The following is a 115343-nucleotide window of genomic DNA, read 5'->3' as shown; positions in this document are numbered from 1 at the left end:
GGCCCGGGCCTGCGCCAACCGGCCGGCCAGCGCGCCCAGCCGCGACTCGGCCGCCGCGTCGAACGCGATCACCAGGTCGGGGTCGGTCCAGGCCTCGGACTCGGGCACCAGCAGGTCGAGGCCGGGCAGCGCGGCGAACGGCTCGGGCACCTCGAAGGTGCCGGGGAACGTCGCCTGCAGCGTGGTCACGCCCAGCCGCCGCAGCCCGAGCCCGAAGCCGAGCATGCTGCCCAGCGCGTCGCCGTCGGGATTGACGTGGCAGATGAGCAGCACCCGGCCGGCCGGCGTCAGCTCGCGGATCACCGCGACCGCCGCCGACCAGTCGGACTCACGCGGCAACCCGGGCTGCGCCGGGACCGCGGAGCGGGTGACGACCTCGGTCACCCTTGGTCCTCGCGGGCGCCCACCCGATCCGGCTCTTCGTCCTCGTCGTCCTCGCTCTTGTACGGGTCCGGATCCCCCGCATATTGCTTGCCCGCCGCCAGCCGCTGCACCTCGGCGTCGCGGTTGCGCGCGGCGGCCAGCAGGTCGTCGATCTCCTTGGCGTGGTCGAGCACGTTGTCCAGCACGAACGCGAGGCTCGGCGAGTGGCGCAGGCCCAGCGCGTGGCCCACCCGGGTGCGCAGCATGCCCTTGGCGCTCTCCAGCGCCGCGGCCGTGGCGGCCTGCTCGGTCGGGTCGCCGAGCACGGTGTAATAGACGGTCGCCTCGCGCAGGTCGCCGGTGATCCGCGCGTCCGTGACCGTCACCATGCCGAGCCGGGGATCCTTGATCTCGCGCACCAGCGACGCCACCAACTCGCGCACGCGCTCGGCGTGCCGACGGGTCTTGGCCGGGTCCGACATTTCGCCCACCTCCGACAGAGCTGTTGACTGCGGGCATTGCGCCCATCCACCAGAGCGCCCGCCCAACGGATTGAGCCTACCCAGCAGGAGTTGCAGCCGAACGCGCCGGAGGTGCGTCTGTGGATAACCGGACTCAGTCGTCGTCGCCGTGTAGTCGCCGCTTCACCGACAGCAACTCGATCTCGGGCCGGCCGGCCACCTGATGCTCGCAGGTGTCGATCACGGTGGCCGCGTGCGCCCGGTCGGCGGCCACCACGGCCACCCCGATCGCGGCGCGGCCGTGCAGCTCCAGATGGCCGACCTCGGCCACACTGACCTCGAACTTGCGCAACATCGCGAGGATCGGCCGCACGTAGGACCGCTTCTGCTTCAGCGACCTCGAATCCCCCGGCAACAGAATGTCGAACAACGCAGTCTCAGTGAACACGGCAGCACCCTAGCGCCGGTGCGACTCGGGCCGGGTGGGATATTTTCCGGATGTCTTCTCGGTACGCGCTCCTGCTCGCCCCGTCCGCCAACCGGGTGTACGCCGACCAGGCCGGCCGCCTGGCCACCGCGGAACTCAGCGCCTTCAACCGCGTCCTGTCCGCACCCATCGGCGCCGCCGAGCCGGTCCGCATCGGCGGTGTCGAATATCTCGGGTTCGACGGCGACCTCACCGAGCGCGACGTCGCCCACCTGGCCAACATGTCCTCCGCCTTCGCCCTGTTCGAGCGGGTGAACGACGACGAGCGGGTCGACGACGATCTGCTGCGCCCGGTGCCGATCAGCCCGCTGGCCCGCTACGACAGCGACCTGATCACCATTCCGAAATACGCCGGCAAGACCAACGAGCAGTTCACCAAGCTGGTCCTCAACCTCACCCTGCTGGCCTCGGCGTCCGCCCCGCGCATGCTGGACGGCGGCCTGACCGTCCTGGACCCGCTCTGCGGTCGCGGCACAACCCTCAACCAGGCCCTGATGTACGGCCACGACGGCCTGGGCGTGGAGATCGACGGCAAGGATGTCGAGGCGTACAAGTTGTTCCTGCAGACCTGGCTGAAGCGCAAGCGCCTGAAGCACTCGGCGGAGCTCGTGCCGGTCCGCCGGCAGGGCCGCAAGGCCGCCCGCCGCCTGGAGATCACCCTCGCCGCGACGAAGGACGATCACAAGTCCGGCGCCATTCAGAAGATCACTGTGCTGAACACCGACACCACCCAGCTGGACGGCCTGATCCGCCCCCGCGTCGCCGACGTCCTGGTCGCCGACCTGCCCTACGGCGTGTCCCACGGCAGCTACGACGACGAGGGCGGCCTCAACCGGCGCCCGCTCGACCTGCTGGAGCGGGCCGTCCCCCAGTGGCTGCCGCTGCTGCGCCCGGGCGGCGCGATCGGCCTGTCCTGGAACCTCAAGGTCGCCAAGCGGGCGTACGCCGAGGACATCCTGACGGCGCACGACCTGGAGATCGTCCCGCACGAGGACCTGGCACACCGCGTGGACCAGTCGATCGAGCGCGACATCGTGGTGGCCCGAAAAGCGGCCTGACAAAAGCGGCCCCCGAGCGAAAGCTCGGGGGCCGCTCTGCATTACCGAACCGACTAGGCGCGCGGCTTCTCGCGCATCTCGAAGGTCTCGATCACATCACCGGTCTGCGGCGTGCCGAAGCCGGTGAAGGTCAAACCGCACTCGAAGCCCTCGCGGACCTCGGTCGCGTCGTCCTTGAACCGCTTGAGCGAGCTGATCGTGACATCCTGCGCCACGACCACGCCGTCCCGCAGGACGCGGGCCTTGGTGTTGCGCCGGATGACACCGCTGCGGACCAGACAGCCGGCGATGAGTCCGATCTTGGACGAGCGGAAGACCTCGCGGATCTCCGCCGTGCCCAGCTCGACCTCTTCGAACTCCGGCTTGAGCATGCCCTTGAGGGCCGCCTCGATCTCCTCGATGGCCTGGTAGATGACGCTGTAGTAGCGGATCTCCACGCCGGCCCGGTCGGCCAGCTCCTTGACCTTGTTCGAGGCCCGGACGTTGAAGCCGATGATCGTGGCGGTGGCGTCCGAGGACGCCGAGGCCAGGTTCACGTCGCTCTCGGTGATCGCACCGACACCGCGGTGGATGACCTTGAGCTGCACCTCGTCCGGAATATCGATCTTGAAGAGCGCGTCCTCGAGAGCCTCGACGGAACCGGAGCCATCGCCCTTGAGCACCAGGGTGAGCGACGCCTTCTCGCCCTCCTTGAGCTCGTTGACCAGGTCCTCGAGCGTGCGGCCGCGACGCGAGTTGGCGAAGGTCGCCGCACGACGGCGAGCCTGCCGCTGCTCGGCGATCTGCCGCACGGTGCGGTCGTCCTCGGCGGCCAGGAACGTGTCGCCGGCGCTGGGCACCGACGTCAGACCCAGGACCAGCACCGGCCGAGCCGGGCCCGCCTCGGCCACGTTCTGACCGTTTTCGTCGAGCATGGCGCGGACGCGACCGTGCGCGCCGCCCGCCACGATCGAGTCGCCGGCCCGCAGCGTGCCCTTCTGCACCAGGACGGTGGCGACTGCGCCACGACCCTTGTCCAGGTGGGCCTCGACCGCGACACCCTGTGCCGGGCCGTCCACCGGAGCGGTCAGCTCCAGTGCCGCGTCCGCGGTCAGCAGGACCGCCTCGAGCAGCTCGTCGATGCCGATGCCGGGCTTGGCCGCGACGTTGACGAACATCGTCTCACCGCCGTATTCCTCGGCGAGCAGGCCGTAGTCCGTCAACTGCTGACGGACCTTGTCCGGGTTGGCGTCCGGCTTGTCGACCTTGTTGACCGCCACCACGATCGGCACCTCGGCGGCCTTGGCGTGGTTCAACGCCTCGACCGTCTGCGGCATCACGCCGTCGTCGGCCGCGACCACGAGGATGACGATGTCCGTCACCTGGGCGCCGCGGGCACGCATGGCGGTGAACGCCTCGTGACCCGGGGTGTCCAGGAACGTGATCGCCCGCTCCTCGCCCTGATGCGGCACGGTGACCTGGTAGGCGCCGATGTGCTGGGTGATGCCACCCGCCTCGCCGCCCATCACGTTGGTCTTGCGGATCGCGTCCAGCAGCTTGGTCTTACCGTGGTCGACGTGACCCATGACGGTCACCACCGGCGGCCGGGTGACCAGCCGGTCCACGTCCACCTCGGCGTCGAGGTCGATGTTGAACTGCGCGAGCAGCTCGCGATCCTCGTCCTCCGGGCTGACGATCACCACGGTGAAGCCCAGGTGCTCGCCGAGCAGCAGCAGGGTGTCGTCGGACACCGACTGCGTGGCGGTCACCATCTCGCCCAGGTTGAACATCTCCTGGACCAGCGAGCCGGGGTTGGCGTTGATCTTGTCGGCGAAGTCGGAGAGCGAAGCGCCACGCGACAGCCGGATCTCCTGACCCTGACCGCGCGGTGCGCCCGAGCTCATCGCCGGGGCCGACAGGTTGTCGAACTCCTGACGCCGCTGCTTCTTCGACTTCCGGCCACGGGTCGGACGTCCACCGGGACGACCGAACGCACCCGCGGCGCCACCGCCACGACCGCGACCGCCGCCACCCGGACGTCCGGGAGCGCCGCCACCGGCCGGTGCGCCACCGCCACCGGGACCGCCGCGGTAGCCACCGCCACCGCCGCCGCCACCAGGGCCGCCACGGTAACCGCCGCCACCACCGGCGCCGCCGCCACCACCGGGACGGAAGCCGCCACCGGCAGCACCGCCGCCGCCACCGGGACGGAAGCCACCGCCGCCGCCACCACCGGGACCGCCACGACCGGCGCCGGGACCGCCGGGACGGCCTGCGCCGCCGCCGGGACCGCCACGACCGCCGCCGGGACCGGCGGGGCGCTGCGAGGGCATGGACGCGGGACTGGGCCGCGGCGGCATCGAGGCAGGGCTCGGCCGCGGCGGCATGCCGGCCTGGTTGGGGCGCGGCATGGCGTTGGGAGACGGACGACCGCCACCCTGGGAAACGCCGAACGGGTTGTTGCCGGGACCACGCGCCGGCGGGCGCGGGGCGTTGCCACCGGGGCCGGGACGACCCGTGGGGGCGCCACCCGGACCGGGACGACCGGCCGCGGGCGAACCCGGGCGCGGCGGAACCGTGCCGGGACCCGGCGGACGGGGACGGGTGCCGTCGGTCGCCGGCGGCTGGGCCGCCCGGCGCTCGGCGTCGCGCGTCCGCGCGGCCTGGGCCGCCTTGACGGCGGCTTCCTGCTCGGCCTTCAGCGCTGAGGCGCGCGCCTCAGCGGCCGCCACCTCGATGTCGTGCGCACTGGCCGGCTTGGCGATCGGACCCGGAGTCGGACCGGGACGGGCCGCGGGGCCCGGCCGGGGCCGGGACATCGGGCCCGGGTTGGGTGCCGCCGGGGAGGACGGAGCGCTCGCGGGCGCTTCCGAGGCCGGGGCGGTGGGACGACGTGGCGGCGTGGGCCGCGCGGTCGTCGATGGGATCCTGGGCGCGCTCGGGGTCGCAGCCGGCGCCGGAGCGCTGCTGCCGTTGGAAGTTTCGAGAGCACCACGGAGCCGCCGGGCCACGGGAGCCTCGACGGTGCTGGATGCGGACTTGACGAACTCGCCCATCTCTTTGAGCTTGGCGAGAACGGTTTTGCTGTCGACCCCGAGCTCCTTCGCGAGCTCGTGTACGCGGGCCTTACCTGGCACTGCACTCCTCACTTCGAGGTCGTGCGAGCAGCACCCGCAGCGACCTCACTCGTGCACTAGAAGCCTTGTCATTTCAGGGACTTCATCGTGTGCTCATGTCGGTCGTCCTACCTTGCTGGTCCGGGTGGGGCTCCAAAGCCCCACCATGGATGGCTCCGGGCGGCTGAGAGACCGCTCGGATGTGCTCGGCCAGCAGTCCGGTGTCAGCAACACCAGAAAGGCGCAGCGCGCGCCCGAAGGCACGACGCCGCTCCGCCAGCGCGAAGCAGGCCGGATCGGGATGCAAGTGCGCTCCCCGGCCCGGCAGTCGGCGGCTCGGATCGGGCTGAAGCCGGAGGGAACCCTCCACCTCAACGGCGACGAACCGCACCAACACAGTGGCTGGGACGCGTGAGCGACAACCGACACAGGTGCGTGTCGGCCCAGCCACCGACGAGTCTACTCCTCCGCCTTCGGCTGCGCGTATTCGGTCAGCTTCCGGCTTCGGCCGCATCGTGCTCCGTGACATCGGCCGGCTCGTTGTCCGGCTTGATGTCGATGCGCCAGCCGGTGAGCCGGGCGGCGAGCCTGGCATTTTGCCCCTCACGCCCGATGGCCAGGGACAACTGGAAGTCGGGCACGGTCACCCGGGCGGTGCGGGTGGCCGCGTCGACCACCTCGACCCGCAGTGCCTTGGCCGGGGAGAGCGCGTAGCCGACGAACTGGGCCGGGTCGTCCGACCAGTCGATGATGTCGATCTTCTCACCGTGCAGCTCGCTCATCACCGCGCGCACCCGCTGGCCCATCGGCCCGATGCAGGCGCCCTTGGCGTTCACCCCGGGCACCGTCGAGCGGACAGCGATCTTGGTGCGGTGACCTGCCTCACGTGCGATCGCCGCGATCTCCACGGTGCCGTCCGCGATCTCCGGCACCTCGAGCGCGAACAGCTTCTTGACCAGCGCGGGGTGCGAGCGGGACAACGTGATCTGCGGGCCGCGGAAGCCCTTCACCACGTGCACCACGATGCACCGGATCCGGGCGCCGTGCTCATAGGTCTCGCCGGGCACCTGCTCGGACTGCGGCAGCACCGCCTCGAGCTTGCCCAGGTCGACGATAATGATGCCCTTCTCGGCCCGGGCGGCGTCGGCCTGCACCACCCCGGTGACCAGGTCACCGTCGCGGCCCGCATATTCCCCGAAGTGGGCCTCGTCGGTCGCCTCCCGCAGCCGCTGCAGGATCACCTGCTTGGCGGTCATCGCGGCGATCCGGCCGAAGTCGTGCGGCGTGTCGTCCCACTCCCGGACCACCGTGCCGTCGTCGTCCATCTCCTGGGCGAAGACCAGCGCGGCGCCGTTCTTCCGGTCGATCTCCACCCGGGCGTGGCTCTCCGCGCCGTCGGTGTGGCGGTATGCGGTCAGCAGCGCGGTCTCGATCGCCGCGAGGATCGTGTCGAACGGGATCTCCCGCTCGCGCTCCAGGGCGCGCAGCGCCGCGAGGTCGATGTTCACTTGTCCTCGCCCTCCCCTTCAATGTCGTCCTCGTCGTCGGGCTCGTCGTCGCCCTCGAAAACCGCCTCGTCCAGCCGCTTGAACTCGATCTGCACCTTGCCGGGGCCGAGCTCCGGATAGGCGATCTCGCGGTCGTCGAGCACGATGCCCTGCTCGTCGGCCGCGGTCACGCGGCCGGTCAAACCGTTCACGGCGACCAGGCGGCCGACGTTGCGCCGCCAGTGCCGGGGCTCGGTCAGCGGCCGGTCCACGCCGGGCGAGCCGACCTCGAGCTGGTATTCGCCGGCCAGCACCTCGGCGCCGGACTCCTCGGCGGCGTCCAGCGCGTCGGAGATCTCCCGCGAGACGACCGCGACGTCGTCCAGATTGATTCCCCCGTCGGTGTCCACCATGACCCGCAGCACGTGCCGGCGGCCGGCTCGCGAGATGGTGAGGTCCTCCAGGTCGTAACCGGCCTTGGCGATCACCGGCTCGATCACGGCGATCACCCGGGCCTTGGCGGCGGCCAGATCGATCCGCGGGGCGCCCGGGGGACGCTGCTCGGCGGCGGCGTCACGATCGCGGCCACCAGGGCGGCGATGACCGGGACGAGCGCCGGCGCGACCACGCTGCGTCATCGTTACCCACCCCTTCCTTCCGTCGCCGGGAACACCGGCATGCCGCCGGGCCGATAACCCCCGGCGGCTGCGCAGAGCGTAACGCGCCCTTCGCGGGGCCCCGCCGCCGCCGGGCCGAATCTCCACCATGCGCTGGTCAATGGCGGGGTCCGGAAAGGTGGTGTCGATGGTGTTGACTGTTCGCCGTGGGGACGTGGGACAGGCGGCGTGTGCTGGGCACGGCCGCGGGCATGACCTTGAGTGGCGCGGCGCTGACCGGTTGTGGACTTTTCCGCAGTGACCCCGCCCCGATCCCCGAGCCCGACCCGATGCAGCCCGTGCTCGACGAGGCCCGCGCGCTCGCCGCGATGTGCGACCGCCTGGCCGTCGCCCAACCCGACCTGGCCGCCCGGCTCACCCCCCTGGGTGAAGATCATCGCGCGCACGCCACCGAGCTGGCCCGGCTGATCGGCGCCGCCGAGCCGTCGGCGGCGCCGAGCGCGAGCGCCGCCGCGGTGGCCGGCACCGTCGCCGAGCTGCGGACCGCCACGCAGAGCGCCCAGCGCACGGCCGTCACGTCGGCCCGCACCGCGCCCACCGACCGAGTGCTGCTGCTGGGCTCGGTCGCCGCCTGCCGCGCGACGCACGTCGAGGCGCTGCGATGAGCATCGGCGAGGCGCTGTCGGCGGAAGAAGCGGCGATCTATGCGTACGGATTGCTCGGGGTCCATCTCAGCGGGAGCGACCGCGACCTGGCCCGGACCGCCGAGGCCGACCACCGCGGGCGCCGCGACCTGTTGGTCGGCCGCCTCGATCAGCTCCAGGCCAGCGCGGCCCCGGCGCCGGCCGGTTACGACCTGCCGTTCCCGGTGACCGACCGGGCGAGCGCGCTCAAGCTGGCCATCCAGATCGAGGACGGGGTGGCCCAGGCCTGGCGGGCGACGCTGCCGGAGACCACCGGCGCCGATCGGTCCACCTCGCTGAGCGCGCTGGCCGCCACCGCGGTGATGGCCACCCGCTGGCGCAAGAAGGCCGGCGTCACCCCGGTGACCCTGGCCTTTCCGGGAAGACCGTGAGCGGGAGAGCCGGAAAGCCGTAAGCGGGAAAACCGTAAGCAAGCCGAGGCCGCGCGGGAAACATGAATGCCCGACAATGTTCGGGTGACGCAGGACGAGATCGACGTCGCGAATCCGCGGGGCTACCTGGCCGTCCGCCTGCGCGACGTGATCCAGACCCGATGGTCGGCCGAGGTGCGCGCGATCGGCGTGCACGGCTCCCTCGCGCACGGCGACGACACCGACGGCAGCGACCTCAACATGACCGTGGTGACCTACCGGCAGAACGGCCCGCGCCCGGCGCTGCGCAAGGTGGACGGCATCCTGGTCGATCTGACCGTGGTGAACGCCGAGGAGGGAATGCGCCGGGCCCGCGAGCTGACCCCGCGCTGGCCGCTGGTCGCGGACCGCTATGTCAGCGCCAAGTCGCTGTTCGACCCGCACGGCTGGTTCGCCGCCCAGCGCGACGCCCACCTGGGCAAGCTGGCCGAGACCCGGCCGGGCGAGTTCACCGGCCTGGCCCGGCGCAACTGGTGCGTCGCGTCCGCCGCGCTCTCCCGGGCGGTCCGGCTCGCCGAGTGGTACGAGACCGACACCGCCCTGGTGCTGATCGCCGAAGCCCGCCTGCACGCCGCGATGGTGACCGGCCTGCTCAGCCGCACCTATTTCCGCAACCGCGCCGACGCGGTCAAACGAACCGGCCTGGCCGGCGCCGACATGACCGAGCTGGCGGCGGTGCTCAAGGCCCAGGCCGAGGACCTGACCGCCCGCGGCCGCCCGGTCGACGGCACGCTCAAAGACCTGTTCGACCAATGAGCCCGCGCAAACCCGCTCACAGGCCGATGAGCAGGCCGACCCCATAGGTCACGGCCGCCGCCAGCGCGCCCAGCAGGAGCTGCCGCAGCCCGCTGAGCAGCCACGACCGCCGGGTGAAGCGGGCCACCACGGCGCCCGCCGCGAACAGCCCGGCGCCGCCGACGCCCAGCGCGATCCACAGGCTGTCCAGCCCGAACAGGTAGGGCAGCAGCGGCACCAGGGCGCCCAGCGCGAAGCACACGAACGAGGACCATCCCGCCGTCCACGGGCTCGGCAGCTCGTCCGGCACCACGCCGAGCTCCTCCTGCGCGTGCACCCGCAGCGCCTGCTCCGGCCGATCCTTCAGGACGTCGGCGACCTGGCGCGCGAGGCCGACCGGCAGGCCGCGGGCGGTCCACATCTCGACCAGCTCGTCCGCCTCGCCCTCCGGGTTGCGACGCAGCTCGCGCAGCTCCTTGGCCAGCTCGGCGGCGACCTGCTCGTTGGAGGTGCGCACGCTGGTCCACTCGCCGATGCCCATCGAGATCGCGCCCGCCACCAGGCCGGCCACCCCGGCCAGGATCAGCGTGCGGGTGCCCGCCCCGCCGCCGCCCACCCCGGCGATCAGGGCGATGTTGGTGACCAGCCCGTCCATCGCGCCGAACGTGGCAGCCCGCAACCCACCGCCGGAGACATCCGCGTGATGATGCGAGGCGACGGCGGTCACGGCAGGGTGAGAATCTCGGAACCGTCCTCGGTCACCACGAGCGTGTGCTCGAACTGGGCCGTCCACCTGCGGTCCTTGGTGACGACGGTCCAGTTATCGGACCACATTTCCCACTCGTGGGTGCCCAGCGTGATCATCGGCTCGATGGTGAACGTCATCCCGGGCTCCATGATCGTGTCCAGCCGCGGGTTGTCGTAGTGCGGGATGTAGAGCCCCGAGTGGAAGATCTCGTGGATGCCGTGGCCGGTGAAGTCGCGCACCACGCCGTAACCGAACCGGCGCGCGTAGGACTCGATGACGCGGCCGATGGCGTTGATCGGGCGGCCCGGCGCGACCGCGCGGATGCCGCGCATCATCGCCTCGTGGGTGCGCTCGACCAGCAGCCGCGCCTCCTCGGACACGTCGCCCACGCAGAACGTCGCGTCGGTGTCCCCGTGCACCCCGCCGATGTATGCCGTGACGTCGACGTTGACGATGTCGCCGTCCTCGATCACCGTGCTGTCCGGGATGCCGTGGCAGATCACCTCGTTCAGCGACGTGCAGCACGATTTCGGGAAGCCCTTGTAGCCCAGCGTCGACGGGTAGGCGCCGTGGTCGGTCAGGAACTCGTGCACCACCCGGTCGACCTCGTCGGTGGTCACCCCCGGCTTGCAGTGCTCACCGGCGAGCTGGGTGGCCTGCGCGGCGAGCCGGCCGGCCAGGCGCATCTTGTCGATCGTCTCCGCGGTCTGCACGTGCGAGCCACGCCACTCTTTCGGGCGCTCTTTACCCACATATTCCGGTTTGACGATCTGCCCGGGCACCGTGCGCCACGGTGTCTGCTTCCCCGGGACGAGGGGGGCACGAACACTCATCACCCCAGCCTATCGCCGGATCCGCGGGGCACCGGCACACCTCGGCGCCCGTCACATAACAGGTCGGTTGCCCACATTGAACCGGTTGTTGCCGCCCTCCGGACGCTGTGTCATCGTGCATCCGTGGATCAAGACGGTCTCGGCATCTTCACCGCCACGGGCGAGGTCTCCGGCGATCGCGTCATGGTCGTGGTGACCGGCGAGGTGGACATGTCGACGGCGGACTCGATGTTCCGCGAAGCCACCCCGGACGGGGTGCGCGCCGCCACCCTCGACCTGACCGCGGTGACGTTCTTCGACTCGGCGGCCATCCAGGCGCTGATCCGGCTGAGCGAGCACTACCGGGACGGCCTCGAGGTGGTGACCTCGCCGCAGGTGCTGCGCGTGCTGGACATCTCCGGGCTGTCCGGCCAGCCCTGGGTCAAGACGGCCGGGTAACGACCCGGCGCAGCGTCACTGACGTGCCGGTGTCCGATCGGGTGACGGACATGTCCGACAACGCGCCGATCAGGGCCAGTCCTCGGCCCCGGAATCCCGGGCCCGTCGACGGTCGCCACCGCCCGGTGTCCCGCACCGTGACGGTGACCGCGTCGTCGTCCAGCGACGCCTCCACGGTGATCGCCGCCTCGGCCGGGTCGACCGGGTGCTCGATCGCGTTCGCCGCCGCCTCGGAGACCGCCACGGTCAGGTCGAAGACGTCCGCATCCGGCACCTCGTGCGCGATCAGGAAGTCGTCCAGCCGGCGGCGCAGCACGCTCAGCCGGGTCGGGTCGGCGGGCAGCCGCAGCACGAACTCGCGCGGCTCGGTGACCTGCAACGCGAGCAGCGCGATGTCGTCCCGCCGGGTCTGCTGGGAGGCCTTGCTCAGCAGCGTGTCGAGCAGATCCTCGATGTGCTCGGACGGCTTCGCCACGTCGACGATCAGGTCGGCCAGCCCGCTGTCGATGCCGCGGTCGCGATCCTCGACCAGCCCGTCGGTGTAGAGCAGCAATCGGCTGTCGGCGGCCAGCTCGACCTCGCGGGTCGGGTAGTCGACATCGGCCAGCGCGCCGATCGGCGGGCCCATCGCGGCCGGGTAGAGGAACGTGCCCTCCTCGCCCCGATCGGCCACCACCGGGGACGGGTGCCCCGCCGACGAGTAGCTGAGCAGCCGGCTGCGCGGGTCGAAGCTGACGCACACCACGGTGGCGAACTGCCGCCGGCCCAGGTTGTGCACCAGGCGGTTGAGGCGGGTCAGGCTCTCCCCGCAGCCGAAACCCTCCAGGATGTACGCCCGCAGCGCGTTGCGCAGCTGGCCCATTCCGGCCGCCGCCTGCACGCCCTTGCCGACCACGTCGCCGATCACCAGGAACAGGCGGTCGCCGGCCGGGATCACGTCGTACCAGTCGCCGCCGACGTCGGCCTCGCTGCTGCCGGGCAGGTAGCGCGCGGCCACCATCGCGCCGGGTATCCGCGGCAGCGAGGCGGGCAGCAGGCTGTGCTGCAGGGTGCTGGCGATCCGGTGCTCGGCCTCGTAGAGCCGGGCGTTCTCCAGCCGCAGCCCGATCAGCCGGGCCAGCTGGGTGAGCAGCGCCGGCTCGGGGACGCCGTCCGAGCCCTCCCAGACGCTGAGCTCGCCGCGCTCGTTGCCGGCCGTGTCCAGCAGCGGCAGCACCGAGACCGGCCGGGCGTCCGGCGCGGCGCCGCCGTCGACCTCGGCGCGGACGCCGCCCGGTGCGGTCAGCACGACCCGGCCCGCGGAGGTCATCGCGCGGACGTGCCGGGCGGCCACGTCGAGCACCTCGGCGGTGGTGCTCACCGTGTTCACCGCGGCGGCCGCGTCGACCAGGCCGCGCAGTCGGGAGATGATCTGCCGGCGGACCTGGCCCAGTTCGAGGTTGGTGCGCACCCGCGCGGTGAGGTCCTTGGCGGAGAAGGGCTTGACCAGGTAGTCGTCGGCGCCCGCGGTGAGGCCCTCGACGGACGCCTCCTCGCCGGCCCGGGCGGAGAGCACCACGATCGGCACGTCCCGGGTGCGCTCGTCCGCGCGCAGCGCCTCGATCAGCCCGAAGCCGTCCAGGCGCGGCATCATCACGTCGGTCAGCACCAGGTCGAACCGCTCGCTCAGCGCGGCTTCGAGCGCCTCCAGCCCGTCGGCCACCGCGGTCACGTCGAAGAAGGGCTGCAGCAGCCGGGAAACGTGGTCCCGCAGGTCGGTGTTGTCGTCGGCGAGCAGGATCCGGCCCGGCCGCGCGCCCTGGACGGCGCCCACGTGGTGCGGCTCCGAAGCCGGCTCGCCGGACCGCCAGTGGGCCTCCTCGACATAGAGCCGGGGCTCCAGTTCCTCGCCGATCATCCGGTCGTCGGGCACCAGGCGATCGGGCGGCAGGTGGTCCGTACCCAGGGGAAGCCGGACGGTGAAGACGCTGCCGCGACCCACCTCGCTCTGTGCGGAGGCGGAGCCGCCGTGCAGCTCGGCCAGCTCACGCACCAGGGCCAGGCCGATGCCGGTGCCCTCGTGGCTGCGCGACCAGGTGCTGGTGACCCGGTGGAAACGGTCGAAGAGCTTGCCGAGCTCGTCGGCCGGGATGCCGACCCCGGTGTCCGCGACGGTCAGCACCGCCTCGCCGCCGGTCGCCGTCATGGTCACCGTGATGCCGCCCGACCGGGTGAACTTGATCGCGTTGGAGAGCAGGTTGAAGACGATCTTCTCCCACATCTCACGGTCCACGTGCACCGGCGCGGGCAGCGGCGGGGTCTCGACGGTGAGCCGCAGCCCGGCCTGCTCGGTCGCCGCGCGGAAGGTGCCGGCCAGCCGCGTGGTGTAGCCGGCCAGGTCGGTCGGGCGGTATTCGGCGCGCATCCGCCCGGACTCCAGCCGCGAGAAGTCCAGCACCGTGTTGACCAGCTTGAGCAGGCGCAACCCGTTGCGGTGCATCAGCTGCAGCCGGTCGGTCAGCTCCGGGCCGAGGGAACCGGAGAGCAGCTCCTCGAGTGGGCCCAGGATCAGGGTCAGCGGGGTGCGGAACTCGTGGCTGACGTTCGAGAAGAAGTTCGTCTTCGCCGCGTCCAGTGCGGCCAGTTCCGCGGCCCGGCGGCGCTCCTGCTCAAAGGCCCGATGGTTGGCCACCGCCCGGGAGATCTGCGCGGTCGCCAGGTCGAGGAAGTCGCCGTAGTCGCGGTCCATCGCCAGATGCCGGCTCACCCCGACGATCAGCACCCCGGCGTTGCCGGTGCCCAGCCCGATCGGCAGCACCAGCGCCTCGTCGGCGGCGGTCGCGGGCGGGTCGCACACCGCGGCGATCGGGATCCGCCCGGGCCGGCCCGACCGCAGCACGCCGGCCACGATCTCGCGGTCCGCCGCCCGCATCCCGCTCAGCGGCTCGGCCACCGCGCCGGTCGAGCCGGCCGCCGTCAGCTCGCCGCCGTCCGCCGGGTCGTCCAGCCAGAGCGCGGCGAACGGCACGTCCGCGGCGTCCTCGGCGAGCACCTGGGTGACCTGCGCGCCCAGCCCGGCCTGGTCCTCGTGGTCGGCGAGCCGGCGGCCGAGCGCGCTCAGGGTGCGCAGCCGGCGCTCGTTGAGCACCCGGCGGGTGGTGTCGGTGACGATGCAGATGATCCCCTCGACCGACCCGTCGGTGCCGCGGATCGGGTCGTACGAGATATCGAAGTACGTCTCCTCGAGGAAGCCGTGCCGCTCGAGCTGGAAGGGGTGGTCGGCGGCCCAGAACGACTCGTCGTCGCGGACCACGCCCTCGAACAGCTCCTGCAGCACACCCCAGGTCTCGGCCCACAGCTCCGCGCCCGGCCGGCCCAGAAATGCGGGGTGCTTCCCACCCATCGCGGCGATGTACGCGTCGTTGTAGAGAGCGCAGTACTGCGGCCCGTAGAAGATGACGATCTGCGCCCGGGAGGCCAGCATGGTCGCGGTGGCACTCTGCAGCTCCGGCGACCACCGCTCGGGCGGGCCCAGCGGCGAGGTCGACCAGTCGAACTCGCGCATCCGGCGACCCATCTCGCCGCCACGCTCGAACGCTGTGCGCAGCCGTGGCGGCAGCGCCTCGCTCGAGCCCACGCGCACTCCTCCCGGTCGCCTCGGTTCTGCACGGTAACACCGCCGCGCGCGGCGTACCGCTCGAGATCTGCTACTCGAAGACCGGCAGCCCGTCGATGCTGGTCGCGTTCTTCACCCGGCGGTATTCGGCCAGCTGCGTGTCGTCGCGCCGGGCGTGCGACCGGATCAGCAGGTCACGCTCGCCGATGACCTCCATCAGCGGCACGGCGTAGCCGCACGAGTCGCTGACCCGGTCGACCCGCACGTCGATGATCGAGCGGGCGCCGTGGGTGTCCGGCGGGGCGATGAAGTTCGGCAGCATCTCGGCGTACTCCGGGTCGGTGATCGGGATGGCCCGGCCGGTGCCGTGCAGCCGGACGATGTTCGGCGGCCCGGCGAAGGCGCAGAACATCAGCGTGATCCGGCCGTCGGCGCGCAGGTGCGCGATCGTCTCCGCGCCGCTGCCGTGATAGTCGAGATAGGCCACCCGCAGCGGGCCGAGCACCGCGAAGGTGCCGGTCATGCCCTTGGGTGACACGTTGACGCGGCCCTCGGCGGCCGCGGTGGCGACGAAGAACATGGGTTGTCCGAGGATGAACTCACGAAGCCGGCCGTCGATGTTCTCGTGCACCTTCATCGGCTCATGGTCGCAATCGAAGTGGTCAGGCCGCCAGCGCCGGACGGGCGAGACCGGACCGCACGGCGGCCGCCTCGGCCAGCGCGGCGAAGACCCGGAGGTCGCCGGTGCGCTCGGGATGCCACTGCACGCCCAGCGCGAAGGTCAGCTCGGGGTGCTCGATGACCTCGATCACCCGGTCGTCCGGGCACCAGCCGGTGGCCACGAACGAGCCCGGGTCGTCGACGCCCTGGTGGTGGAACGAGTTGACGGTCAGCCGCTGGCCGAGCAGCGCGTGCGCCTGCGAGCCGGTCTTGATCACCACGTCGTGCCGGCCGTACGCCGAGGCTTCGGCGGCCAGCGGGTCGGTGCCCGGAGCGGCGCGGTGCCGGTCGTGGCCGATCAGGTCGGGCAGGTGCTGGTGCAGCGAACCGCCGGCGACCACGGCCATCACCTGCATGCCCCGGCACACGCCCAGGGTCGGCAGGTCCATCTCCAGCGCCGCCCGCATGAGCATCAGCTCGGCGTGGTCGCGCGCCTCGTCGACGTCGATCGCCGGGTGCGGCTCGGCGCCCCAGTGCTTCGGGTCGACGTCGCCGCCGCCGGAGAACATGATGCCGTCCAGCGACTCGAGCACGTCGGGGTCGGGGTCGTCCGGGGTGATCAGCACCGCGCGTCCGCCGGTGGCGTGCACGGCCCGGACGTAGGTCATCGGGAGCATGCCGGCCATCAGGTCGTTGCCGCCGTAGGTCACGTGCTGGGCGTATGCGGTGAGTCCGATAAGGGGCCTGCGCATGTGGTGCGGTCCTCCGTTCCTCGCTCTTCGCTCTCTATCGGCCTCTATCGGCGCGACGACCCGGCCGCGGACGAAACCAGCGCGCCGAACAATCTCGCGTCCCGGTGCAATTCGGGATGCCACTGGACGCCGAGGACGAAACGCCGTGCCGGATCTTCGACCGCTTCGGGGAGCCCGTCCTCGGCCCACCCGGTGACGGTCAGCGTGCCCGGGTCGGCGACGCCCTGGTGGTGGAAGCAGTGGATCTCGCGGTCGTCGCCCATCAGCGCGGCGATCCGGCTGCCCGGCTCGAACTTGGCGTCGTGCGAGCCGTAGACGGCCGGGGCCGGCCGGTGCTTCTCGTGGCCGAGCACGTCCGGCAGGTGCTGGTGCAACGTGCCGCCGGCCGCCACCACCAGCAGTTGCATGCCGCGGCAGACGCCCAGGATCGGCAGGTCAGCGGCGAGGGCCGCGCGAGTCAGCGGCATCTCCGCGGCGTCGCGGTCGGGGCGGGTCACGGTGTGTGGATCGGCGTCGGCGCCATAGTCGGCCGGGCGGAGATCGGCTCCGCCGGAGAGCACCAAACCGTCGAGGGTACGCAGGACGTCGGTGTCCGCGTCGTCCGGCGGCAGCAGCACCGCCCGCCCACCGGCCCGGGTCACCGCCTCGGTGTACGCGTGCGGGATCAGCGTCGTCGGCAGGTCCTGCCAGACCCCCCACGACGCGGACTCCACGTATGTGGTGATGCCGATGATCGGCCGCATAGTTCACCGTAACCAAGTGCTGTTTCGGATCAAGTACCACACGTAGTACGCGGCGCCGCCTTCAACAAAAGGACGGCGCCGCGTGCCAGGTCCTCACCCGCTAGCACGGCGGTCCGGCGCTCGTGCCAACGGGGATACGACCCCTGCACCCATAGGAACTGGGCGTGTCAAGGTCCTTCCCACCACAACCAGACCTAAACACTCTTACAGAGGCGTCACATACGCCCCGGTGATACCTCCATCGACGACGAACTGTGACGCGGTCATGAACGAGGCGTCGTCGCTCGCCAGGAAGGCCACCGCGGCGGCGATCTCCTCGGGCTCGGCGAACCGGCCCATCGGCACGTGCACCAGGCGGCGCGCGGCCCGCTCCGGATCCTTCGCGAACAGCTCCATCAGCAGCGGCGTGGCCACCGGCCCCGGGCACAGCGCGTTGATCCGGATGCCCTCGCGGGCGAACTGCACGCCCAGCTCCCGGGTCATCGCCAGCACCCCGCCCTTGCTCGCCGTATACGCGATCTGCGAAGTCGCCGCCCCCAGCAGCGCCACGAACGACGCGGTGTTGATGATCGAGCCCTTGCCCTGCCGCTGCATGTGCGGGATGGCGTACTTGCAGCAGAAGAACACCGACGTGGTGTTCACCCGGAGCACCCGCTCCCACGCGTCCAGCCCGGTGACCAGGATCGAGTCGTCGTCCGGCGGGGAGATGCCGGCGTTGTTGAAGGCGATGTCCACCCGGCCGTGCCGCCCGGCCACGCCGTCGAACAGCTCGCGTACCGAATCCTCGTCGCCCACGTCGACCACGACGGCCTCGCCGCCGATCTCCCCGGCCGCCTTCTCGGCCGACTCCGCGGAGATGTCCGCGCAGATCACCGTGGCGCCCTCGGCGGCGAAGCGCCGGGCGGTGGCCAGGCCGATCCCGCTGCCGGCCCCGGTGATCACCGCGACCCGATCCTGCAACCGCTCCAACTCAGTCCTCCGTTGCGATGAAGACGTTCTTGACGTCGGTGAACGAGAGCAGCGCGTCCGGGCCGAGCTCGCGGCCGAGGCCGGACTGCTTCATCCCGCCGAACGGCGTCCAGTAGCGCACGGACGAATGGGAGTTGACGCTCAACGCGCCGGTCTCCACCGCCCGCGACACCCGCAGCGCACGGCCCACGTCCCGGGTCCAGAGACTGCCGGAGAGGCCGTACTCGGTGTCGTTGGCGAGCCGGACCGCCTCTTCCTCGTCGCGGAACGGCAGCACCGAGAGCACCGGGCCGAAGACCTCCTCGCGCCAGTGCCGATCCTCGGTCGAGTGCGCGAGCAGCACGGTTGGCGGGAACCACCAGCCGTCGCCGCCGGGCGCCTCGCCTGTGAAGGCGACGTCCGCGCCGTCCACGTAACCCGCCACGCTGTCCCGCTGTGCTGAGGAGATCAACGGGCCCATCTCGGCGGTCTCCTCAGCGGGATCCGCGACCCGGAAGGCTCGGACCGCCGGTTCCAGCAGTGCGAGGAACTTGTCGTACACGGAATCCTGGACCAGCAGCCGCGACCGCGCGCAGCAGTCCTGGCCGGCGTTGTCGAAGACGCCGGCGGGGGCTTTCTCCGCCGCGAGTGACAGGTCCGCGTCCGCGAAGACGATGTTCGCCGACTTGCCGCCGAGCTCGAGCGTGACCCGCTTCACCTGGTCGGCGCAGCCCGCCATGATCCCCTTGCCCACCTCGGTGGAGCCGGTGAAGCAGACCTTGCGCACCGCCGGATGCGTGACGAACCGCTGCCCGACCACGCTCCCCTTGCCCGGGATCACGGTGAACACGCCCTCCGGCAGCCCCGCCTCCAGCGCGAGCTCGCCGAGCCGGATCGCGGTCAGCGGGGTCAGCTCGGCCGGCTTGAGCACCACCGTGTTGCCGGCCGCCAGCGCGGGCACGAAGCCCCAGCCGGCGATCGGCATCGGGAAGTTCCACGGCACGATCACGCCGATCACGCCGAGCGGCTCGTGGAAGGTGAGATCGACGCCGCCGGGCACCGGGATCTGCCGTCCGGAGAGGCGTTCCGGCGCGCCCGCGTAGTAGTTCAGCACGTCCCGGACGTTGCCGGCCTCCCAGCGGGCGTTGCCGATGGTGTGCCCCGAGTTGCGCACCTCCAGGTCGGCGAGCTCGTCCAGGTGCTCGTCGACCACCGCCGCGAAGCGTCGCAACAACCGGGCTCGGTCGCCGGGGGCGACCTTGCGCCAGGACTCGAAGGCCTGCTGCGCCCGCTCGATCGCCGCGTCGGTCCCGCCCAGATCCGTCTCGGGTACGGACGTGAACACACTCCCCGTCGCGGGGTTGATCACCTCAGTCACGCTTCGATCCTGTCACGCACCTCCCCCAAAAGTGGTAGCCCAGCGGTGTATCCGAGCGCCGGATCCACCGCTGGGCTACCACTTTTCGGGTCAGAGCCGCTCGAAGCCGCGGCGCAGCTCCCAGTCGGTCACGGCGGCATCGAAGGCGTTCAGTTCGATGGTGGCCATGTTCGCGTAGTGCTTGACCACGTCATCGCCGAAGGCGTCCAGCGCCACCAGAGACGTCCCCCACAGCAGGCTCGCCTCGCGCAGCGTGGTCGGCACCCGTTCCGCCGTCGCGTCGTCATACGCGTTGCCGACGAACTCGTCCTCCAGCGACAGCTCGTTCTCGATGCCGTGCAGCGCCCCGGCGACCAGCGCGGCGATCGCCAGGTAGGGGTTCACGTCCCCGCCCGGCACCCGGTTCTCCACCCGCATGCCCTGCCCGTGCCCGGCCATCCGCAACGCGCAGGTGCGGTTGTCGACCCCCCAGCGCAACGCGGTCGGCGCGAACGACCCCTGCTGATAACGCTTGTAGGAATTGATGTTCGGCGCGAACAGCAGGCTGAACTCCCGCATCGTGGCCAGCAGCCCGGCCGTCACCCGCTGCCCGATCTCGGACAGATGCGCCGGCCCGTCCCCCAACATCGCGCTGCGTCCGTCCTCACCGCGCAGCGAGAAGTGGATGTGGCAGGAATTGCCCTCACGGGCGTTCGGCTTGGCCATGAAGGTCAGCGCCATGCCCTCCTGCGCGGCGATCTCCTTCGCGCCGTTCTTGTAGATCACGTGATGGTCGGCGCACTTCAACGCCTCGTCATAGCGGAACGCGATCTCGTGCTGCCCGAAGTTGCACTCGCCCTTGGCGGACTCCGGAATCAGGCCGGCGCCGTACATCTCGTTGCGGATGCGCCGCAGGAACGGCTCGACCCGCGCCGTGCCCAGCAACGAGTAGTCGACGTTGTACTGATTCGCCGGGATCAGATCCCGGTAGTTCTTGTCCCACGCCTGCTCGTAACTGTCCCGATAAAGCACGAACTCGAGCTCGGTGCCCGCATAAGCCGTCAGGCCGTGCGCCGCCAGCCGGTCGAGCTGGCGGCGCAGGATCTGCCTCGGTGACGCATAGACCGGCTCGCCGCCGGTCGTCTCCAGATCCGCGAGGACCATGACGGTGCCGGGCTGCCACGGAACCGGACGCAACGTGCTGAAGTCCGGTCGCATCACGAAATCGCCGTAACCCGAGTTCCACGACGACATCGCGTACCCGTCGACGGTGTTCATGTCCACATCCACCGCCAGCAGGTAGTTGCAGCCCTCACTGCCGCCCTGCACCACCTCGTCCATGAAGTAGCGGCCGTGCAGGCGCTTGCCCTGCAACCGCCCCTGCATGTCGGTCAGCGCCAGCAACACCGTGTCAACGCTGCCGTTGTCCACGGCGACGTCGAGCTCCTCGAGATCCACTTGGTTCCCTCTCGTCAGACGGTCGGGTCGTTGGGCAGCGCCTGTTCGCCGTGCGCGGCCTTCTCGATCAGGTTCTGCTTCGGGCCGGTGAACCACTTGCGAGCGCTCGCGAACCACCAGATCGTGGCGGCGCCGAGCACGACCACCACCGCGACGATGGTGTAGTTGAAGTTCGCCGCCTCGATCGGCCCGGCCACCGGCAGGACGAAGAGCACGCAGATGATGCCGACCCAGACGATCGCGATCCAGCCGATCGGAGCGCTCCACTTGCCGAGGTTCCACGGTCCCGGCTGGAACTCGTCGCCCAGCATCCGGCGCAGCAGCACCGGTCCGACATAGGCGACGTAGAGCCCGATCACCGCGATCGAGGTGGCCGCCGCATAGGCCGTGGTGTTCACCAGCGAGGGCACCACCAGGACCGTGGACAGCGTGACGCACAGCCAGATCGAGTTGGTCGGCGTGCCGGTGCGCGGGTTGACCTGCTTCCACAGCCGCGAGCCGGGCAGCGCGCCGTCCCGGGCGAAGGCGTAGGCCATCCGGGAGTTCGCGGTCACCGAGGCCATGCCGCAGAACCACTGCGCCACCACGCAGATGAAGAGCAGGAAGGCGCCCAGGTTGTCGCCGGCCGCGTCGATGAAGATCTGCGCCGGCGGCAGGCCCAGGTCGGTGGTCCGCTCGGCCTCGTAGTCCTGGATCGACCAGGTGATCGCCACCAGCAGGAAGAAGCCGGCGATCACCGAGACCACGACGGAGAGCACGATCCCCCGGGGGGCCGCGTTGGCCGCGTCGTGCGTCTCCTCGGCCACGTGCGCCGAGGCGTCATATCCGGTGTACGTGTACTGCGCCATCAGCAGGCCGATCAGCACCGCGTAGACCGCCGCGCCGCCGAAGGTGAAGCCGGTGGCGTTCTGCACCTCGAAGAACACCTCGGAGATCGGCTTGTGCTGGTCCGGCACCACGGCCAGGACCACCACGATGACCAGCACGCCGACCAGGTGCCACCAGGCGCTCACGTCGGAGAGCACCCGCACCAGGTTGACGCCGAACGTGTTCAGCAGGCCGTGCACGATGATGATGACCAGGAAGACCAGGAAGGTCCGGCCGGCCGTGACCTCCATGTCGAAGACCAGGCTCAGGAACGCCGAGGTGGTGATCGCCGCGCCGAAGTCGATGGCCGCGGTGACCGCCACCTCGCCCAGGAAGTTGAACCACCCGATGAACCAGGCCCACGCGGGCTTGTTCTTCTTGGCGAGCGCCGCTGCCCACCAGTAGAGCGCGCCCGCGGTTGGATAGGCCGAACAGACCTCGGCCATCGCCAGCGCCACGAAGGTCACCATGATGCCGACGAAGAGCCAGCCGAGCGTGATCGCCATCGGTCCGCCGGCCGTCATGGCGATGCCGTAGGACGTGATCGCGCCGGCCAGGATCGAGATGATCGAGAAGGAGACCGCGAAGTTGGAGAAGCCGGAGAGCCGCCGGTGCAGCTCTTGCTGATAACCGAGTTGGGCGAGACGTTCCTCGTCGGTGCTGGGGACTGGTTGCGTGCTCATGTATCTCCCTCAGCCAGGGGGTCGGCTGTGACGCAGGCCACCGCCGTCGGGTGATGATCTCGCTGCGGTGTTACACGCGTCAATGAGCAGTGTTAATTGCGTTGCCCGCGGTGCTCGTGATCGGCAGACTCGAAGGCACAAGCAGACGCTGGCTCCCAGCGTGGGGCCCTCGGCAGGCCCCGGACCCGCGGCGACGCGGGAGCGCGGTCACCTCTCTCACACGGCATCGCCGTCGGTCACGCCCGCTCCCGCGTCGTCGCCCCTTACCCAGGACTCTTGTTTCCCGCTCAGTCGAAAAAATCTACAGCGGCGATACTAGAAATCCGTTTGTGATCGGCCTAACATCCTAGGAGTCGGCCACGCACAGCCGACACCGCAAGTGGCACTGACACTCCGTTGGCTAAGGAGGACGAGATACCGCATCGAAGCGAAATCGCACCGTCCCCGACCCGACAAGAGGTGATCGCAGCCGATGCCCTTCACTCCGGCCCACCGCTAGCGGCACGCGAGCGGTGAGAGCCACAGAGAACTGAACAGCCAGGGCCCCGGTTACCCGCCGGGGCCTTGGAGTGTCTGCACCCCCGTTTGTTCGACCCCCTCGTTTGTTCGACCCCCCTCGCTTGTTCGAAAGGCACTATGAGCACGACGTTCGACGACGCGGACTTCCCCGCGTACACCATGGGCCGCGCGGCCGACATGATCGGGGTGACCCCCGCGTTCCTGCGCAGCCTCGGCGCAGCCGGGCTGATCGAGCCCGAGCGCTCGGGCGGCGGCCACCGCCGCTACTCCAGGCACCAGCTGCAACTCGCCGTCCGCGTCCGCCAACTCCTGGACGAGGGCATCGACCTCACCCCCGCCTGCCGCATCGTCACGCTGGAGGACCGGCTGGCCGCGGCCCACCGCCGCATCATCGAGCTCGGCGGCGCCCTCACCGCCGACGACGACGCGGACACCCCCACCCAGACCCATCAATACGACAAGGCCGGTTAGGGTCCCGGGCATGTCTCCGCCCTCGCTCGACGACTGGCGTCGGCCCGGGCCGACGCCACGCCAGCGCCGCATCGACCTCTGGATCGCGCTGGCCACGGCCCTCGGCGCGATGGTCAACGTCGCCCTGGTCCGCAGCGTCGGCGCGTTCTACTTCCACCTCGAGCCGTCCGCCGCCGAGCAGTACGCCTGGCAGCTGGCCATCGTGCTGCCGCTGATCTGGCGCCGCACCCACCCGCAGATCGTGCTGGTGGTCGTCTCCGCGGTCTTCCTGGCCGGCCAGGTGCGCGGCGGGCAGGAAACCCAGTTCGCGGGCGGCGTGCTGTTCGCCGCGTTCTACGCCTCCGGCGCGTGGGGCCGCAGCCGGCGCCTGGGCAGCCGCGTGCGCACCGCGATCATCGTCGCGATGTTCGCCTGGATCGCGGTGTCCTGGCTGCTCTCCCTCGATGAGCTCGCGGACGTGCAGGACTCGCGCGGCCCGCTGAGCCCGGTCCTCGGCGCCCTCGTCAACCTGGTGCTGGTCAACACGCTGATCTTCGGATTCGCGATCTTCTTCGGCCGCACCGCGTGGCTGGCCGCGCGCCGCGAGCACGAGCTCGAAGTGCGGGCCGCGGAGTTGCGTGCGGCGCAGGAGCTGGCCGAGGAGCGCGCGGTGATCGGCGAGCGGGTGCGGATCGCCCGCGAACTGCACGACGTGGTCGCGCATCACGTGTCGGTGATGGGCATCCAGGCGTCCGCCGCCCGCAGGGCCTTGGACAAGGACCAGGCCAAGACCCGGGCCGCGCTGACCTCCGTCGAGGAGAGCGCCCGAACGGCCGTCGGCGAGCTGCGCCGGATGCTCGGCGCGCTGCGCGCCTCGGACGGCACGACCACCCCGGCCGAGCTGCCCGGCGCCGGCCTGGAGCGGGTCGAGGACCTCCTCACCCCGGTGCGCGAAGCCGGCCTGACCGCCAACCTGTCGACCTTCGGCGACCCGCGCCCGCTGCCCGAATCGGTGTCCCAGGCGGCCTATCGCATCGTGCAGGAGTCGCTGACCAACGTCCTGAAGCACGCCCACGCTTCCACCGTGGACATCCGGATCCGTTACCTGGCGGGCGAACTCGAGATCGACGTGGCGGACGACGGCCGCGGCGCGCCCCCACCGGCGCCGGGCGGCATGGGTCTGATCGGGATGCGCGAGCGGGTCGCGGTGCACGACGGCTCGCTGGAGGCCGGCAAACGTTCCGAGGGCGGCTTCCGCGTGCGAGCCCGGTTCCCGCTGGAGATCCCGGTGCTGCCCGCCCAGCCCACCGGGGCGGGCCGGTGATCCGGGTCCTGCTCGCGGACGACCACCAGCTGGTCCGCACCGGCTTCCGGGTGATCCTGGACATCGAGGACGACATCGAGGTGGTCGGCGAGGCCGCCGACGGCGATCAGGCGGTCGTCCTGTCCCGGACGCTCAGGCCGGACGTGGTGCTGATGGACGTGGAGATGCCCGGCACCGACGGGCTCACCGCGACCCGCCGGATCGCCGCCGAGGACGGCCCGTCGGTGCTGATCCTGACCACCTTCGACCGCGACGAATACCTGTTCGAGGCGTTGCAGGCCGGGGCGTCCGGCTTCCTGCTCAAGAACGGCACCCCGGAGGCGCTGACCGAGGCGGTGCGGGTGCTGGCCCGCGGCGACGCCCTGCTGGCCCCGGAGATCACCCGCCGGGTCATCGCCGCGTTCGCCCGGCCCGGATCGCCGCCCGCCGCGGGACGCCGGCTGGACGACCTGACGCCGCGCGAGCACGAGGTGCTGGTGCTGCTGGCCGGCGGCGCCACCAACGCCGAGATCGCGGCCGGGCTGCATCTGGGCGAGACGACGGTGAAGACGCACGTGAGCCGGGTGCTGATGAAGCTCGGCGCGCGAGATCGCACCCAGGCGGTGGTGCTGGCGTACGAGCTCGGGGTGGTGCGCCCGGGGTCCTCCTAGCGGATGACCTTGCCCGTCGTTCGCGCGCCGGACGCTTCCACGGCCGGAGTTCCCTAGCGTTGACGCCATGACCGATGTGTTGAGCGTCGACTCGGTGAGCCGCAGTTTCGGCGACCGTCAGGTGCTGAAGGACGTCTCGTTCGCCGTGACCGCCGGCCGGATGACCGGGTTCGTCGGGGCCAACGGCGCCGGCAAGACCACCACGATGCGCATCATGCTGGGCGTGCTGGCCGCCGACTCCGGCCAGGTCACCTGGCGTGGCGCGCCGCTGGACCGGCCGACCCGGCAGCGCTTCGGCTACATGCCCGAGGAACGCGGCCTCTATCCCAAGATGAGTATCCAGGAGCAGGTCGTCTACTTGGGACAGTTGAAGGGGCTGAGCCGCGACGACGCCCGGCGCCGCACCACCGCGCTGCTCGAGCGGCTGGGCCTGGCCGAGCGGGCCGAGGAGCACGTCGAGAAGCTGTCGCTCGGCAACCAGCAACGCGTCCAGGTCGCCGCCGCCATGGTGCACGACCCCGAGGTGCTGGTGCTGGACGAGCCGTTCAGCGGCCTCGACCCGCTGGCCGTCGAGGTGGTGCTGGGCGTGCTGCGCGAACGGGCCGCGGCCGGCGCGCCGGTGCTCTTCTCGTCGCATCAGCTCGAACTGGTCGAACGCCTCTGCGACGACCTGGTGATCATCGCGGACGGCATCATCCGCGCCGCCGGCAGCCGTGCCGACCTGCGCGCGACCTATGCGCTGCCGCGCTTCAGCATCGAGGTCGCGGCCGACGCCGGCTGGTTGCGCGATCAGGCCGGGGTCACGCTGGTCAGCCTGGACGGCCCGCGCGCCGTCTTCGACCTCGACCCGGCCCACGACGACCAGGCGGTGCTGCGGGCCGCCCTGTCGCGCGGGCCCGTCCGCTCCTATGGGCCGGTGCAGCCCTCCCTGACCGAGATCTTCCGAGAGGTTGCCCAGTGACCACCTATGCCGCGGCGCGTCTGGTCGCCGTCCGTGAGATCGCCGTCAAACTGCGCGACAAGACCTTCATCTTCAGCACGGTCTTCTTCCTGCTGGTCGCGGTCGCGTCCACTGTGCTCCCGACGCTGATCGGCGGCGGCCCGGACAGCGTGGCGGTGTCGGCCACCGCGGGAGACTCGACGGCCGCCCTGCGCCAGGCCGGGCTCGACGTGCGTACCGTGTCGTCCGACGCCGAGGCCGAGCAGCTGGTCCGCGACGGCGACGTGGACGCCGCGGTGGTCGGCGGCCCGCGCGTGCTGGCCTTGGACGACTCGCCCGGGGACGTGGTGCGAGCGCTCAGCTCGGCGCCGCCGGTGCAACTGCTCGAACCCAGCGAGGCCGACCCGTTCGCCCAGTTCCTGGTGCCGTTCGCGCTGGCCTTCGTGTTCTTCATGACGTCGTTCTCGTTCGGCCTGCAGATCGCGCAGAGCGTCACCACCGAGAAGCAGACCCGGATCGTCGAGATCCTGGTGTCCAGCGTTCCGGTGCGGGCGTTGCTGATCGGCAAGGTGGCCGCGATGACGCTGCTGGCCTTCGGGCAGATCGCGCTGATCGCGGTGGTCGCGTTCCTGGGCATGCAGATCGGCGGCGTGGAAAACGCGTTGATCGGCCTGATCGGCCCGGCGATCGGCTGGTTCCTGCCGTTCTTCGTGCTGGGCTTCGTCATGCTGGCCACGCTCTGGGCCGGGGTGGGCGCGATGTCCGCCCGGCAGGAGGACCTGGCCGGCGTCTCCGCGCCGCTGCAGGTGATCGTGATGATCCCGTTCTTCGCGACCATCTTCCTGGCCGAGAACCCGGCGGCGATGGCGGTGATGTCCTACATCCCGCTGACCTCCCCGGTGGCGATGCCGATCCGCATCTTCAACGGCGACGCGGCCCTGTGGGAACCGTTCGTCGCCCTGATCCTGCTGGTCGCCGCGGCGGCGCTGTTCCTGGCGATCGGCGCCCGCCTCTACGAGGGCTCCCTGCTGCGCACGAACGGCCGCACGAGCCTGGCGACGGCCTGGCGCAGCCGTTCCCTGGTGAGCTGACCGCTTGCTCTGCTTCCCCAGAGGAAGCACGACCCTCGAGCCCCGGCTTCTCGCGCGGGCTCGGGGTGTTGCGTATATGTGTGCAGAGCAAAGGGCCCGCGGGTCAACCCGCCGGCAGGTCCACCGCGGACGCGCTCGCCTCCCAGAGACGTCGCGCCCGCGTCGGGTTCGTCGACCGCGGCGTGGCCGGGAACGCGCTGCGGAACGCGAAATACCCGCCCGGCACCAACGCCGCCGGGTCGGTCGCCATCCACACCATCGTGTCCGCCGCCTGTTCGCTGCTCTGGAAGAGGCCGGGCACCAGCTTGGCCGCGGAGAACAGCGGGCTGCGCGTGCCGAACCCGCTGCGCACCAGCCCGGGGAACAGACACGTCGGCACCACGCCGAGCCCGGTCCACCGCCGGGCTGCCTCGATCGTGAAGAGGATGTTCGCCTGCTTGCTCGCGCCGTAGGCCGGCCATCGGCCCGGCTGACGCCGTCCGGGACGCCGGACGTCGAGCGTGCCCCACGCCTCGGCCAGCGACGCCGTGGTGATCAGCCGGGCCGGCGCGGACCGGGTCGCGGCCGCCCGCAGCCGGTCCAGCAGCAGGTGGCTGAGCAGGAAGCCGGCCAGGTGGTTGGCCTGCATCGTCGGGTCGAAGCCGTCGACCGTCCGCCGCCGCACCGAGGTCAGCGCGCCCGCGTTGTTCGCCAGCACGTGGATCCGCTCGTGCTCGGCGGCCACCCGGGCGCCCACCGCCCGCACCTCGTCGAGCACCGTGAAATCCGCGCGATAGGCCGCGGGCGTCCGGCCGCCGGCTTCGCGAACCGCCGCCACCGCAAGCGAAATCCGGCCCGGGTCGCGGCCAAGCAGCACCACCTCGTCGCCGCCCCGGGCCAGCGCGATCGCCGCGGACAGACCGATCCCGGAACTGCCACCGGTCACCACCACGGTCCGCGCCATTCGACCATTCGACCATCCGCGTCGGTCATCATGGCCGCATGATCCGAATCCGGCTGCTCGCCGCGGCCTCCGCCACGGCGGTGCTCGCCGGCGCCACGATCATGGTGGTCGCCCTCGTCGCGGCGCCGGGTTCCTGGCTCGACGGGTACGTGAGCGAGGCCGGCACCGCGGGTCTGCCGTTCGCCGGGGCGTACCGGATGGGCCTGATGCTTCTCGCTCTGGGGGTGGCCCTGCTCGGCGCGAGCCTGCGGCAATGGCTGCTGCTCGTCGCCGCCGCGCTGGCCGGACTCTCGGGGGCCGTGTCGTGCAGTGGTGGCTGTCCGCTGCCGCCCTTCGAGCCGACCACGACCGCCGACGTGGTGCACTCCGCGGCCAGCATCGTCGGCATGTTCGTGCTGGCTCTGGCGATGGCGTCGACCTGGTGGACGATCCGGCCCGCGCTGCTGGGCAGACTGGCGGCGGTCGCGGTGTTCCTGACCGTGCCGCTCGGCGGCGCACTGGGCCTGACCATGTTGTTCGCCGGGCGCAACCGGCTGGGCGCCACCCTCGAAAGACTGCTGCTGCTGGTGGGGGTCGCCTGGCTGGTCACCACCGCCGTCGTGATGTTCAGACCCGGCGGACGATCGCGAGCAGCGACTCCTCGACGTGCTCGATGGAGCGCTCGGGCATGAAGACCAGCCAGTCGACCGCCACCACCAGCCCGACGCCGAACAGCGCCGAGGACGCCACCCGCACGTCCAGCTCGGCGGGCAGGTCACCGGCGTCCACGCCGCGCTGCACGGTCTCCGCGATCACCCCGATCGCCTGCTCGCGCAGCAGCACCAGGGTCTGCTGCCACTCGCGGTTGGTGCGCCACATCTCGGAGAGCAGCAACTGCGCGAAGGCCCGGTAGCGCCGGATGTACTCGAGCTGGGCCCGGACCAGCGCGGCCACCGCTTCACGCGGCGGCAGCCCCTCGACCGCCGCCCGGAAATCGTCGGTGAGCAGCCCGATGCCGTGCCGCAGCAGCTCCTCGAACAGCGCGGACTTGGACGCGAAGTTGTAGTAGACCGTGCCCTTGGCGACCTTGGCCCGCAGGGCGATGTCGTCCACCGTGGTGGCGGAGAAGCCCTGCTCGGCGATCAGCTCGACGGCGGCTTCGAAGAGCCGCTGCCGGGTGTCCTCGCGCCTGCGAGTGCGTCCGTCGACTGCCATCGACCTCTCAGATCACCAGCTCCGGGTGCAGGTCCGACGGGGTCAGCCGCCGGGCTCGGTGGGCCACCAGCAGGGTCGGCACGAAGGCGCCGGCACCGTAGCCCAGCAACGCGAGCGTGCCCGTCATCACCGTACCGGCCGGACCGCCGTCGATGGCGTGCCGGAGGGCGTCCACCACGTACGTCATCGGCAGCAGCGGGTGAATCGCCTGGAAGAACCACGGCGTGGTCTGCACCGGATAGGTGCCGCCGGACGAGGTGAGCTGCAGCATCAGCAGGGCCAGCGCGACGATCCGGCCGGCCGATCCGAGCGCCGTGCCGAGCAGCTGCATGATCGCGGCGAACGCGACTGCGGCGAGTGCCAGCAGCCCCCACGTCACGATCGGATGCACCGGGTCGAGGCCCAGCCCGAAGTGCACCACCGCGAAGAGCAGCGTCGCCTGGGCCAGCCCGACCGCCATCGCGGGCAGCAGGCCGGCCAGCGCGACCCGATGGGTGGGCGCGCCGGAGACCAGATGCCGGCGGTTCAGCGGCTTCAGCACCATGAAGGTGATCATCGCGCCGACCCAGAGCGCCAGCGCCAGGAAGTAGGGCGCGAATCCGACGCCGTAGGTGCCGGCCGCGTGCCGGGTGGCGCGATCCAGCGCGACCGGGTCACCGAGCACGCCGGCCCGCGCCGAGGGGTCGTCGCCGTAGCTCGGAATCTGGTCCGCGCCCGACGCCAGCCCCGAGGCGAGCTTCGCGGCGCCGCCCTCCAGATCGCCGAGCCCGTCGGCGAGCCGTTGTCCCCCGCCGGCCAGCGTTTCCAGGCCGTCGTCGAGCTGTCGCGCACCGGTGGCCAGCCGATAGATCCCGCCGCGCAGGTCGTTCGCGCCTGCGGCAGCGGCCGCGGCGCCGGCTTCGAGCTTCCCGGCCCCGGCGGCCAGGTCCGTCAATCCGTCGGCCAGAGCATCCACCCGGGTACGCGCGGCAGCCACGTCGTCCGCCAGATGTGGTGCGGCGTCCGCGACCTGCCGAGCGGTCGCCGCCACCACGCGCAGCCGGGCGGCGAGCTGATTCAAATCGGTGTCCCGGATCGTCGCCCGCACCCGGCGGGCAGCCGCCACGAGATCGTCCGCGGTGTCCCGGGCCTCGTCCACGCCGGGGGTGTCGTCCGGCAGCCCGTCCAGATAGGAGCGCAATTGCTCGGCACTGCGCAACGCGTCGGCCGCCGCGTCATCGAGCCTCGCCACGTTCGCCGCGAGCGCGTCGGCGCCGTCCGCGACCTGCCCGGCGGCGTCACCGATCAGCGCAGCGTTGTCCCGCAGCACCGGCTCGATGCGGTCCGCGGCCGCGTCCACCGCACCGGCCAGCCGCCGCCCGCCCTGCGCCGCTTGCTCGGTGCCGTTCGCGAGCTGGGCCGCCCCGGCGTTCAGCCGGTCCAGCCCCGCGGCCAGGTCGTCCGCCCCGCTCGCCGCCGTGCCGAGCCCTCCGGAGAGCCGTCCCGCGCCGTCTTCCGCGTCGGAGAGTCCCCCGGCGAGCTGCCCGGCGCCGTCTTCGGCGTCCTGAGCGCCGCCGCGCAGCTTGGCCGCGCCGTCCGCCGCCTCCTGGGTCTGCTGCTCGAGGTCGGTGAACCCGATCAGCATCCGGTCGAAGTAGCCGGCCGCCGCGGACGCCGATGCGGCGGCCCGGACCTCGTCGAACGCGGTGCGGGAGAAGACCCCCGACAGATAGTTGGTGGCGTCGTCGGTGACCACGCCGAGCCGAGCCTCCCGTGGCCGCGCGTCCTGGTCAGGCCCGGTGACCAGGCCGGCCGAAAAGTCCGCCGGGATGCGCAGCAGGATGTGGAAGTCGCCGTCGTTCAGGCCCCGCTCGGCGCTCCGCTCGTCGGTGACGTGCCAGTCGAAGATCTGCCGCCGCACCAGCTCGTCGGCGAGATCCTGCCCGGCGTGCACGGTGCTGCCGTCGCTCGCCGTGGCCGGCCGATCCTCGACGACCAGCGCGGCCGGCACGTGGTTCAGCCGGCCATAGGGATCCCAGAACGCGTAGAGATAAAGCGCGCCGTAGAGCAGCGGGATCACCGCCAGCACGACCAGCGCGGCCGCGGTGAGCCGGCCCCGGAAGAAGCGGCGCAACTCCATGCCGGCCAGCCGGAACGCCCCGGTCGTCACAGCGTCACCGCCGTGACGTCGGCGCGGTCCACCCCGCGGGCGGTGACGATGACCGCGATCCCGGTGTCGGCGACCTCGCGCAGCATCGACCAGAGCCGGTCCTGCTCGGCCGCGTCGAGGCCGTCGTCGATGCCGTCCAGCGCGAGGATGCGCGGGTCCTCCATCAGCGCCAGCACGACGCCGAGCACCTGCCGCTCGTAAGGGCTCAGGGACCAGCCCTTCGCGGCCGGGTCGAGACCCAGGAGCGGGACGTCGGCGCGGATGCCGAGCAGGGCCTCGCGTTCCCGCACGTGTTCGGCGACGGTCATCGCGGGCTCCGGGTCGGTGACTCCCCGCACGTATCCGAGGGCGGCCGGTGGGCGTACCAGATCGACCGTGCCCTCGGAGAGCCGCAGGCGACCGGCGAGGGCGAGCAGCGCGGTGGTGCGACCGCTGCCGGGCGGTCCGGTGACCGCGACCAACTCGCCCGGCTCGACCAGGATCTCCAGGTCACGGAACACCCAGTGGCGGCGATGACGAACCCCGGCGCCGGCGGTGACGAGCACGGACATGACTGACTCCTAGTTGTACTGACTGGTCAGTCTAAAAACTTACTCGCTTTTTTCTGCGGGTCATCTCGTCGTGGCGGGGATCACGGCATACCGGCTTCCGCCGCGCGATCTTGCTCGGACCGGTGCCCGGCGGGAGGATCGGGAGATGGCCAAGCGCTGGGGTATGACCGTTCCGCTCGGCGGGGTTCCGCTCGCCGATCACGCCGCTGTCTTCGCGGCCCTGGCGGACGCCGGGTTCACCGACGCGTGGACCTCGGAGGTGTCCGGCAGCGACGCGTTCACGCCGCTCACCCTGGCCGCCGTCTGGGAGTCGCGACTCCAGCTCGGCACCGCGATCACCCCGGTCTTCACCCGCGGTCCGGGCCTGCTGGCGATGACCGCGGCCGCCCTCGCGGAGACCGCGCCCGGACGCTTCCGGCTGGGCATCGGCGCGTCCTCACCGGTGGTGGTCGGCGACTGGAACGCGGTGGAGTTCGACCGGCCGTTCGCGCGCAGCCGGGACATGTTGCGCTTCCTGCGGCCGGCGCTGGCCGGCGAGACGGTCGACCGCGAGTTCGACACCTTCACGGTGCGCCGCTTCCGGCTCGAGCGGCCGCCCGCGACGCCGCCGGCGATCCTGCTCGCCGCGCTGCGGCCCGGCATGCTGCGGCTGGCCGCGGCCGAGGCGGACGGCGTGATCATGAACTGGCTGTCCGCGGCGGACGTGCCGGCCGCGCTGGCCGAGACCAAGGGCGCCGGGCCGGACTTCGAGGTGGTCGCCCGGATCTTCGTGTGCCCGACGGCGGACCAGGAATATGCCCGGATGGTCGCGCGGCGCATGATCACGGCGTATCTCTCGGTGCCGGCCTATGCGGAGTTCCACCGGTGGCTCGGTCGGGGGCCGGCGCTGGAGGGCATGTGGGCCGCGTGGGCGGCCGGTGACCGCAAGGGCGCGCTGGCCGCGATTCCCGACGACGTGGTCGACGACCTGGTGGTGCACGGTTCGCCCGCGGAATGCCGCGCCAAGGTCCAGGCCTATCAGGACGCCGGCGTGGCCGTGCCGGTGATCGCCCTGGTTCCGACGCCCGAGATGCAGAGCGGCGGCGCGGCCGGCCTGGCGCAGCTCTTCGGCGACCTGGCCCGATAGACACCGATGGACCCGCACCATCGCTGGTGCGGGTCCGTCGCGGTGCTGGTCACTCGCTGTCGGCGAGGATCGCATACAGCCGGCGCTTGGTGTCCGTGAGGACCTCCAGGGCCTTCTGCCGCTGCTCCGGGGTGCCGTTGAAGCCGACCTGCCGCAGCGCGTCCATGATGCCGAACGCCGCGTCGCGGAAGTCCTGCGCCTGGGACATGCTGTCGTTGCTGAACTGGTTCCACGGGGGGTTCTCCGCCGCGGTCTCGGCCTCGGGCCGGCCGTCCGCGGTGAGCTGGTAGCTCTTGCGACCGCCGTGGGCCTCGGCCTCGATCAGGCCCTCGTCCTCCAGCAGCTGCAGGGTCGGGTAGATCGACCCCGGACTCGGGCGCCAGATGCCACCGGTGCGGCTCTCCAGCTCCTGAATCATCTCGTAACCGTGCATCGGCCGCTCGAGGAGCAGCGCGAGGACGGCGGGTCGCACGTTGGGACGGCCGCCTCGGCCACCCCGGCGGCCACCACGGCCCTCGGGACCGCCCCAGCCACCACGGCCCCCGAAACCACCGGGACCGGGGCCACCGTTTCCGAAGGGGAAACCGGGCGGGAAGCCGAAGCCACGCATGTGGCCCTCGTGCAGGCGACGGAAGTGTTCGTGTCGCATGACTATCTCCGTTCTGTTGTCGATAGTTTGACGATATATCGGCAACGCATCGTCTGCAAGGCTTTCTCGGGTCGCTAGGGCACGCGGGAGGTGTGAGCAGCGCTACGTCTGGCAATCTGGTAGGCGTGCTGACGGTGCCGATGCGCCAGCTCGGGGAGTCCGAGCGGGCGACGGTCGAGAGAATCCTCGACAGTGACCCCTACGCCGGTGCCCAGATCGCCGAGCGGGTGGCGGCCCATGGCCTCAGCTGGTGGCGTGCCGACGGCAGGATCTATGGGTACGGGCCCGGCCGCCGCGTGGAATCACTGCTCTGGTCCGGGGCGCACCTGGTGCCGGTCTGCGCCACCCCCGCATCGGTCGCGGCGTTCGCCGACCTGCTCGGCGCCGAGCCGCGCATCTGTTCGTCGATCATCGGCCGGGCGGACGCGGTCCTCGATCTGTGGGATCGGCTGGGCGGTCACTGGGGGCCGGCCCGCGACGTCCGGCCCAACCAGCCGTTGCTGGTCGCCGACACCGAGCCGCCGATCGCCGCCGACCCCGAGGTGCGGCTGGTCCGGGGCGACGAGGTCGATCTGCTGTTTCCGGCGGCGGTGGCGATGTACACCGAGGAGGTCGGCGTCTCCCCGCTGCAGGACGACGGCGGGCGGGGCTACCGGCGGCGGATCGCCGAGCTGGTGCGGTCGCGGCGGGCATATGCGCGCTTCCACGGCGGCCGGGTCATCTTCAAGGCCGAGCTGGCCATCGTGACGTCGCGCACCGCGCAGGTGCAGGGCGTGTGGGTGGACCCGGAGTTCCGGGGCCAAGGTCTCGCGGCGGCGGCGATGGCGGCCGTCACGAAGGACGCCCTGCGCCGGGTCGCGCCGACGGTGAGCCTCTATGTCAACGACTACAACACGCCGGCCCGGCAGGCCTACGCACGCTGCGGCTTCGAGCCGGCCGGCACCTTCGCGACGGTCCTCTTCTAGCCGGCCTCTTGGCCCGGCCCCCTTTGGCGGCTTTCTCGGCCGGTCAGTGCACGGTGACGGTCGGGCCGGGCAGCAGCTCGCGCAGCTCGTCGGGCAGCTCCGCGCCCATCTGGTCGGCCAGCCGCAGGGCCTCCTCGACCAGGGTCTCCACGATGATCGACTCAGGCACGGTCTTGATGACCTGGCCCTTCACGAAGATCTGGCCCTTGCCGTTGCCGGACGCCACTCCCAGATCGGCCTCGCGGGCCTCCCCCGGGCCGTTGACGACACAGCCCATCACGGCCACCCGCAGCGGCACCGGGAAGCCCTCGAGCGCCGCGGTGACCTGCTCGGCAAGCGTGTAGACATCCACCTGAGCGCGCCCGCAGGACGGGCAGGAGACGATCTCCAGGCCGCGCTCGCGCAGCCCGAGCGACTCGAGGATGGCGTTGCCGACCTTGATCTCCTCGACCGGCGGCGCGGAGAGCGACACCCGGATGGTGTCGCCGATGCCCTCGGCCAGCAGCGCGCCGAACGCCACCGCGCTCTTGATCGTGCCCTGGAACGACGGGCCGGCCTCGGTGACGCCGAGGTGCAGCGGGTAGTCGCACTGCTCGGCGAGCTGCCGGTAGGCCCGGATCATGACCACCGGGTCGTTGTGCTTCACCGAGATCTTGATGTCGCGGAAGCCGTGCTCCTCGAACAGCGAGCACTCCCACAGCGCCGACTCGACCAGCGCCTCGGCGGTCGCCTTGCCGTATTTCTCCAGCAGGCGCTTGTCCAGGCTGCCGGCGTTCACGCCGATCCGGATCGGGATGCCGGCGTCGCCCGCCCGCTTGGCGATCTCCTTGACCTGGTCGTCGAACTTGCGGATGTTGCCCGGGTTGACCCGCACCGCGGCGCAGCCGGCGTCGATCGCGGCGAACACGTACTTCGGCTGGAAGTGGATGTCGGCGATGACCGGGATCTGCGACTTCTTGGCGATCGCGGGCAGCGCCTCGACGTCGTCCTGGGACGGCACGGCGACCCGCACGATCTGGCAGCCGGAGGCGGTGAGCTCGGCGATCTGCTGGAGCGTGGAGTTGACGTCGGCGGTCAGCGTGGTGGTCATCGACTGCACGCTGACCGGGGCGCCGCCACCGACCGGCACCGAGCCCACCATGATCTGGCGGCTCTTGCGTCGCTGCGCGAGGGGCGGCGGCGGCACGGCCGGCATGCCGAGGCTGATTGCGGTCACTGACTCATCACCTGGTTCGTTGCCTTGGATCGATGTCGTTAACGGGAGAAGATCGAGATCGGGTTGATGACGTCCGCCGTGATGGTGAGCAGGGTGAACGCCCCACCGATCAGGATGACCGCGTAGGTCAGCGGCATCAACTTGAAGTAATCAACGCGACCCGGGTCGGGCTTCTTCAGCTTTCCGTAGAGCCACGAGCGGGCGCGTTCGTACCACGCGATCGCGATGTGGCCGCCGTCCAGCGGGAGCAGCGGCAGCAGGTTGAAGATGCCGATGAAGATGTTCAGCGAAATGAAGATCATCAGGAACACCTGCGGCAGCCCGGCCGCGATCGCCTCGCCGCCCAGCCGGCTCGCGCCGACCACGCTGATCGGGGTGTCCGGGTCGCGCTCGTCGCCGGTGATCGAGTGCCACAGCGCCGGGACCTTCTCCGGAATCCGCTTCATCGCGGTGAACGTGCCCTGCACGATGGTCCAGCCGTAGTCCGCGGTCGCTCCGACGCCGTCGACGGGGCCATAGGTGACCAGGCCGGGCTCTTTGGTGGTCCAACTGATGCCGGCCACCGCGACCTGGGTGACCGTGCCGTCCGGGTCGTCCAGCGGCGGGCGCTGCGCGGCCACCAGGTTCACCGTCGCGGTGGCCGCCTGGCCGTCCCGCGTGTACGCGAACTCGGTCGGCCCCGGCGTGGTGGCCCGAATCACATCGGTGAGCTGGCCGTAGTTCGCGATCGGCTGGCCGCCGACGCTGGTGATGATGTCGCCGGTCTTGAGGCCCGCGGCGGACGCCGGGCCGGTCAGGTCGCCGTTCTGGCCGACCGCGCACGGGGTCTGCGACAGGTTGATCTGGATGCAATTGCCGACCTGCACCATGGCCGGCGCGTTGCGCTGCTCGGCCACGGTCTGCGGGATCGCCGGGTTGGGCAGGCCGACGAACACCGCGGCGAACCACATCGCCACGATCGCCAGCAGGAAGTGGGTGAGCGACCCGGCGGACATCACGATCGTCCGCTTCCACACCGGGAACCGCCACATCGCGCGGGGCTGGTCCTCCGGCTCGACGTCGTCATCCTGCGGCGTCATTCCGACGATCTTGCAGAAGCCGCCGAGCGGGATCCACTTCAGGCCGTACTCGGTCTCGCCGCGCTTGAAGGAGAACACCGTGGGACCGAAGCCCACGAAGTAGCGCGAGACCTTCATGCCGAACCGCTTGGCGGTGATCATGTGACCCGCCTCGTGGAGGCTCACCGAGATCAAGATGGCCAGCGCGAACGCCACCACCCCCAACCAATACAGCATCAGGCTCCCTCTGCCGCAGTCGCGATCATCCGCTGCGCCTGGGCACGCGCCCAGGCCTCCGCGGTCAGCACGTCGTCGACGGTACCCGGATCCGCAAAATCGGGTGCCGCCGCGAGCACCCTCTCGAGGGTGTCGACGATGCCCAGAAAAGGTAGCCGACCGGACACGAAGGCGGCCACACACTCTTCGTTGGCGGCGTTGTAGATGGCCGGCCGCAGCCGCCCGGCCTCGCCCGCGGCCTTGGCCAGCCGGACCGCCGGGAACGCGTCGTCGTCGAGCGGCCGCAGCTCCCAGTTGTGCGCCTCACGCCAGTCGACCGCGGCGGCCGCCTCCGGCACGCGATCGGGCCAGGCCAGCGCGAGCGCGATCGGCAGCCGCATGTCCGGCGGGCTGGCCTGGGCGAGCGTCGACCCGTCGGCGAACTCGACCAGCGAGTGCAGCACCGACTGCGGGTGGACCATCACCTCGATGTCCGCATAGGGCACGCCGAACAACTCGTGCGCCTCGATCACCTCGAGCCCCTTGTTCACCATCGTGGCTGAGTTGATCGTCACCACCGGCCCCATGTCCCAGGTCGGATGCTTGAGCGCGTCCTCCGGGGTGACGTTGGTGAGCTCCGGCCGGGTGCGCCCCCGGAACGCCCCGCCGCTGGCGGTCAGGATCAGCCGCCGCACCTCGGTCTCCTTGCCGCCCCGCAGGCATTGCGCGAGCGCCGAGTGCTCGGAGTCGACCGGCACGATCTGCCCCGGCGCGGCCGCGGCACGCACCAGCGGCCCACCCGCGACCAGCGACTCCTTGTTGGCCAGCGCGAGAACCCGCCCGGCCCGCAACGCGGCCAGCGTCGGCGCCAGGCCGAGACTGCCCACCACCCCGTTCAGCACCACGTCACAGGGCCACCCGGCAAGCTCCGCCATCGCGGTCGGTCCCGCCACGATCTTCGGCAGCTGGAAGTCGCCGGTGGCCCATCCGCGCCGCTGCGCCTCGGCATAAAAAGCCAACTGCAGATCCTGTACGCACGACGACCGCGCCACGCCCACGACCTCGACGGACAGCTCGAGCGCCTGCGCCGCCAGCAGCTCGACGTTCCCGCCCCCCGCGCCCAGCGCCACCACCCGGAACCGATCCGGATTACGCCGAACGATGTCGATCGCCTGTGTCCCGATCGATCCGGTCGACCCCAGCAGCACCAACTCACGCATGCGCCCATCCTCCCGGACGCGGTTCAAGCTGCGGGTCCGACCAGCTCGGCCGGATCGACGGAGAATTCGAACGGCTCCCGCATGGCGAACACATCGCCACCGGCCGCGGCGACGACCGGCTCATAAGCCCCGTCGACGAGTTGGTGCAGCACGATCGCCGGAACGCGATCGCGGAAGTCCACCCGCAGGAAGTACGGGACACCCGCATCGGCGTATCCCCGCGGCCGATCCACCAGGTCCTTGCGCCGGTTACCGCTCGACACGATCTCGCCGAGCAGGACCGCGTCCGAGATCGGCATTGCCTTGCGCCCGCCGCCCGATCGGCGCAGGACGACGAGGTCGGGAATGAAGAGGTCGTCGCCGGAGACGATGTTGACCTCGTGATAGACCCAGAGGCCGGCGGCTCGAGCCGCCGGCTTCATCCGCGACTGGAGCTCGAACTCGACCTCCTGATGGTCGAAGCCGGCGTGCGGTGTCAAGACGACGCTCCCCCCGATGACCTCGACCTTGGGTCCGGAGGTCTCCGGAAGCAGGTCGAGGGCCAATTGGGCGGTCCACGGCTGAACACGCGTGCCGAGCAGCTCGAACGACGGTTCGCGTGCGGGTGCTGCCATCGGACTCACCTCCGCGGGGAATCTTGCCGGAATCAGGGTAACGCCGGGGACGCTCGTCTCCGGGCTGTGGATAACTCGCGGGGTCCTGGGGCAAGCACTCGTCTGTGCGATTGTGGCTGAGGCGTTCCCGGAAGCTCCTCGCAGCGCCGTTCCGGCCGCTGCGCGGGCGGGACGTGTCGTTGCACGCCGCGGCGGTGACGTTCTACGCCGGGATAGCCGTGGTGCCGGTGGCGCTGCTGGCCATCTGGGTGACCGGCCTGGTGGCCGGCGCCGACCGGGTGCGACGGCTGACCGGGCACACCATCGACGCCCTGCCGGACGCGATCGGCGCACCCCGGGCATTGCACGCGCTGATCGAGGCGGGCCTGGGCCTGACTCCCATCCTCGCGCTGGCCAGCCTCTTGCCCGCAACCCTCTACGGCGAGGGCCTGCGCCGCGCCTTCGTCTCGGTGCGCGGCCCCGGCGAGCAACTGGTCGGCTGGCGCGGCCGCATACTGTGGCTGCCGTTGCTGGCTGCCGCCCCCGCACTGCTCCTGGCAACGTTCCTGGCCCTGCCGGTGACCAGCGACCTGTGGACCCGCGGCGGCTGGTACGCCGTAGGCGGCGTGGTCCTGTCCTTTCTGGCCTGCTGGCTGGTGCTGACCCCCGTGGTGATCTGGGTCTACCGCTACGTAGCGCCGGGCCACCCGGAATGGCTGGCCACGACCCTAGTCGGCTCCTTCACGGCAGCGAACCTGTCCGGCTTCCTGCACGGTTTCGTGCTCTTCTGCTCGCTACCTCTGGACCTGGGCGTCCCGTTCGGCGGATTCACGGAGATCGGCGGCATGGTCGCCGTGGGCCTCTGGCTGTACCTCTTCCACACCATCGTCCTGGCCGGCTACGCCGCCACCCTCTCAGCCAGCACCTACCAACGCGACCGCCGAGCCAAAACCACCCCCGACCCGGCCCCTGAAACCCACGACACCGATCCCCCAGCCACCAAGACCCCGCCCAACGCCATCGCCGCGAAATAGCCAGCCGGCGCCACCACCTTTGCCTCAACCACCCGCGGCCGCCCGCCCTCGCCGGACGCCCATTAGCCGCCGGCTGGGCCGGATGGCGAGCTGGCGGGGCCGGTGCAGGGTCGGATGGGCAGACGGGTGGGTGGGCTAGAGGTGGGCCGGCTCTCGGGCCGGCTCCGGCTCGTCCGGGGTGGACTCTGTCTCATGGATGCCGTAGCGGCCGTAGATCCGGGCCAACGGAGCCGGCGCCCACCAGTTCCAGCGGCCGAGCAGACGCATCGTTGCCGGGACCAGCAAGGCACGCACCAGGGTCGCGTCCACGATGATCGCCACGATCATGCCGACGCCGATCATCTTGATGACCGCCACGCCGCCTGTCGCGAAGCCCGCCACCACCACGATCAGCAGCAACGCGGCCGCCGTGATGATTCGCCCGGTGCGTTGCAGGCCGGCGGCCACCGCGGTGGTGTTGTCGCCGGTGCGGTCCCACTCCTCGCGCACCCGGGACAGCAGGAACACCTCGTAGTCCGTGGCCAGGCCGAAGAGCACGGCCAGCACGAGGATCATGTTGCTCGGTTCGATGAAGCCGGTCGATTCGAAGCGCAACAGGCCCTCGAGGTGACCGTCCTGGAAGATCCAGACCACCACGCCGAAGGACGCGCCGATCGAGACCGCGTTCATCAGCACCGCCTTGATCGGCAGCACCACCGAGCCGAAGGCCAGGAAGAGCAGCACCATCGTGGCGACCGCCATGATCAGGGCCATCCAGGGCAGCCGCTCGGCCAGGCTCTCGAGCGAGTCCTGGTCGACCGCCGCCCGGCCACCGACCAGCGCGTCCGGGTCGAGCGCCCGGATCTCCTGGACCACCTCGCGCGCCTCCGCCGTGGACGCCTCGGCCGACGTGATGACGGTGACGAGTTTCGGCCCGCCGGTCTGTGCGCTCGCCACCCCGGGCAGCGCCTGAATGTCGCCGGCCAGCGTGGCCGCGTCGCCGGACGGCACGAACACGTTGATCGGGCTGGCGCCGCCGCCCGGGAAGTCGTCGCGCAGCGCCTCGTTGACGATCCGCGCCGGGGTGTCGGCCGGCATCACCCGCTCGTCGAAGCCGCCGAACTGCACCCGGCTGAACGGCAGCGCGAACAGCACCAGCACCGCCAGGACGCCGACCACATAGAGCACCGGGCGCCGCATCACGCTGTGCGCCAGGCGGGCCCACGCGGCGCCCGGCTCGCCCGTGCGGCGGCGCGGCATCGGGATGCGCAGCGCGTCGACCCGGTGGCCTAGCAGCGCCAGCGCGGCCGGCAACACGGTCAGCGCGGCCAGCATGGCGATGAGCACCGCGGCCATGCCGCCGATGGCCATGCCGCCGAGGAACGGCTGCGGGAAGATCAGCAGGCTGGACAGCGCCAGCACGATGGTCAGGCCGGAGACCATGACGGTACGGCCGGCCGTCGCCACGGTGATGCGGATCGCGGTGGGGACGTCCTTGCCGTTCGCCAGCTCCTCGCGGAAGCGGCTCACCACGAACAGCGAATAGTCCACCGCCATGCCGAGCCCGAGCAGCGTGATGATGTTGATCGCGAAGACCGAGATGTCGGTCAGATAGGTCAATCCGCGCACGGCGACGAACGCGCCGAGGATCGCGATGCCGCCGATCACCAGCGGGGACAGCGCGGCCACCACGCCACGGAAGATCAGGATCAGCAGCACCAGCAGGACCGGCAGCGAGAAGATCTCGGCCCGGGTGATGTCGCGCTCGGTCTGCTCGTTGGCCTGCTTGTTGAAGGCCACCTCCCCGCCGGCCTCGCTGCGCAGCCCGGCCGCCTCGAAGTGCGGCTCGATCGCCTCGAAAGCGGCCATCTGCTGGTCGGCGTCGCCGGGGGCCAGCTGGATCGCCGCGTAGGTCGCCTTGCGGTCGGTGCTGACCAGGGCCGGCGACTCGGAGTCGAGATAGCTGGTCACGGTCGCCACGCCGGGCTGGGTGCGGATCTCGGCCACCGCGGCGGTGATCGCGGACCGGACCGCCGGGTCGTCGACCGTGGCGCTGTCGCTGGACCAGAGCACGAGCACGTCGGGGTTGCGCTGGCCGAGCTGCTCGGCGATGGCGGTCGCCGCCCGGTTGGACTCGCTGTCCGGTGCGTCGTATCCCCCGCCGGTGAGAGCGCCGAAAACACCCAACCCCCAGGTCGCACCGACCGTGACCAGGGCGAACGCCGCCGCGACCACCCACCAGCGCAAACGGACGACCGCTCGGCCCCACCACCGGAACATGCCCATCACCTAATCTCGACGGAGATCTTGGCAGCTTGCGTGAACGCCGTTTACTCTTTCAACGGCGTTCGCGTGAGTCAACGCTGACAGCACAGGGAGATCTATGACGATGGCCACGCCGAGGCGGCGCGATCGTCTGCGCGAGGCGACCGTCGCGGAGATCAAGCAGACCGCCCGCCAGCTGCTGGTCGACGGTGGCCTGCCGGCCGTCTCGCTGCGCGCCATCGCCCGCGAGATGGGCATGACCGCGCCGGCCATCTACCGCTATTTCGACAGCCTCACGGATCTCACGCTGGCGCTGGTAACCGACCTCTTCGGCGAGATCACCGCGGCGGTCGAGCAGTGCGCCGCCGAGCACGCGGCAGACGATCCACTGACCCGGGTCGGCCACATGGCCCGCGCCTTCCGCGCCTGGTCGCTGGACCACCGCAGTGAGTTCGGGCTGGTCTTCGGCAGTCCGAAACCGGGTCTGCCGGAGCGCTGGGGCGAGCTCGAGCACGGCGGCGCCCGGTTCTGCGAGGCGTTCTTCACGGTGCTGGACGAGCACTATGCCGAGAAGCCGACCGAGGGCGACTGGGCCGAGATCGCCACGGTCGAGCTCACGCACACCTTCCAGCCCTATTTCGACACCTTCGGCGAGCGCTTCCCGCTGCCCGTGGTCTATCAGTTCGTGTCCAGCTGGGCGCGGATCTATGGGCTGATCGCGATGGAGGCGTTCGGGCAGCTGCACTGGGCGGTGACCGACGCCGGCCCGCTCTTCGAACTCGAGCTGAGCCGGATCCTGCAAACTTTGGCGCGCTAGGCTCGCGAGCCATGACAGCGATTCCGGCAGCAGACGCGGCGGCGATCCCGGCCCGCGCCGACGTGGTGATCATCGGTTCCGGGCACAACGGTCTGGTCTCCGCGATCCTGCTGGCCCGCGCCGGCCTCGACGTGGTGGTGCTGGAGGCGGCCGGCGTGCTCGGCGGCGCCACCCGCACCGAGCGCCCGTTCGCCAAGGTGCCCGGGCTGGGCCAGTCGACCGGGTCCTACCTGCTCGGCCTGATGCCGCCCGAGCTGTTGCGCACACTCGACTTGGACATCCCGGTGCTGCGCCGCGATCCGCACTACTTCCTGCCCACGCCCGGCCCGGCCGGTTCGCCCTACCTGCTGTTCGGCAGCGACCGCGAGGCCACCCGGGCGCAGATGGAGCGGTTCTTCTCGCCGCGTGACGTGGCCGCGGACGAGGCGATGGCGGTGGAGATCGCCGCGCTGCGCGCCGATCTCGCACCGGCCTGGTTGCAGGAGCCGGCTTCGGTGGAGGAGATCGCCGAGCGGCACATCCGCTCCCCACTGCAAAGCACATTCATCGATCTCGTACGCGGCTCCGTCGCCGATTACCTCTCCCGCTTCGGCTTCAAGTCCGAGCTGCTGATGAGCATGTACGCGGTGACCGACGGCATCTCCGGCCTGAACGCGGGCCCGGACGACCCCGGCACCGGCCACAACTTCCTGGCCCACAACATGTGCCGGCTGCCCGGCTCGGACGGCACCTGGATGATCGCGGCCGGCGGCATGGGCACGGTGTCGCGCACCTTCGCCGACGCCGCCCGCGCGGCCGGCGCCCGGATCCTGACCGGCACCCCGGTCACCGCGGTGACGGTGGATGACAACGCCGCCAGCGGGGTGGTGCTGGCCGACGGCCGCAGCGTCTCGGCCCGGGTGGTGCTCGGCAGTTGCGACCCGTTCAAGCTGATCGACCTGGTCCCGGAGGGCGCGCTGCCGGCCGAGCTGACCACCCGGATGGCCGCGGTCAAGCGACCGGGCACGACCATGAAGGTCAACCTGGCGCTGCGCGGCCTGCCCCGGTTCTCCTGCCTGCCGGAGGGCGCGGCCTCGCCGTTCGGGTCGACGATCCACCTGCTGCCGGGCTCGGCGGGGCTGGCCGACATGGCCGCGACCGACTCGCCGATGGCCGCGCTGCGGGCGATGTGGGCCGACGTGCAGGCCGGCCGGCTGCCCGAGGAGCCGACCATCGAGTGGTACCTGCACACCACGGTCGACCCGTCCCTGCAGGACGCGGACGGGCATCACTCGTCCGCGCTGTTCGTGCAGTCGGTGCCCTATGAGCTGGCCGGCACCACCTGGGACGAGGCCCTGCCGGGCTATGTCGACAAGCTGCTGGCCATCTGCGACAAATACGCGCCGGGCACCACTGACCTGGTCGCCGACACGATGCCGCTGACCCCGCCGGGCATCGAGAAGCACTTCGGCATCACCGGCGGCCACATCCACCACGTCGACAACACGGTCATGTTCGACCAGCGGATGCCCTATGCGACCGGCCTCGACGGGCTCTATGCGGGATCGGCGGGCGCCCACCCGGCCGGCAGCGTCATCGGCGCCGCCGGCCACAACGCCGCCAAGCGCATCCTCGCCGACCTGGGCCGCTAGGGCTCACGAGCCGCTGAGATGACGGTCATGCGTCCGAAACTGGTCCAGACGCGGCAACGACTTCGTGTCGGACCGGAGTGATCAGGCGGTCGCCCTCGATGTCGGGATCGGGCAGTGCCCGGTCGAGCCCGTCCGGCAGCCACCACGCGGAACGTCCCAGCAGCGCGAGCACCGCCGGCACGATCGTCATCCGCACCAGGAAGGTGTCGGCCAGGACCGCGACGGCCAGCCCGAGCCCGAGCATCTTGATGGAGACGTCCGGGGCGAACACGAAACCGGCGAAGATGCCGACCATGATGATCGCGGCGGCGGTCACGGTGCGCGCGCCGGCCGAGAACCCCTCGATGATCGCGCTTCGCGGATCGGGACGGGCGACGTATTCCGCGCGCATACGGAGCACGAGGAACACCTGGTAGCTCATGGCGATGCCGAACGCGATCCCGGCGATGAGGATCGGCAGCAGGTTGGCGATCGGTCCGGTCGCGGGCACTCCGAGCAGGCCGTTGAGCCAGCCCCACTGGAACACCGCGACCATGGCGCCGAACGTCGCTCCGATGGTGAGCAGGAAACCGAGCGTCGCCGTGACGGGCACCAGCACGGATCGGAAGACCATCATGAGGAGCGGGAGGGCCAGCGCGGCGATGAATCCGAGGTAGGGCAGCAGGTAGTCGCTGATCTGCTCGGACGTGTCGATGTTCAGGGCGGTGAGGCCGGTCACCGAGACGCGGCCGGGCAGGTCGGAGGTCGCCTCGCGGATCGCCCGGACGAGGTCGGCGGTGGCCGCGTCGTTCGGGCCGGTCCGGGGAATCACCTGGACGAGCGACACCGCGCCGGTGTCGGAGGCGAGCGGCTGATATGCGACTGACACACCGGGCAGGGCGGTCACCGTCGTGTGGACCTCAGTCCCGTCCGCGCCCTCCACGACCACCATCAGTGGACCGTTGTATCCAGCGCCGAGATGCTTGGAGATCAGGTCGTACGCCTTGCGTTGAGTCGAGTCCACCGGGGCGGTCCCGTAGTCGGGCAGACCCAGCCGGAGGCCGAGAGCCGGGACGGCGGCGATGCCCAGCACCGCGACCCCGATCACCAGAGCGGCCATCGGGCGGTGCAGCACGAGCATGACCCAGCGGTGGCCGGCAACCGTCCGTTCGCCTGCCTGAGCGGTGTGCCCACGCCCAGCGGGCCGGTGACCCGCGAAGCCGAGCACCGCGGGAAGGAGGGTCAGCGAGATCAGGACCGCCACGGCTACGACACCGGCGGCTCCGAGGCCAATCCAGGTCAGGACTGGGACCCGGACTGCGGTCAGCCCGACCAGCGGGATGATCACGAACTGGCCGGCGACGACGACGGCGGAGCCGGCGGTGGCGACCGCCCGACCGGCGGCATCCGCACCATGGCGCCCTCGGGCGAGTTCGGAGCGGTAGCGCGAGGTGATGAGCAGGACGTAGCCGAGCCCGAGCGCGAGTCCCAGCAGCAGCGCCAAGGCGCTGATCTCCGCGGTGCCGAGCTCGGGCTCGGATTCGAGCGCGTCACCGTAGCCCTCGACGGTGAGCCCGGCGGCGCGGCTCTCGGTGATGGCTGTGGTCAGGGCTTCACGCGCCGCCACGGTGAGTTCGTCCGGCGGCACGACGAACAAAATCCCGATCGTGCCGAGCCGGCCGTCCTCATTGACAGGCATCTCCGCCTGGGTGGTGACGTTCCAGATCTGCGGCACTGCGCCGAGACGCTGGATGAGGCCGGCGACGGCATCCTTGCCGGGCGACTCGGCCAGGGTCGCCCCCTCAGCGGCGACGACCAGGAACAGAGCCGTCGCGTTGCCGGTCGTGGCGCTCGGAAACTCCCGCTCCAGGACGTCGAGGGTCCGCTGCGCTTCGGTGCCGGGCACCTGCAGGCCATCGGTGGCCGGGCCGGTCCACCAGAATGAGCCGCCGAGAATGACGCCCGCGGCGATGATCCAGCCGGCCAGGACAAGTCGGCGCCTGCGAAATGAGAAGGTGCCGAGGCGGTACAGCAATGCGGCCATCGGCTGCGGCTCCTGAGTGGACGGCCGGAAACGGGTCGGGCGCGAGGACGACCCGGCCAGGATCCCACTTCTGCGGGCGGTCGCCAACGCGTGTGGCAAGCACCGGCCACCATGCGGATGCGAGGTGGGCGGTGAGCCACTCACTCAGCCGGCAGGGCGTGGGCCACCGTCAGGTGGGTCCCCGCCCGGTCTCCGCGGGAGCGACGGCCGGTGACACCCACCCAGCGGGGCGATGAAGGTCTATTCGCTCTTCTTCTCGGCTCGGATCTTGTGGCCGACCGAGGTCAGGCAACGGCCCGAGGGCAGGTCGAACTTCCAGCCGTGGAGCTGGCAGGTCAGCACGTTGCCGTCGACGATGCCGAAGCGGCTCAGGTCGGCCTTGAGGTGGGGGCAGCGGCGTTGCACGGTCCAGTCGCCCAGCTCGGTGTCCTCCGCGTCGACCGAGCGTTCGTGCTCGTCATACCAGCCCTCGGCGTATTGCAGGCGCTCCTCGGAGAGGCACTTGAAGAAGGCGTAGACGAATTCGTTGTATTGCCCGATGCGGGCGGCGGAGAAGCGGCAGGACAGGAAGAGCGAGTTGACCCAGTCGCCCTCGTCGATGTGGATCAGGTGCTCGATCAGGGCGCGGCCGGTCTTGAAGCGGTAACGCACCTTTTCGTCGGCGTAGGGGCGCACCTGCTTGCCGGGGAAGTCCACGACGATCGACTCGACCACCTCGCCGTCGGTGCCGAACGAGTCGGTGAAGTCGAACCGGACCGGACCGCCGACCCCCTTGGCCAGATAGATCGACTCCTCCAGGAGCGGCTCGATGCGCTTCTTGAGCTCGCCCAGCACGTCGATCTCGGGGTGTCGCCAGGACGCCTTCTCGGCCTCGATGATCGGCCGCTTGCGCTCCCGCATCTCCTCGAGGTGGACCTGCTTGTCGGCGAAGAACTCGTCGACGTCGGTCGGGTGCGTGGTCGTCGCGTCCTTCTCGGACAGTTCGGTCACGCTGCCGGGGAGCAGCACGATGCCGTTGGTGCCGCCGACCTTCGCGTATTCCGACATGAAGACCGACTGGTCCGGAAAGATGTTGCCCTCGTCGCCGAAGATGTCGTTGAACTGCCACAACTCGTCGTCGAGGAAGCACGGCGGTCCGGCGATCGGGAAGACGTGCGACGCCTTGAGGTCGTCGATGTAACGCCAGGTGCGGTCGAACTGGCGGTCCCGCTTCTGCTTGCCGAACGCGCGCTTGGCCGACTCGGGCAGCTCGTAGACCATCGGGTACCAGATCGCGCCGGAGAACTGCAGCATGTGCGCGTGCACGTGGCCCAGCTCGGCGAACGTGGTCAGGTCGGTGGGGCGGGCGTCATTCTGGTTGAGCACCCGGATGCCGTCGTGCTCGACCCACAGTGAGGAGTCGCCGATCGGGCCGTCGGTGGGGCTGATCAGCGCCTGGATCATCACCTTGAGGCCGCCGTCGAGCTCGTGCACCTCGTTCGACTTCGTCTTCAGAAATTTGGTGAAGCCCAGCTCGCGCAGCTCGTCCTCGAGCTGACTGGTGGGGTATTCGGGCAGCAGCACGGTCGCCTTCTTGCTGATGTGCTGCCGCAGGTTTTGCGCGTCGAAGTGGTCGCGGTGCAGGTGCGACACATAGAGATAGTCGACGTCGCCGAGCGTCTCCCAATCGAGCTGCGAATTGTCCGGGAACGGGAACCAGGAGGCGAAATATGCAGGGTTGACCCACGGGTCGCACAGAATGCTGCCGGCGGCCGTGTCGATCCGCATGCTCGCGTGCCCCGTGCCAGTGATCCGCACCGTAGAACTCCCTCGGTTCCGACTTCCGACGGCATCGAAGGTACCGGGTGCGGGTTGGTGGGCTGCGCGCGGAGCCGTCGTGCGAAAATGATGCGGAAGATCGTTCACGCCGCAGGAGGGCCGCATCGTGGCTGAAGAGCCGGTTTACGCACCCGACCAGCTCAAGCCGGGCAACCGCAAATGGGCCCGGCGCGGAGCGCTGGGATCGGCGGTGATCATGCTGATGTATTTCTGGGGCAACCACGAGGGCAACACCGAGAACATCTACCTCTTGCTCACCGCGCTGCTGCTGATCGGCATCGTGATCGGTGACGCGGTGCTGCGGCGCAACGGTCTGCGGCCCAACGATCAGTGATCGTGCCGGGGGCGCTGCCCCCGGCCCTCACCGGCGTCGCAGCAGGATGTCCTTGACCTCGCGCAGCGCGGCGTCCACCTCGGCCTCGAAGTAGCCACCCGGAACCAGCCCGAACTGCAGCGTGTCGAGCTCGTTCTCGGGGACCGGCATCGGGCCGCGGCCGGACATCGCCTGCAGGATGCTCTCGAAGAGCCGGTCCACCTGCATCGGGTCGTAGCCACTGCCGAACCGCCGCGGCTGGAAGGTGCGCCGCAGCTGGTCGACGCGATAGAGCTCACCGTTCGCCCCGGCGGGCGGGCCGCCCATCGGAGGGCCGCCACCCATCGACGGGCCGCCGCCCATCGGCGGACCCGACATCGGTGAGGCCGACATCGGTGGGCCGCTCATCGGCGAGGGGCCATAGCCACCGCGGTCGCGATCGCGCTCCCGCTCGGGCATCCGGATCTCGGCGGTCATGTCGGTCCGGCCGTGCCGGCCCGGCTCGAACGACTCATAGGACCCGGTGTCGTAACCGCCGGGGGCGCTGCGCTGGGGCTGTCCGCCGTAGGACGGCTCCTCATAACCACCGCGGCCGTAGGTCGGCTCGGGGGCGGGAGCGGGCATCTGCTGGCGCTGGGGCATCTGGGGCGGCATCTGGATGCGCTCGGTGGGCGGAGCCGGACGGCCGACCGACGGGCCCATCCGGTCGACCGGCATGCCACCGCCGCCGGCCGCGCCGCGCATCGGCTCGGGCTGCATGCGGGGGTCGGGCGCCCGGCCACCGCGCTCCTCGAACTCGGCGAGCTGCCGCTCCACCCGGTCGAGGTGCAGGTCGACCTGCCACTCGTCATAACCGCCGAAGCGCACGCGGAAGACCACGTCGTGCACCTCCTGCGCGCCGACCGGGGGGCCGATCTGCTCGCCGGCCAGGGTCGCCTCCACCCGGTCGAGGAAGCTGTCGACCTCATCCACCTTGTAGCCGCGCCTGAGCGCGCGCCGGCGGAAACGCTGTCCCTGACTCGTCACAACGTCTCCCACTCCGCCTGCTGGGTTCTCAACCCAGTCACTGTGCCACCTCCGCGTCGGCTGCGGGGCCCCCTGCGCCCGCCTCCGTCACCTCACTCGCGGCCAGTTGGCCGCACGCGCCGTCGATTTCCCTGCCCCGGGTGTCGCGGACCGTGGTCGCGACACCGGCCGCACGCAGCCGGGCGACGAATTCGCGCTCGACCGGCTTGGGGCTGGCATCCCACTTGCTGCCCGGCGTCGGGTTCAGCGGGATGAGATTCACATGGGCCAGCTTGCCGTGCAGCAGCCTGCCGAGCAGGTCGGCGCGCCAGGGCTGATCGTTTACGTCCCTGATCAGGGCGTATTCGATGGAGATCCGGCGTCCGGTCTGCGCCGCGTAGTCGAACGCGGCTCCGAGCACCTCGGCCACCTTCCAACGCTGGTTGACGGGCACAAGCTCATCGCGCAGATCATCATCGGGGGCGTGCAGGGACAGCGCAAGGGTCACCTGAAGCTCTTCGGCGATCAACCGGCGCATTGCGGGCACGAGCCCCACGGTGGAGACGGTGATGTGCCGTTGCGAAAGTCCGAGGCCCTCCGGCGCCGGTGCGGTGAGGCGGCGGACCGCCTCGAGCACCCGCGGGTAATTGGCCAGCGGCTCGCCCATGCCCATGAAGACGACCCGGGAGAGCCGCGGCGGTGAGCCGGTGACCGCGCCGGACGCGGCCACGCCGGCCAGATAGACCACCTGGTCGACGATCTCGGCCACCGAGAGGTTGCGGGTCAGCCCGGCCTGGCCGGTGGCGCAGAACGGGCAGGCCATGCCGCAGCCGGCCTGGCTGGAGACACAAGCGGTGACGCGGTCCGGATAACCCATCAGCACGCTCTCCACGAGCGCGCCGTCGTGCAGTTTCCACAGCGTCTTGCGGGTCGCGCCGTCGTCGCAGGCCATCTCGCGGACCGGGGTGAGCAGCTGGGGCAGCAGGTCGCCGGTGAGCCGCTCGCGGGAGGCGGCGGGCAGGTCGGTCATGTCGGCGGCGTCGCGGACCAGCCGGCCGAAGTAGTGGGTGGAGATCTGCTTGGCACGGAAGGCCGGCTCACCGAGCCCGGTCACGGCCGCTTTGCGGCCCGCCAGGTCGAGATCCGCCAGGTGGCGTGGGGGCATGCTGACCCGCCTCCTGGTGCGGACGGAGTCAGGCGTGTCGGGGCTGGTCGGGATGACCGGAAGAGTCGTCATGGCGCTCCCAGTCTCCCACGCCCGGCCGGATCGTCACTCATCGCTTATCCCGGCGGCGAGATCAGTGTCAGCAGCAGATATGCCGTCGGCACCGCGAACAGGATCGAGTCGAGCCGATCCATCACCCCGCCGTGCCCGGGCAGCAGCCGGCTCATGTCCTTGATTCCCAGGTCGCGCTTGAGCATCGACTCGGCCAGGTCGCCGACCACCGCGACCACCGAGATCACCGCGCCGAACACCAGACCCCAGTAGAACGGGATGTCCAGCATGAAATACATGACGATCGAGCTGCCCACGGCGGCCGCGACGACCGAGCCGCCGAAACCCTCCCAGGACTTCTTCGGGCTGATCGCCGGGGCCATCGGGTGCTTGCCGAGGAAGACGCCGGCCGCGTAGCCACCGGTGTCGGACAGGATCACCGCGATCAGCGTGCAGAGCACCCGCCAGTCGCCGTCCTCGGTCGGCTGGGCGAGCAGGATGCCGAAAGTGAGCAGGAACGGCACGTAGACCGTGATCAGCAGGCTGGCCCGGAAGTCGGTGCGGAACTGTCTCGGGCGATCGGCCAGGCGCCAGACGACCGCGGCCAGCACCGTCACCACCAGCCCGAGCACCACCGCGTCCTCGCCGGCGAACCAGCCCAGCCCGGCCATCAGCAGGCCGCCGCCGATCAGCGGGATCAACGGCGGCTCGGCGCCGGTGATCCGCAGCGCGCGCGACATCTCCCAGATCGCCACGCCGGCGGCGAGCGCGATCAGACCGAGGAAGGCCGGCTTCCAGAACTCCAGCGACGCGAGCACGGACAGGCCGAGCGTGGTGCCGACGGCCAGCGCGGCGGGCAGGTTGCGACCCGCCCGCCCGGCGGTCTTGGCATCGGCCCGGCGCTTGCCCGGACCACGCTGCCCGGCGGTCAAGGCGAACTCCGCCTCGGACGTCGAGGTCGCGGCGGTCGGAGCGTTCCACTCGGGGCCGACCTCCGGAACCGCCCGCGGCACGTCCGCCAGGCTCTCCGGCCGCTTCTCCTCGGCTGGAGCCCAATAGGCGGCATAAGGCCCCGGTGCGTCCCCTGGGGACGACTGGTCATCTGAGGAAGGCGGCCCGCCGCGGGGATCGAGGTAGGACATCAGACCTCGAGCAGCTCGGCTTCCTTGTGTTTGCTCAACTCGTCGACGACCGCCACGTACCGGTGCGTCACGTCGTCGAGTTCCTTCTCCGCGCGCCGGCCGTCGTCCTCGCCCGCCTCGCCGTCCTTGACCAGGCGGTCCAGCTGCTCCTTGGCCTTGCGACGGACATTGCGGATCGCGACCCGGCCCTCCTCGGCCTTGCTGCGAGCCACCTTGATCATGTCGCGGCGCCGCTCCTCGGTCATCTGCGGCAGGTGGATGCGGAGCTGGGTGCCCTCGTTGTTGGGGTTGACCCCGAGGTCGGAATCACGGATGGCGCGCTCGATCGGGCCGAGTTGCGACGCGTCGTACGGCTTCACGATCACCATGCGGGGCTCCGGCACTCCCACCGACGCCATCTGCGTCACGGGGGTCGGGGCTCCGTAGTAGTCGACGACGATCTTCGAGAACATCGCCGGGGTGGCGCGTCCCGTGCGAATCGCGGCGAACTCCTCCTTGGCGTGCTCGACCGCGCTCTCCATCTTCTCCTCGGCCTCGAAGAGGATCTCCTCGATCACCGCTGCGTCGCCTCCTCGGCTCATTCGTGCTGCTCAGATTTGGGTTTGGTGCTCAGGCGGTGATCAGGGTGCCGATCTTCTCGCCGCTCACCGCGCGGACGATCGTGTTCTCACCCTGGGCGCCGAAGACGAGCATCGGCAGGTCGTTTTCCTGGCACAGGCTGAACGCTGCCTGGTCGGCCACCCGCAGACCCTGCTGCAGGACGCCCGCGAAGGTGATCCGCTCGATCTTCCGCGCCGTCGGGTCGGTGCGCGGGTCGGCGGTGTAGACGCCGTCCACGCCGTTCTTGCTCATCAGCACCAGGTCGGCGTGGATCTCCAGCGCGCGCTGGGCGGTCACCGTGTCGGTCGAGAAATATGGCATGCCGGCGCCCGCGCCGAAGATGACCACGCGGCCCTTCTCCAGATGCCGGATCGCGCGCAGCGGGATGTAGGGCTCCGCGACCTGAGCCATCGTGATCGCGGTCTGCACCCGCGTCTCGATGCCTTCCTTCTCCAGGAAGTCCTGCAGCGCCAGGCAGTTCATCACCGTGCCCAGCATGCCCATGTAGTCCGCGCGGGACCGGTCCATGCCGCGTTTCTGCAGCTCGGCGCCGCGGAAGAAGTTGCCGCCGCCCATCACCACGGCGACCTGCACGCCGCGCCGGATGACCGTGGCGATCTGGCCGGCGATGCCCTGCACCACGTCGGGGTCGACACCGACCTGGCCGCCGCCGAACACCTCGCCGGACAGCTTGAGCACCACCCGACGGGGCCTCGCGGGCGAAGCCGCTGGATCGTCGACCCGAACGGCCTGCTCGGTCACCATCGTCATGAGATCCGCCCTCCCCATCCGGCTTTCTGCAGAGACCCTATGTGACGAGGAGGCCGGGCGCAGAATCGCGATCCCGACCTCCCCATCCCGAAGGCTGTGTTACTGCTTACTCCTGGCCGACCTCGAAGCGGACGAACCGGGTGATCTCGATCCCGGCCTCCTTGGCGACCTGGGCCACCGTCTTCTTGTTGTCGGTCACCGACGGCTGCTCGAGCAGGACGTAGTCCTTGAAGAAGGAGTTCACCCGGCCCTCGACGATCTTGGTCAGCGCCTGCTCCGGCTTGCCCTCCTCGCGAGCGGTCTGCTCGGCGATCCGGCGCTCCGACTCCACCGTCTCGGCGGGGACGTCGTCCCGGGTGAGGAACTTCGGACGCATCGCGGCGATCTGCATGCCGATCCCGCGGGCGTCCGCGTCACCGGCCTCGTCGGTCTTGCCCGAGTACTCCACCAGGACGCCGACCTGCGGCGGCAGGTCCTGCGCCTTGCGGTGCAGGTAGATCGCCACCGTGCCGTCGACCTCGGCGAACCGGTTGACCACGATCTTCTCGCCGATCTTGGCGGAGAAGTCCTGGATCGCGTCGGCCACCGTGCGGCCGTCGGCCATCGTCGCGGTGCTCAGCGCCGCGGCGTCGGCCACCTTCTGGGCCGCGCCCAGCTCGACCAGCTCCTGGCCCAGAGCCACGAAGTCCGGCGTCTTGGCCACGAAGTCGGTCTCGCAGTTGAGCTCCAGCAGCGCCTTGCCCGAGTGGGCGACGATGCCGTTGGCCGCGGTGCGGCCGGCCCGCTTGCCGACGTCCTTGGCGCCCTTGATGCGCAGGAACTCGACAGCCTGGTCGAAGTCACCGTCCGACTCGTCGAGCGCCTTCTTGCAGTCCATCATTCCGGCGCCGGTGAGGTCGCGGAGCTTCTTCACATCCGCGGCGGTGTAGTTAGCCATGACTCGCTCTCTCGAATTCGGAATTACTCGGCGGCGGAGGCCACGGGCTCAGGGGCCTTGGCCGGGGCGGCCTCTTCGGCGGGGGCGGCCTCAGCGGGGGCGACGGCAGCAGCCGGCGCCTCGGCCGGGGTGGCATCGGTGTCGGCGGCCTTCTTCTCCGCGCCCTCATAGAGGTCGCGCTCCCACTCGGGCAGCGGCTCGCCGGCCGCGACGGTGCCCGGCTCGGGCTTGTCGTCGGCGTTGCTCCGGTTGCGGCCGGACCGGGCGATCAGGCCCTCGGCGACGGCGCTGGCCACCACCCGGGTCAGCAGCTCGGCCGAGCGGATCGCGTCGTCGTTGCCCGGGATCGGGAAGTCGACCTCGTCCGGGTCGCAGTTGGTGTCGAGCACCGCGATCACCGGGATGCCCAGCTTGCGGGCCTCGTCGACGGCGATGTGCTCCTTCTTGGTGTCGACCACCCAGATCGCCGACGGCACCTTGGTCATGTCCCGCAGACCACCGAGGGTCTTGGTGAGCTTGATCTTCTCGCGGGAGAGCTGCAGGGTCTCCTTCTTGGTGTAACCGGCGGCGGTGCCGCTCAGGTCACCCAGAGCCTCGAGCTCCTTCATCCGCTGCAGACGCTTGTAGACCGTCTGGAAGTTGGTGAGCATGCCGCCCAGCCAGCGGTGGTTCACATAAGGCTGGCCCACGCGCGTCGCCTGCTCGGCGATCGCCTCCTGGGCCTGCTTCTTGGTGCCGACGAAGAGGATGTGACCACCCTCGGCGACGGTGTCCCGGACATACGCATAGGCCTTCTCGATGTATTCGAGGGTCTGGCGCAGGTCGATGATGTAGATACCGTTGCGCTCGGTGAAAATGAAGCGCTTCATCTTCGGGTTCCAGCGCCGGGTCTGGTGCCCGAAGTGGACGCCACTTTCCAGCAGCTGACGCATGGACACGACGGCCATGGTGGGTTGCTCCCTATGAATCCCTGGTTGTCACGCTCACCGGCGGTGGGCGTCCTGGTGCCCGGTCGTCGGCCGCAGGTGGGCCCGATGAGGATCGGGACCAGGGAGGGCCGCCGCTGCGATGCGTCGCCGGCTGAGCCGGCGCACTGTGCAGAGGGCACGCGAGGTCGACCGCACGAGGCGGTCGCCGGTGGCAAGCATACGCCCTCTGGCGATTTGCCTTCCGCCGGGCTAGGCCGGACCCGGCCTCAAGCGGCGCCCAGGCCGGCGGCCATCAAGATCAAGATCCCGAGCGGGAGGTACGCCACGGGTACGCGCAGCCAGGCCTCCCGTCCGCCCTGCACTCCGCCGGCCACCGAGTACAGCCCGATGCCGGTGAGCGGGAGTCCGAGCGTCAGCAGAATCGCCGGTACGACGCCGCCGGCCAGCATCGGGCCGTCGCCGAAGGTCGCGTTGATCAGCAGCATGATCGCCGGGATCATCAGGACGGCGGTGAGGATCGCGATCATCACGGACGAGACGGGACGCCGGGTCCGATACACGCTGTCGCCGGCCCGCGGCTCCGGCTGGTAGCGGTTCACCGGCGGGACCATGCTGGTCGGCTCGTCGTAGGGCGCCACGCTGCGACCCGGGCCGCTCGCGTAGGCGTTCGCCGGTGGGGCGTCGGCCAGCGACGTCGCGTTGCTCGGGCGGACGGCGGGGTATTCGGGGCCGCGTACCGGGACGCGGGTCTGCTCGTGCGCGGCCGACTCGGTGACCGGACGGGCGTGACTGCCCGTCGAGGTCAGCGGATCGGGCGCGTACCCGCCGTCACGCTGGTCCGGCAGGCGAAAGGCGCCGCTGGGGCGCTCGTGCACACCCGAGTCGTAGGGGTTCGCCGGAGGACTGCCGTATTGGCTCTGTCCGGCGTACCAGCTCGGCTCTTGCCCGTCGGTGTAGCGGGGGTTTCCGTCCACGGGTCAGAAACTTAGGGGACCACGGACCGTCACGCCACTGTTCGGCGCATATCACGCATCGAAGGTCACCGAGCGGTTATCCACAATCGCGCTCTGTCCACAGGCCTGGTCGCGCCCTTGTCCCGCCCCCGGCACGGTGACCGCCATGACGAAGGTGCGAAAAGCGGTCGGAGAGTACGGGGAACGCGTCGCCGAGCGATATCTGACGGCCGCCGGGCTGGTCGTGCTCGACCGCAACTGGCGCTGCTCCGAGGGCGAGGTCGACCTCATCCTGCGCGACGGCGACGACGTGGTCTTCTGCGAGGTGAAGACCCGGCGCGGCGACACCTTCGGGCGGCCGGTGGAGGCGATCCGGCCGGAGAAGGTGCGCCGCCTGCGCCGGCTCGCCATGCGCTGGCTCGAGCAGTCCGGCGTACACCCCCGCGACCTGCGGTTCGACGTGGTGGAGGTGCTCCCCCAGCGACGCGGCGCCACCCAGGTCGAGCACATTCGGGCGGCGTTCTGAGATGAGCTACGCCCGCGTGCTCTGCGCCGGCCTGACCGGGGTGATCGGCCAGGTCGTCGAGGTGGAGGCCGACCTGTCCCCCGGACTGCCCGCGGTAGTGCTGACCGGCCTGCCCGACACCGCCCTCAACGAGGCCCGCGACCGGGTCCGCGCGGCCGTGGTCAACTCCGGGCTGGCCTGGCCGCAGCGCCGGATCACGGTCAACCTGCAGCCGGCCACCCTGCCCAAACACGGCAGCGGATTCGATCTCGCCATCGCCTGTGCCCTGCTCGTCGCCGCCGGTGAGCTGCCACCCGGCCACCTCGACGGGGTGGTGGTGCTCGGCGAGGTCGGACTCGACGGCGCGGTCCGGCCGATCCGCGGCGTGCTGCCGATGGTCGCCGCCGCGGCCCGCCAAGGCGTCACCCGCGTGGTGGTCCCGCTGGCCAACGCGGGCGAGGCCACGGTGGTGCCCGGGGTGATCGTGCGCGGCGTCGACACCCTGGCCCGGCTGATCGCCTTCGTCCGCGGCGAGGACCTGCTGCTCGACCCACCCGCCGGGGTGGAGCCACCGACGCCGCCCGGTCCCGACCTGGCCGACGTCTCCGGTCAGGAGATGGGTCGATACGGCATCGAGGTCGCCGCCGCCGGCGGCCACCACATCGCCCTCTTCGGGCCGCCCGGAGCGGGAAAGACGATGCTCGCCGAGCGACTGCCATCGGTGCTGCCCGAGCTCGACGATCAGGCGGCTCTCGAGGTCACCGCGCTGCAGTCGATCGCCGGGGTGCTGCCGCCACACGGCCGGCTGGTGCGGCGGCCGCCGTTCCAGGCGCCACACCACTCGGCGAGCCAGGCCGCGCTGATCGGCGGCGGATCCGGGCTGGCCCGGCCCGGCGCGTTGTCGCTGGCCCATCGCGGAGTGCTCTTCCTGGACGAGGCGGCCGAACTGGCCACGGCCACCCTGCAGGCGCTGCGCCAGCCACTGGAGAGCGGGCGGGTGGTGCTGGCGCGCGCCAGGGGAACCACGGAATACCCGGCCCGCGTGCAGATGGTGATCGCCTCGAACCCCTGCCCCTGCGCCAAACCGGCCGGCGATCAGCACTGCACCTGCCCGCCGAGCGTCCGGCGGCGCTACCTGGCCCGGATCTCCGGCCCGCTGCTCGACCGGATCGACATCCAGATCACCCTGCGGCCGCTGAGCGCCGCACAGCTGATGACCGGCGTGACGCCGGCCGAGCCGTCGGCCGCGGTGGCCGAGCGGGTGGCGAAGGCCCGGGCCGCCGCGGCGGCGCGCTGGTCGGCGGACGGGTGGCGGGTGAACGCGGACGTGCCCGGGCCGCAGTTGCGCCGGCCGCCGTGGCGACTGCCGTCGCGGGACACCGCGGCGTTGCGGGCCGGGCTGGACCGGGGGGTGTTGTCGGCGCGCGGTTTCGATCGCGTGCTGCGGCTCGCCTGGACCATCGCCGATCTTGACGGAAAGACCAGACCAGGCGGCTCCGATGTGGACGAGGCCGCCCAGCTACGCATGGGAGAAGCACATGATCGCGAGGACCACCGATGATCGTCTCCGGTGACCGCAACCCGCCCGCCAACCTCGCCTTCCCACCCTTCCGGCCGCCGCCGTTGATCTCACCCGCCTTCGCCGACCGGGCCGACCTGCCCGGCTTGGGCGACCGGCCCGCAGTCCACCCGACGCCGTTGATCTCACCCACCTCCACCGACCGGGCCGACCTGCCCGCCTTGGGCGACCGGCCCGCAGTCCACCCGACGCCGTTGATCTCACCCACCTCCACTGACCGGTCCGACCTGCCCGCCTTGGGCGACCGGCCCGCAGTCCCCTCGGTTCGCGGCGACCGGCCTTCGCCTCCGGCTGGTTCAGGCGACCGACCCAAGGCCTCAACGACACCCGACGACCGGCCCGTAGTCCCATTTGATCCTGGCGACCGGCCTGCGGTCCCGTCTGATCCTGGCGACCAGCCCGCGGTCCCGTCTGATCCTGGCGACCAGCCCGCAGTCCCATCTGATCCTGCCGACCAGCCCGCAGTCCCATCTGATCCTGCCGACCAGCCCACGGTCCCGTCTGATCCTGGCGACCAGCCCGCGGTCCGAACGACACCGACCGATCGGCCCTTGGTTTCCTTGGGTGCTGGCGACGGAGTTTCCCACTCAGCCGCTCCAGGCGGGCGGCCGATGAACCCGACGGTGTCCAGCGAGCGGCCTCCGACTCCGGCAGCTTCTCGCGACCGGCCTTCGATTCCGGCTGTGCCGAGTGACCGATCCCCGACGCCGCCCGGCCCGCCTCCGATCCCTCCTGCATCCGCTACGCGGTCAGCCTCGGTGGATCGTCCCGTGGACTCGTCGGCACGTGCCGCGCCCATCGCCCGGCCCGACGATCTCGCTGCGCAGGCCGGTCCGCGTGCGGGCGCGCCGACGCCGGTCATGGGTGCTGTCGCGGCGCGGGATCGGCATCTTCGGGCTGTGCCGGTCGGCGCTGGGCCGGCCTCGGTCGCCGGGTCCGGGCCCGCCGATCCGGCCGCTGATCGGGCGGCACGGGTGGCGCTGACGTGGCTTGCCGAACCCGGCAACCGGCCGATCTGGTCTTTGGTGGAGCGGGTCGGTGCGCCCGCGGCACTCGAAGAGGTGCTGAGCGGGAAGGTCAGCGACCCCGGTCTGCGGGCGGCGGTGAAGGCGCGGAACAAGAACGGCGACCCGCGCCGGGTCGCGGAAGTGGCGCTGCGCCGCGCCGAGCGGCTCGGTGCCCGGATCGTCGTGCCGTCCGACGACGAATGGCCGGTCCGGGTCGATGAGCTGGCGTTTCTCGAGTCCGCGAGGCCTGGCTCGGTGAACCACCATGTCCGGCCGCCGTTGTGCGTCTGGGTGCGGGGTGACTTCGCGCTGGACGAGATGTTCGAACGGTCGGTGGCGGTGGTGGGTGCCCGGGCGGCGACCAGTTATGGCTCGCACGTCACCACCGAACTCGCCTATGGCCTGGCCGAGCGCGAGTGGACCGTGGTGTCGGGAGGGGCGTTCGGCATCGACGCCGCGGCGCATCGGGCGGCGTTGACGGCCGGTGGGCGTACCGTCGCGATCTTGGCTTGTGGGGTTGACCGGCCCTATCCGAGCGGGAACGCGGCGCTGTTCGAGCGGATCGCCGAGACCGGGCTGCTGATCAGCGAATGGCCGCCGGGGTCGGATCCGCTGCGGCACCGCTTCCTGATCCGCAACCGGGTGATCGCCGCGGCGACCGAGGGCACAGTGATGGTGGAGGCCGCGGCCCGCAGTGGCGCGACCCAGACGATGGGCCGCGTGCTCGAGTTGCACCGCAAGGCGATGGTCGTGCCCGGCCCGATCACGTCGGCGATGTCGGTCGGCTGCCACCAGGTGCTGCGCGCGGCCGCCACGGCGGTGCGGCTGGTGACCGGGCTGGACGATGTGCTCGAGGAGATCGGGAAGATCGGCGATCACAGCTCGGAACGACCTCGCGGCCCGGAACACCCCCGCGATCACCTGGACGAAGAGTCCGCGCTGGTGCTGGAGGCAGTGCCGCGGCGCGGCACGGCGGATCCGGATCAGCTGGCGAACACGGCGCGGCTGAGCGTGCGCACGGTGCTGCGCCGACTGTCCCTGCTGGAAGCCATGGGCCTGGTCGTCCGCCGCGAGACCGGCGTCGCGCTGGCCGCGCCGAAGTCGCGGGCACACCGATCAGACAAAGGAGAAGAGACCGATGCTTGAGACACGTCCGCATGCGGCGGCACGGACCTGCGCCGAGCCGCCTCGCAGTGCGGCCCGGTCAGTCGTCCGGCTCGTCCAGATCGCGGCGATGGACCTTCATCCACGCCTCGACATCCTCGGTCAGCCACACCTTGCCCTGCGCCAGATCGGCGACCGGCTTGGGAAAGTCGGCGCGGCTGGTGATCTGATACGCACGCTGGCGGCTGACCCCACCCAGGCGGATGCGGATCTCATGAGCGCCCATGAGTCGGATCTGCTTCGCTGCCACGAGATCAACCGTAGGCGCGGGACTAATAGTCCTTTATCAACTTCCCAGAAGACAGCTAGTCACAAGTCAACTATGCTAGTCTCATGACCACCAGTCGTAAGCCTATCCCGTCGGTGCCCCTGGCGCCGATGCACCGCCGCAGTTGGCGGACCCTCTGGCGGCGATGCTCGTGCGGCTTGGCCGAGCCGTGCGTCGACCGCGTAACGACGCCCGGCCACTCCGATCTGCCGCTTCCCGCTGACCTTCTCCCGCATCCGACTCGGGGCCGCGCCACCCTGCCGGCGATGGGCCGACCCGACCTGTCCTATGGCGCGATCGCCACGCACACGGCGTTCAACCTGTTGGCGAACGCCGCCGACCAATCCCGGCTGGCGCCGGCCGCCCTGGAACCGGCCGAAGAGCTGGTGATCCGGCTGCTGACCACGTTGAGAGCCGAGCTCGAAGAGTCGGCGCAGCACGTCCTGGTGGGAGCTGGGGTCGGGCCGACGCCGGCGCAGGCGATGCTGATCGGCGGGTCCCGCCGAGACGCAGACAGCCGAGAGGTCGGCCGCGCCGGAAACCTCACCCCGGCTCAGGCGGATCGCACCAATCCGGGTTCAGTCCACCCCAGACAGCCGGCACCCAACCACCCCACGGGCCGGGCCACATGGCTGCAGCCATCACCTGACCGCTTCCACCCACCGCCAACCCATGCTGAACAACGCGCAGCACCCGACTGGCTCGAACCTATCTCGGGTCCCTTCCTCGGCGTGCCCGACCAGCTCAACTCGCCGGAGGCCGGCGCCACCGGCCCAGCCGATTGGCGTTGGCCGTCGCAGGATCGGCGTTCGGCCCGAACTGACGATGGCTCCGCTGCGCCTCCTGACAGCGACCCGGAGAGTGGATGCGCCTGGTGACGGAACCTCAACGGACCGACCACTTCTGGGTCCGGCCCTCATGGGATTGCACGGCATGCAGACAACCGTGGCCCTGCGCACAGGCAAAGGAGGCCCTACTAGCCGAGTTCCAGGATTTCCCGTCGGTGCTCTGCATCTACATGGCCTGCCAGTTGCATGACGCGATTGACGACATGACCGGCCCCGGAAAACATGCGCCACCGGACCTCTACGAGCGATTCCTAGCCTGGATAATCAACTCAGCAGCAATCTGACCGCGGCCCAGCCGTCGGACACCCGGCCCCAGAGTCTCCATCGGAGTACCCACCGAGGACCCGCCTACGGAGTCCACGTGGTGGCGAACACTTGGAGGCCATGGCCGGCACCCGACCTCACGGGCCCAGTCAACCGGCGGTGCTACGACCCGCCGCACGGCCCGAGGAGTCACCCCGGGCACCGTGAACCGCCCAGCCACAACCCCTGCCGCTCGCCCAAGTCGACCGGCGCAGCCACCCGGCGGTGCAGACACCCGCCGCACGGCCCAAGAGCCGCCCGAGCATCGCGGATCGGCAGCAGCAAACTCCTGTCGCTCGGCGTAATCAGCCGAAGCAGCCACACGGCAGTGCAGACACCGCGCCGCACAGCCCGGCAGCCGCCCGGGCATCGTGGATCGACAGTAACCATCCTTGCCGCTCGGCCCTGTTGACCGACTCAGCAGTCTGACGGTGCCGTCAGCCGCACGGCCGATCGCCGACTCCTCGCCGTCACAATCGGCGGCCTCGGCCGCTGCCACTCGGCTCGCTGCCGCCTCGGGCTGGACTCGCCAACTACTCCCGCGTCGCGCCGGCTCCGGCGCCGGCACGCTGCAGGTCCCTAGCCGAGGCTCGGAAGCACGACGCCACTCGTTCGGCACGGCCACTTCGGAGTTTGACCACCTCGGCCGGCACACGCGAACCATCTGATCCCAAACACAGCATATGGTCGCGCCGTCAGTCCTTTTGGAATTGATGGCAGGACGGCTGATGACTGGTTCCTTCGGCGGCTGGCCTCGGGAGCCACCCAACTGTTGGCGAGATGGCAGAACGCGGGCCATTGGCCGCGGTTCTCACCAGCGCGAGATACTCCGGCAGCAGCTTTGCCACCCAGGACTTTGCCGCCCGAGGTCCGTCCTGGGCGATCCAGGCCAGCGCGGCGCCGACCACTGTGCAGCCCGGCCGCGTGACTCCGGCCTGCAGCGACAGCATCTCAGTGACTCAGTGGCTTGGGATGAAGGCGACGCCATCCGGTCATGGACTGCGTCTCGACGGCTGTTGATGCTGTCGTCTGGGCCTCTCTCCACAAAGGTCTTGGGTGGCTGGTTCTGAGCAGGCGACGGCCGGGGATGTGCGTCTGGAGCTGGCCAAACACAACAATCAAACCGGCCGTCGCCGCCCACCGCCCGATCAAGCTCGGCCTTCTCAGTGCGGTAGGGTTATTGTATCTACATGGGGCTGTAGGTACAACGGGATGGAGCGTCGTGGCACGTAAGCTGGGTAACATGATCGATCCCTCGGCCGACCGCGCGGTCTTCCGGCAACTTGCCGACATTCTGCGCAGCCAGATCGAGTCCGGTGCGCTCGGTCCGGGTGATCCGCTGCCCAGCGAATTGCGGCTGGCGCAGGAGTTCAGCATCAGTCGCACGACGGTGCGCCAGGCGATCGCGCAGCTGCGCACCGAGGGCCTGGTGAGTGTCGAGCGGCCGCGTGGCACGTTCGTGCGCGTGCCGGAGGAGATCGAGCTGATCACCTTGGCGCGGGGCCAACGTGTCGGTGCGCGCATGCCGACCGATTCGGAGCGGCGCGCATACCGCCTCGGCGAAGGCGTCCCCGTTCTGGTGGTCACCTTTCCTGACGGCACCGTCAAGGTCCACCCCGCAGATCGGGTGCAACTGACCCGCCCCTGAGGCCAACCCTTCCGCATGGGTTCCCCTTCGCGGCCTCTTCACGAACCGCTGGTTGCCACGCTGAAATCCCGCGTCACACGGCTTCAGCCGGTACGGTCCCGGCGTCTCCTCATTGCGAGACCGGCGCGACTGGTGAGGCCACAGAAAATTGGGCGCTGACGCCGTCCATGCCAAACACGAGCGAGCCGATGCTTGCGTTAGCCGAATGCTGCCAGAGCAGGCGCTAACCGCAGTCATGAGGAGTCCAGCCCCGCGCTGCCGGCGGACGCAACGACCCGTGGCTGCGACGGCTGACGGCAAGCACCACTGATGGCCAGGACAACCGCCGGCCGCGAGGACCGGCGGGCAGCACCACAACGCCTGATGGCCGGCAGTCGGAACGACGGGCGCAGGGACGACCGGTGCACGGGACGACCGGTGCACGGGATGGCCGGTGCCCGGGACGGCCGGCGCCCAGGACGACCGGTGCACGGGACGACCGGTGCACGGGATAGCCGGTGCCCGGGATAGCCGGTGCACGGGATAGCCGGTGCCCGGAACGACCGGCGCAGGGACGACCGATGCACGGGATAGCCGGCGCCAGGGACGGCCGGTGCAGGGACAGAAACCAGACGGCAAACGGCTGGCGCGGTCGGAGACAGAGACGGCTGGCGGTCGGGAAGGCAGCCCGATGAGCCAGGCGGGAGCCGGAAGCCGGATCGGACGCGGCACCGGGCGCTGAAGGTGGATCGGTCGTCGGGCGCGCCTGACGTGTCCGCTGACGCCGAACGCAAGCATGGTTTGCCGGGAATTTGTTGTGTCTGGATCTCCGTCGGACGGGATGACTGTGGAGGGCGGGATCGCAGGTTCTCGGGGCTTGAAGTGGAGATCTCGGTTCGTTGCATTTAGGCAGGTCGATGGGCTGGATGCGGCGGTTGATTGTGCATTTGTGGTGTTGGGTTTTCCCGACCGTCCGGAGGGTTGCCTAACGTCGGCGATCACGCATAACGTCGGGAGCGGGGCACCGTCCATCTGGGACGGTGGATCGCTCCTGTGGTGCGGTCGCCCGACTCTGCCCCAGGGTGTCCGCACCACAGGTCACTTTCGCTTCTGGCGGCCGTAACCCCGGCCCTGATGCCACGTTTCGATCACCAGGTGGTCGGCTGGATCTCCGACATAGGTCAGCACGACCTCGGTGATGTCCAGTCGGAAGAAGCCTGAGCCTGCCATCTCGTTGTCCGCCGGCGGCTCTGTCTCGACCGCGGTGCCGGCGATCTTTGCGTCGCCCGGCCAGTCTTGCGGTGCGTCGGCCGGTGGCTCCAGGGTGGGACTGTGCATGGCGACGCGGGGGTCGCGCCGGACGTCGAGCAGCTTCATCGACCCCGGCATCATGCCGAAGGTCAGCTCGCCCTCCTTGAACGCCGCCTCGCTGCCGCTGATGCGTGGTGCGCCGTCGCGCCGCAAAGTCGCCAAGGTCTTGTTGGTGCCCGCGTCGAAACGCGCTTTGACTCGCGCCGCGAACTCCGGCGCATCTCGCTCGATCTCCTGCCAGCTCGTCATGCCAGAACCCTAGGAGGCGGGTACGACAGTTTCGACCACGACAGCGGCGCTAGAAGAGGGTGTAGCTGACTCGGGCCAGGGTGAAGCCGTGGCCCGACGGGGCGTGCGTGCAGCGGACGCCGGAACTCGCGCTCGTGCAGACGAAGTCGCCGACCTGGACTGCCTTGCCGTACGGAAGGATCTCGGTCGAACCCATCACCGTGTCGCCCGCGCAGGTCAGCGTGGCGGCCTCGACCGTCACCGTGATCGCGCTTCCCCACGCCTGCTGGCAGTCGGCCGGCTTCTCCGGCGGCTTGTAGGTCTTCTCGTTGATGTCGCAGCGCGCCGACTCGCCGGTGACCAGGCAGCCGATGTTCTTCGACGGCAGGGTGAACTGACGCGACGCCGTCGAGGGCCCGCCGATGCCGGTCTTCGCGGTCGGCTCTTCGCCGTCCGAACCGGAGCACGCGGTCAGACCGAAGACCACGCAGAGAAGGACCACTACCCGCCGCATCACGGCAGGATAGGGCCCACCGGACCGCCGGTCGAGGGCCGGTCGAGCGCCAAACGATCTCAACTCGCCAACGCCGGCAGCGGGGCCCACAAGAGACGACCGCCACAAGCGCCGGCAATAAGGCGTAACCAACAAAGCACCGCAAGAAGGCGCCAGATAGAAGGCCCCAGCGAACAGTGCCTGGAGAGGACGGCCGGGCAGAAAGGGCTAGCCGGCAAGAGGCTGCGGTGAGAGAGGCGGGTGGGTCGGAGCGGCGGAAGTGGACGAGCGGGCCGGCGCGGATCAAGATGACCGGGACGGGAAAGGGGATCGAGTGAAGGCGACCAAGGAGCTGCACGCCCAGCTGCCCGTTGCCATGCGGGACGCCGTTGATGACTTTGGGGTGCATTTGGCTCGGGTCGACAATCGGTCCGTGCACACCGTGCGGGCCTATGTCGGCGACGTCGTCTCGCTGCTCGACCACGCGGCTCGGGTCGGCTGCGCCTCGCCGGACGACCTGGACCTCACCGTGCTCCGCGGCTGGCTGGCCGCCCGCCTGTCGACCGGCGCCTCCCGCAGCTCGCAGGCCCGCCGCGCCGCCTCCGCCCGCACCTTCACCGCCTGGGCCCACCGCACCGGCCGCGCCCCCACCGACCCGGGCGCCCACCTGGCCAGCCCGCGCGCCCATCGTGGCCTGCCCACCGTGCTGCGCGCGGACCAGGCCGCCCAGCTGGTCGAATCCCCGCGCGAGGACACCACGATCGTGCTGCGCGACCGCGCCGTCCTCGAACTTCTCTACGCCACCGGCATCCGGGTCAGTGAGCTCTGCGGCCTCGACCTCACCGACGTCGACGACGCCCGCCGCGTGGTGCGGGTCTTCGGCAAGGGCGCCAAGGAGCGCGCTGTGCCGTACGGCGTGCCGGCCCAGCGGGCCCTCGACGCCTGGCGCGATCACGGCCGCCCGCATCTCACCACCGACCGCGCCGCGCTCTTCGTCGGGGTCAAGGGCAACAGACTTCAGCAGACCGTCGTACGCCGGATCGTCGCCACCGCCGCCCGAGCCGCCGGCCTCCCCCACACCAGCCCGCACGATCTGCGCCACTCGGCCGCCACCCATCTGCTCGACGGCGGCGCCGACCTGCGTGCCGTGCAGGACCTGCTGGGGCACGCCTCGCTGTCCAGCACCCAGATCTACACCCACATCTCCACCGAACGCCTGCGGGAAGCGTTCCGCCAGGCCCACCCACGGGCCTGAGCGATCACTTACGATTCAGAGGTGACCGCTGGAGATCCGCCGCCGCCGATCCCGGGGGCGCGTCTCCTCTTCTCGCTCGACCCGGCCGTGTCCTATCTCAACCACGGGGCCTTCGGCGCCGTCCCGATCAGCGTGCAGCGCACCCAGCAACGCCTGCGGGACGAGATGGAGTCCAACCCGGTCAAGTTCTTCACCCAGGGCCTGCACGACCGGGTCGTGCACACCCGCCGCCATCTCGCCGCCTTCCTGGGCGCCGACCCCGACGGCAGCGCCCTGGTCGCCAACACCACCGCCGGCGTCGGGCTCGTCCTGCAGTCGATGCACCTCGGTTCCGGCGACGAGGTGCTGATGACCGACCACTCCTATGGCGCGGTCGCGCTCGCCGTCCGCCGGCAGTGCCGCCGCTCGGGCGCCACCGCGCGCACCGTCGCTCTTCCGCTCGGCGTGCCGGATGACGAGGTGGTGTCCCGCATACGCAGCGCGTTGCGTCCGGGGCGCACCAAGCTCCTCATCGTCGATCAGATCACCTCCGCGACGGCGCAGGCCTTCCCGGTGCGGGCCATCGCCGCCGCCGCCCGCGAGCACGACATCCCGGTGCTGGTCGACGCCGCGCACGTGCCGGGCATGCTGCCGGTCGACGTGGCCGCGATCGGCGCCGACTTCTGGGTGGGCAACCTGCACAAGTGGGCCTTCGCCCCGCGCGGCACCGCGCTGCTGGCCGTGGCGCCGGCGTGGCGTCGACGGATCGACCCGCTGGTGGTGTCCTGGGCGCAGGACGACGGTTATCCGCTGCATGTCGAGTCCAGCGGCACCCTGGATTACACGGGCTGGCTGGCCGCCCCGACCGGGCTCTTCGTGATGCGCTCGCTCGGCCCGGACACCGTCCGGGCGCACAATGCCGCGCTGGCCGCGTACGCGCAACGGGTTGTCGGTGAGGCCCTCGGCCTCGCGCCGGGCGACCTGCCGGAGCCCGGCGATCCGCACGCCTCGATGCGGCTCGTGCCGCTGCCGGCCGGTCTGGCGACGACCCAGCCGGAGGCCCGTGCTTTGCGCGAGCACATCGCGGACAAGCTGGCCGCGGAGACCTCGGTGAACCCGTGGGGCGGTCGCGGCTGGCTGCGGCTGTGCGCGCAGATCTACAACCGGCCGGACGAATATGAGCGGCTCGCCGAGCGCCTGCCGGCGCTGCTCAGAGCGGTTTGAGGCGCACGCGCCCGTGGCCCAGCAGCAGGAGCGGGTCGAGATAGGCGTCGTCGCGGCGCAGGCCCCAGTGCAGACAGGCCGGTGCGGGACAGCCGGGGTGACCGGCGGTCAAGGTGCCCAGCGACGACGCGGCAAACACCAAGTCCCCGACCGCGACCATCGGCGACACCGGCTCATAGGTGGTGCGCAGGCCGCCCGGGTGCTGGACGCTGACGACCCCGCGGCCGGCCACCACTCCGGCGAAGACGACCTGCCCGTCGCCTGCGGCACGCACCACCGCACCCGGCGACGACGAGAGATCGACCCCGCGATGACCGGCCAGCCAGGGCGCGGGCGGCGGATCGAAGCCACGGGTCACGACGGCGGGTGAGAGCGGACTGACGAAGGCGAGGATCAGCGAGAGCAGCAGCACGCGGCGAAGCATGCCGGAAATCGGCGGGGCCCGGAGCACCCCTGTGGATAACCCGATCAGCCGCCGAAGCCCGCGTTGTCCGGCAGCGAGATGTCCGGCTTTTCGAGCTCCTCGACGTTGACGTCCTTGAACGTCATGACGCGGACGTTCTTGACGAACCGCGCCGGGCGGTACATGTCCCAGACCCAGGCGTCATGCATCTCGACCTCGAAGTACACCTCTCCGTCGGAGTTGCGCACGTGCAGGTCGACCTGGTTGGCGAGATAGAACCGGCGCTCGGTCTCGACCACGTAGGAGAACTGGCGGACGATGTCGCGGTACTCCCGGTAGAGCTGCAGCTCCATCTCGGTCTCGTACTTCTCGAGATCCTCTGCGCTCATCGCTCCTCGCCCTCCATTGCCTCATCTTCCCCCACCGGCGCCGCGGGCCGCGATGGCTCGCCCGACGCCACGCCGACGGTACCCTCCGGGGCGGGCCACAGCGTCAGCGGCTCGGATGACGGCGAAGGACGGGCAGAAATCGACGGCCGGCGTGCCCGCGGCGGGCGGTTGCTGCGCCCCGAGATGGCGGCGACGTTCACATATGAGAACCGGTGCTCGACGCACGGCCCGTGCCGGGTGAGCGCGGCGCTGTGCTCGTCGGTGATGTAACCCTTGTGCTCGGCGAAGCCGTAGTCCGGGTAGCGGCCGTCGAGCTCCACCATCATCCGGTCCCGGGTGACCTTGGCGAGCACGCTGGCCGCCGCCACACATGCGGCCACCCGGTCACCCTTCCACACCGCCAAGCCGGGCGCGCCCAATCCGTCGACCGGGAAGCCGTCGGTCAGCACGTACTCCGGGCGGGTGGTGAGCGACGCCAGCGCGCGGCGCATCGCGGAGAGGTTGCACACGTGCAGGCCGCGCTGGTCCACCTCGGCCGGCGGGATGATCACCACCGACCAGGCCAGCGCCCGCCGCACCACCTGCTCATAGACCCGCTCGCGGGCGAGCGGGGTGAGCAGCTTGGAGTCGGCCAGCTCGTCGATCTCGCCGCGCTTGCCCTCGGGCAGGATCGCCGCGCCGGCCACCAGCGGGCCCGCACAGGCGCCCCGACCGGCCTCGTCGGCGCCGGCCACGTGCCGGAAGCCGCGGCGCTGCAGTGCCCGCTCGAGGGCATAGAGGCCGCCCTCCCGGCGGATCACGGTGCGGGCCGGGGTCAGCACGAGATCACCCGGCGCAGCAGGGAGGCCAGCTCCTCGGGGTAGATCGTCTCGTCGGTCTCGTCGAGCTCGGCCGCCGTCCACCACCGGTGCTGGTCGATGGTGCGCTGCTCCTCGGGGTCGAAACCGGCCGTGTCGACCTCCCACGAGGGGACGCGCAGCAGGAAGAAGTCCTGGTCCTGGCGGTAGTCGCGGCCGTCATAACTGAACTCGGTGACCTGGTGCCACACCGGCTCGCCGAGGTCGGCGGGGGCCACCCGCAGGCCGGTCTCCTCGCGGAGCTCGCGGGCGGCGCCCTCGGCCGTGCTCTCGCCCGGGTCGAGCCCGCCACCGGGGGTGAACCACCAGCGCAGGCCGGGCCGGGCCGGATCGCCGCCGCGCAGCAGCAAAGTGCGGTCGGCGTCGTCGACGAGCACGACGCGGGCGGCACGGCGATCGAGGACGGTCACGGCACCACCTTATTGCGCTTGCGGTCGATCTTTCGACCGCGGGCGGTTACTTGGCCGCGGCCGGAGCCGGAACCGCGTCGAAGGTGGCCGGGACGGACAGCCAGGTGGCCCTGTTCACCGGCCAGAAGACGGTGAAGGCCCGGCCCACGATCGAGTCGGCCTTGATCGTGGCCTCCTCGATGTTCTGGCTGGTCTCCCAGTGCTCCAGCGAGTCGGCGGAGGCCTCCCGGTGGTCACCCATCACCCACAGGCGGTCGGGCGGCACGGTGATGTCGAACGGCTCGTCGGCCGCCGCATTCTGCGTGCCGTCGGCGTCGCGATAGATGTACGGCTCATCCAGCGAGTGCCCGTTGACCATGATCCGCTGCTGGTCGTCGCAGCAGACGATGTGATCGCCCGCGGTGCCGATGATGCGCTTGATGAAGTCTTCGCCCTCGTTGCCGCTCTGCCACTGCTGCGGCGCCTTGAACACCACGATCTCGCCACGGCGGGGGTCACGGAAGTCGTAGACGAGCTTGTTGACCAGCACCCGGTCGAGCACGTTGAGCGTGTGCTCCATCGACGGCGACGGGATGTAGAAGGTCTGCAGCACGAAGGCCCGCACCAGGACGGCGACCAGGATCGCCACACCGACGAGGATCGGCAGCTCGCGCCAGAAGGAACCCCGACGCTTCTCGGTCTGCTCGTCAATCACGAACGGAGCCTACGTCGCCGTGGCGAGAACGTCAGTCCGGAACGCGCGGACAGTCCCGTAGTTAACAGGAAGGGGAGGATTAGGGCGGCGGTTTCCGGATCTGCCCCGCGGTCGGCCGGCGCGGCGGTGGGCCGGGGTGCGGCGAAGGTCTTCCAGTTGTCCGGCACATCGAGGCCGGTGAACCGGTTGCTGGGCCAGACGATGACGAAGGCCCGGCCGATCACGTTGTTCACCGGCACCGGGCCCTGACAGCGCGCGTCCTGCGAGACGCCGCGATGGTCGCCCATCACGAACATCTGCCCCTTGGGAATGGTCACCTCGGCGAACACCCGGCTGGTGCACTGCTTGGGGTTGGGTGGGGCGTCCAGCGGCGAGTTCTCGAAGATGTACGGCTCGGTGATCGACTTCCCGTTCACCGTGATCCGGCCCTGCGCGTCACAGCAGGCGACCTTGTCCCCCTCCAGGGCGATCACCCGTTTGATGAAGTCGCGCTCGCCGGGGCGGCTGACACCGACCAGATCGCCGATCGTGCGGCCGAGCTTGGCGGCGAACGTCTGACTCACCGGGGCGACCGACTCGGACACCCAGTTGTCCGGCCCGCGGAACACCACGATCTCGCCGTAGACCGGGTCGCGCATGTCGTAGACGACCTTGTTCACCAGCACCCGGTCGCCGATCAGCAGCGTGTTTTCCATCGACCCGGAGGGGATGAAGAAGGCCTGGACCAGGAAGGTCCGAATGAGCACGGCCAGGCAGAACGCCACCACCAGCAGCAGCGGGAGCTCCTGCCACAGCGGCATCTCCTTGCGCCGGATCACCCGGCCACGCCGCCGGCCGGACGCCGTGCCGCCTCGATAGCCGTCCATCTGTCCCACGCTTCGCATCTCCTGCCGCCGTCCCGGACGACCCGCCCCGGATACAGCACTACCGCCCGGGCACGCCGCTGAGGACGCGATCGGGCGGTAGCGCGAACGATGTTCCATCCGTCACTGGCGCAAGAGTAGTTCGCTCTCGGCGCATTTGACGGATCGACGATCGTCAGCCGACGGGCTGCTTGTCCCGCAGCTCCTTGATCTTGGCCTTCTTGCCGCGGAGTTCGCGCAGGTAGTAGAGCTTGGCCCGGCGCACGTCGCCACGGGTGACAACCTCGATCCGGTCGATCACCGGGCTGTTGATCGGGTAGGTCCGCTCCACGCCGACGGCGAAGCTGATCTTCCGAACCTTGAAGGTCTCGCGCAGGCCACCGCCCTGACGGCTGATCACGACGCCCTGGAAGACCTGGACGCGGGAACGGTTGCCCTCGACGACCCGCGCGTGCACCTTGACGGTGTCGCCGGCGCGGAAGTCGGGAATGTCGGTGCGCTGTGACTGGGCGTCGAGATCGTCCAGCGTGTTCATCGCTGCATCCTCGTGTTACTCAAAGCGCACCGGGAGTTCGATGCGCGAATGGATGATTCTGACCCGTCGATCAAGAGGGTCCTCGCTCGCCGCCCACGGCGTGAGGGCGAACGGCAACCTCACTACTTTGCCACATCGGGAGGCCGGATCTGAAATCCGGCCTCTTCGAGGGCAACCCTGTCCTTTTTATCCAAATCAGCAGGCGGGTAGGCAGCCATCAGGTCCGGCCGCCGGGCCGCGGTGCGCAGCAATGATTCGGTACGCCGCCAGCGCGCGATCCGCCCGTGATCACCCGAGCGCAGCACCTCCGGCACGGCCCGCTCCCGCCACGACGCCGGCTTCGTGTAGACCGGCGCCTCCAGCAGCCCCGCCGCGTGCGACTCCTCGGTCAGCGAGTCCGCGTTGCCCAGCACCCCGGGCAGCAACCGGGTGACCGCCTCCAGGATCACGATCACCGCCACCTCGCCGCCGAACAGCACGTAGTCCCCGAGCGAGACCTCACGCACCGGCATCCGGTCCGCCGCGTCGTCGATCACCCGCTGGTCGATGCCCTCGTATCGGCCGCAGGCGAAGATCAGATGGTCCAGCCCGGCCAGCTCGTGCGCGTCGGCCTGGGTGAACGGCTTGCCCACCGGGGACGGCACGATCAGCGTTCCCGGCCCGATCGCGTCCAGCGCCTGCCCCCACGGCTCGGGACGCATCACCATGCCGGGCCCGCCGCCATAGGGAGTGTCGTCCACCGTCCGGTGCACGTCCGAGGTCCAGGTGCGCAGGTCGTGCACGTGAAGGTCGAGCACGCCGATGCCCCGCGCCTTGCCGACCAGCGACAGGTCCAGCGGGGAGAAGTAGTCCGGGAAGATCGAGACGACGTCGACGCGCATCAGAGGTCGAGCAAACCCTCCGGCAGGTCGACCACGATGCGGCCGCCGGCCAGGTCGACGGTCGGCACCATGGCGCTGACGAACGGGATCAGCGCCGTCCCGCCGCCGGTCTTGCGCAGCACGATCAGGTCGGACGCGGGCGCGTGGTCGATCTTGTCGACGGTGCCCAGCTCCTCGCCGGCGACGGTGACCACGCGCAGCCCGGCGAGCTGGTGGTCGTGGAACTCGTCCGGGTCGTCCGGCGGGGTCAGCTCGCCGGAGTCGACCTGCAGCAGGGTGCCGCGCAGCGACTCGGCGAGGTTGCGGTCGTGCATGCCCTCGAACTGGGCGATCACCTTGCCCTGGTGCCAGCGCAGCGACTCGAGCACCAGCTTGGCGGGCACGCGGAAAGCGCCCGGCTCGGCGTGCACCAGCGGAGACTCCGTGGTGAACGCCGCGCCGGGCACGAAACGCTCTTCCGGTTCATCGGTCCGCACGGTCACCAGGACCTCGCCCCGGATTCCGTGCGGTCTACCGATCTGACCGACGACGAGCAGCACCATAATGGGTTTCGTTTCTGTTTTCCGCTGCGGGTCAGGTCTGAGACGCGGATCAGTAGGCGTCGACGATGTCGACGCGGATGCCGCGCCCACCGATCGACCCGATGACCTGCCGCAGCGCCTTGGCCGTGCGACCGCCGCGCCCGATGACCGTGCCCAGGTCCTCCGGGTGCACGCGCACCTCGAGCCGCTTGCCGCGGCGCGAGTCGACCAGCCGCACCCGGACGTCGTCCGGGTTGTCGACGATGCCCTTGACGAGGTGCTCCAGCGCGGGCCGGAGCGCCCCGTCAGCTCGCGTCGGCGCCGGCACCGGCGGGGTCCTCTGCGTCCTTGGCGACGGCCTCGCGGTTGGGCTCGGCCGGGTCGACGGCCTTGGTCTCGTCCGGCTTGGCCTCGGCGGCCTCCGGCGCGGCCGGAGCCTTCGCCTCGGTCTTGGCCTCGGTCTTGGCCTCGGTCTTGGCCTCCGCCTTCGGCTCCGCAGCCTTGGTGGCCTTGGCGGCCTTCTTGGTGGCCGGCTTGGCCGGGGTCTCGGCGACGCCCGCGGCGGCCTTGGCCTCCGCCTCGTAGGCCGCGGTGCGGCTCGCCTTCTCCGGGGCCACCAGCAGCGGCGGCGGCGCGGGGAGGCCCTTGAACTGCTGCCAGTCGCCGGTCTTCTCCAGGATGCGCTGCACGGCGTTGCTGGGCTGCGCGCCCACCGACAGCCAGTGCTGCACCCGCTCGGACTTGACCTGGATCAGCGAGGGGTCTTCCTTCGGGTGGTAAATGCCCACGTACTCGATGGCGCGGCCGTCACGCTTGGTGCGCGAGTCGGCGACGACGATGCGGTACTGCGGGTTGCGGATCTTGCCCATCCGCAGGAGCCGGATCTTAACGGCCACGGTTCTTTACGCTCCTGAATGACTGCGTGGGTTGAGCCGACGGAACCCACGTGGGGACTGCGGGACCGATGCCTCGAGGACTGGTCACGCGCTGAGGGGTTAGAGGGCGCCTCGCACGTGCCGAATACCAGCTAGTCATTGTGCCAGACGCCGGGGCGCGGCGACCAATCGGGGCGGAATCAGCGCGTGACCGGCCGGTCCCAACCCGCGGGCAGCGCCGGAACGTCCCAGGCCGGGTCGGGTACGAAGTCGATCCAGGTGCCGTCGAACGGGAACCCGCCGGCCTCGATCTGCTTGATCACCCGCAGGCCCTCGTCGCGGACCGCCTGCTCGTCGGCCACCCAGTAGTGCTCGGGGATGGCCAGGCGCTCGGTGAACTCGTCCTCGTCCTTCCAGGCCCAGCTGCGGTCGGGGGCCACCACCACGTCCAGGTCCTGGTCGACGATGTCCACCCCGGCGACCGACCCGTCGTCCCAGCGGAGCGCGCGCTCCTCGAGGTTCACATACCAGCCGGTGAACTCGCCGCCGTCGGTCCAGAAGAACCAGACCGAGTGGTCCGCGTCCGGCGGGAAGAACATCAGGATGCCCGGGCCCAGCCAGCTGCCGGGCTTCATCGTGTATTCGTGGGTCACCCACTCGGTGAACGGCATCCCGCGGGTGCGGCGGCCGTCCAGCGTCGCCTCGCTGATCGACGGGGTGTGCCGGGCCATCCAGACCAGCAGGCCGAGGTCGGTGTCGGAGACCACCCGCACCGGCCGGGCGAAGGCGATGCGCCCCCGGCGGGTGTTCCGGTGCAGGATGACCTGGCCGGGAGCGAAAGCCATCAGTAGGAACGGGCCAGGATCGCGATCAGCCCGGCCTCCTCGTCGGAGTCGGGCATCGTGCCGTCCTCGCGGACCAGGCAGCGCACCGTGACGGCCTTGCCGTTGGCCTCCTGCTCACCCTGCTCACCGATCGCCGACCAGGGCACCCTGGCCCAACCGGTCTGTGCGGCCTCGATCGCGTCGCCCAGCGTCTTGACCTCGACCGTGCGCTCGGCCCGGAAGGTGAGCGCGTCGTCGTAGAGCCGCTGCTGGTCGGCTTTGAGCGCGGCGGTCACGTCGGCCACGACCTCGCCCAGCGCGACCGGCGACTTGCTGCCGTCGATCCGGCGGGCCACCACCACGTTGCCGGTGGCCAGGTCGCGCGGCCCGACCTCGATCCGGATCGGGATGCCCTGCAGCTCGGCGTCCACCGCGCGACGCCCGAACGGCACGTCGGCGCGGTCGTCGAGCTTCACGCGTACCCCGGAAGCCTTGAGCTCGTCGCGCAGCTTGGCCGCCGCCTCCGTGACGCCCTCGCCTGCCTTGACCACCATGACCTGCACCTGGATCGGCGCCAGCCGCGGCGGAAGCCGCAGGCCGTTGTCGTCGCCGTGGGTCATGATCAGGCCGCCCATCATGCGGGTGGACGTGCCCCAGGACGTGGTCCAGGCGTGCTCGACGGTGCTGCCGGACGACGTGAACGAGATGTCGAACGCCTTGGCGAAGTTTTGCCCGAGCTCGTGCGACGTGCCCATCTGCAGGGCCTTGGCGTCGCCCATCATGCTCTCGAGCGTCATCGTGTTGGTGGCGCCGGCGAACCGCTCACCCTTGGTCTTGCGGCCCGGCACCACCGGCATGGCCAGCACGTCGACCATGAAGTCCTCGTAGACGTCCTTGTGGATCTGGCGGGCGTAGTTGCGCGCGTCCTCCTCGGTGGCGTGCGCGGTGTGGCCCTCCTGCCAGAGGAACTCGGTGGTGCGCAGGAAGGTGCGCGGGCGCAGCTCCCAGCGGACCACGTTGGCCCACTGGTTGAGCAGCAGCGGCAGGTCGCGATAGGAGTCGACCCACTTGGCCATGAACTCGCCGATCACCGTCTCGCTGGTCGGGCGCACCACCAGCGGCTCGGCGAGCTCCTTGCCGCCGGCGTGGGTGACCACCGCGAGCTCGGGCGAGAAGCCCTCCACGTGCTGGGCCTCGCGACGCAGATAACTCTCCGGGATGAACAGCGGGAAGTAGGCGTTCTCCCCGCCGGCCTCCTTGATCCGGGCGTCCATCTCGGACTGCATGCGCTCCCAGATGGCGTAGCCGACCGGCCGGATCACCATCGTGCCGCGCACCGGGCCGTTGTCGGCCAGTCGCGCCTTGGCGATGAGGTCCTGGTACCAGCGGGGGAAGTCTTCCGCACGGGGAGTGAGCACGCGAGCCATGGTCGTGCATCCTAATCGGGGTTACTTTTTGTTTTCCGCCGCGGGTCAGCTCAGTGCGCCTACTTGACCACTCGTCCCCGGAGCACGATGCGCTGCGGCGCCTTGACCACGCGGAGGTCGGCGCGCGGGTCCTCGGGATAGACCACCAGGTCGGCCATGCCGCCCTCGACCAGACCCGAGAAGCCCAGCCAGTCACGTGCGCCCCAGCTCGCGGCGGCCAGCACCGTCTCGGCCGGCAGGCCGGCCTCGTGCAACAGGAGCATCTCGTCGGCGGCCAGGCCGTGTGCGATGCCGCCGCCCGCGTCGGTGCCGACAAAGATGGGTACGCCCGCCTCGTGCGCCGCCCGCACCACACCCGGAAACTGCTCACGCAGCGCGACCATGTGATCCGCATAGCCGGGGAACTTGCCCCGCGCCCGCTCCGCGATCCCGTCGAACGTCAGGATGTTGATCATTGTGGGCACCAGCGCCGTCCCGCGCCGCGCCATCTCGTCGATCAGGTCCAGCGTGATGCCGGTGCCGTGCTCGACCGAGTCGACCCCGGCCCGCACCATGATCGCGACGCCCTCCTCGGAGAACGTGTGCACCGCCGCCCGCGCGCCGGCCTGATGCGCGGCCTCGACCGCGGCGGCCATGGTGGCGGCGTCCCAGGAGGGCGTGAGGTCGCCGGCGTCGCGATCGAGCCAGTCCCCGACGATCTTCACCCAGCCGGTGCCGGCCTTGGCCTGCGCGGTGACGGTCGCGGCGACCTCGGCGGCGGCGACCTCGATGCCGATGTCCCGCAGATATCGCCGCGGCGCGGCGACGTGCTTACCCGCGCGGGCGAGACGGGGGATGTCCGGTTCGTCGTCCAATTCCGGGTACGGGTACGGCGACCCCGCGTCCCGCAGAGCAAGCACTCCGGCGTCCCGGTCGATGGCGGCCAGTGCTCGGGCTTCGTCGAGCCCGGTGATGGGCCGAGGCCCGTGCGCGATCCCCAGATGGCAGTGCGCATCGACAAGTCCCGGCAGAATCCACCCACCGTCGGCGATGGTCTCGGCCTCCGCGACGGGCTCGTAGGTGAACCGGTCCCCCACCAGCCAGAGATCCCGAACATCACCCTGGGGCAGAACAACACCACGCACATGCAACGCCATGCGTCAGTCCTACCCGATTGCCGAGATGGATCAAGGCCTGGTGCGTGCGAGCAAGGCCTTCCGTGTGGCGGTCAGCGCCGGCAAGTCGATGGTCACGGGGTATGGCGTCTCTGTCTCGAACAGCTTGGCAGTGCTGCTGACGAGCTCGTAGTCACGATCCCCGCGCCGGTATTCGGTCAGGACGATCCCGCTGTCGGGCATCGGGTCCACGACCCAGTAGTGCGCGATGCCGGCAGTCGCATATGCCCTGGCCTTGGCATACATATCGCGGAAACGCGAACTCGGCGAGACGACCTCGACCGCGAGCAACGCATCCTCGACCGGGATCGGACTTCGGTTGGCATGGTCGAGCTGGACCACGACGATGTCGGGACGTGGCTCATTGTGCGGGTTGATTCGCAGCGAGAGATCGACTGACGGCCACATGCCGTCCGGACAATGCGCCCGCAGGGCGAGGGCTATCTCGATGCAGAGTTCCTGGTGCGGAAGCGTGGGGGACGGCAAGACGAGCCTTCCGTCGATCAACTCATAGCGAAGATCCTTTGGAAGGTCCACCAGGTCGTCGACGGTCCACTCCCGCTCTTCCCAGTGGGCAGGCAGGCTCAAAGCCGCGGTCATAGGCTCCTCCTCGGAGGGCGTCACGAGACTACCTTACTCATGACTAGCCCCTCAACCCCGGAGATCCCTATTTGCCGTCGTCGTCGTCCTTGCGCTTTGGGGGGCGCTGGAGCTTGTTGAAGTCGAGGTTGGGGAGGCGGAAGCCCGGCGGCAAACCCTGTGCGCCGTCTCCGCCGCCCATCGCCGTCGGGTCGAAGCCCGGCGGCAGCTGCGGCATCCCGCCGCGCGGCATCCCCGGGATCTGCCCCGAACGAGGCCCGCGGCTGCCACCCTTCGTGCCCTTGCGCTTGTTCTTCGGGCTCTTCGTGGCCTTGCGCCGGCCCGCGCCGGGCAGGCCCATCATGCCGCCCATCTGCTTCATCATCTTCTGCGCTTCGGTGAAGCGGTTGAGCAGCTGGTTCACGTCCATCACCGTGACCCCGGAGCCGCTCGCGATGCGGGCCCGGCGCGAGCCGTTGATGATCTTCGGGTTGGTGCGCTCGCCGGGGGTCATCGAGCGAATGATCGCGGTGACCCGGTCGAAGTGCTTGTCGTCCAGCTCGGCCAGCTGGTCCTTCATCTGGCCCATGCCGGGCATCATGCCGAGGATGTTGGCGATCGGGCCCATCCGGCGGACCGCGATCAGCTGGTCCAGGAAGTCCTCCAGCGTGAACTGCTCGCCACCGAGCAGCTTCGCCGTCATCTTCTCCTTCTGATCCTCGTCGAAGGCGGTCTCCGCCTGCTCGATGAGGGTCAGCACGTCGCCCATGCCGAGGATCCGGCTGGCCATCCGGTCGGGGTGGAAGACGTCGAAGTCCTCGAGCTTCTCACCCGTGGACGCGAACAGGATCGGCTCGCCGGTGACCTGCCGGACGGAGAGCGCCGCGCCACCGCGGGCGTCGCCGTCGAGCTTGGAGAGCACCACGCCGGTGATGCCGACGCCGTCGCGGAAGGCCTCGGCGGTGGTCACCGCGTCTTGGCCGACCATCGCGTCGATCACGAAGATGGTCTCGTCCGGCGTGACCGCGTCGCGGATGTCGCGGGCCTGCTGCATCATCTCGGCGTCGATGCCGAGGCGGCCGGCGGTGTCGACGATGACGATGTCCTTGGCGGTGCGCTTCGCGTGCTCGATCGAGTCGCGGGCCACCTGCACCGGGTCGCCGACGCCGTTGCCCGGCGAGGGTGCATAGATGTCCACCCCGGCGCGCCCGGCCAGCACCTGCAGCTGGTTGACCGCGTTGGGTCGCTGCAGGTCACAGGCGACCAGCAGGGGCTGGTGACCCTGGCCCTTGAGCCAGCGGGAGAGCTTGCCGGCCAGCGTGGTCTTGCCGGAGCCCTGCAGGCCGGCCAGCATGATCACGGTCGGCGGCTGCTTGGCGAACTGCAGGCGCCGGCCCTCGCCGCCGAGGACAGTGATGAGCTCCTCGTGGACGATCTTGATGATCTGCTGTGCCGGGTTCAGTGCCTGGGAGACCTCGGCGCCACGGGCGCGCTCCTTGAGGCTGGCGATGAACGACCGCACCACGGGCAGCGCGACATCCGCCTCCAGCAGTGCGAGACGGATCTCGCGCGCGGTGGCGTCGATGTCGGCGTCGGTCAGCTTGCCCTTGCCGCGAAGCTTGGTGAAGATCCCGGAGAGGCGGTCGCTCAGGTTGTCGAACACGTCCGCAAGCCTAGCTTCCCGGGACCTGCCTCATCGGTTCCGCATCCGGTAGGTCTGCTTCGCCGCCTCGATGCGGTAGGCGTTGCGGGTGCCGGGAGCGATGCCGCGCTTGGCCCGGCGGTAGAGATAGACGCCGCCGCCGATGACCACGGCGCCGATGATCAGCGGGACGAAGAACGACTGCAGCAGGCTGATGGCGACCCAGCCCACCACGACCAACCCCACGATCCACGCCACCAGATATGCGATGCCCTTGCCCATCTGAGCCTCCCCGGCTGCATGCGAACTCTCATCGTCCACCATGCGCGCACCCCGCAACAGTGCGCATCGGTCGAACCCCCGATGGGACCCGTAGGGGTAACCGCCGGTCGTTTCACCGCACAAATCACCGCAAATCACGTATACCAGCGGATAGGACGATATCGACCGCAACCTCACCGCGAGCGCGCCCGTTGAGGGTCAGAGATCGGGCCCCCGGCGGAAGGAACCCACGTGCAACTGTGCCGGATCCTGCGACACGCTCCCTGGCCGCTGCGGCGCCGGGTGCTGCGGGCCGTGCAGACGCGGGTGCTGCCCCACACCGCGCCGGCGGACCGATTGGCGCTGGCCAGGCGGGTGGTTCCGCTCACCGCGCCGGTCACCCGGCCGGCCGGTCCAGGCCTTCTCCGGGTACGCACGGAGCACGGTCCCGTCATCGCCAGGGTGGTCGCCGACGCCAGCCCGGCGACCGCGCGCCGGCACAACGTCGACCGGGTGGCGACCGTCCTCAACCAGGCCGGCGTCGACTGGTTCCGGATCCCGTGCGCCTCGTTCACCCACACCGCTGTGGCCGTACCGGAGAAGGAGAAGGACCGGGTCCTGGCGCTGCTGAAGGCAGCCACCGCGCCCGGCTCCGGACGCCTCGAGCCGGTCGACGCACGCAGCCGGCGGCGGGCAAGGGTCTGGCGCGCCTCGTGGGCGGTCACCGACGCGGGCGGCTCGCTGGTGCTGAGCGACGACTTCGGCTGCGACGTCGAGTTCTGGCGGGAGCAGGACGGCGCCCTGACCGCGCCGCGGGCCAACCCGGTGGCCGATGTGGTGAGCGCGTCCGAGGAGCCGGTGATCGCGTTCGAGCCGGCGTTCAGCGAGTTCTGCGCGCCCTACGACAGCGCGTCCTATCGCACCCGGCGGGTGTTCACGCTGGCCGCGCCGGACCGGGTGAGCTTTCCGATCGACGCCGTCTTCACCTGGGTGGACGGCGACGACCCGCAGTGGCGGCGGCGCAAGGACGAGGCGCTGGCGGCGAATCCGTGGGTGGCCGCCGCGCATCCGCTGGCCGCCAACGACGCCCGCTTCACCTCCCGCGACGAGCTGCGCTACGCGATGCGCGCGGTGCACTGTTTCGCGCCCTGGATCCGGCGCGTCTTCCTGGTCACCGACGACCAGCTGCCGGCCTGGCTGGACGCGGACCACCCGGACGTGACAGTGGTCAGTCATCGGGAGATCTTCGGCGACACCGGCCGGCTGCCGACCTTCAACTCGCAGGCGATCGAGTCGCGCCTGCACCGGATCCCGGGCCTCGCCGAGCACTTCCTCTATCTCAACGACGACGTGCTGCTGGGCCGGCCGGTGTCGCCCGGGCTGTTCTTCACGCCGGGCGGGCTGACCCGGTTCTTCGAGTCCACCGCGCTGGTCGGCTCGGCGCCGCGGGCCCACACGGATCTGCCCGCCGCCTCTTCCGGGAAGAACAACCGGGAGCTGATCCAGGAAGCTTTCGGGCGGGTGCTGACCCGGCGGATGATGCACACCCCGCACCCGTCGCGGCGCAGCGTGCTGGCCGAGATCGAGGAGCGGTTCGCCGAGCCGGTGGCGGCCACCGCGGCGCATCAGTTCCGGCACCCGGAGGACATCGCGCTGCTCTCCTCGCTCCAGCAGTACTACGCCTATCTGACCGGGCGGGCGGTCTCCGGCGAGATCCGGTACTCCTACGCCGATCTGGCCGAGCCGGGCACGCCGTTCCGCCTCGCGCGGCTGCTGCGGCACCGCCATCGGGACGCGTTCTGCCTCAACGACGTGGACTCCGACGCCGCCACGACCGCCGCCCTGCTGGCCGATTTCCTGCCCACCTTCCTGCCGTTCGCGGCGCCCTGGGAGCTGGCCTCGCCGCGGCCCGCCACGGTCTCCCTGACGCCGCCGCGGATGCCCGTGGTGGGCCGGCAGATCAGCCGCGAAACCATCGACCTGATCTGGGAGTACGTCAGTTGAGCCACGACCTGGTGATCCTCGGCCTGGGCTACGTCGGACTGCCGCTCGCCCAGCAGGCGGTGCGATCCGGCCTGTCGGTGCTCGGCTATGACGTCGACCCGGCGGTGGTGGCCGCGCTGGCGGCCGGCCGCTCGCACGTGGACGACCTGTCCGACGGCGACATCGCGGAGATGCTGGCCGGCGGCTTCCGGCCGACCTCGGACCCGGCGCTGATCGGGTCGGCGGACGCGGCCGTCATCTGCGTGCCGACGCCACTGTCCGAAGGGGACGGACCGGATCTGCGCGCGGTGCTCGGCGCGACCGAGGCGATCGGCCGGCAGCTGCGGCGCGGCATGCTGGTCGTGCTGGAGAGCACCACCCATCCGGGTACGACGGACGAGCTCGTCCGCCCCCGCCTGGAAGCGCTGTCCGGGCTGACCGCCGGCGTCGACTTCCACCTCGCCTTCTCGCCGGAGCGGATCGACCCGGGCAACCCGGTCTTCGGCGCGGCGAACACCCCGAAGGTGGTCGGCGGGCACACCCCGGGGTGCACCGACCGGGCGGCGGCGTTCTACGGGCGCTTCCTGGAGACGGTGGTGCGCACCAAGGGCACCCGGGAGGCGGAGACCGCGAAGCTGCTCGAGAACACCTACCGGCACGTGAACATCGCGCTGGTCAACGAGATGGCGCGGTTCTGTCACGAGCTCGGCGTGGATCTGTGGGACGTGATCGCCGCGGCGTCCACGAAACCGTTCGGGTTCCAGGCCTTCTATCCGGGGCCGGGCGTGGGCGGGCACTGCATCCCGATCGACCCGAACTACCTGTCGCACAACGTCCGCAGCCGGCTGGGCTACCCGTTCCGGTTCGTCGAGCTGGCCCAGGAGATCAACGCGACGATGCCGGCGTACGTGGCGCGGCGGGCCCAGAACCTGTTGAACGCGGACGGGATCGCGATGCACGGGGCTTCGGTGCTGCTGCTCGGGGTCACGTACAAGCCGGATGTCGCGGATCGGCGGGAGTCGCCGGCCACGCCGCTCGCCCGGCACCTCGCCTCTCTGGGGGCTCGGCTGAGCTTTCACGACCCGTACATCCGGGAGTGGGACTCGGCCGAGCGGGTCGATGACCTGGACGGCGCGTGCACGGCCGCCGATCTGGTGATCCTGGTTCAGGCGCACCGCGGCTACGACGCGGATCGGCTGGCCGGGCTGGCGAAGCGGTTCTTCGACACCCGCGGCGTCACCACGACGGATGCGGCGCACCGGCTGTGACGGTCACCCGGGTCGTTCCCCGGCCGGCCCGCCGCGCGGTCGACGGCGCCGGGCGGTCGCTGCCCGGCGCCCGCCGCGACGGTCACCGCCGGGACATCGAGGGTCTGCGCGCGGTCGCCGTGCTGCTGGTGGTGCTCTATCACGCCGGTGTGCCGCTGATCCGCGGCGGCTACGTCGGCGTGGACGTCTTCTTCGTCATCTCCGGCTATCTCATCACCGGCCTGCTGATGCGCGAGGTGACCGGCAGCGGCACGATCTCGGTGACCGGCTTCTACGCGCGCCGGGCGCTGCGCCTGTTGCCCGCCGCCGCGGTCGTGACCGCCGCGACGGTGGCCGCCGCGATCCGCTGGCTGCCGCCGGTCCGCACCCCCGAGGTGGCGCTGGACGCGCTCTTCTCGGCGGTCTACTCGGTCAACTACCGGCTGGCGGCGGCCGGCGCCGACTATCTGAACGCGGACGCCGCGCCGTCGCCGCTGCAACACTTCTGGTCGCTCGCCGTGGAGGAGCAGTTCTATCTGCTCTGGCCGATGCTGCTGCTGCTCGTCCGGCGCCGGCCCGCGCCGCTGCTCTCCCTGCTGGTCGCGGTGTCGCTGACGGTCTCGATCTGGCAGACCACGGCCAACCCGACGTGGGCCTATTTCGGGCTGCACACCCGCGCCTGGGAGCTGGGCGTCGGCGCGCTGGTCGCGATCCTGGCGCTGCGCCTGCCGCGCCGGTTCGCCTCGCCGCTGTGCGCGGCCGGCCTGCTCGCGATCGGGCTGGCGGCGGTCGTCTACACCGCGGAGACACCCTTCCCTGGGTACGCCGCCGCACTGCCCGTGGCCGGCGCCGCCGCGGTGCTGGCCGGGGGTGCGACCGCGCCGTCCGGACTGCTGTGCGAGGCGCCGCTGCAGGCCATCGGGCGCCTGTCCTACTCCTGGTATCTCTGGCACTGGCCGTTCCTCACGATCGGCCCGGTGGCGCTGGGCGTCCGTCCCAGCCTGGCCGTGAACCTGGCCCTCGCCGCCGCCGCGCTGGCCGCCGCCGCCCTCACGTACGCCCTGGTGGAGAACCCGATCCGCCGCCTGCCCGCGCTGCGCTCCCGGCCGCGCGCCGCGCTGGCGGCCGCTCTCGCCGTGACCCTGCTGATCGCCGGCGGCTGCCTGGCCCTGTCCCGGGTGGACCGCACCGCCCGCACCGCCTACCGCGCGCCCACGGTCACCGCGCTGAGCGACGAGTGGCTGTCCGCCGGCCTGCGCACCCCGGCCGTGCCGCGCAACCTGCGGCCGTCGTTGCGGGCCGCCCCGAAGGACCTGCCGCGGGTCTATCCGGACGGCTGCTCCAGCGAGCTGACCGACGCGACCGTGCGGCAGCCGTGCGCCTACGGCGACGTGACCTCCGCCCAGACGGTGGTGCTCTTCGGCGACTCGCACGCCGCGCACTGGTTCCCGGCGCTCGAGGTGATCGCCCGCGACCGGCACTGGCGACTGGTCGTGGTCTCCAAGAACGCGTGCTCGGCGGCGGACACCCGGATCTTCCAGGTGAAGTTGAATCGAGCTTTCAACGAGTGCGTGCGGTGGCGGCGAGCCGCCTGGGACCGCATCGCCGAGCTGCGCCCGTCCCGCGTCTTCTTCGCCTCGGCGGCGGCCGGCGGCACGCTGGTCGACGACGGCGGCGCCCCGATCACCGATCCGAGCTGGACCGACCGCACCTGGCTCGACGGCTGGGCGGGCACCACCGACCGGCTGGCCCGCACCGGCGCCCGGTTGTTCCTGCTGGCGGACACGCCCTATCAGGCGCAGCCGCCGCTGGAGTGCCTGTCACAGCACCCGGACGACCCGGCCGCCTGCGTGGTGCCGCTGGACCGGGCGCTGCCGTCGCCGGAACGCCGGCGGGCGATCGCGGCCCGGCTGCGCGCCAAGGGCGTGACGGTGATCGACCCGACGCCGTGGTTCTGCACCAGCGGCGGCTGCCCGGTCATCGTCGGCGACCTCCTGGTCTTCCGCGACCCCAGCCACATGACCGCGACGTGGTCCCGGATGCTCGCCCCGCGACTCGGCCCGTTGCTCGGCTGACGCCGACCTAGACTTCGGACCATGACTAGCCTTGCGGATCCGGTGATCGCCGCCCTGCGATCCGGCCACGACGACCTGGTGTCCTACGTCGCGAAGATGGACGAGGACGCCCTCACCGCCCCTTCCGCCGCCACCGAGTGGCAGGTGGCGCAGGTCCTGAGTCACCTCGGCAGCGGCGCCGAGATCGGCCGTGCCACGCTCGAGCGGGCGCTGTCCGGTGGCGGTTCGCCGCCCGACGGGTTCAACCAGAGTGTGTGGAGCCGTTGGGACGCGATGGGCCCGGTGGAGCAGCGGGACGGCTTTGTGGCGTCGAACGAGCGGCTCGTCGAGGCATATGAGGGGCTGGACGAGACCACCCGCGAGCAGCTCCGGGTCGACCTCGGTTTCCTGCCGGCGCCGGTGAGCGTGGCCGATGCCGGCCGCATGCGGCTCAACGAGTTCGTCCTGCACGCCTGGGACGTCGAGGCCGGCGCCGACCCCGCCGCGACGCTGGCGGCGGACGCCGTGCCGCTGCTGCAGGACGCGATCAACCCGCTGCTCGGCTGGATCTCCAAGCCCGACACGCTGGCCGGCCGGCAGGCCCACCTGGCGGTCGACCTGACCGACCCGCCGGCCGCCTATGGTCTGGCCCTCGGTGACTCGGTCGCGATCGGGGACCGCCCCGAGCGGCCGGACGGTGTGCTGCGCATCCCCGCCGAAGCGTGGCTCCGGCTGCTCACCGGCCGGCTCGCGCAGAAGTACACGCCGGCCGGCGTCGCGATCGACGGCCCGATCACGCTCGACGATCTGCGCCGGGTGTTCCCGGGGTTCTGACCAGCCGCATCCCGGCCCGCCGCGCGGCCACCACCGGCGGCGGGCCGGAGGTGCGTTCCTGCACCAGATAGCGCGGGCGGCCGCGGACCTCGTCGTGGATGCGGGCCAGGTATTCGCCGATGATGCCCAGCCCGAGCAGGATGAACGTGCCCATCACCAGCAGCACCAGGATCACCGTGGGGAAGCCCTCCAGCGACCCGCCGCCCATCCACCGCACCAGCGTCTGCACGCCGAGCACCAGCGAGAACCCGGCGAACGCCAGGCCGCCCAGCGTGACCAGGTGCAGCGGCGCGGCGGTGAACGAGGTCAGGCCGTCGACCGCGAGCCGGGCCAGCGAGCGAAACGTCCACCGCGACTCGCCACCGGCCCGCTCGGCGATGTCCACCTCGACCACCGCGCGCCGGAAACCGATCCAGCTGCTGGTGCCGCGGAAGAACGTGGCGTGCTCGGGCAGCCGCAACAACGCGTCCACGGCCGAGCGGGACAGCAGCCGGAAGTCGGTCGCCCCGATCAGGTCGACCTTGGTCAGCCGGGTGAAGGTGGCGTTGAAGAGCCGCGCGGCGAGCCGGTTGGCCAGCGACTGACCGGTGCGGCTGCGCTTCACCGCCTCGACCACGTGCGCGCCTTCCCGCCACCGCCGCAGCATCTCCGGGATGGCCTCGGGCGGGTGTTGCAGGTCGGCGTCGAGCACCACGACCGCGTCGCCGCCGGCGTGTTCCAGCCCGGCCAGCACGGCCATCTCCTTGCCGAAGTTGCGGGACAGCTGCACGCCGCGCACCCGGCCGTCGAGCAGGCTCAGCCCGGAGATGCGATCCCACGAGTCGTCCACCGAGCCGTCGTCGACCAGGATCAGTTCGTAGTGCACGCCGGCCAGCACCTCGCCCAGCCGCCGCACGAACCGGTCGACGCCCGCGCCCTCGTCGTGGATCGGCGCCACCACCGACAGCAGCGGCCCACTCATCGCGGCACCGTCGCGCAGAAGGGCCGGCCGGCGAGCTGTTCGGCGGCCACGTCGAGCGATTGGTCGAAGCGCCGCAAGGAGAAGTCGGCGCCGGCGTGCCGCGCGCGGAATTCGGCCCGCAGGGCGCAGCGCCGGGCATCACCGGCGGGCGACGGGTCGAAGGCGGCCATCTCCTGCGCCACCCGGTCGGCCAGCATCGCCCGCGGCGCGGCGGCCGCCCGATCGGCGAACCGCTTGTTCGCCGCCGTCCCCACGGTGGCCGAGAGACAAAAGATCACAACCATCGCGACGGTACGCCGGGACAGCACACTCCCCGCCGCCGCGAGCACGATCGCACCCGCCGCCGCGGTCACCGCCGTGTCCCGCCAGCCCAGTCCCCACGGCCCGGCATGGCGCTGGATCTCGGCATTGAGGGCGGCGAGCGTGGCCGCGAGCGCCACCGCCGCACCCGCCACCAGCGCCAGCTGCGTGCCCTGTGGTCGCTCCACCATGGACAGCCGCGGCAGGTCGCGGATCGCCCGCCAGGCCAGCCAGCCGAGGGCGGTGAACGCGAGCACCGGCAATACACCCGGCCACGAGCCGTTGCTGCCCCGGATCGCCGACTGCCACATCAGCGGCGGCGCCCAGGCGATGAGGCGCATCGGAATCGCCTCGAGGACCGCCGGGCCGAGAGTGATGTCGGATAGCCGGTAGCAGCCGCCGTCCGCACAGTGGCCGCGGATCACCAGCCGGACGACCGCGAAGACCGGCAGGAATCCCAGCCAGAGCGCGCCGAGCGTCCGCCACTGCCGAGGCCCCAGCCGACCCCTTTGCTCTGCTTCCTCTGAGGAAGCGGCCTCTGAGGAAGCGGCCTCTGAGGAAGCGGCCTCTGAGGAAGCGGCCTCTGAGGAAGCGGCCTCTGAGGAAGCAGAGCGCTCTGCGCCCTGAGAGGAAGCGGCCTCTGAGGAAGCAGAGCGCTCTGCGCCCTCAGAGGAAGCGGACCGAGAGGAAGCAGAGCGCTCTGCGCCCTCAGAGGAAGCGGACCGAGAGGAAGCAGAAACCTCTGCTTCCTCTGAGGGAGCGCGGCCGCGGATCAGCATGGCGGCGGTGGCCAGGGGCAGGGACAGATAGGCGATCTCGTTGAAGCAGGCCAGAGCCGCGCCACCCAGCACCAGCAGCACGGCCCGCCACCACCGCGACCGCCCGGCCGGCGCCACCCGGCAGGCCGCCGCCGCGACCCCCAGCACCAGCGCCGCGGAAACGAAGTAGAGCCCGCCGAACAACACCGCCGGGCTGGACCCGCCGGCCGCGACGAAACCACCGCCGACCGCGAACGGCACGGTCGCCGCGAGCACCGACGGCGGCCGATCGAACAGCCGGCCCTTCGCCACCACCGACTCGGCGAGCCACATCGCGGACACCGAGAGCGCCACCGCGCCGAGGAACGAGACCAGCCGGAACGACACGTTGACCGGCAGCCCGGACAGGTCGCTGATGACGTAGGCGAGCAGGTCGAGTGATTTCTCCAGCATCCGGCCGAGCGGCCGGAAGTTGCCCAGCCGCAGATACGTGTCCGCGGTCGCGACGGTGTGCGTGACGATGCCGAGCGGGTTCTCCCGGAACATCCCGCCGTGCCAATAGATGTTGAACCGGTGATCCGCGGTCGGCGCCAGGGCCACCAGCGGGGTCAGCACCACGAGCGGCGTGAGGACGGCCCGCCACCACGCCCGCCGCCACAGCGATCGTGCGGGCGGGCGCACGACCGGCGGCGGGACATTGATCGTCTCGACGGTCACGTAAGCGCAACGACACCCGTCCGCCGTGGGTGACGCGCGCCTCAGGCCAGCAGATCCGCCAGCGCGGGCGGTGACTCCGGATCGACGACCACCGTGCGGGTGCACCCATGGTCGAGGAAAATCCTGGTCAGGCGCTCGGTGAGAAGATCGTCCCAGGGCGTCTCGGGGCGGTGCCGGCGCCACGTGCGGGCGTCCGGGAGATATTCCAGAACCACTCCGCGGGACAGCGCGACCCGGAACGACGGACAGTCGGTCAGCACCACCGGCAGGTGATCGGCGGCGACCGTGATGCGCTGCGTCAGCGCGCGGGTGAGCGCGGTCAGCGGCTCGGGCCGCAGCCCGATCGCGAGGTAGACGTGTGCCGGGATCGGCGTGGCCGCGACCGGGTCGAGGCCGACCACCCGGGCCCGCCACCGGTCGCGATCCGCCTCGGTGACCCGCAACCGACCGGCCAGCGCGGCCACCTCCCAGCGCAGCATCTCGTCGCTCATCGCGCCGCGATCAGTTCCGCGGCCGCCGCCGCGCCGTTCTCGAAGGCCAGTTCGGCGCAGCGCGCGGCCAGCGCGGCCCGCACCTCCGGCCGGGCCGCCGCGGCGAGCACGTCGTCCAGGTCCGAGACCCGCTCGGCGCACAGCGCGACCCCGGCCGCAGCTGCGAACCGGGCCCGGGCCAGCTGGTCGTCGGCTCCGGACCGCGGATCCGGCAGGAACACGGTCGGCACGCCGGCGGCCAGGAGTTCGTGGAACTCGGTGTAGCCGGCCGTCGACACCGCCAGGTCGACGCCGAGCAGCGCCCGCGGTTCCGGCTCGACGACGGTGAAGCCCGGCACGGTCACGTCCACCCCGCGCAGCAGCACGCCCGGCCGGTCGCCGTCCCAGGGCAGCAGTTCCGAGCGGTCCAGCATGGTGATCGGCGCGACCGTGGTGACCCCGGCGCGGTCCTGCACGGTCCAGCCCTCGTCGCCGGCCGCGGCGAACTCACCCGGTTCGAGCACGGCGTCGAAGGCCGCCGCCCGGCCGCGCCACCGGTCGCCGACGCCGCGGCGCCACATCGCCGGGCGTAGCCACAGCCAGCAGACGCCGGGATGGTCGGCGGTCGCGGCCAGCAGCCCGTCATCCGGCACGCCGTCGAGCACCACGATCCGGACGGCGTGCAGGTCGATCAGGTGCCGCAGCCGGTCCCGCAGGAACTTGACCCGGCGATCCGCGGGCACCGCCGGCAGATGCTCGACCAGCATCCCGGTCGGTGGCAGGTCGGGCGACGCGGTGAGCAACACGGGTTCCCGGTCGGCGGGGAGCCGGCGGGCGATGGCGCGCAGCCGATCGGCCCGCTCGCCGACGAGCAGCAAGCGCCGGCACGGTGGTTCGGCCGCGGATGGGGTTCGCGGCAACGGGATCCAGCGAGCCGGGCGGAGGCCCAGCCGGGCCACATGCGCGGAGGGATCGGCGAGCTCCGGCCAGTCCGGACCGGCCAGCACGGTCCGATCGGCGACGACGGCGTGGGTGGTGTCCGGCACCCGGATCACCAGCACGGTGGCGTGGACCTGGTCGTCCGGCGTGGCCAGGTCCGCCAGGCCCGACCGGAACAGGGCGGCGACCCGGGCCGGGAACGGCCGGTCCGCGGGCGAGGCGTGCACGAGGACGGTGGACAGCCCGGCCGCGGCCTGCGCCCGGACGTCGGCGACGAGGCCGTCCGCGGGGTTGCGGAGGTCGGACAGGATCGCCACGTCGTACACGCCGGGTCAAACGACACGCGGAGGCGGCACGACACGCATAAATCGCTCTTTTCCGACATACGCTCGGTTGATCAACTCATCGGGGCGGCGGACATGGGTGCAGGATTCACCGGGCTCGGCGCCGGCTTCGTGCAGCGGGTGGGCGACGCCGAGCGGGTGACCAGCGTGGTCACCGCACATCGGCCGGGGCCGGAGCTGGTCACCTCGGTGCGGTCGCTGGCCGCGCAGAGCTGGACCAACCACGAGATCCTGCTGGTCGACGACGGCTCACCCCACGGGTACGACGACACGTTCACCGCCGCGACCGCACTGGACCCGCGCGTCCGCCTCCTGCGCCGTCCCGCCCACGAGGGCCGGTACGCCGCCCGCAACGCCGCCCTCGACCTGGCCACCGGCGCCTACCTGACCTTCCAGGAACCGGACGCCTGGTCGCACCCGCTGCGAGTCGAGCGTCAGGTGGCCGCCCTGCGCGCCGATCCCCGCGCGGCCGGGGTGACCTGCACGGCGCGACTGGTCACGCCGGACCTGGCCGGTGACGAGACGACCCGCGGGCCGCTGCTGATCCGCCGCACCGGCGAGCGTTTCGATCCGGTGCGCCACGGCGGCGAGGACGAGCTCGTCGATCGGCTGCGCACCGTGCGCCCGATGGACGAGGAACTGGCGTTGTTCCTGCGGCGGGACGGGGATCGGTCGGCGGCGGCGCGGCGGGCGTACCGGTCGGCGTACCGGTCGTGGCATCGCGCCGGCGCACCCCCGGCGACCACCGGCCGGCCCTTCCCCGCGCCCTGGCCGCTGCTCGAGCGTCGCGGCCGGCGGGCCTACGACGTGCTGACCGTGGCCGACTGGACCCGGCCGGACGCCGGTCTCGGCCGGCTGCGTGCGCTGCAGCGGCACGGCCTGCGAGTCGCCGCGCTGCACCTGGGCGGCGACGGCGACCTGGACCCGGCGACCCAGGCGGCGATCAACGCCGGCGAGTTCGACCAGATCGACCCGGCCGACGACGTGCGCGCCCGGCTGGTCGTGGTGCGCTGCCCGGCGCTGCTCGCCGGGGCGCCGGCCGGCGGCGTCCGGGCCACCCGGGTGGTCGTCGAGGCGCCGGCCGCGGCCACCTCGCGCAAGTGTGTGGCCGCGTCCCGCCGCCTGTTCCACGCCGAGCCGCTGTGGGCGCCACCCGGCCCGGAGGCCCGCGCCGCACTGGCCGCCGGCCCCGGCGGCGCCGCGCTCACCGAGGTGGACGTGCCGTGCACGGTCGAGCCGGGCGACTGGCGGGTGGACCGCCGTGATCCGCGCGCCCGGCGCCCGGTGGTGGGCCGCCAGTGCGCAGGCGAGCGCGACGAGTGGCACCGGCTGCGCGCCCAGCTGCCCGAGCATCCGATGCTCGACGTCCGGCTGTGGGACACCGCGGGCACCGCCCGGCAGGCGTTCGGCATCGGCGGCCCGCCCGGGAGCTGGCTGGTCTACACCGCCGCGGACGTCAGCCCGCGCGCCTTCCTGCAGCAGGTCGACTTCTATCTGCCGCTGCCCGGCGACCACGGCCCGGCGGACGCCGACCCGGCCGTGCTGGCCGCCCTGGCCGCGGGCTGTGTGGTGGTCCTGCCGCACCGCTTCGCCCCGGCGTTCGGCGACGCCGCGGTCTACAGCACGGTCCCCGGCCTCAGCGACGCCGTCCGCGCCCTGCACGGCCGCCGCTCGAGCCTGGCCGAACAGCGGGCCCGGGGCCTCGACTTCGTCCGCCGGACACACGGCCACGACCGCTACGCGGAGCGGATTCTGGCCCTCACGCCGTGATCCACAACCGGACGGCAACCGTCCGGCCACTGGGCCTCGCAACCCGCGTTTCCTAGTCACCCATCCCGCAACTCAAGGGTCACGGCAAGGCACCTGTGCGGGCCTTCAGGGGCTCGGGCGCGGGCCGATCGGAATGCTGAACCTGGCGAACGAGCCAGGCGCCGCACTCCGAAAGGCCTTCATATGCGCTCGTCGTTCGCTCGCCGCCTCGCCCAGCTCGCCCTCGTCCCCGCCGCCCTGTTCGGCGTCGTCGTGATGGCGACGCCGGCCGAAGCCGCGGTGACGTCGGTCGCCACGCTGCAGAACGACATCGTGCGGCTGACCAACGTGCAGCGCGTCAAGCACGGCTGCGCGGCGGTGCGGGTGGACGCCAACCTGGGCTACGCGGCCCGCGGCCAGAGCGGCTACATGGCCCGCACCGGCCGGTTCAGCCACACCGGTGCGAACGGCTCGTCGTTCGTCACCCGCACCGTCCGGGCCGGCTACACGGGCGCGCTGAGCGAGAACATCGCCTACGGCTACCGCACCGGCGCCCAGGTCGTCACCGGCTGGATGAACAGCCCGGGGCACCGCGCCAACATCCTCAACTGCAAGGCCAAGTCGGTCGGCGTCGGCGCGATCTACGCCGCCAACGGCACCCCGTACTACACCCAGGACTTCGGCTCGCGCTGACCGGCTCCACGAGTTCCGGGCCGCCCCCGCGGCCCGCCGTGGGGGAGCTTCGGCCGCGCCCACGACCGCGCCCTCTGCCGTCCCCGCGGCAGGGGGCGCGCTGTTGTTCACAAAGGTTGCAGGGCGGGAGCGGGCGTGAGCACCGTCCAGCCGCCGACCGGCGCGCGGCCCGGGGTGAAGCCGTCGAATCCGCCGGACTGGCGCGGGATCGGGCTGTCCTCGACCACCACCGCGGCGCCCGGGGCAAGCCGGCGGCCCAGCACGTGCAGGGCCGGGGACAGCGCGTCCGCCACGGCCGGGGTTGGGCCGGTCACCACGAGCAGGCCGATGTCCTTGAGGGCGGCGAGCGCGTCCACGTCGTACCAGTCGGTGGCGCGGCCGTCGAGGGTGAGCTCGGCCGGTGCCGCGTGCAGAATCTCGGTGCTGGTCAGGCCGTGTGCCATCAGGTCGGCGCGGGCCTGGGCGGCGCGGTCGGGGTCGTGTTCCACCACGACCAGGCGGCCGGTCTGCTCGGCCGCGTACCCGAGCCAGATCGTGGCCGGACCCGCGCCCAGCGCGACCGTCAGAGCGGGGTTGCGGCTGCGCATCAGGTGCATCAGGCCGAGCAGGTCGGTCGGGCGCGGCGCGGTCTCGGCGGCCGGCATCGGTGCCCGCGGCGCGAGCGTGCGGAACAGCTGGACGATCGCCTCGATCTCGCGATTCTGAGCGCGCAGCAGGGCTTCCGCGCCCTCCGGCGTCAGGCGGTCGGCCCGCGCGACGGCGGCGGTCAGCTCGAGATGCCGGTCGCCGGCCTCGAGCCGTTCCTTCTCCACCGCGGCGATCACCCGGCGCTGCACCTGCTCGGTGAGCAGCCGCAGATCGTGGATCGCCTCGTGCTGCACGCGAAACAGGCCGGTGGTGCGCCGCGCGAGATGCAGCAACCCGGCGAGCGTGCCGGCGATCAGCAGCGCCAGCACCGCGATCGCCGGATTCGGGCGGCCGAGCAGCGCCACCACCGCGGCGCCGGCTCCGGCCAGCGCGGGCGCGAGCACGACGGTCGCCTGCCGGGAGGTGAGACCGAGCAGGCGTTTCACCACGCGGCGTGCGAGCCGGGCCATGCTGGTCATCGGCGTCCTCCCGCGGGCACGAGGTGTGGCCCCCGCTGTTCAACGGTCACCCGGGCGGTGTCGTTACGGCGGGCGACCGCGTCGACGAACAACCGCGGGTGATGCGCCGCGGCCACCACCGCCCTGGCCCGCCGGCTCTGCTCGGCGAAGAGCGCGGGATCGGCGGCATAGCGCCGGATCAGGCCGGGCGCCTCGGACGGCTCGGCATAGAGCGCGGCGTCGCCGTAGAGCGCCGCGGATCGTTCGGGCAGGATCACCACGCAGCCGGCCGCGGCGGCCTCCAGGGCCGGCCGGGAGAACGCCGCCGTCTCCGAGAAGTGCAGATAGAAGTCGAGCTGATGCAGGAACGGTCGCGCCCCGACCTCCCCGGCCGCAAAGACCAACCAATCCTTGGGTACGACCGGAGCGGGCGTCCCCGGCGGCCGATCGGCGAGCCGAATTCGAACGTCCACATCGGATGGTAGTGGCACAGTCGGCACTTCCTGATCGCACAGATCCGCGCCGACGATCGGATGCCCCGCAGTGGCCCCGGATCGCACCGATGACCACCCGTCCGCGTCCACCACGATCGGCAGATCCCGCGAGGTCACGTCCAGCCCCTCGGGCAGCCCCGCGCGGATGCCGGGATCCTGCGGGCACCAGACGGCCGGCTTCCCGAAGAGCCGCCGCACCCGAGCCGAGCACCCGACCGGGTCGTAGACACCGGCGTCCGCCACCACCAGCACCCGCTCGGCCCGGATCGCGCTGCGCTCGTCCGGCGCGAACTGCAGCACGTCGGCCTGCCGGACCAGCAGCAGATCGGTCTCGCACGGATCCCCGAGGTGCACCTGGCCGACCGCACCCACGTTCACCAGGTCCTGGATCGCGGCGCACAGCGGCATCCGCATCCGGTGCACGTTGCGATAGGACTCGACCTGCAGCAGCGCCACCCGCCGACCGGCCGCCACCAGGGCCCACATCTCGTCCACCGCCGAGCGCACACTCCCGCCGGCATAGCGCCAGTCCCCGGCGAAAACCACGTCGTAGGTCCCGTCGGCGCGACGGCCGAGCAGGTGCGGCGGCGCCGGGAACGGCCGCACCGCGACGTCCGCGGCCAGGTGCGGGGAGGCCTCATCGGCCGCGATCGCCCGGTGCCAGTGCAGATAGGCCGACCGGTACGCGACCCGCGCCGGATGCATCCAGTGTGGCCGGATCTCGGCCCGGGACAGCGAGTTCTCGGAGAGCCGCACCAGCGCGAGCGGCTGATCCAGATGACGCACCGCGTCCGCCCCGAAAGCCGCCTCGATCCGGCCCAGATACTCGGAGTCGGCGGCCTTGCGCAGCCGGTCGAAGTAGCCGATCCGGCCGAGCACCGCGGCCCGCCGGATCAGCAGCGAGGACGGGTTGAACCGCCCGGTGCGCACGCCGGCCCGGTTGAGCAGCAGATCGGCGGTCACCGACAGCGCGTCCGAGGTGCTCGCCACCGCACCGGCCAGCAGCGGCGCCACCTGCCGCTCGAGCCGGCGCGGGTGCGACCAGTCGTCCGAGTCCTGGAACGCGACGAACTCGCCGCCGCTGAGATCGAGCCCGACGTTGCGGGCCGCATAGGTGCCGAGGTTGGCGGGCTGCCGCACCAGCCTGATCCGGTCGCCGAGCGCGGTCGCCCGGCGCAGCACGTCGTCGTGCCCGGCCGGCGACGCGTCGTCGACGATGATCACCTCGACGTTGCGCCAGGTCTGCGCCAGAATCGAGCGCACCGCGGTGATCAGCCCCTCGTCCGGGCGATAGCAGGTGATCACCACCGAGATCCGTTGCGGCGCCTCGACCTTGGCCGGCGGTGTCGAATAGCCGAGCCGGTCGAACGCGCACAGCCGGGGGTTCCCGCCCAGCGCCGGCGCCGGCTCCGGGAGCAGCGCCTGAAACGCGGCCAGCCACGGCTCCGGCGGCCTCGGCGCCACGAACGGATTGCACAGGTCCACTTCGAGCGCCGAGCGCACCGCGGGCCGCATCCGCCGGTACGCCCCCAGCAACGCCGGCACCGCCTCCGCCTCCTCCCACGCGTACGCGAGCTGGGCGTGCAGCGACTGCTGGGCCGGCGACAGCGCGTCCGCCCCGAACGCCTGGCGGATCAGCGCGTAGAGCGCCAGGGCGTCCCGCCGATCCGCCTCGGTGAGCTCCTGCAACGCGATCGTCTGGGCCAGTGCCGCCAGCAGTCCCGGCCGCGCTTTCGGCCGCAGCCGGCGCAGCCACCGCCGGTCCCCGGCCCGCGCCGCCCGCAGCAGTTCGTCCAGCGTGGCGGCCGGCCCGAGCGCCGCCCGGGCGAGCAGGTGCCGCGCCTCGGCCGAGCGGTTGCGCACGGCCGTGGCGCTCAGCCCGAGGCGCATCGACGGCCCGATCGCCGCGACGTAGTCGTCCAACAGATCCGCCGGCTGCACGCCTACCCAACGCGCCGGGAGCCGCTCAGGTGATGCGAGCGGTCAGACCGCTTCCAGCACCGCGGCGCCGACCCGGTCGCGGGCCGCGTCGTCGGACCAGTCCCCGGTCAGATAGAACGCGTCCACCACATCGCCGCCGAGCGTGGAGATGCGGGCCGCGCGCATCTCGGCGCCGGCCTCGTCCAGCGCGGTCGCCACCCGATAGAGCAGGCCCGGCGAGTCGGCCGCGCGCAGTTCCAGCACGACCGCGTCGGTGGCGATCTCGCGGTGCCACATCACCCGCGGCGAGGCGGCGTTGCCGCGGGCGTTCATCGCCCGGGCGCGCACCCGCTGGGTCACCGACACGTCCCCGGCGGCCACCCGGCGCAGGTCCGCGGCCAGCGCCACCGGGTCGTAGGGCGAGCCGTAGCGGGGCTGGGTGAGGAACTCGACAATGGCCCGGCCGTCGACCGTGGACGCGTCCGCGCCGAGCACGTCGAGGCGGTGCATGGCCAGGCAGGCGGTCACCGCGGCGAGCAGTCCGCGACGGTCGGCGGCGGCCACCGCCACCCGGTCGCCGTCCAGGTGCACGGCGGGCAGGTCGCCGTCGAACAGTTCCGGGTCGGGCCGCGGTGGGTCGGGCAGCACGCCGGTGTCCAGCGCGGTGTGCACCTTGCGGACCAGGTCGGCGATCAGCCGGCCCTTCCAGTCCGACCAGGCCGCCGGGCCGGTGGCGTGCGAGTCGGCGCGGGCCAGCGCGTGCAGCAGGTCGAGCGTCGCGGTGTCGCCGACCGCCTCGGCCACGGTGGAGATGGTCAGCGGGTCGCTCAGGTCGCGGCGGGTGGCCACGTCGGGCAGCAGCAGGTGGAGCCGGACCAGCCGGTCGATGGTGGCCACGTCGGCCGGGGGCAGCCCGATCCGGGTGGCGATGTCGGCGGCGATCGGGGCGCCGACGACGCTGTGGTCGCCGGGCAGGCCCTTGCCGACGTCGTGCAGGAAGGCGCCGATCAGCAGCAGGTCGGGCCGGTCCACCTCGCGGGTGAACGCGGTCGCCTCATAGGCCGCCTGGACCAGGTGCCGGTCGAGCGTGAAGCGGTGCACCGGGTGGTGCTGCGGCAGGCTGCGCAGCCGGGCCCACTCCGGCAGCCAGGCGTCGATCAGGCCGTACCGGTCGCAGGTCTCCCAGGTGGGCAGCAGGCCCGGTCCGGAGCCGAGCAGCGAGACCAGCGCGGCGCGGGCGGCCGGCGGCCACGGCGTCGGCAGCGGCGGGCAGAAGGCGGCGAGCCATTCGCTCGTGGCGCGGGCGATCGGCAGGCGCACGGTGGCGGCCGCGGCGGCCACCCGCAGCGAGAGGCTCGGATCCGGCACCGGCCCGATCGCGGTGCGCGCCAGCACCAGCTCGCCGTCCTGCTCCACCACGTCCCGCGCGACCGGGCGGCGGGTCGGCACGCCCGGCGGCATGCCCCGGCGGCGTCCGTTGCGCAGCCGGTCGGCGGCCCGCCAGGCGTCGTCCAGGGCGTGCGCGATGGTCCGCGCGTCGCCGGCCACCCGTCGCAGCAGCGCGTCGCCGTCGTCGAGTTCGAGCAGCTCGGCCACCGTCGAGCGTTCCTGCGCCACCAGCCGGTCCACCCGGCGGCCGACCGCGAGGTGCAGCGCGTCGCGGGTGTCGAGCAGGCGCAGGCTGGCCGCGCGCACCGCGGGCCGCAGGGTGTCGGCCACCCCGGCCCGGCCGATGCCGCGCAGGATGGTCATGTCGCGCAGCCCGCCGGCCGCCTCCTTGAGGTCGCCCTCGAGCAGGAAGGCGAGCTCGCCGTTGGCCGCCCAGCGCGCCTGGGTCAGCTCCTTGAGCTGCGGCATCAGCCGCACGGCGGTGCGCCGCCACTGGTCGCTGGTGGCGGCGATCAGCTCGGCGGAGAGTTGCGCGTCGCCGGCCAGGTGCCGGGCGTCGAGCAGGCCCAGGGCGGCCTTGACGTCGTCGTGCGCGACGGACAGCGCCTCCGGCAGCGTGCGCACGGAGTGATCCAGGCCCATCTTGGCGTCCCAGATCGGATACCAGAGCGCGGACGCGATCCGGTCGATCCCGGCCTGCCCGTTGTGCAGCAGCACCAGATCCAGATCGCTGTACGGCGCGCAGTCCCGCCGGCCCAGTCCGCCGACCGCGATCAGGCTGACTCCGGGCAGGTGGCTGGGGAACATGTCGGTCAGCCAGAGATCGAGCGCCGCCGCCCGTTGTGCACGGGCGGCGGCGCCGATGTGTTCACGCAACGTGCCCAGCTCGCCGCCGAACTTCACCGACGGCGCACTGACCACAGAAGACACTTTGTCCGACAGCTCAGAGCGCGTCGAGACCGCGCTCGCCGGTCCGGACCCGGATCACGTCCTCGACGGACGTCACCCAGACCTTCCCGTCGCCGATCTTGCCGGTCTTCGCGGACGCGACCACCGCGTCCACGACCTTCTCGACGTCGATCTCGTCGGTCAGCACCTCTACCTTGATCTTCGGCAGGAACTCCACCGTGTACTCGGCTCCCCGGTACACCTCGGTGTGCCCCTTCTGACGTCCGTACCCCTGCACCTCGCTCACGGTGAGGCCGGCGACGCCCAGGGCGTGCAGCGCCTCCTTCACCGCGTCGAGCTGGTACGGCTTGATGACCGCGGTCACCAGCTTCATGCTCAGTCCCTCCATCGGAGCAGCCATACGAGAAACTAACCGGCGACCTTCTGGCTGACGTCAGCCTTGCCGTCAGCGTCGACACCTTCGGACTTGTTCAGCCCGGCCATGGCGAACGCGCCACCACCGCCGGAGCCCCCGGAGGGCGTGAAGTCGTAGCCGGTCTCACCGTGGTCGGCGATGTCGATGCCGCCGATCTCGGCCTCCTCGCTGACCCGGAAGACCTTGATCGCCTTCAGGATCAGGGCGAGCAGTGCGGCGATCAGGAAGGAGTAGACGGTCACGGCCGCGCTGCCCACGAACTGCTTCCAGAGCTGGGTGACACCGCCGCCGTAGAACAGGCTCTCGTTCGCGGCCAGGGCGTTCACCTGGGTGGTGGCGAAGAAGCCGATGCCCAGCGAGCCGATCCAGCCACCGACGAAGTGCACGCCGACGACGTCGAGCGAGTCGTCGTAGCCGAGCTTGTACTTCAGGCCCACGGCCAGGGCGCAGACCGCACCGGCGATGATGCCCAGCACGGCGGCCGGCAGCGGGGCGATGAAGCCACAGGCCGGGGTGATCGCGACCAGGCCGGCGATCGCGCCGGAGGACGCGCCGACCAGGGTCGGCTTGCCGTCCCGCAGCCACTCCACGATGATCCAGCCCAGCAGGGCGGCGGCCGTGGCGACCTGGGTGTTGACGAACGCGACGGCGGTGACGCTGTCGACGGTCAGCTCGGAGCCGGCGTTGAAGCCGAACCAGCCGAACCAGAGCAGGCCGGCGCCGAGCGCGACGAACGGCACGTTGTGCGGGCGCATGTTCTCCCGCGGCCAGCCGATCCGCTTGCCGAGCACCAGCGCGACACCGAGCGCGGCCGCACCGGCGTTGATGTGCACCGCGGTGCCACCGGCGAAGTCGAGCGCGCCGAGCTTGGCGCCGATCCAGCCGCCGCCCCAGACCCAGTGCGCGACCGGGACGTAGACCAGGGTGAACCAGCCGAAGGAGAAGAGCACCCAGCCACCGAACTTGAGGCGGTCCGAGAGTGAGCCGCTGATCAGCGCGACGGTGATGATGGCGAACATCATCTGGAAGACCATGAAGACGTAGGTCGGGATGCCGGTGCCGGTGTCACCCAGCATCCATTCGTCGCCGATCCAGCTGGTGCCGGTGCCGAAGTACTGGGTGAAGCTTCCGATGATGTTGTTGGCACCCTCGTTGTCGTTCGATCCGAACGCCAGGGTGAAGCCGTACAGAACCCAGAGAATGGTGATGAGCCCGATGCTCGAGAAGCTCATCATCATCATGTTCAGTGTGCCCTTGGACCGGTTGAGGCCACCGTAGAACAGCGCCAGACCCGGAGTCATGAGCAAAACGAGCGCAGACGACAGGAGCAACCATGCGGTATTACCGGTGTTGATCTCCACGCTGCCTCCTCTCGGATAGGTGTCCTCCCGCACGGCACAAAAGGCAACGTCGTCTTGTGCGCCGGTTTCGGGCGGAAGCCTTCCGGTCACCTGTTTCGAGCACGGTCTACGCTCGATTTCCGGCACGTGACGGGTTGTTTCCTACGTGTGAAGAAACTCTCACAGCGTGTGCGGCGAAACCCCACGAACAGGGAGAATACGCCCACCCTCGACCCAGAAGTCGATCTTTCCCATTGTCAACAGCCGATCAACGGAGTGCGTATTCGAGGGTGTGCCGTTCGTAATCGAGCAGCCGCAGGTCGCGCATCGGGCGCCGGAGATGCCCCTTGTGCACGATCCGCACGAAAGCCGGGTCACCGGCCGCGGCCATCCGCCGAATGCCCTCGACGTGGTCCACGATCCGTTTCCTTATGGTGCGAACCAGCCGATGCCGGTCGCGCGGGATCAGCCCATAGGCGTCCGCGAACAACCGCAGCCGGCGCGGCCGATTGGGCCGCTTCCAGCCGAGCGTGTAGGAGTCGCGGTCGCTGAACAGCGGCACCCAGGTCCACGCCGCATAGGCCACGTCGTAGATCCGGGCGCCGGGTGAGGCCAGGTCGAAGTCGATCAGCGCGAGCGTGCCGTCCGGCCGCCAGACCACGTTGTGCGGCGCGGCGTCGTGGTGACAGACCACCTCGGCGTCCGGTGGCGGCGGTCCGAACGAGCGCCAGACCGACCCGGGCGGCGGCTGGAAGCCGTATTGCGCGTCGTGGAACATCCGCAGCATGGTCGCCACGGTGACCAGCGCCTCGTCGGTCACCCAGTGCGCGGCGAGCGGGTATTCGCCGCACTCGCCGTCCAGGTAAGACAGCACCTCGCGGCCGCGGTCGTCCATGCCCAGAGCGTGCGGCGACCCGGTGAAGCCGACCTGCTGCAGATGGTTGAGCAGGGAGTGCACGGCGGGCGTCCAGGGGCCGGCATTGCGCCGGACCGTGTCACCGACGCGGGACACCGTGCTGACGTTGCCGCCATGCAACGGGATCTCCCGAACCGGGTCTTGGGTCACCCGCCAACCTCCTTGCCCATGGTCGCCACCGAGGCTCCGAGCCTACCCGTCGGTACCAAGGAGAGCCTCGACGAAGGCGGCCGGCTCGAACGGCGCGAGGTCGTCCGGGCCCTCGCCCAGCCCGACCAGCTTGACCGGAATGCCCAGCTTGCGCTGGACCGCGATGACGATGCCGCCCTTCGCCGTACCGTCCAACTTCGTCAGCACCACTCCGGTGACGTCCACCACCTCGGTGAAGACCCGCGCCTGCTCCAGACCGTTCTGTCCGGTGGTCGCGTCCAGGATCAGCAGGGTCTCGTCGACCGGCCCGTGCTTCTCCACCACGCGCTTGACCTTGCCCAGCTCGTCCATCAGGCCGACCTTGTTCTGCAGCCTGCCCGCGGTGTCGATCAGCACCGTGTCGATGCCGGTGTCGATGCCGCGCTTGACCGCGTCGAACGCAACGCTGGCCGGGTCACCGCCCTCGGGGCCGCGGACCGTCTCGGCGCCGACCCGCTCACCCCAGGTGGCGAGCTGCTCGGCGGCCGCGGCACGGAACGTGTCGGCCGCGCCGAACAGCACCGTGCGGCCGTCGGCGATCAGCACCCGGCCGATCTTTCCGCAGGTGGTGGTCTTGCCGGCGCCGTTCACGCCGACCACCAGCACCACCGCGGGCCGGCCGTCGTGCGGTGCGGTGCGCAGGCTGCGGTCCAGATCCGGCTCGAGCGCGGCGGTGAGCTCCTCGGCGAGCTGCTCGCGCACCTCGGACACGGTGCGCGTGCCGAGCACCCGGACCCGCTCCTTCAGCCGGGCCACCAGCACCTGGGTGGCCTCCACGCCGACGTCCGCGGTGATCAGGCTGTCCTCGATCTCCTCCCAGGCGTCGTCGTCCAGATGATCGCGGGAGAGCACGCTGAGCAGGCCGCGGCCGAACACGCTCTGCGACCGGCTGAGCCGGGCGCGCAGCCGGACCAGGCGCCCGGCGGTCGGCTCCGGCTGCTCCAGTTGCGGCTCGACCAGCTCCGGCTCGGCGACCACCCCGGGCTCGGCGACGATCAGCGGCGGCAGTTCCTCGTCGGCCGGGACCGTCGGACGCTCGATCGTCGACGTGCCGGCGCCGCCGACCGGGGGCTGCCGCCGGCGCATCCGGGGCACGACCAGCCCCACCGCCCCGACCACGAGCACCACCAGCAAGACCACGGCAACGACCACGTATTCCATAGCCAAAGCCTGACAGATGCCCGGTCGCCGCGTGACAACGCCCGTCACCCTCCCGGGCCGGATCTTGGCCGTCCATGCGCTGGCGGAATGGTGACCGGGTGTGCAGGATAGGTCGGTGACGGCACACCTGCTCATCGGGCCCGTGCTGCGGCGCGTGGTCGGCGACCGCGCCACCATCTGGGTCGAGACCACCGAACCCACCATTGTGCGGGTCGAGGCGGAGGGCGGCGGCGCCGGCTCGGCGCAGACCTTTTCCGCGTACGACCACCACTACGCGATCGTCGTGGTCGAGGATCTGGTCCCGGACGCCGACAATCCCTACCGGGTGACGCTCGACGGCCGCGCGGTCTGGCCGCTGCCGGACACGGAATATCCGCCGACCTTCATCCGCACCCGCCCGGCCGACGACGCCGCGCACCCGGTCAAGATGATCTTCGGCTCCTGCCGCGAGGCCACCCCGCACGCCACCGGCCGCAAGCTGCCACCGGACGCGCTGGACGCCTATGCGCGCCGGCTGATGACCGACCCGCAGAGCGACGACCTGCGCCCCGACCTGATCGTGCTGCTCGGCGATCAGGTCTATGCGGACAAGCCGACCGCCAAGATCAAGCGGTTCCTCAAGCGCCGCCGCGCGGCCGGCCACCACGGCCCGGACGACCAGGTGGTCTCGTTCGACGAATACACGAAGCTCTATCTGGAGTCGTGGCGCGATCCCGAGGTGCGCTGGCTCTTCGCCACCGTGCCGAGCGTGATGATCTTCGACGATCACGAGATCATCGACGACTGGAACACCTCCTCGTCCTGGCGTGAGGAGATGGCCGCCCAGTCCTGGTGGCGCGAGCGCATCTCGGCCGGGCTGGCTTCGTACTGGGTTTATCAGCATCTCGGCAATCTGAGCCCGGACCAGCTGGCCGCCGACCCGATGCTGCAGAAGGTGACCACCGCCGACGACGCCACCGACCTGTTGCACGATTTCGGGCTGGCGGTGGACCAGCCGGAGTCGGCGGACAACACCGACCAGCCCTATCAGTGGAGTTTCGCGCTCGACCTGGGCCGCACCCGGCTGGTCATGCTGGACAACCGCTGCAACCGGGTGCTGACCCCGGGCGGCCGCGAGATGCTGCCCGCCCCCGAGTGGAACTGGTTCGTCGACCAGGCCCACGGCGACTACGACCACCTGGTCATCGGCTCGTCGCTGCCCTGGCTGATGCCGCCCGCGATCCACCACGTCGAAACCTGGAACGAGCAGAGCGCGGACGCGACCGGCCGCCGCGCGACCAACGCCGAGCGCATCCGCCGCGCGGTCGACCTCGAGCACTGGGCCGCGTTCGGCAAGTCGTTCAGCTCGCTGGCCGAGCTGTTCCGCCGGCTGGGCCAGGGCGGCGACGGCTCGCCCAGCCATCGGGTCGGGGCCGGCGGGGCATACCGGGCGCCCGACTCGATCAGCGTGCTCTCCGGCGACGTCCACCACTCCTATGTCGCGCGAGCCGACCTGGGCCCGGATGTGCGGACGCCGGTCCACCAGCTCACCTGCTCGCCGATCCACAACCAGGTGCCCGGCTTCATGCGCCCGCTGATGCGGTTCGCCTGGTCGCGCGCCGCCGCGAACGGCACTCGGCTGATGTCCCGCTCGGCCGGCGTGCCCAAGGCGCCGCTGAGCTGGCGCCGGCTGGCCGGGCCCTATTTCGGCAATGCGGTGAGCACGCTGCGGCTGCGCGGTGCGCGCGCCGACATGACGATCGAGGGTACGAACCCGGACGGCACCCTCTTCGACTTCGCCAGCGTGGAACTGCACGACTGAAAGGTGCAGGATGGTCCGCGATGACTACCTGGACCGCACCTGAGGTTGACCGCACCGACGAGCCCATGGTCGGCGACGAGCGGGCGATGCTCGAGGGCTGGCTCGACTACCACCGGGCCACCCTGCTGATGAAGGCCACCGGGCTCACCGCCGAGCAGCTCAAGATCGCCGCCGTCGAGCCCTCCAACCTGACCCTGCTGGGCCTGATCCGGCACATGGCCGAGGTCGAGCGCAGCTGGTTCCGCACCCGCGGCGCCGGCCAGGACGTCGGCTGGCTGTTCTGCGCCGAGGACAACCTGGACGGCGACTTCGACGACGCGCCGACCGCGGACGCCGAGGCCGACTACGCCACCTTCCTCGAAGAGGTGCGCCTGGCCCGGGAGGCCGCCGCGGGCCTCTCCCTCGAGCACGAGTTCAAGACCAGCCGGCACCCGGCGATCAGCATGCGCTGGGTCTACCTGCACATGATCGAGGAGTACGCACGCCACAACGGCCACGCCGACCTGCTCCGCGAGCGCATCGACGGCGTCACCGGCGACTAGCTTCGAGTGGGCCGCGCGGGTCCCCGGTCGACCAGGGCGAACGTGGTGGTGCCGTCGGACGACGGACGCACGGTCAGCCCTTTCCCGTCCGTCGGGAACCAGGAGAGATAGAGCCCGCCGACGCTGATCCGGAAGGTGCCCGCCCCACCCGGGTCGAAGGCGAACTGCTGGTCCGGCTGGCGCGTGTCGCAGCCCGTCGCGACCAGCACCGCGGGCCGGGAGTCGCGCTTGACCATCAGGCACTCCGCGCCGGTGCGCATCAGGAAGAGCGACCCGCCCGGCACGATCCGGCCGGGCCGGAAGAGCGCGGCCGGCGCGGCCTTCGGCGCGGTCGGCACCTCGAGCCGCCCGGTGGCCGCGATCGACAGTTCCTGCCCGAGGATCGGCCGCCCGTCCACGATCGGCACCACGGCCAGCATCCGATCGCCGTCCAGCAGGTCGACGACCGGCGCGGTGTTCTCGCCGCCCGGTGCCGGAGCGAGCTGCGACGACGGCGCGGTGACCGCCGGCGCGGCGATGTCCGGGGCGGCGATCTCCGGGGCGGCGATCTCCGGAACGGCGGCCGCCGGCTGGGCCTCTCGGGTCGCGGGCCGGCCCAGCACCACGCCCGTGCCCAGCCCGGCCGCGAGCAGCACGCCGGCCGCGCCGACGGTCAGGCGGCGGCGCCGGCGCCGGCGGTCGGCCCGGGCGCGGACGGTCGCGGCGCCGGCCAGCCGGCTCGTGCGTCGGGCGTGCTCGGCCAGGCCGGCCAGATCCTCGTCGAGATAGGGCAGCATCCCGGTCACCTACCCAGCACGAAGTCGTCGGCGTCGGTCAGATGGTCGGCCATCGCCTTGCGCCCGCGGGTGAGCCGGGCCTTGACCGTGCCGGTGGGCGCGCCGACCTCGGCCGAGATCTCCGCGACGCTGAGGCCGACCAGGTGGTGCAGCACGATCACCCGGCGCTGGTCGGGCGGGATCTGCCGCAGCGCGTGCACCAGCGCGACGTGATCCGGCCCGAGCCCGTCGATCTCCTGGTCGACCGCCTCGCGGTGGTGCGCCCGGAGCCGGTTGACCGCCTTGCGCCAGCTGCTGACCGCGGTCCGGGAGGCGACCGCGCGGACCCACGCCTCGGGGCTGTCGCAGTCCCGCACGACCGGCCACCGGTCCCACGCCTTCAGATAGGCCTCCGCCACCGCGTCCTCAGCCTCGGCGAGGTTCCCGGTCATCGCATAGACCTGCCCGAGCACCCGACGGGACGAGCCGGCGTAGAACGCGTCGAACTCCCCCGCGTCGCGCATCCGTCCCCCGACAAAAGTGGTGGGTGAGCCGTGCATCCGCTACGCGGATGCACGGCTGAGCTACCAGTCTTCTAACCCGACGCCTGGGCCGGCCGCTCGGTTGCATGGCGGGTCGCGGAAATTCAGGCCGGGAGGCCGAGGGCCGGGCGGAGGTAGTGGAAGTCGCGGCGCTCGGTCCAGCGCAGGCCGAGGAGCCCGGCGGCCCGCGCGGCCCGGATCACCCGATCGCTGTCGTCGACGCACATCACCCACGGCGGTTCGGCGCCGAGAGCCTCGCACGCCTTGGCGAAGAACTCCGGCGCAGGCTTGTGGATCTTCATCTCCCAGGAGCTGAGCACCACGTCGAACTCGCCGTCCAGGCCGAGCGCGGTCAGGTCGCCGCGGAGCCGGTCGGTGGCGTTGGTGGACAGGCCCACCGGTCGACCGGCGGCGCGCACGTCACGGACGAAGGCGAGCACCTCGTCGTCCACGTACCCCCGATGGGTCTGCCATTCGGCGACCGCGGCGGCCGCCTCGTCGGCGGGCAGTGGCAGCCGCTCGGCCACCTGCCGCATCCACTGCTCGTCGGTCAGCTCGCCGGCCATCGCGGGCCGATAGAGCTCCCAGCTCATCGCGGTGGCGAACAACGAGCCCTGGGCGAGGCCGTACTTCTCCTCCACGGTCGCCGGGACCGTCGCGTCCCAGCGGCGCAGCACGCCGTCCAGGTCGATGAGCAGGGCTCTGGCCGGCTGGCGCTGCAACGGTTACTCCTCGTCGTCCCGATTCAGCCGCTGGCTGATCACCTGGGTCACGCCGGCGCGCATGGTGACGCCGTAGAGCGCGTCGGCGACCTCCATCGTGCGCTTCTGGTGCGTGATGATCAGCAGCTGGCTCTTCTCCCGCAACTGCTGGAAGAGCGTAATCAGGCGGCCGAGGTTGACGTCGTCCAGGGCGGCCTCGACCTCGTCCATGATGTAGAAGGGCGAGGGGCGGGCGCGGAAGATCGCGCAGAGCATGGCCACCGCGGTCAGCGAACGCTCGCCACCGGAGAGCAGCGACAGCCGCTTGATCTTCTTGCCCGGCGGCCGCGCCTCGACCTCGACGCCGGTGGCCAGCATGTCCTCCGGGTCGGTCAGCACCAGCCGGCCCTCGCCGCCCGGGAAGAGCACCTGGAAGACGGCCTGGAACTCGCGGGCGGTGTCCTCGAACGCCGAGGTGAACACCTCGAGGATCCGGTCGTCCACGTCCTTGACCACGGTGAGCAGGTCCTTGCGGGTGGCCTTCAGGTCCTCCAGCTGGTCGGAGAGGAACTTGAAACGCTCCTCCAGCGCGGCGAACTCCTCCAGCGCCAGCGGGTTGACCTTGCCGAGCAGCGCCAGTTCGCGCTCCGCCTTGTTGGCCCGCTTCTCCTGCGTGGGGCGGTGATAGGGCACCGGGTCCGGCGCGGGCTCACCGGCCGACTCGGCGGCGTTCATCTCGGCCTGCGTCGGCGGCACCCACTGGTCCGGCCCGTACTCGCTGACCAGGGTGTCCACGTCCAGCGAGAAGTCCTCGGCGGCCTTGGCCTCGAGCTGCTCGATGCGCATCCGCTGCTCGGCCCGGGCCACCTCGTCGCGGTGCACCTCGTTGGTGAGCCGCTCCAACTCGGACACCAGGCGCTTCGCGGTGGCGCGTACCTCCTGCAACTCGGCCTCGCGGGCGGTCCGCGCCCGGGCCAGCTCGTCGCGCACCTCGACCGCGGACTCCAGGGAGACCATCACCCGGCGCATCGCGGCGGCGGCGCCGATCGCGACCGCCTTGGCGATCTGCGCGCCCCGGGCCCGTGCGGCCCGCCGGGCCGAGGCCCGCTCCCGGGCCTGCCGCTCCGCGTTGGCCTGGCGCATCAGCGAGTCGGCGCGGCCCGCGATGGAGGAGACCCGCTCTTCCGCGGTGCGGACGGCGAGACGCACCTCCATCTCGTTCTGCCGGGCGGCCGGAACCATGCCGGACAGCGTGTCGCGCTCCTCGGTGGACGGCTCCTCGTCGAGCGGCGTGTCCTCGGCCGCCTGCAGGCGCTCCTCGAGCTCGGTCAGCCCGGCGAGGTCGCGATCGCGGGCCGCCTCGGCCTTTTGCCGGGCGGCGCCGAGCCGCTCGGTCTCCGCCTTCGCCGACCGGGCCGCCGCGCCCAGCTCGGCCAGCCGGCGGGCGGCCGCGTTGCGCTCGCCCTCGGCCGCGCGCTTGGCGGCGGCCGCGACGCTCACCCGCTCCTTGTGCTCGGACACCTCGGCCCGCGCCTCGGCCAGCCGATCCTTGAGCTCGTGGATGCTCTCCTCGGCGGTCTCCCGGTTGGCCTTCGCCTCGTCGACCGCCGCCTGCACCTCGATGTAGCTGGTGGCCTTCCCCGAGCCACCGGCCGCCGAGTGCGCGCCCAGCACGTCGCCGTCCGGCGTGACCGCGCGCAGCTCCGGATTCTGCGCCACCACCCGGCCGGCCGCGGCCAGGTCGGTGACCAGCACGACGTCACGCAGCGTGCGGTTGAGGGCGGGGCGGATCGAGTCCGGGCAGCCGATCACGTCCGGCGCCCAGACCGCCCCGTCGGGCAGCGCGGGCCGCAGCGAGTCGAGCGAGCCCTGCATGCCGGGGTGCGCCGGCCCAGCGATCACCAGCGCGGCGCGGCCCGCGTCGGCGATCTTGAGGGTGCGCATCGCCTCGACGGCCTCGTCGACGCCGGCCAGCGCGACCGCGTCGGCCAGGCTGCCCAGCGCGGCGGCCAGCGCGGCCTCGTGTCCGGGCCGGACGGTCAGCATCGAAGCCAGGCTGCCGAGCAGGCCGGGCACCTGGCCGGCCTTGCCGAGCAGCGCGCCGGCGCCGTCCTTGCGCCGCAGGCCCAGCGCGAGCGCCTCCTCGCGGGCCTTCCAGCTGGCCGCGTCCTTCTCGGCGGCACGCTCGGCGTCGGACAGCTCCTTGACCACCGCGGCGGCCCGGTCGTGCGCGGCCACCGCCTCGTCGTGCCGGGCGTCCAGGTCGGCGTTGTCCCGATCGGCCTCGGTGGACTCAGCGGACACCTCGTCGACCGCGGCCTGGGCGGCGTCCGCCCGCTGCAACGCGTCGGTGTGCGCGGCGGCCAGGCGCTCGATCTCCTCGGCCGCGCTGCCGGTGCGCGCCCGCGCCGCGTTCACCTGCCCGGTGAGCTTGGCCAGGCCCTCACGCCGGTCGGCGATCGCCTTCGCGGCCGTACGCAGAGCGTTTTCCGCCGCCGCCAGCTGACGCTCGAGCTCCTGCCGGTGCTCCACCGCCTCGGCCAGCCGCATCTGGTCCTCGGTCAGCGCCTCGCGCAGCTCTTCCTCCTGCTCGCGAACCCGCTCGGCCTCCTCCACCAGCTGCTCGGGGTCACGGCCCTGGCGCTCGTCCTCGGGCGCCGCGGACAGGTGCCGCAGCCGCTCGCCGGCCAGCTGCTCGGTGGACCGGAAGCGCTCCTGCAGCGCGGACAGCTTGTACCAGGTGTCCTGCGCGGCCTGCAGCAGCGGCGCGTCCTCGGCGTGCGCGGACTCCAGCTCGGCCAGCCAGCGCTGCACCTCGCGGTTCTCCTGCTCCACCTGCTGACGCCGGTCCCGCATCGCCGACTCGTCGGCGATCTCCTTGTCCAGCGTGGTGCGCAGGGTGTGCAGGTCGTCGGCGAGCAGCCGGAGCCGGGCGTCGCGCAGGTCGGCCTGGATGCCGGCCGCGCGCCGGGCCACCTCGGCCTGCTTGCCCAGCGGCTTCAGCTGGCGGCGCAGCTCGGCGGTGAGGTCGTTGAGCCGGTTGAGGTTGGTCTGCATCGCGTCGAGCTTGCGGATCGCCTTTTCTTTCCGCTTGCGATGCTTGAGGACGCCGGCCGCCTCCTCGATGAACGCGCGACGGTCCTCCGGCTTGGCGTGCAGCATCGCGTCGAGCCGGCCCTGGCCCACGATGATGTGCATCTCGCGGCCGATGCCGGAGTCGCTGAGCAGCTCCTGGATGTCCAGCAGACGGCAGGAGTTGCCGTTGATCTCGTATTCGCTCTCGCCGGAGCGGAACATCCGGCGGGTGATCGAGACCTCGGTGTAGTCGATCGGCAGCGCACCGTCACCGTTGTCGATCGTGAGCGTCACCTCGGCGCGGCCCAGTGGCGCGCGGCCGGAGGTGCCGGCGAAGATGACGTCCTCCATTTTGCCGCCGCGCAGCGCCTTGGCGCCCTGCTCACCGAGCACCCAGGCAATGGCGTCGACGACGTTGGACTTGCCGGAGCCGTTGGGACCCACCACACAGGTGATTCCCGGCTCCAGCCGCAGCGTCGTGGCGGAGGCGAAGGACTTGAAGCCCTTCACCGTCAGGCTCTTGAGGTGCACGGATCTCCGGGGGTCGGTGGGTTCTTCTGCCGGGTTGCAGGTTACCCGCCCAACGCGCGGACCTCCGGCTACGCCGCGCTCGGCGCCCAGGTCCGTGCTTTATCGGGCAAAAAGATGCGCGCCGCCACTGCCGGTGGAGGCGCGCCATGTTTCGTTTTCAGTTGTGCCGTTTTCAGTTGTGCCGAGGGGTGGGTGTGTTCGGGTGCCCAGGGCGCCGGTCCGACGCCCTTCGAACAATGGGATCAGGTCGGTGCGGGGGATCAGGTCAGTGCGGGCTCGGTCAGCCGCGCGAAATCGTCTGCCTCCGCGGCGGCAGCCGCGAGACGATCATTTTCCGCTCGCAAGCGGGTGACCTCGAACTCCAGAGCCTGAACCCTGGAACGCAGTCGGGTGACCTCGTCGAGCAGGCGCCGGTCGGGCGCCGCACCTACGTGGCCGTAGAGGGCCTTCGCCATCATGGACTCCTAGTGAGACGTGCGTGTCTCTTGTCAAAGCGTTGCCGAAACGGCCGGCCGCGCGCGCCCAGCGGAAATGGACCCCACACTGCTCACGGGCACGCGTGAGCGCAGAATCCTGCACCTCGGAACTTGCTATTAGGTGCAGATCGCCCGAGTCCAGGGGTGACCGGGACACGGATGGGCGCGACTGGCGACTCCTCCATAGTCCGCCGAGACGCACTCTGCGTCAAGCCGTGAGCACCGGGTCGGGCCTTGTGCGATCAGTGAATCACGCCACCCCACCAGCCTTTCGACGGCCTTATCTTTTTCTTAGCTGTATGGCTGCCGGATCTTTCCAGTGCCTAGCGTGACGTCCGCTGCCCCGATGCGGGGCGGCAGACGACGCCTTGGCGCCGGGTGCCGGTGGCGGGGTACCCGGCGGCAGGGCGTTCTTGGTACTTTTCCGGCATCTGGGGCGATATTTCTGGCAAATGGGGCAATATTCTGTCGCTTAGGTGACACGGTCCCGTTACTTTTCGCCGCTGTGTCGTTGCCTCCTGCGTGATATCGCCGTCCGCACCCCAGCACCGGTCCTGAGCCGCCCCATGCGCATCTGTCTGCTCACCGGAGGCGGGTACCCGTACCGGCGTGACGCGCTCGGCGGTTGGTGCCGGACGGTCGTCGAAGGGTTGCCCGAGGTCACCTTCGACCTGCTCACCGTCGTCGACCGGGAACCGTCGTCGCCGCCCGCGTACCCGCTGCCGGGCAATGTCGCCTCGGCCCGCGCGGTCGCTCCCGCCCGGGACGAGCGCCGCCGCACCGGGGACCCGGACGACGCGGCCACCGCCGCCGCCGTCCTGCTCTGCCGCGGCCTGCTCGGCGAGCAGGAACACGCCGACGAACTCTTCGGGACCGGGCTGCACCGCCTGGCCGCGATGATCGACCCGTCCGCGCCCGGCCGGCCCGGCGCGCCCACCCCGCTGCCCGGGGTCGCGCTGACCGACGTGCTGCTGGACGCCTGGCGGGCCGGGCGGCAGCTCACCGCCAGTGACCGGCTGCCGCTGCCGCGGCTCAGCATGCGCGATGCCCGGACGGCGGCGACGCTGCTGCGGCACGCGATCCGGTCACTCGCCGTGCAGCCCGGGCCGGCCGATCTGGTGCACTGCGTGGGCGGCACGACGCCGCTGCTGGCCGCGCTGGCCGGGCGCTGGCGCAACGGCACGCCGCTGCTGCTCACCGAGGCACGGGCGCCGGTGGCTCGGCTGCGGCCCGCGGAGGAACGGTTGTCGCCGGCCGTGCGTACGGTGCTGCGGAGGTTTCGGCGGGCGGTGGCCCGGACCGGGTATGCCGAGGCGGAGCTGATCGCGCCGCTCAGTGCGTACCATCATGGGTTTGCTCTTCAGCACGGAGCGCGACCTTCGCGCCTGGTCTCGGTGCCGGCCGGGGTTGATCCGACCGACTTCGGCACCGCGGGCGAGCCGGCCCTGGCCGAACCCGCGCTGGTGTGGGCCGGCAGCGGTGGCCCGGACAGTGGGCTGAGCCGGTTGCTGGAGGCGTTCGGGCAGGTCATGGCCCAGGTGCCCGGGACCGTGCTGCACCTGGTCGGCGTCACCGCGGCGCACGAAGATCATTGCGCCGAGCAGATCGACCGCTCCGGCCTGGGCCGCGCGGTCCGGCTGCATCCGCTGCCGGCCGACCCCCGAGACCGGTACGCCGCGGGCCACGTCGTCGTCCACCTGCCCGGCCCCGCCGACCCGCCGTATCGCCTGGTGGAGGCCATGATGTCCGGCCGTGCGGTGGTCGGGGTGGACGTCGGCCCGGCGGCGGAGACGCTCGGCGAGACCGGGGTGCTGGTGCCCGCCGAGGACGTCGGAGCGCTCGCCTGGGCGTGTGTCGGCCTGCTGCGCGCCCCGGCCCGGCGACGAGCCCTGGGCGAGGCGGCCCGGCGACGCGCGATGGCGCACTACACCAGCGACCGGGTGGTCCGGGTCTACCGGGCCCTCTACACCGACCTGGCCGCGCCGCCGCCCGCGCCGGCATTCGAGCTGGCGCTGTCCGTGCCGGCGCCGCGCGCCGAGGTGCCCACGACCCTGCGCTGGCTGGTCCGGGAGGACACATGACCATCTCGCCCGCACGAGATTCACAGTTCGACCCGGGCGGCCGGGTGGACCCGCACGGCGGCTCGGACCCACATGGCGGCTCGGATCCGCAAGGCGGCTCAGACCGGCAAGACCGCCTGGACCGGCAAGGCCGCTCAGACCAGCAAGACCGCCTGGACCGGCACGGCCGTCTGGACCGGCACGGCCGCCTCGACCGGCCCGGCCGTTTCGATGCCGAGCGCGACCATCGGACGGACGGCGGAGACGAGTCGGCCGCGCCCGGCGGCAGGGCATCTGGCCAGGCCGGGTCACCGGACGACCGCCCAGCGGGGCTGATCTTTGATCCGGCCGACCTGGCGCTGCCGGCCGACCGACCGGCAGCCTTTTTGAGCGGCCCCCGCTCCCCCAACCGCTTCTCCAACGAAGATCGTTTCCTCGAGAACGGCCTCATCGCCGCGGGGACCCACCCCGGAGCCCGAGATGGTTTCCCGGCCGGAGATCGCGTCCCGGCCGGAGACCGCCCCTCGGCCGGACACGGCATTCCCGACGGAGACCGCGTTGCCGAGGGAGATCGGTTGCGCGCTGGGGATCGATTCGGTGTTGAGGATCGATTCGGTGTTGAGGATCGATTCGGTGTTCGGGATCGCTTTGCTGCCGTGGACCACGACCCGAGTGGCACGTTCTCGGCGGTCGGGCCGTTGGCCACCATCCGGCCGGCGGCTCCGGGCGCGGGCGCGTCGGCCGAACAGGCGTCGTCGCTTTGCTCTGCTTCCCGAGAGGAAGCGCACGCTTCGGAAACACCGAGCAAGACGTCAGGCGACGTGTTCTCTGACGACCGGCTTTCTCCCGGGGAGCAGAGCAAAGCGCCGGGCGACAGGTTCCCCGGCAACGCGCTTCCTCATTTGAAGCAGAGCAAAGCCGCCGGCGGCGGACTGCCCGGCGACGCGCTTCCCTGGGGACAACACCGCAAAGCGCCGGGCGACACCTTCCTCGACAACCCGCTTCCCCACGGGAAGCAGAGCAAAGCGCCGGGCGACACCCTCCTCGACGACCCGCTTCCCCACGGGAAGCAGAGCAAAGCGCCAGGCGACACCCTCCTCG

General features: G+C 71.2%; 105 protein-coding genes and 2 pseudogenes (1 of these 107 cut by a window edge). 34 read left to right on the top strand and 73 right to left on the bottom strand.

What is annotated here, in order from left to right:
* From ACZ6TI_RS02380 to ACZ6TI_RS02370, 3 genes are all read right to left on the bottom strand, one after another.
* Positions 1-384, bottom strand: partial view of a DHH family phosphoesterase gene (locus ACZ6TI_RS02380; RefSeq protein WP_465343168.1) — the 5' portion only. It extends 666 nt beyond the left edge of the window; 384 of the gene's 1050 nt are visible here — the first part of the coding sequence; the start codon lies at positions 382-384; its stop codon lies beyond the left edge, outside the window.
* Positions 381-845, bottom strand: coding sequence for a 30S ribosome-binding factor RbfA (gene rbfA / locus ACZ6TI_RS02375; protein WP_465343167.1), 465 nt, complete (start codon positions 843-845; stop codon positions 381-383). Before rbfA ends, ACZ6TI_RS02380 begins: the two co-directional genes overlap by 4 nt.
* A 133-nt stretch (positions 846-978) precedes the next feature.
* A complete protein-coding gene (locus ACZ6TI_RS02370; protein WP_465343166.1) occupies positions 979-1272 on the bottom strand; it encodes a DUF503 domain-containing protein in 294 nt (97 codons plus the stop codon).
* Between the two features lie 50 nt (positions 1273-1322).
* Between ACZ6TI_RS02370 and ACZ6TI_RS02365 the strand changes: the two genes are divergently transcribed.
* Entirely contained in the window at positions 1323-2369 is a 1047-nt protein-coding gene (locus ACZ6TI_RS02365; protein WP_465343165.1) for a TRM11 family SAM-dependent methyltransferase, read from the top strand.
* A 53-nt stretch (positions 2370-2422) separates the two neighbouring features.
* Here the strand turns inward: ACZ6TI_RS02365 and infB are convergent, their stop codons facing one another.
* The 4 genes from infB to rimP form a co-directional block, all read right to left on the bottom strand.
* Positions 2423-5485 (bottom strand): translation initiation factor IF-2, encoded by a 3063-nt coding sequence (gene infB, locus ACZ6TI_RS02360; RefSeq protein WP_465343164.1) that lies wholly within the window; start codon positions 5483-5485, stop codon positions 2423-2425.
* Between the two features lie 82 nt (positions 5486-5567).
* The gene (locus tag ACZ6TI_RS02355) at positions 5568-5978 is read right to left on the bottom strand and encodes a YlxR family protein (RefSeq protein ID WP_465343163.1); all 411 of its coding nucleotides are present in this window, start codon (positions 5976-5978) and stop codon (positions 5568-5570) included.
* Positions 5956-6972, bottom strand: a complete 1017-nt coding sequence (gene nusA, locus ACZ6TI_RS02350) for a transcription termination factor NusA (protein WP_465343162.1) — start codon at positions 6970-6972, stop codon at positions 5956-5958. Before nusA ends, ACZ6TI_RS02355 begins: the two co-directional genes overlap by 23 nt.
* Positions 6969-7589, bottom strand: a complete 621-nt coding sequence (rimP, locus tag ACZ6TI_RS02345; protein ID WP_465343161.1) for a ribosome maturation factor RimP — start codon at positions 7587-7589, stop codon at positions 6969-6971. Before rimP ends, nusA begins: the two co-directional genes overlap by 4 nt.
* Positions 7590-7819: 230 nt before the next feature.
* On the opposite strand from rimP, the gene ACZ6TI_RS02340 reads away from it, so the two are divergent.
* From ACZ6TI_RS02340 to ACZ6TI_RS02330, 3 genes are all read left to right on the top strand, one after another.
* The gene (locus ACZ6TI_RS02340) at positions 7820-8233 is read left to right on the top strand and encodes a hypothetical protein (protein WP_465343160.1); all 414 of its coding nucleotides are present in this window, start codon (positions 7820-7822) and stop codon (positions 8231-8233) included.
* Positions 8230-8643 (top strand): ferritin-like domain-containing protein, encoded by a 414-nt coding sequence (locus tag ACZ6TI_RS02335; protein WP_465343159.1) that lies wholly within the window; start codon positions 8230-8232, stop codon positions 8641-8643. The genes ACZ6TI_RS02340 and ACZ6TI_RS02335 overlap by 4 nt, the downstream gene beginning before the upstream one ends.
* Positions 8644-8727: 84 nt before the next feature.
* Positions 8728-9438, top strand: coding sequence for a nucleotidyltransferase family protein (locus ACZ6TI_RS02330; RefSeq protein WP_465343158.1), 711 nt, complete (start codon positions 8728-8730; stop codon positions 9436-9438).
* Positions 9439-9454: 16 nt separating this feature from the next.
* Here ACZ6TI_RS02330 and ACZ6TI_RS02325 read toward each other — a convergent pair whose 3' ends face one another.
* Positions 9455-10144 carry a VIT1/CCC1 transporter family protein gene (locus ACZ6TI_RS02325; protein ID WP_465343157.1) on the bottom strand — a complete coding sequence of 230 codons (690 nt, stop codon included), beginning with the start codon at positions 10142-10144 and terminating at the stop codon, positions 9455-9457.
* Positions 10141-10998 carry a type I methionyl aminopeptidase gene (map, locus tag ACZ6TI_RS02320; RefSeq protein WP_465343156.1) on the bottom strand — a complete coding sequence of 286 codons (858 nt, stop codon included), beginning with the start codon at positions 10996-10998 and terminating at the stop codon, positions 10141-10143. The genes ACZ6TI_RS02325 and map overlap by 4 nt, the downstream gene beginning before the upstream one ends.
* 123 nt (positions 10999-11121) lie before the next feature.
* Here map and ACZ6TI_RS02315 point away from each other — a divergent pair, with 123 nt between their 5' ends.
* The gene (locus ACZ6TI_RS02315) at positions 11122-11436 is read left to right on the top strand and encodes an STAS domain-containing protein (RefSeq protein ID WP_465343155.1); all 315 of its coding nucleotides are present in this window, start codon (positions 11122-11124) and stop codon (positions 11434-11436) included.
* Here the strand turns inward: ACZ6TI_RS02315 and ACZ6TI_RS02310 are convergent.
* From ACZ6TI_RS02310 to ACZ6TI_RS02275, 8 genes are all read right to left on the bottom strand, one after another.
* The gene (locus ACZ6TI_RS02310) at positions 11420-14992 is read right to left on the bottom strand and encodes a SpoIIE family protein phosphatase (RefSeq protein WP_465343527.1); all 3573 of its coding nucleotides are present in this window, start codon (positions 14990-14992) and stop codon (positions 11420-11422) included. The genes ACZ6TI_RS02315 and ACZ6TI_RS02310 overlap by 17 nt on opposite strands.
* 130 nt (positions 14993-15122) lie before the next feature.
* On the bottom strand, positions 15123-15668 hold the full coding sequence (locus ACZ6TI_RS02305) for a pyridoxamine 5'-phosphate oxidase family protein (RefSeq protein ID WP_465343154.1): 546 nt from the start codon (positions 15666-15668) through the stop codon (positions 15123-15125).
* Between the two features lie 25 nt (positions 15669-15693).
* Complete coding sequence (locus ACZ6TI_RS02300) at positions 15694-16443, bottom strand: gamma-glutamyl-gamma-aminobutyrate hydrolase family protein (protein ID WP_465343153.1); 750 nt, start codon at positions 16441-16443, stop codon at positions 15694-15696.
* 44 nt (positions 16444-16487) lie between these two features.
* Complete coding sequence (locus ACZ6TI_RS02295) at positions 16488-17186, bottom strand: gamma-glutamyl-gamma-aminobutyrate hydrolase family protein (protein WP_465343152.1); 699 nt, start codon at positions 17184-17186, stop codon at positions 16488-16490.
* A gap of 204 nt (positions 17187-17390) precedes the next feature.
* The gene (locus tag ACZ6TI_RS02290) at positions 17391-18155 is read right to left on the bottom strand and encodes a 3-oxoacyl-ACP reductase (protein ID WP_465343151.1); all 765 of its coding nucleotides are present in this window, start codon (positions 18153-18155) and stop codon (positions 17391-17393) included.
* A 1-nt stretch (position 18156) separates the two neighbouring features.
* Positions 18157-19512 (bottom strand): aldehyde dehydrogenase family protein, encoded by a 1356-nt coding sequence (locus tag ACZ6TI_RS02285; RefSeq protein WP_465343150.1) that lies wholly within the window; start codon positions 19510-19512, stop codon positions 18157-18159.
* Between the two features lie 90 nt (positions 19513-19602).
* On the bottom strand, positions 19603-20949 hold the full coding sequence (locus ACZ6TI_RS02280) for a glutamine synthetase family protein (RefSeq protein WP_465343149.1): 1347 nt from the start codon (positions 20947-20949) through the stop codon (positions 19603-19605).
* A gap of 14 nt (positions 20950-20963) precedes the next feature.
* Positions 20964-22499, bottom strand: a complete 1536-nt coding sequence (locus ACZ6TI_RS02275; protein ID WP_465343148.1) for an amino acid permease — start codon at positions 22497-22499, stop codon at positions 20964-20966.
* Positions 22500-23135: 636 nt separating this feature from the next.
* Between ACZ6TI_RS02275 and ACZ6TI_RS02270 the strand changes: the two genes are divergently transcribed.
* From ACZ6TI_RS02270 to ACZ6TI_RS02250, 5 genes are all read left to right on the top strand, one after another.
* Positions 23136-23489 (top strand): MerR family transcriptional regulator, encoded by a 354-nt coding sequence (locus ACZ6TI_RS02270; RefSeq protein ID WP_465343147.1) that lies wholly within the window; start codon positions 23136-23138, stop codon positions 23487-23489.
* Positions 23490-23499: 10 nt separating this feature from the next.
* A complete protein-coding gene (locus ACZ6TI_RS02265; RefSeq protein WP_465343146.1) occupies positions 23500-24792 on the top strand; it encodes a sensor histidine kinase in 1293 nt (430 codons plus the stop codon).
* Positions 24789-25442 carry a response regulator gene (locus ACZ6TI_RS02260; RefSeq protein ID WP_465343145.1) on the top strand — a complete coding sequence of 218 codons (654 nt, stop codon included), beginning with the start codon at positions 24789-24791 and terminating at the stop codon, positions 25440-25442. Before ACZ6TI_RS02265 ends, ACZ6TI_RS02260 begins: the two co-directional genes overlap by 4 nt.
* Positions 25443-25509: 67 nt before the next feature.
* Positions 25510-26403: an ABC transporter ATP-binding protein gene (locus ACZ6TI_RS02255; protein WP_465343144.1), complete on the top strand. Its 894-nt coding sequence runs from the start codon at positions 25510-25512 to the stop codon at positions 26401-26403.
* The gene (locus ACZ6TI_RS02250; protein ID WP_465343143.1) at positions 26400-27473 is read left to right on the top strand and encodes an ABC transporter permease; all 1074 of its coding nucleotides are present in this window, start codon (positions 26400-26402) and stop codon (positions 27471-27473) included. The genes ACZ6TI_RS02255 and ACZ6TI_RS02250 overlap by 4 nt, the downstream gene beginning before the upstream one ends.
* Before the next feature lie 103 nt (positions 27474-27576).
* On the opposite strand, the gene ACZ6TI_RS02245 is transcribed toward ACZ6TI_RS02250, so the two are convergent.
* Positions 27577-28416: an SDR family NAD(P)-dependent oxidoreductase gene (locus ACZ6TI_RS02245; RefSeq protein WP_465343142.1), complete on the bottom strand. Its 840-nt coding sequence runs from the start codon at positions 28414-28416 to the stop codon at positions 27577-27579.
* A gap of 38 nt (positions 28417-28454) precedes the next feature.
* Between ACZ6TI_RS02245 and ACZ6TI_RS02240 the strand changes: the two genes are divergently transcribed.
* Positions 28455-29087, top strand: coding sequence for a DUF998 domain-containing protein (locus ACZ6TI_RS02240; RefSeq protein WP_465343141.1), 633 nt, complete (start codon positions 28455-28457; stop codon positions 29085-29087).
* On the opposite strand, the gene ACZ6TI_RS02235 is transcribed toward ACZ6TI_RS02240, so the two are convergent.
* From ACZ6TI_RS02235 to ACZ6TI_RS02225, 3 genes are read right to left on the bottom strand one after another with little or no spacing between them, the layout of a single operon-like run.
* Complete coding sequence (locus ACZ6TI_RS02235) at positions 29023-29610, bottom strand: TetR/AcrR family transcriptional regulator (RefSeq protein ID WP_465343140.1); 588 nt, start codon at positions 29608-29610, stop codon at positions 29023-29025. The two genes, ACZ6TI_RS02240 and ACZ6TI_RS02235, sit on opposite strands and share 65 nt — an antisense overlap.
* A gap of 7 nt (positions 29611-29617) precedes the next feature.
* Positions 29618-31759, bottom strand: a complete 2142-nt coding sequence (locus tag ACZ6TI_RS02230) for a YhgE/Pip family protein (protein WP_465343139.1) — start codon at positions 31757-31759, stop codon at positions 29618-29620.
* Positions 31756-32310, bottom strand: a complete 555-nt coding sequence (locus ACZ6TI_RS02225; protein WP_465343138.1) for an ATP-binding cassette domain-containing protein — start codon at positions 32308-32310, stop codon at positions 31756-31758. Before ACZ6TI_RS02225 ends, ACZ6TI_RS02230 begins: the two co-directional genes overlap by 4 nt.
* Before the next feature lie 145 nt (positions 32311-32455).
* Between ACZ6TI_RS02225 and ACZ6TI_RS02220 the strand changes: the two genes are divergently transcribed.
* A complete protein-coding gene (locus ACZ6TI_RS02220; RefSeq protein ID WP_465343137.1) occupies positions 32456-33436 on the top strand; it encodes an LLM class F420-dependent oxidoreductase in 981 nt (326 codons plus the stop codon).
* 49 nt (positions 33437-33485) lie between these two features.
* Here the strand turns inward: ACZ6TI_RS02220 and ACZ6TI_RS02215 are convergent, their stop codons facing one another.
* The gene (locus ACZ6TI_RS02215) at positions 33486-34085 is read right to left on the bottom strand and encodes a PadR family transcriptional regulator (RefSeq protein ID WP_465343136.1); all 600 of its coding nucleotides are present in this window, start codon (positions 34083-34085) and stop codon (positions 33486-33488) included.
* A gap of 125 nt (positions 34086-34210) precedes the next feature.
* Here ACZ6TI_RS02215 and ACZ6TI_RS02210 point away from each other — a divergent pair, with 125 nt between their 5' ends.
* Entirely contained in the window at positions 34211-35050 is an 840-nt protein-coding gene (locus tag ACZ6TI_RS02210) for a GNAT family N-acetyltransferase (RefSeq protein WP_465343135.1), read from the top strand.
* A 43-nt stretch (positions 35051-35093) separates the two neighbouring features.
* Here the strand turns inward: ACZ6TI_RS02210 and ispG are convergent, their stop codons facing one another.
* Genes ispG through ACZ6TI_RS02190 form a run of 4 tightly spaced genes read right to left on the bottom strand, consistent with a single transcriptional unit; the run spans position 35094 to position 39374 of the window.
* A complete protein-coding gene (gene ispG / locus ACZ6TI_RS02205; RefSeq protein ID WP_465343134.1) occupies positions 35094-36266 on the bottom strand; it encodes a flavodoxin-dependent (E)-4-hydroxy-3-methylbut-2-enyl-diphosphate synthase in 1173 nt (390 codons plus the stop codon).
* Between the two features lie 38 nt (positions 36267-36304).
* Positions 36305-37561, bottom strand: a complete 1257-nt coding sequence (locus ACZ6TI_RS02200; RefSeq protein ID WP_465343133.1) for a M50 family metallopeptidase — start codon at positions 37559-37561, stop codon at positions 36305-36307.
* Positions 37561-38760 (bottom strand): 1-deoxy-D-xylulose-5-phosphate reductoisomerase, encoded by a 1200-nt coding sequence (gene dxr, locus ACZ6TI_RS02195; protein WP_465343132.1) that lies wholly within the window; start codon positions 38758-38760, stop codon positions 37561-37563. Before dxr ends, ACZ6TI_RS02200 begins: the two co-directional genes overlap by 1 nt.
* A gap of 23 nt (positions 38761-38783) precedes the next feature.
* The gene (locus ACZ6TI_RS02190) at positions 38784-39374 is read right to left on the bottom strand and encodes a Uma2 family endonuclease (protein WP_465343131.1); all 591 of its coding nucleotides are present in this window, start codon (positions 39372-39374) and stop codon (positions 38784-38786) included.
* A 104-nt stretch (positions 39375-39478) separates the two neighbouring features.
* Here ACZ6TI_RS02190 and ACZ6TI_RS02185 point away from each other — a divergent pair, with 104 nt between their 5' ends.
* Positions 39479-40387: a YihY/virulence factor BrkB family protein gene (locus tag ACZ6TI_RS02185; RefSeq protein ID WP_465343130.1), complete on the top strand. Its 909-nt coding sequence runs from the start codon at positions 39479-39481 to the stop codon at positions 40385-40387.
* Positions 40388-40522: 135 nt separating this feature from the next.
* Here the strand turns inward: ACZ6TI_RS02185 and ACZ6TI_RS02180 are convergent, their stop codons facing one another.
* Positions 40523-42646: an MMPL family transporter gene (locus ACZ6TI_RS02180; protein ID WP_465343129.1), complete on the bottom strand. Its 2124-nt coding sequence runs from the start codon at positions 42644-42646 to the stop codon at positions 40523-40525.
* A gap of 109 nt (positions 42647-42755) precedes the next feature.
* On the opposite strand from ACZ6TI_RS02180, the gene ACZ6TI_RS02175 reads away from it, so the two are divergent.
* Both ACZ6TI_RS02175 and ACZ6TI_RS02170 read left to right on the top strand, forming a co-directional pair.
* Positions 42756-43448 (top strand): TetR/AcrR family transcriptional regulator, encoded by a 693-nt coding sequence (locus ACZ6TI_RS02175; RefSeq protein ID WP_465343128.1) that lies wholly within the window; start codon positions 42756-42758, stop codon positions 43446-43448.
* Between the two features lie 11 nt (positions 43449-43459).
* Positions 43460-45079 carry a phytoene desaturase family protein gene (locus ACZ6TI_RS02170; protein WP_465343127.1) on the top strand — a complete coding sequence of 540 codons (1620 nt, stop codon included), beginning with the start codon at positions 43460-43462 and terminating at the stop codon, positions 45077-45079.
* A 25-nt stretch (positions 45080-45104) separates the two neighbouring features.
* Here ACZ6TI_RS02170 and ACZ6TI_RS02165 read toward each other — a convergent pair whose 3' ends face one another.
* Together ACZ6TI_RS02165 and ACZ6TI_RS02160 are read right to left on the bottom strand one after the other, a co-directional pair.
* Positions 45105-47102 (bottom strand): MMPL family transporter, encoded by a 1998-nt coding sequence (locus ACZ6TI_RS02165; protein ID WP_465343126.1) that lies wholly within the window; start codon positions 47100-47102, stop codon positions 45105-45107.
* A gap of 240 nt (positions 47103-47342) precedes the next feature.
* Positions 47343-48899 carry a Rieske 2Fe-2S domain-containing protein gene (locus ACZ6TI_RS02160; RefSeq protein ID WP_465343125.1) on the bottom strand — a complete coding sequence of 519 codons (1557 nt, stop codon included), beginning with the start codon at positions 48897-48899 and terminating at the stop codon, positions 47343-47345.
* A gap of 127 nt (positions 48900-49026) precedes the next feature.
* Here ACZ6TI_RS02160 and ACZ6TI_RS02155 point away from each other — a divergent pair, with 127 nt between their 5' ends.
* Positions 49027-49254 (top strand): DUF2631 domain-containing protein, encoded by a 228-nt coding sequence (locus ACZ6TI_RS02155; RefSeq protein WP_465343124.1) that lies wholly within the window; start codon positions 49027-49029, stop codon positions 49252-49254.
* A 27-nt stretch (positions 49255-49281) separates the two neighbouring features.
* Here ACZ6TI_RS02155 and ACZ6TI_RS02150 read toward each other — a convergent pair whose 3' ends face one another.
* From ACZ6TI_RS02150 to ACZ6TI_RS02115, 8 genes are all read right to left on the bottom strand, one after another.
* Positions 49282-50259: a DivIVA domain-containing protein gene (locus ACZ6TI_RS02150; RefSeq protein WP_465343123.1), complete on the bottom strand. Its 978-nt coding sequence runs from the start codon at positions 50257-50259 to the stop codon at positions 49282-49284.
* A 37-nt stretch (positions 50260-50296) separates the two neighbouring features.
* A complete protein-coding gene (gene rlmN, locus ACZ6TI_RS02145) occupies positions 50297-51475 on the bottom strand; it encodes a dual-specificity RNA methyltransferase RlmN (RefSeq protein ID WP_465343122.1) in 1179 nt (392 codons plus the stop codon).
* Between the two features lie 44 nt (positions 51476-51519).
* Positions 51520-52467 carry a phosphatidate cytidylyltransferase gene (locus tag ACZ6TI_RS02140; protein WP_465343121.1) on the bottom strand — a complete coding sequence of 316 codons (948 nt, stop codon included), beginning with the start codon at positions 52465-52467 and terminating at the stop codon, positions 51520-51522.
* Between the two features lie 128 nt (positions 52468-52595).
* Positions 52596-53153: a ribosome recycling factor gene (gene frr / locus ACZ6TI_RS02135; RefSeq protein ID WP_465343526.1), complete on the bottom strand. Its 558-nt coding sequence runs from the start codon at positions 53151-53153 to the stop codon at positions 52596-52598.
* Between the two features lie 52 nt (positions 53154-53205).
* Positions 53206-53967, bottom strand: a complete 762-nt coding sequence (gene pyrH / locus ACZ6TI_RS02130; protein WP_465343120.1) for a UMP kinase — start codon at positions 53965-53967, stop codon at positions 53206-53208.
* A gap of 106 nt (positions 53968-54073) precedes the next feature.
* A complete protein-coding gene (gene tsf, locus ACZ6TI_RS02125) occupies positions 54074-54904 on the bottom strand; it encodes a translation elongation factor Ts (protein ID WP_465343119.1) in 831 nt (276 codons plus the stop codon).
* A gap of 23 nt (positions 54905-54927) precedes the next feature.
* Entirely contained in the window at positions 54928-55851 is a 924-nt protein-coding gene (gene rpsB / locus ACZ6TI_RS02120; RefSeq protein WP_465343118.1) for a 30S ribosomal protein S2, read from the bottom strand.
* A gap of 248 nt (positions 55852-56099) precedes the next feature.
* Positions 56100-56807 carry a hypothetical protein gene (locus tag ACZ6TI_RS02115; RefSeq protein ID WP_465343117.1) on the bottom strand — a complete coding sequence of 236 codons (708 nt, stop codon included), beginning with the start codon at positions 56805-56807 and terminating at the stop codon, positions 56100-56102.
* Positions 56808-56952: 145 nt separating this feature from the next.
* Here ACZ6TI_RS02115 and ACZ6TI_RS02110 point away from each other — a divergent pair, with 145 nt between their 5' ends.
* The 3 genes from ACZ6TI_RS02110 to dprA all read left to right on the top strand — a co-directional run bounded on the left by ACZ6TI_RS02110 (position 56953) and on the right by dprA (position 61023).
* On the top strand, positions 56953-57312 hold the full coding sequence (locus tag ACZ6TI_RS02110) for a YraN family protein (protein ID WP_465343116.1): 360 nt from the start codon (positions 56953-56955) through the stop codon (positions 57310-57312).
* Between the two features lies 1 nt (position 57313).
* Positions 57314-58852 (top strand): YifB family Mg chelatase-like AAA ATPase, encoded by a 1539-nt coding sequence (locus tag ACZ6TI_RS02105; RefSeq protein WP_465343115.1) that lies wholly within the window; start codon positions 57314-57316, stop codon positions 58850-58852.
* A 917-nt stretch (positions 58853-59769) separates the two neighbouring features.
* The gene (gene dprA / locus ACZ6TI_RS02100) at positions 59770-61023 is read left to right on the top strand and encodes a DNA-processing protein DprA (protein WP_465343114.1); all 1254 of its coding nucleotides are present in this window, start codon (positions 59770-59772) and stop codon (positions 61021-61023) included.
* Between the two features lie 58 nt (positions 61024-61081).
* Here the strand turns inward: dprA and ACZ6TI_RS02095 are convergent, their stop codons facing one another.
* Positions 61082-61267 (bottom strand): DNA-binding protein, encoded by a 186-nt coding sequence (locus tag ACZ6TI_RS02095; protein ID WP_465343525.1) that lies wholly within the window; start codon positions 61265-61267, stop codon positions 61082-61084.
* Positions 61268-61467: 200 nt separating this feature from the next.
* Here ACZ6TI_RS02095 and ACZ6TI_RS02090 point away from each other — a divergent pair, with 200 nt between their 5' ends.
* Both ACZ6TI_RS02090 and ACZ6TI_RS02085 read left to right on the top strand, forming a co-directional pair.
* A complete protein-coding gene (locus ACZ6TI_RS02090) occupies positions 61468-62187 on the top strand; it encodes a hypothetical protein (RefSeq protein WP_465343113.1) in 720 nt (239 codons plus the stop codon).
* Positions 62188-63703: 1516 nt separating this feature from the next.
* Positions 63704-64108 (top strand): GntR family transcriptional regulator, encoded by a 405-nt coding sequence (locus tag ACZ6TI_RS02085; protein WP_465343112.1) that lies wholly within the window; start codon positions 63704-63706, stop codon positions 64106-64108.
* Between the two features lie 1077 nt (positions 64109-65185).
* Here ACZ6TI_RS02085 and ACZ6TI_RS02080 read toward each other — a convergent pair.
* Complete coding sequence (locus tag ACZ6TI_RS02080; RefSeq protein ID WP_465343111.1) at positions 65186-65647, bottom strand: pyridoxamine 5'-phosphate oxidase family protein; 462 nt, start codon at positions 65645-65647, stop codon at positions 65186-65188.
* Between the two features lie 49 nt (positions 65648-65696).
* Positions 65697-66140 (bottom strand): DUF6636 domain-containing protein, encoded by a 444-nt coding sequence (locus tag ACZ6TI_RS02075; protein ID WP_465343110.1) that lies wholly within the window; start codon positions 66138-66140, stop codon positions 65697-65699.
* Between the two features lie 355 nt (positions 66141-66495).
* On the opposite strand from ACZ6TI_RS02075, the gene ACZ6TI_RS02070 reads away from it, so the two are divergent.
* Positions 66496-67374 (top strand): tyrosine recombinase XerC, encoded by an 879-nt coding sequence (locus ACZ6TI_RS02070; RefSeq protein WP_465343524.1) that lies wholly within the window; start codon positions 66496-66498, stop codon positions 67372-67374.
* A 21-nt stretch (positions 67375-67395) separates the two neighbouring features.
* Entirely contained in the window at positions 67396-68577 is a 1182-nt protein-coding gene (locus ACZ6TI_RS02065) for an aminotransferase class V-fold PLP-dependent enzyme (protein WP_465343109.1), read from the top strand.
* On the opposite strand, the gene ACZ6TI_RS02060 is transcribed toward ACZ6TI_RS02065, so the two are convergent.
* From ACZ6TI_RS02060 to ACZ6TI_RS01980, 17 genes and pseudogenes are all read right to left on the bottom strand, one after another.
* Entirely contained in the window at positions 68564-69001 is a 438-nt protein-coding gene (locus tag ACZ6TI_RS02060; RefSeq protein ID WP_465343108.1) for a M23 family metallopeptidase, read from the bottom strand. The two genes, ACZ6TI_RS02065 and ACZ6TI_RS02060, sit on opposite strands and share 14 nt — an antisense overlap.
* A gap of 44 nt (positions 69002-69045) precedes the next feature.
* The gene (locus ACZ6TI_RS02055) at positions 69046-69369 is read right to left on the bottom strand and encodes a DUF2469 domain-containing protein (protein ID WP_285682857.1); all 324 of its coding nucleotides are present in this window, start codon (positions 69367-69369) and stop codon (positions 69046-69048) included.
* Positions 69366-70190, bottom strand: a complete 825-nt coding sequence (locus ACZ6TI_RS02050; protein ID WP_465343107.1) for a ribonuclease HII — start codon at positions 70188-70190, stop codon at positions 69366-69368. Before ACZ6TI_RS02050 ends, ACZ6TI_RS02055 begins: the two co-directional genes overlap by 4 nt.
* Positions 70184-70636: an NUDIX hydrolase gene (locus tag ACZ6TI_RS02045; RefSeq protein WP_465343106.1), complete on the bottom strand. Its 453-nt coding sequence runs from the start codon at positions 70634-70636 to the stop codon at positions 70184-70186. Before ACZ6TI_RS02045 ends, ACZ6TI_RS02050 begins: the two co-directional genes overlap by 7 nt.
* A 46-nt stretch (positions 70637-70682) precedes the next feature.
* A complete protein-coding gene (gene lepB, locus ACZ6TI_RS02040; protein ID WP_465343105.1) occupies positions 70683-71330 on the bottom strand; it encodes a signal peptidase I in 648 nt (215 codons plus the stop codon).
* Positions 71327-72196: a signal peptidase I gene (gene lepB, locus ACZ6TI_RS02035; protein ID WP_465343104.1), complete on the bottom strand. Its 870-nt coding sequence runs from the start codon at positions 72194-72196 to the stop codon at positions 71327-71329. Before lepB (ACZ6TI_RS02035) ends, lepB (ACZ6TI_RS02040) begins: the two co-directional genes overlap by 4 nt.
* A gap of 172 nt (positions 72197-72368) precedes the next feature.
* Positions 72369-72728 carry a 50S ribosomal protein L19 gene (gene rplS, locus ACZ6TI_RS02030; protein ID WP_465343103.1) on the bottom strand — a complete coding sequence of 120 codons (360 nt, stop codon included), beginning with the start codon at positions 72726-72728 and terminating at the stop codon, positions 72369-72371.
* Between the two features lie 122 nt (positions 72729-72850).
* On the bottom strand, positions 72851-73609 hold the full coding sequence (trmD, locus tag ACZ6TI_RS02025) for a tRNA (guanosine(37)-N1)-methyltransferase TrmD (protein ID WP_465343102.1): 759 nt from the start codon (positions 73607-73609) through the stop codon (positions 72851-72853).
* Positions 73609-74145 (bottom strand): ribosome maturation factor RimM, encoded by a 537-nt coding sequence (gene rimM / locus ACZ6TI_RS02020; RefSeq protein WP_465343523.1) that lies wholly within the window; start codon positions 74143-74145, stop codon positions 73609-73611. Before rimM ends, trmD begins: the two co-directional genes overlap by 1 nt.
* Before the next feature lie 55 nt (positions 74146-74200).
* Positions 74201-74458, bottom strand: a complete 258-nt coding sequence (locus ACZ6TI_RS02015) for an RNA-binding protein (protein ID WP_014447131.1) — start codon at positions 74456-74458, stop codon at positions 74201-74203.
* A gap of 106 nt (positions 74459-74564) precedes the next feature.
* Positions 74565-75026: pseudogene (gene rpsP / locus ACZ6TI_RS02010) on the bottom strand (30S ribosomal protein S16); the annotation flags it as partial.
* Positions 75027-75205: 179 nt separating this feature from the next.
* A complete protein-coding gene (locus tag ACZ6TI_RS02005; RefSeq protein WP_465343101.1) occupies positions 75206-75850 on the bottom strand; it encodes a ribonuclease FAU-1 family protein in 645 nt (214 codons plus the stop codon).
* Positions 75850-77256 (bottom strand): proline--tRNA ligase, encoded by a 1407-nt coding sequence (proS, locus tag ACZ6TI_RS02000; protein WP_465343100.1) that lies wholly within the window; start codon positions 77254-77256, stop codon positions 75850-75852. Before proS ends, ACZ6TI_RS02005 begins: the two co-directional genes overlap by 1 nt.
* A gap of 59 nt (positions 77257-77315) precedes the next feature.
* Positions 77316-78392: an amidohydrolase family protein gene (locus ACZ6TI_RS01995; protein ID WP_465343099.1), complete on the bottom strand. Its 1077-nt coding sequence runs from the start codon at positions 78390-78392 to the stop codon at positions 77316-77318.
* A gap of 30 nt (positions 78393-78422) precedes the next feature.
* Positions 78423-79010: a Uma2 family endonuclease gene (locus ACZ6TI_RS01990; protein WP_465343098.1), complete on the bottom strand. Its 588-nt coding sequence runs from the start codon at positions 79008-79010 to the stop codon at positions 78423-78425.
* Between the two features lie 67 nt (positions 79011-79077).
* Entirely contained in the window at positions 79078-80652 is a 1575-nt protein-coding gene (gene ffh, locus ACZ6TI_RS01985; RefSeq protein ID WP_465343097.1) for a signal recognition particle protein, read from the bottom strand.
* 30 nt (positions 80653-80682) lie between these two features.
* Positions 80683-80913, bottom strand: coding sequence for a hypothetical protein (locus ACZ6TI_RS01980; protein WP_465343096.1), 231 nt, complete (start codon positions 80911-80913; stop codon positions 80683-80685).
* Positions 80914-81144: 231 nt separating this feature from the next.
* On the opposite strand from ACZ6TI_RS01980, the gene ACZ6TI_RS01975 reads away from it, so the two are divergent.
* From ACZ6TI_RS01975 to ACZ6TI_RS01960, 4 genes are read left to right on the top strand one after another with little or no spacing between them, the layout of a single operon-like run.
* Positions 81145-82896, top strand: a complete 1752-nt coding sequence (locus ACZ6TI_RS01975; protein WP_465343095.1) for a stealth family protein — start codon at positions 81145-81147, stop codon at positions 82894-82896.
* The gene (locus tag ACZ6TI_RS01970) at positions 82893-84143 is read left to right on the top strand and encodes a nucleotide sugar dehydrogenase (protein WP_465343094.1); all 1251 of its coding nucleotides are present in this window, start codon (positions 82893-82895) and stop codon (positions 84141-84143) included. Before ACZ6TI_RS01975 ends, ACZ6TI_RS01970 begins: the two co-directional genes overlap by 4 nt.
* Positions 84140-86197, top strand: coding sequence for an acyltransferase family protein (locus ACZ6TI_RS01965; RefSeq protein WP_465343093.1), 2058 nt, complete (start codon positions 84140-84142; stop codon positions 86195-86197). The genes ACZ6TI_RS01970 and ACZ6TI_RS01965 overlap by 4 nt, the downstream gene beginning before the upstream one ends.
* Before the next feature lie 21 nt (positions 86198-86218).
* Positions 86219-87010 carry a maleylpyruvate isomerase family mycothiol-dependent enzyme gene (locus ACZ6TI_RS01960; protein ID WP_465343092.1) on the top strand — a complete coding sequence of 264 codons (792 nt, stop codon included), beginning with the start codon at positions 86219-86221 and terminating at the stop codon, positions 87008-87010.
* Here the strand turns inward: ACZ6TI_RS01960 and ACZ6TI_RS01955 are convergent.
* Genes ACZ6TI_RS01955 through ACZ6TI_RS01940 form a run of 4 tightly spaced genes read right to left on the bottom strand, consistent with a single transcriptional unit; the run spans position 86970 to position 91472 of the window.
* A complete protein-coding gene (locus ACZ6TI_RS01955; protein ID WP_465343091.1) occupies positions 86970-87971 on the bottom strand; it encodes a glycosyltransferase family 2 protein in 1002 nt (333 codons plus the stop codon). The genes ACZ6TI_RS01960 and ACZ6TI_RS01955 overlap by 41 nt on opposite strands.
* Positions 87968-89746, bottom strand: coding sequence for a hypothetical protein (locus tag ACZ6TI_RS01950; protein ID WP_465343090.1), 1779 nt, complete (start codon positions 89744-89746; stop codon positions 87968-87970). Before ACZ6TI_RS01950 ends, ACZ6TI_RS01955 begins: the two co-directional genes overlap by 4 nt.
* 41 nt (positions 89747-89787) lie before the next feature.
* Positions 89788-90237 (bottom strand): hypothetical protein, encoded by a 450-nt coding sequence (locus tag ACZ6TI_RS01945; protein WP_465343089.1) that lies wholly within the window; start codon positions 90235-90237, stop codon positions 89788-89790.
* Positions 90234-91472: a glycosyltransferase gene (locus tag ACZ6TI_RS01940; RefSeq protein ID WP_465343088.1), complete on the bottom strand. Its 1239-nt coding sequence runs from the start codon at positions 91470-91472 to the stop codon at positions 90234-90236. The genes ACZ6TI_RS01945 and ACZ6TI_RS01940 overlap by 4 nt, the downstream gene beginning before the upstream one ends.
* 102 nt (positions 91473-91574) lie before the next feature.
* Between ACZ6TI_RS01940 and ACZ6TI_RS01935 the strand changes: the two genes are divergently transcribed.
* Positions 91575-93269 (top strand): glycosyltransferase, encoded by a 1695-nt coding sequence (locus ACZ6TI_RS01935; protein ID WP_465343087.1) that lies wholly within the window; start codon positions 91575-91577, stop codon positions 93267-93269.
* A 183-nt stretch (positions 93270-93452) separates the two neighbouring features.
* Entirely contained in the window at positions 93453-93941 is a 489-nt protein-coding gene (locus ACZ6TI_RS01930) for a CAP domain-containing protein (RefSeq protein ID WP_465343086.1), read from the top strand.
* Between the two features lie 107 nt (positions 93942-94048).
* Here ACZ6TI_RS01930 and ACZ6TI_RS01925 read toward each other — a convergent pair whose 3' ends face one another.
* The 7 genes from ACZ6TI_RS01925 to ftsY all read right to left on the bottom strand — a co-directional run bounded on the left by ACZ6TI_RS01925 (position 94049) and on the right by ftsY (position 103759).
* Positions 94049-95047 (bottom strand): aldehyde dehydrogenase family protein, encoded by a 999-nt coding sequence (locus tag ACZ6TI_RS01925; RefSeq protein WP_465343085.1) that lies wholly within the window; start codon positions 95045-95047, stop codon positions 94049-94051.
* Complete coding sequence (locus ACZ6TI_RS01920; protein ID WP_465343084.1) at positions 95044-97443, bottom strand: glycosyltransferase; 2400 nt, start codon at positions 97441-97443, stop codon at positions 95044-95046. Before ACZ6TI_RS01920 ends, ACZ6TI_RS01925 begins: the two co-directional genes overlap by 4 nt.
* A gap of 60 nt (positions 97444-97503) precedes the next feature.
* Entirely contained in the window at positions 97504-99750 is a 2247-nt protein-coding gene (locus ACZ6TI_RS01915; RefSeq protein ID WP_465343083.1) for a [protein-PII] uridylyltransferase, read from the bottom strand.
* A gap of 22 nt (positions 99751-99772) precedes the next feature.
* Complete coding sequence (locus ACZ6TI_RS01910) at positions 99773-100111, bottom strand: P-II family nitrogen regulator (protein WP_465343082.1); 339 nt, start codon at positions 100109-100111, stop codon at positions 99773-99775.
* Positions 100112-100146: 35 nt separating this feature from the next.
* Positions 100147-101514: an ammonium transporter gene (locus ACZ6TI_RS01905; protein ID WP_465343081.1), complete on the bottom strand. Its 1368-nt coding sequence runs from the start codon at positions 101512-101514 to the stop codon at positions 100147-100149.
* Positions 101515-101761: 247 nt separating this feature from the next.
* Positions 101762-102559: a phosphotransferase gene (locus tag ACZ6TI_RS01900; RefSeq protein ID WP_465343080.1), complete on the bottom strand. Its 798-nt coding sequence runs from the start codon at positions 102557-102559 to the stop codon at positions 101762-101764.
* A gap of 42 nt (positions 102560-102601) precedes the next feature.
* Positions 102602-103759 carry a signal recognition particle-docking protein FtsY gene (gene ftsY, locus ACZ6TI_RS01895; protein ID WP_465343079.1) on the bottom strand — a complete coding sequence of 386 codons (1158 nt, stop codon included), beginning with the start codon at positions 103757-103759 and terminating at the stop codon, positions 102602-102604.
* A gap of 115 nt (positions 103760-103874) precedes the next feature.
* Between ftsY and ACZ6TI_RS01890 the strand changes: the two genes are divergently transcribed.
* A complete protein-coding gene (locus tag ACZ6TI_RS01890; protein ID WP_465343078.1) occupies positions 103875-105560 on the top strand; it encodes an alkaline phosphatase D family protein in 1686 nt (561 codons plus the stop codon).
* A 20-nt stretch (positions 105561-105580) separates the two neighbouring features.
* Positions 105581-106102, top strand: a complete 522-nt coding sequence (locus tag ACZ6TI_RS01885) for a DinB family protein (RefSeq protein WP_465343077.1) — start codon at positions 105581-105583, stop codon at positions 106100-106102.
* Here the strand turns inward: ACZ6TI_RS01885 and ACZ6TI_RS01880 are convergent.
* The 5 genes from ACZ6TI_RS01880 to ACZ6TI_RS01860 form a co-directional block, all read right to left on the bottom strand.
* A complete protein-coding gene (locus tag ACZ6TI_RS01880) occupies positions 106099-106887 on the bottom strand; it encodes a hypothetical protein (RefSeq protein WP_465343076.1) in 789 nt (262 codons plus the stop codon). The genes ACZ6TI_RS01885 and ACZ6TI_RS01880 overlap by 4 nt on opposite strands.
* Positions 106884-107381, bottom strand: coding sequence for a sigma-70 family RNA polymerase sigma factor (locus ACZ6TI_RS01875; protein WP_465343075.1), 498 nt, complete (start codon positions 107379-107381; stop codon positions 106884-106886). Before ACZ6TI_RS01875 ends, ACZ6TI_RS01880 begins: the two co-directional genes overlap by 4 nt.
* A gap of 122 nt (positions 107382-107503) precedes the next feature.
* Positions 107504-108121, bottom strand: a complete 618-nt coding sequence (locus ACZ6TI_RS01870) for an HAD family hydrolase (protein WP_465343074.1) — start codon at positions 108119-108121, stop codon at positions 107504-107506.
* Positions 108122-108124: 3 nt separating this feature from the next.
* On the bottom strand, positions 108125-111706 hold the full coding sequence (gene smc, locus ACZ6TI_RS01865) for a chromosome segregation protein SMC (protein WP_465343073.1): 3582 nt from the start codon (positions 111704-111706) through the stop codon (positions 108125-108127).
* Between the two features lie 260 nt (positions 111707-111966).
* Complete coding sequence (locus tag ACZ6TI_RS01860; RefSeq protein ID WP_196413816.1) at positions 111967-112161, bottom strand: hypothetical protein; 195 nt, start codon at positions 112159-112161, stop codon at positions 111967-111969.
* A 587-nt stretch (positions 112162-112748) separates the two neighbouring features.
* On the opposite strand from ACZ6TI_RS01860, the gene ACZ6TI_RS01855 reads away from it, so the two are divergent.
* Positions 112749-114263: a DUF3492 domain-containing protein gene (locus ACZ6TI_RS01855; RefSeq protein WP_465343072.1), complete on the top strand. Its 1515-nt coding sequence runs from the start codon at positions 112749-112751 to the stop codon at positions 114261-114263.
* Positions 114260-115343, top strand: a pseudogene (locus tag ACZ6TI_RS01850) (hypothetical protein); the annotation flags it as partial. The gene ACZ6TI_RS01855 and the pseudogene ACZ6TI_RS01850, both read left to right, overlap by 4 nt.

The organism is Actinoplanes sp. NPDC051388 (assembly GCF_055586225.1).
Note: the sequence above shows the minus strand (reverse complement) of the source record. Positions and strands in the feature narration are given on the sequence as shown.

Bases quoted from the DNA above. Each gene is read 5' to 3' on its own strand.
- rbfA (WP_465343167.1), bottom strand. From the start codon at position 845: ATGTCGGACCCGGCCAAGACCCGTCGGCACGCCGAGCGCGTGCGCGAG.
- ACZ6TI_RS02365 (WP_465343165.1), top strand. From the start codon at position 1,323: ATGTCTTCTCGGTACGCGCTCCTGCTCGCCCCGTCCGCCAACCGGGTG.
- ACZ6TI_RS02355 (WP_465343163.1), bottom strand. From the start codon at position 5,978: ATGCGGCCGAAGCCGGAAGCTGACCGAATACGCGCAGCCGAAGGCGGA.
- rimP (WP_465343161.1), bottom strand. From the start codon at position 7,589: ATGACGCAGCGTGGTCGCGCCGGCGCTCGTCCCGGTCATCGCCGCCCT.
- ACZ6TI_RS02340 (WP_465343160.1), top strand. From the start codon at position 7,820: ATGACCTTGAGTGGCGCGGCGCTGACCGGTTGTGGACTTTTCCGCAGT.
- ACZ6TI_RS02335 (WP_465343159.1), top strand. From the start codon at position 8,230: ATGAGCATCGGCGAGGCGCTGTCGGCGGAAGAAGCGGCGATCTATGCG.
- map (WP_465343156.1), bottom strand. From the start codon at position 10,998: ATGAGTGTTCGTGCCCCCCTCGTCCCGGGGAAGCAGACACCGTGGCGC.
- ACZ6TI_RS02310 (WP_465343527.1), bottom strand. From the start codon at position 14,992: ATGGGTCGCCGGATGCGCGAGTTCGACTGGTCGACCTCGCCGCTGGGC.
- ACZ6TI_RS02305 (WP_465343154.1), bottom strand. From the start codon at position 15,668: ATGAAGGTGCACGAGAACATCGACGGCCGGCTTCGTGAGTTCATCCTC.
- ACZ6TI_RS02300 (WP_465343153.1), bottom strand. From the start codon at position 16,443: ATGCGCAGGCCCCTTATCGGACTCACCGCATACGCCCAGCACGTGACC.
- ACZ6TI_RS02295 (WP_465343152.1), bottom strand. From the start codon at position 17,186: ATGCGGCCGATCATCGGCATCACCACATACGTGGAGTCCGCGTCGTGG.
- ACZ6TI_RS02275 (WP_465343148.1), bottom strand. From the start codon at position 22,499: ATGAGCACGCAACCAGTCCCCAGCACCGACGAGGAACGTCTCGCCCAA.
- ACZ6TI_RS02270 (WP_465343147.1), top strand. From the start codon at position 23,136: ATGAGCACGACGTTCGACGACGCGGACTTCCCCGCGTACACCATGGGC.
- ACZ6TI_RS02265 (WP_465343146.1), top strand. From the start codon at position 23,500: ATGTCTCCGCCCTCGCTCGACGACTGGCGTCGGCCCGGGCCGACGCCA.
- ACZ6TI_RS02255 (WP_465343144.1), top strand. From the start codon at position 25,510: ATGACCGATGTGTTGAGCGTCGACTCGGTGAGCCGCAGTTTCGGCGAC.
- ACZ6TI_RS02245 (WP_465343142.1), bottom strand. From the start codon at position 28,416: ATGGCGCGGACCGTGGTGGTGACCGGTGGCAGTTCCGGGATCGGTCTG.
- ACZ6TI_RS02240 (WP_465343141.1), top strand. From the start codon at position 28,455: ATGATCCGAATCCGGCTGCTCGCCGCGGCCTCCGCCACGGCGGTGCTC.
- ACZ6TI_RS02235 (WP_465343140.1), bottom strand. From the start codon at position 29,610: ATGGCAGTCGACGGACGCACTCGCAGGCGCGAGGACACCCGGCAGCGG.
- ACZ6TI_RS02225 (WP_465343138.1), bottom strand. From the start codon at position 32,310: ATGTCCGTGCTCGTCACCGCCGGCGCCGGGGTTCGTCATCGCCGCCAC.
- ACZ6TI_RS02220 (WP_465343137.1), top strand. From the start codon at position 32,456: ATGGCCAAGCGCTGGGGTATGACCGTTCCGCTCGGCGGGGTTCCGCTC.
- ACZ6TI_RS02215 (WP_465343136.1), bottom strand. From the start codon at position 34,085: ATGCGACACGAACACTTCCGTCGCCTGCACGAGGGCCACATGCGTGGC.
- ACZ6TI_RS02200 (WP_465343133.1), bottom strand. From the start codon at position 37,561: ATGCTGTATTGGTTGGGGGTGGTGGCGTTCGCGCTGGCCATCTTGATC.
- dxr (WP_465343132.1), bottom strand. From the start codon at position 38,760: ATGCGTGAGTTGGTGCTGCTGGGGTCGACCGGATCGATCGGGACACAG.
- ACZ6TI_RS02190 (WP_465343131.1), bottom strand. From the start codon at position 39,374: ATGGCAGCACCCGCACGCGAACCGTCGTTCGAGCTGCTCGGCACGCGT.
- ACZ6TI_RS02180 (WP_465343129.1), bottom strand. From the start codon at position 42,646: ATGTTCCGGTGGTGGGGCCGAGCGGTCGTCCGTTTGCGCTGGTGGGTG.
- ACZ6TI_RS02175 (WP_465343128.1), top strand. From the start codon at position 42,756: ATGGCCACGCCGAGGCGGCGCGATCGTCTGCGCGAGGCGACCGTCGCG.
- ACZ6TI_RS02170 (WP_465343127.1), top strand. From the start codon at position 43,460: ATGACAGCGATTCCGGCAGCAGACGCGGCGGCGATCCCGGCCCGCGCC.
- ACZ6TI_RS02165 (WP_465343126.1), bottom strand. From the start codon at position 47,102: ATGGCCGCATTGCTGTACCGCCTCGGCACCTTCTCATTTCGCAGGCGC.
- rlmN (WP_465343122.1), bottom strand. From the start codon at position 51,475: ATGACGACTCTTCCGGTCATCCCGACCAGCCCCGACACGCCTGACTCC.
- pyrH (WP_465343120.1), bottom strand. From the start codon at position 53,967: ATGACGATGGTGACCGAGCAGGCCGTTCGGGTCGACGATCCAGCGGCT.
- tsf (WP_465343119.1), bottom strand. From the start codon at position 54,904: ATGGCTAACTACACCGCCGCGGATGTGAAGAAGCTCCGCGACCTCACC.
- rpsB (WP_465343118.1), bottom strand. From the start codon at position 55,851: ATGGCCGTCGTGTCCATGCGTCAGCTGCTGGAAAGTGGCGTCCACTTC.
- ACZ6TI_RS02110 (WP_465343116.1), top strand. From the start codon at position 56,953: ATGACGAAGGTGCGAAAAGCGGTCGGAGAGTACGGGGAACGCGTCGCC.
- ACZ6TI_RS02105 (WP_465343115.1), top strand. From the start codon at position 57,314: ATGAGCTACGCCCGCGTGCTCTGCGCCGGCCTGACCGGGGTGATCGGC.
- ACZ6TI_RS02095 (WP_465343525.1), bottom strand. From the start codon at position 61,267: ATGGGCGCTCATGAGATCCGCATCCGCCTGGGTGGGGTCAGCCGCCAG.
- ACZ6TI_RS02085 (WP_465343112.1), top strand. From the start codon at position 63,704: ATGATCGATCCCTCGGCCGACCGCGCGGTCTTCCGGCAACTTGCCGAC.
- ACZ6TI_RS02080 (WP_465343111.1), bottom strand. From the start codon at position 65,647: ATGACGAGCTGGCAGGAGATCGAGCGAGATGCGCCGGAGTTCGCGGCG.
- ACZ6TI_RS02075 (WP_465343110.1), bottom strand. From the start codon at position 66,140: ATGCGGCGGGTAGTGGTCCTTCTCTGCGTGGTCTTCGGTCTGACCGCG.
- ACZ6TI_RS02070 (WP_465343524.1), top strand. From the start codon at position 66,496: ATGCGGGACGCCGTTGATGACTTTGGGGTGCATTTGGCTCGGGTCGAC.
- ACZ6TI_RS02060 (WP_465343108.1), bottom strand. From the start codon at position 69,001: ATGCTTCGCCGCGTGCTGCTGCTCTCGCTGATCCTCGCCTTCGTCAGT.
- ACZ6TI_RS02055 (WP_285682857.1), bottom strand. From the start codon at position 69,369: ATGAGCGCAGAGGATCTCGAGAAGTACGAGACCGAGATGGAGCTGCAG.
- lepB (WP_465343104.1), bottom strand. From the start codon at position 72,196: ATGGACGGCTATCGAGGCGGCACGGCGTCCGGCCGGCGGCGTGGCCGG.
- rplS (WP_465343103.1), bottom strand. From the start codon at position 72,728: ATGAACACGCTGGACGATCTCGACGCCCAGTCACAGCGCACCGACATT.
- trmD (WP_465343102.1), bottom strand. From the start codon at position 73,609: ATGCGCGTCGACGTCGTCTCGATCTTCCCGGACTACTTCTCCCCGCTG.
- ACZ6TI_RS02005 (WP_465343101.1), bottom strand. From the start codon at position 75,850: ATGGCTTTCGCTCCCGGCCAGGTCATCCTGCACCGGAACACCCGCCGG.
- proS (WP_465343100.1), bottom strand. From the start codon at position 77,256: ATGGCTCGCGTGCTCACTCCCCGTGCGGAAGACTTCCCCCGCTGGTAC.
- ACZ6TI_RS01995 (WP_465343099.1), bottom strand. From the start codon at position 78,392: ATGGCGTTGCATGTGCGTGGTGTTGTTCTGCCCCAGGGTGATGTTCGG.
- ACZ6TI_RS01990 (WP_465343098.1), bottom strand. From the start codon at position 79,010: ATGACCGCGGCTTTGAGCCTGCCTGCCCACTGGGAAGAGCGGGAGTGG.
- ACZ6TI_RS01980 (WP_465343096.1), bottom strand. From the start codon at position 80,913: ATGGGCAAGGGCATCGCATATCTGGTGGCGTGGATCGTGGGGTTGGTC.
- ACZ6TI_RS01960 (WP_465343092.1), top strand. From the start codon at position 86,219: ATGACTAGCCTTGCGGATCCGGTGATCGCCGCCCTGCGATCCGGCCAC.
- ACZ6TI_RS01955 (WP_465343091.1), bottom strand. From the start codon at position 87,971: ATGAGTGGGCCGCTGCTGTCGGTGGTGGCGCCGATCCACGACGAGGGC.
- ACZ6TI_RS01945 (WP_465343089.1), bottom strand. From the start codon at position 90,237: ATGAGCGACGAGATGCTGCGCTGGGAGGTGGCCGCGCTGGCCGGTCGG.
- ACZ6TI_RS01935 (WP_465343087.1), top strand. From the start codon at position 91,575: ATGGGTGCAGGATTCACCGGGCTCGGCGCCGGCTTCGTGCAGCGGGTG.
- ACZ6TI_RS01930 (WP_465343086.1), top strand. From the start codon at position 93,453: ATGCGCTCGTCGTTCGCTCGCCGCCTCGCCCAGCTCGCCCTCGTCCCC.
- ACZ6TI_RS01925 (WP_465343085.1), bottom strand. From the start codon at position 95,047: ATGACCAGCATGGCCCGGCTCGCACGCCGCGTGGTGAAACGCCTGCTC.
- ACZ6TI_RS01910 (WP_465343082.1), bottom strand. From the start codon at position 100,111: ATGAAGCTGGTGACCGCGGTCATCAAGCCGTACCAGCTCGACGCGGTG.
- ftsY (WP_465343079.1), bottom strand. From the start codon at position 103,759: ATGGAATACGTGGTCGTTGCCGTGGTCTTGCTGGTGGTGCTCGTGGTC.
- ACZ6TI_RS01885 (WP_465343077.1), top strand. From the start codon at position 105,581: ATGACTACCTGGACCGCACCTGAGGTTGACCGCACCGACGAGCCCATG.
- ACZ6TI_RS01875 (WP_465343075.1), bottom strand. From the start codon at position 107,381: ATGCGCGACGCGGGGGAGTTCGACGCGTTCTACGCCGGCTCGTCCCGT.
- ACZ6TI_RS01860 (WP_196413816.1), bottom strand. From the start codon at position 112,161: ATGGCGAAGGCCCTCTACGGCCACGTAGGTGCGGCGCCCGACCGGCGC.
- ACZ6TI_RS01855 (WP_465343072.1), top strand. From the start codon at position 112,749: ATGCGCATCTGTCTGCTCACCGGAGGCGGGTACCCGTACCGGCGTGAC.